The following is a 115,343-nucleotide window of genomic DNA, read 5'->3' as shown; positions in this document are numbered from 1 at the left end:
ACACGTTCAGCATCAGCAGGCAGATCGCCAAATAAGTAGGTGTGTTTGTTAGAACAGACGAAAGCAATTGCACAAGCTAGATCACAAACACCCATGCATTTAACCGGTTGAATCGAGAACTCGTCTTGCAACACCCAGTCATGATATAGGGTTTGTAATTTCTCTAGCAGCAGTTCACCGTCGCTTTTAGCTACATACTGTTTTGTCTGATGATTACTTCCACAGATTGTGCAGACGAATATAATGTGTTGATGATTCATAGATAAATTGCAGGGTTCAATTTCTGATGCTGTGTCTATAAAAATCCATGTCGAATACTCAATGGTATCCGACATGGATTTTAGGCAATCAGCCTGTCTGGTCATTGGGCGAACAAACTAAGGGCAAATGAATTTACAACTGAGTGACACAGCAATAGGGCTGGTTGACATTGACTTACGAAACACTACGCTTCCAAGTCAAGTCAGTACGCGGAGTCTGCCTCTGTCGTAGCCACAGTCCCAGCAGCAAACCAATTACCACAATTCCCGTAAAGTAAGTCAGCGAAATCAATCGGACAGACATCGGCGGAGCGACACCTTTGACTGGAATATTCTCTGCAACTTGGAATGGTTGAAATCGCTCTTTTGCGTTTGCAAGCGGCGCAACTTCGACAACAACGCTATGGGGGGCACCGTCAAAGAATTCCTGCTCCCACGTCAATTTTCCGTTGCTGTCTGGAGTCCCCTCATAAGCAAACGCCACCCAATTATTTTCGAGTTGGGTGGTTGTTACCTTCAACACTACATCTGTCACGGGTTGGCTAGTTTTGGGATCACTGACGCTAACCTGCAACTTGGCAGGTTGACCCACCGTTGCACTCTGATCACCCGATAGTTGCATATAAAGTCCTTGAGACTGCAATTTAGCGGGCTTACTAGAGGGCGGAACTTCTTCTCCCATACCTGGCATCGACATTGACATATGCGATTCGGCAAGTTCAGCGCTGATGTTGACGAACAGGAGTGCAGCGATCGCTAGTACAATCAATCCACTCAACAATAATCGCACCTGTTGCGGGGCAATTTCTCCCGGTTGAATCGGTTGTCTACCCCCAATCACCCAACCTCCTAGTAGCCCAACTGCCAGCAAAATCACAACCAGGATGCCAAAGTAGCGGAACTTTAAGGGATTTTCCGGCAGCGTCAGCGTCAGCTTTTGCTGAATCGGCTCAAATGCATTGGCAACGAGCGGAGTAACTGTTACCAGGAGTTGATACGTTCCCCGGATCGGCAGGGTTTGTTGAACTTGTAACTGACCTGTTGGTGCATTGCCCTCAATGTCCAGCAACTTTGTTCCCTCGACGATCGGAAAATCTGTTGTGAACCAGGGGTTTTTAGGACGGGTGAACAATTGCAAGTGGATTTTGGCATCCTTTAAAGATTGCCCTTGAGCATCTACCGCTTGTAGCATCAGCTGCACTGGCGGATTGTAGTGTCCCGATCCCAACACTGTGGTGGCTTCAGCCTCAAGGGGTCGAACCTGATTAATCGGTGGATTAGTTGTTAGCCGCACCGATGGTTGAGGAGATTGGGCAAGTCCGATCCAACCATATAGGATAATTCCGATCATGCAAATCGCACCGATCAGCTTAGACCACTTCAGTTTTGTCATTTGATTTCTTCACTCCTGCTAATCATTGACTCAATCAACTAATGGCAACTCACCATCAGTGTGTGGTGACGCAGAGTATGAGTCGTATCATGGATAGCGGGGTATGTAGTGAAATAAATTGTCCACAGAGTCAAAGAACATAGTGCAATATAGAGCGCTGATTGTACAGGTACTGATAGCACTTGACGGGTGACTTGTTGCTGAATCGAACTAGAAGATTGAACTGTCATTTTGTACCTCGCAGATAAAACGATATTAATGATTGATTCGGTAGGCATTCTGACTTCTATAGTTAGCAGTGAACAGTAAATCACTGAAAACAGATGAATAAGACTCTGTATGAGCCGTACTAGCATACTGAGCCAGCTGTTTCGTTTTCATTCATGAATATTACCTATATTAACATTGACGTAAGGTTTAGTAAAACCTATCTAAATGACAGAGGCATTGCAATCTTATGTTGTAAGTGTGACTAGTTCTGTCACTTGCTACTCACGGATGGTGCGAGAGTTACCCTTACCTTTTTGACTAATTTATTAGTTTTACTTATCTTAAATTTCTCAATAATCTCTCTAAAAAATGTATTTTAGAATACGGTTTTGTGGACAATAATTGGGTTTACAGCTATCCATCACAGAGCGATACCTTCTCTACGAGACGCTATGCGTAGCTTGCTTCCCCGTAGAGGTACGCTAACGCAGAACTTTTCGGTCTACTGAAATTAATTATGCGAGGTCAAAAATAAGTACTTCGTCAAGAGCTAAGTAAATCGGCGAGAAAAATTCAATGTATATGAAGAAATATAAATTGTCCGTAGGGTGTGTTATGCCGTAGGCTAACGCACCTTGAATTGGCGACAACACACCCTGCATTTAAATTCCTTAACATAGCTTGAAATATTAGCGCCGATTTACTTACTTAGTTTCATCAATTTGGCAGTACGCCGTGCGCTTGTAGTACACTATGGTTTAGTGATTTTGATGATTCTAGTTTTTAAATATCCAGAATAACAACTAGTATTATGTTTATAATTTTGCCTCTCATTTCTTTAATTGCTATTTTTTTGTTAATTAATAAAAATCGTACCGATTGGCGTGAATCGCTGATATTAGCATCTACTTACTGGGGAATTTTACTGACTGGAATCACCGAATTTTTGAGTCTTTTCAAACTAATTACTTTTGGCTGGATATTAGGAACTTGGGGATTGACATGGATCATATTAATTTATATATACTTTCGGCTAAATTCCCAAAAAACTAAGACTTTAGAGCAAAATCACTCTTCTCAAGTAAATAAAAATTTTAAAATCATATCCTCCATAAATTTATTGTTATGTGGCGTAGGTTTCGTTGTAGCGACAGTTGGATTAATTGCCATCATCGCACCACCCAATAACTGGGATTCTATGGACTATCACATGAGTCGTGTTGCTTATTGGATACAAAATCATAGCGTTGCCCATTATCCCACAAGTTATACTCCACAACTATATCAAAACCCTTGGTCAGAGTTCGTGATTTTGCATTTTCAAATTTTGAGTGGTGGTGACTACTTCGCTAACTTAGTTCAATGGTTGAGTATGATTGGCTGCATTATTGGAGTATCATTAATTGCCAAACAACTCGGAGCAGATTTACGAGGTCAGGTTTTCTCTGCTGTTGTCACTGCAACAATTCCTATGGGAATCTTGCAAGCATCAAGCACTCAAAATGATTATGTAATTGCATTTTGGGTAGTTTGTCTTGCTTACTACTTGCTATCAACGTTACAAGCAGAAAAAAGCGAGATTTTGACGAATTCATTTAATATTGGTAGTAGCACAGGACTAGCTATTTTGAGCAAGGGAAGTGCTTATTTTTATGTATTTCCCTTTTTAATTTGGTTTGCTTTATCCCAGATTAAACGTTTACGCTGGCAAGCATGGAAGCCAGCTTTGATAGTAGGAAGTATATCTTTATTGATTAATGCTGGTCACTATTTACGCAATTATAATTTATTCGCTTCGCCACTAGGAGAGCCATCTGGGTATAGCAATGAAGTATTCGGTATTAATATACTTGTTTCTAATATTCTGAGAAATATTGCTTTGCATATAGGCACACCGATTGGTTTATGGAATGGAATAGCAAATAAATTAATTAAAATTATCCATATATTTATTGGTGTGGATGTAAATGACCCTCGGATAACTTTCTCAAAAACATTCTTTGTCCCAGGAGGTTGGTCAACAATCGGGATACCTGGTAATGAAAATAGTGCGGGTAATTTAGTACATCTAGCACTTATAATGATATGCATTACTATTTTTATAACTCGAAAATCTATTCGGAAAAAAAGTTATATTTTTGATTATTTGATTACTACCGTCTCTACATTTTTGATATTTTGCTACTTGGTAAAATGGCAAGCTTGGAATAGTCGTCTGCATTTGCCTTTTTTTGTACTAATTTCTCCATTTGTAGGTGTTGTGTTATCTAAGCTTAAAAAGCGAAAAATTGCAATTATTATAGTCATGCTTTTGCTTGTTTCATCATTACCTTGGGTATTTTTTAACAGGTATAGACCTATTATTGATAGCAACAATATATTCCAAGCCAGTAGAATCGAGCAGTATTTCAGTAATAGACCATACCTAAAAACTACTTATACAGGAGCAGTTGAGTTTTTAAATTCAAAAAAATGCTCGAATATTGGTCTATCAATGGGAAATGATCCTTGGGAATACCCATTGTGGGTACTTTTGCAGCAAAATAATCAAAAAATAGTTAAAATTCAACATATTAATGTGACTAATATTTCGGCGATTTTAGAAAAAGAGGATTCCTATAAAGATTTTCAGCCTTGTGGGATTATTTCAATGGAAACTAAAAAAAGTAAACAAAAAAAATCTCAAGAGATTAATTTTCAAGGTAAAATTTATGTTCGCTCATGGGATTCTCCAGAACTTGGTGTATTTATTAAGTAGAATTTTATAATTTCCAAGATCATAAAATTAAAATTTACTGAGAAATTAAGAAAGTAATGCTGACAAAAATTGCTGTTGAAAAAATTCTTGACCGTGCCTTGATGGGATATGACTTATCTCCCGAAGAGGGAGTGGTATTGTTACAACAAACTGAGCCAGAGGCGATCGCAGCAATACGTGTTACATCCGACACACTCCGCCACACTCAAGCCGGGGATACGGTTACTTATGTAATTAATCGTAATATCAACTTTACTAATATTTGTGAGCAGCACTGTAGTTTTTGTGCTTTCCGTCGAGATAATGGTGATGTCGGTGCATACTGGTTAGATTCGGCGCAAATTTTGGAAAAAGCGACAGATGCGGTGCAACGGGGTGCGACGGAAATTTGTATGCAGGGGGGATTAAATCCACAAGCGCAGATAAATGGCAAATCTTTGCCCTACTATCTCAAGGTAGTGGAAACCATCAAACAGGAATTTCCTCAGATACATTTACATGCTTTCTCTCCCCAGGAAGTGGAATTTATCGCCAGACTTGACGGACTTGAATATGCTGATGTAATTATTGCTTTGCGCGATGCTGGTGTTGGCTCAATGCCGGGAACAGCAGCTGAAGTGTTAGACGATGAAGTTAGGCGGATATTGTGTCCAGAGAAGATTGACACAGCGACTTGGCTAGAAATTGTCAGCACCGCTCACAAATTAGGCTTGCATACCACTAGCACGATGTTATCTGGGCATATTGAAACCCACGAGCAGCAAATTGGACATTTAGAAAAATTGCGATCGCTCCAAAAAACCGCCATCAATCAGGGATACCCAGCAAAGATCACAGAGTTTATTTTATTACCATTCGTTGGACAAGAAGCGCCCAAATCCTTACGTCGTCGTGTCGGACGCGATCAACCAATTTTAAACGATGCACTGCTGCTAGGGGCTGTGGCGCGGATTTACTTAGGTAATTGGATTCCCAACCATCAGCAGAGTTGGGTAAAACTGGGGCTTGCTGGTGCAACGGAAGCCTTAGTTTGGGGTTGCAACGATATCGGTGGCACATTAATGGAAGAACATATTACCACAATGGCAGGTGCTTTGGGTGGTACGTGTATGGAAGTGGAAACTTTGCAAGCTGCGATCGCTTCTTTAGAAAGACCTTACCAACAACGGGATACTCTTTATCAAAAAGTTAGGATTTAAGAGTAGCGCTTTCAAGGTGGGTAAAAATTTTGGTGAAAAATTCCTCTTTAATCTCTTTACTCTGTGGATAATTTAGAGGTGGAGCATTATGAGAATTTTGATAGTTGAAGATGATGATCGCATTGCGAAGCCATTAGCCGAGTTTTTAAGACGACAACACCATATTGTGGATATAACAACCGATGGGTTAGAAGCTTGGCAATGGTCGCAATCAGGATTATATGAGCTAATTTTATTAGATTTAATGCTTCCTAAATTAGATGGAATTACTCTATGTAAGCGTTTACGCGATGCTTCATCTAATCTTCTGATTTTAATGCTGACGGCACGAGATACAACAGGCGATAAAATTATCGGACTCGATGCTGGTGCTGATGATTACTTGGTTAAGCCATTTGACTTAAAAGAGTTAGCAGCACGCATCAGGGCTTTAGCTCGAAGAACTCCAGATATTCGTCCCCAGATTTTAATCCACGGTGATTTGCAACTAGACCCAGCAACTCAAGAAGTTACTTATAAAGGAAATATAATATCATTAACTCCTAAAGAATATCTGATATTAGAATATTTTTTGATAAACCCAAATCAAGTTGTGACTCGTTCTGTAATTCTTAATAAACTGTGGGACTTTGATAAATCTTCGGGAGAAGGAAGTATTAAAACTCATATTACAAATTTGCGGAATAAACTTAGAGCATCTGGAAGTTCAGAGGAATTAATTGAAAATATCTATGGCATTGGTTATCGTTTAGGACACAAGTAGAATAATTCGTAATTCGTAATTTGTAACTCAGTTTTGTAACGGGTATTTAGAAAGAGCCATAAAACTCAATACGCTTGGGTTAAAGTCAAAAACCAAAACCTGCGTAGGTTGGGTTGAGGGACGAAACCCAACATTTTCGGTACTTTGTTGGGTTTCGTCCCTCAACCCAACCTACAATTAGCCTTAACCCAAGCGTATTGAATGTTAGTCAATTTTTAATTTAATAATTAACAATTTAATAGTAGAAAATAATGTGTTTCAAAGAATCAGATATCGTTTATTGTTGTCTTACTTAGTGGTGTTTGCATCACTGCTGGGAATATTTGCGATCGCAGTCCGATTTGCTTTCACTCGCAGTCTGACTGAACAAATCACAGATAAACTCACAGCCATAGGGAAAGGTGCGGCTGCAAATGTAGAGTTTGAAAAAGGTCGCCTGACGATTGAAAGTGACTTTCGTCCACAAGACTTAATTGCTTATCATCAAGCATTACAGTGGTTTGATACTCAGGGAAATTTGATTAGCCAACAAGGACAAACTGTTTTAACTTTACCCTTGTTACCAAACAAAATAGTACAAGTTCAGATTGGCAAAATTCCTATTCGAGCAGTGACTGTACCAATTATCAAGAGCGATAATGGTAAGCTAGTTGGCTATGTGAGGGTGAGTCAATCTTTAGAAGAATTTGATGAAACCCTCCAAAAACTGGACTGGGGATTAGGCGGCGGGATTATTATAACTTTGGTTCTTAGTAGTATTGGCGGAATTTTACTAACTCGTCAAGCAATGCAACCCATTGAAGAGAGTTTTGAAAGGCTCAAACAGTTTACTGCTGATGCTTCCCACGAACTACGCAGTCCGTTAATGGCAATCAAAATTAATGCTGAGTTGCCGTTAGAATATCCAGAAGAAATCGGGCCAAAAGATGCAGAAAAGTTTCAGGCGATCGCTAGCGCTACTAACCAAATGACTCGCCTCACAGAAGACTTACTGTTCTTGGCACGTACCGATAAAGTTCCGACTCAGAATAAGGATAGTCTCAATTTAACGTCAATATTAGAGAACCTAATACAACTGTATAAACCTCAAGCTGAAGCCAAGCAAATTAACTTAAAATTTCAATTAATTGCAAATCTTCAGCTAATAGGTGATTCAGTTCAATTAACCCGACTGTTTACTAATTTAGTTGAAAATGCACTTTACTATACACCATCAGGAGGCGTAGTTGAAATTAAAACTAGTCGTGTCGGTTCCCATGTCTATGTAAGTGTGCAAGATACGGGCGTGGGAATTGCACCAGAGTATATCGACAAGGTTTTTGAGCGTTTTTGGCGAGCAGATCAGTCTCGTTCTTATTGGTCAGGTGGTTCTGGTTTAGGGCTAGCGATCGCTCAAGCCATTGCTCAAAATCATGGTGGATTAATTAGTATTACAAGTCAATTAGGAGTTGGTAGTTGTTTTACTGTGCGTTTATCAACTTCTTGACAATGTGATTTTAAGTTTCCTGGTTATTTGCCATCATCATTGGTTTCGCGATCGCCATCACTACTTTCTTTAACTTGAATACTACTCTTGGGGTGAGTGGCTTCATCCTTCTCATCTTGTTGATTGGCATTTTCAACATAGAGAACTTTGCCATTACCACCATCTACTGTAACTTCTTGCTGACCAATTTCTACAGCATAAATTAAGTTGCCATCTTCGTTTTCGAGTTTGATACTTTTGGCTTTACCTCCCACAGATGTTTCAGCTGCTTGCTGTGCTTGTTTTGCTGTAATTTTAGCTAGCGGTTGCAGTTTTGCTGCTTCTTGCTGTTCTTGTGCATCGCCTTCGGTTTCACCGTCACCATCACTAGCTTCAGCAACTTGGGTAGCGCTATGATCCTGACGCGCAATTCCTACGAAAGATTGTGGTTGTTTTGCAGACACAACCCTCGACAATCCAGCAAATCCCAAAGTACCAACAAAAGCTGCTGCAAAAATGATTTTTGTTGAAGTTTTCATACTTGTAAAATCCCTTCAAGTCTGAGTTTGTATTTTCATGGTAGGTAATAAAAGTCAAGAAATAGTCAAGATTAGTTTGAGTTCAATAAATTAAATATCAAATGGTGAAATTAACTTTTAAGTAGATATTTCAGCTATAGCATTTCCTAATGACATGAAGTACATCATAGCCCTCTCCCTCGCTTGCGGGGAGGGGGTTGGGGGTGGGGTTCTTGTACTTCACTCAACTGAGAACCGCTATATTTTTAGTGCCTATATTCTGAGAAAATTCCGTTTTAAATCAAATCTTGACTATTTCTTGACTTTTGCTGTGTAAAGTACAATCACTCAGTAATTTCTGACAACGCAGCTAACTTTAAGATGTGATGTAATCTCACTTCTACAGAAAAATCAAGAAGGAGAAAGATTATGAATAAGATGTTAAACAGGGTTCCAGAGGTTACAATTTACTTCTGGATTATTAAGGTTCTGGCAACTACGGTAGGTGAAACCGCAGCAGATTTTTTATCAGCAACCCTGCACCTTGGTTTAGGCGTTACATCCTACATTATGAGCGGCGTGTTACTGATTGCGCTGTTGAATCAATTTAAGCTTAAACACTATGTTCCAGCAAGTTTTTGGTTTGTAGTCGTTTTGATAAGTATCGTTGGCACACTGATCACTGATAGATTGGTAGACGAACTTGGAGTTAGTTTGGTGACAACTACTGTAATTTTTAGTATTTCCTTGCTGGTAGTTTTTGCGCTCTGGTATTCCAACGAAAAGACATTAGCCATGCACTCCATAAATACAGCTAAAAGAGAGCTTTTTTATTGGGTGGCTGTTTTGTTTACGTTTGCCTTGGGCACTGCAACAGGAGACCTATTAGCAGAGTCTTTGGGACTGGGTTATGCACAATCTGCACTAATATTTGGCGCTTCAATTGCAATTATAGCGATCGCTTATTATTACTTCCGCATGAATGCAGTTTTGGCATTCTGGTTAGCTTACATCTTGACTCGTCCGCTTGGAGCATCTATGGGTGATTTACTATCTCAATCTCCTATAAATGGAGGCTTCGGTTTTGGTACGGTCGGAACCAGTATGCTTTTTCTCTCTATAATCGTAAGCCTGGTTATTTACTTAAGCCTTAAGCAGAAGAAGCCAGCCTTACTGCCGATTGACCGACAAGACTAATTAGCGATTGTTCGCCTTCTCAACTTGGGCATTTCTCTGTTTATGACCTAGTAATTTAGTGGTAATTTGCGATGCTTGCTGCGAGCAAAGCGATCACAGCAACAGTCAGCATTCTCTAGGATGACTTACTATTTTTTATTGTGAAAAAGAAATGAACAAAGTTGCAAAAGTCACAATTTTCTTCTGGATCATGAAGATCATCGCCACGACGCTTGGCGAAACGGCAGGTGACTTCATCTCAATGTCTCTTGGACTGGGCTATTACGTAGCCTTTGCCATAACGTTCACCATTCTGGCTATTCTCCTGTTTTTTCAAATTCAATCCGACAGATATCGTCCAGCCCTTTATTGGACGGCGATCATCGCTACAACTACAGCTGGAACCGAAGTTTCAGACTTGATGGATCGATCTTTTGGGCTGGGCTACGCAGTGGGATCGCTTATTCTGGTAGCCGGTCTTCTGAGCGTTCTTAGCATCTGGTACTACCGCGATCGCGATCTGAGCGTTTATCCGATCATCAGGAAAGATGCAGAAACCACTTATTGGCTGGCTGTCGTGTTCTCCAACAGTTTGGGAACAGCCTTTGGTGACTTTCTGACAAGCAACTTGGGACTAAGCTATATCCAGGGCGCATTTGTGACAGCCAGCGTCATTGGTGTTGTCATTGCCCTTCACTACGTAACAAAGTTGAGCGATATCCTGCTATTCTGGCTCGCGTTCATCTTCACACGTCCCTTCGGAGCCACCTTCGGAGATTTTCTGACCAAACCAATCAAAAGTGGCGGTCTATCACTGCCAAGGGAATATGCTTCAGCGATCGCCTTTATCCTGCTGGCGGTTGTCCTATTTTTTTCCGTGCGAAAGGAGAAAAAAGTACGTCACCCAATTGAGTGATGCGTTTAAGCATCTCGATTTTGGTACTATCGGCTCATCTATAGTTCTTGTGTCAATAGTTGGAGTTTGTATCCTGTTCATAACTCTAAAGCAGAGAAGACTAATCGTGCTTACGCCTTCTAACGATGAATGAAATTAAAGTATGCTCCGACAAATTTCTAATTTCTGGTTGCGTCATATACATCCTCGTTTAGCGCCCTTAATTGCCACAATTGGTATTGTTGGACTTGCTAGTTGTCTGCTCATTCTTTTTGTTTTAGCAAAACTGGCTGAAGAGGTTTTGGAGCGAGAAGCTTTTGCATTTGATACTAGTTTTCTGTTATGGCTACATCAGTTCGCCAATCCAAATTTAGATAATTTAATCCTATTTATTACAAATCTTGGTAATCCTAATACAGTGGTTATAGTTGCAGGCATTACTTTCTTGTTACTTTGGTGGCGACGTTACCGAGAAGAAGCAAAAGTTTTTGTAATTGCTTGCTTGGGAGGGTTAATTTTAAATACCGGGCTAAAGTTGTTTTTTTCTAAATCTCGCCCTGAACTGTGGCATCAGTTGATTTCTGAAAAATCTTTTAGTTTTCCTAGTGGTCATGCACTAGGTTCTATGGTGCTTTATGGTTTTATTGCTTACGAGTTGGCAACTCACTATCCTCATTTTGCCAAAGTTATTTATAGTTTGACAGTTATTTTAATTGCTGCTATTGGTATCAGCCGCTTATATTTAGGAGTCCATTGGCCTACAGACATAATTGCAGGTTATGGAGTCGGTTTTTTGTGGCTGATGATATGTATTACGATGCTTAAATTGCAAAAATTGAGGTAGGGAAAGTTAGATAACTCTAACTCACAAGCTCTTGGCAAAGCCTCTCCAAGAGTTGAGATTGCATGATAATTGTCCAATCAGATTTTTTAATCACCTGATTTTTTGCCCAAGATGCTTGTAAATGAGCGCCTTTTAGAGAATGAGACAGCCTTGCCCACTCTCTACTCCCCACTTAAATGATCCCCAAGATACCAATTCAAGATACGATAGACATTGATTTACGTATTCTTCTACTTAATGCATATGAAGCGCTATTGGTCGCGTTTGCTTGCGCTGGTTTTGGTTGTAGCTATCGGCTTAATGGGCTGTTCTGGCAGTCCAGATAGTTTGAGTGGGGATTATCGCCAAGACACCTTAGCTGTGGTCAATATTATGAGACAAGCTCTGGATGTATCACAAGATTCACCAGACAAAGCAGCAGTTCAAGCAGAAGCGCGTCAAAAAATTACTGACTTTTCAGCTCGCTATCAGCGAGTTAACTCTGTTTCTGGTCTTGCCTCCTTTACAACCATGCGAACAGCCCTCAACTCCCTAGCTGGACACTACAGTTCTTACCCAAATCGTCCCGTACCCGAAAAACTCAAAAATCGTTTAGATAAGGAGTTACAGCAGGTTGAAGTAGCCCTGAAGCGTGGAGGTTAACCTTAGACTAAGCTAAAAAACATCTAATTTGCATAACCAAATTAAACATAACTCTTGTGGGGTGGGCATCTTGCCCGCCCAGTTGATGCAATTTAAATGTCGAACAGCTTATTACCTACTCAATTATCAAGAATCAAGAGCCAATACTTTACGTAATTGTCCAAATCCCCAGTGCTTAGTTCAACTTACTTCGTCTCCATCCAATTTTCACCAACACGCGCCTCCACCAACAACGGCACACTCAACTGGACTGCGTTTTCCATCACAGACTTAATTTGCGGTTGTAATTCTTCCCACTCCTGCGGGGGGATTTCAAAGACTAATTCATCGTGAACTTGCAACAACAAACGCGCTTGATAATTCTTCAAAATCTCATGCAGTCTTACCATTGCAATTTTGATAATATCAGCGTTTGAACCTTGAATTGGTGCATTAGCAGCAGAGCGTAGTAAACCTGCATCAAAAGGTCCCAAATTCTTCAATTTACTCAGATCAATATCTTCTGGGTTACTGCCTTTTAATTTGCGTAAACTGTTATTAGTAAAGTCAAAGTAACGACGACGACCGAGAATAGTTTCTACATAACCAAGAGCGATCGCTTCTTTTTTCACTCGCTCCAAATATGCAAATACTTTCGGATATCTTTCATTAAATCGCTTAATGAACTCGTTGGCAATGGTCTTATCTATCCCAGTTGAGCGCGAAAACCTTAGAGAACCCATTCCATAAATCACGCCAAAATTGATAGTTTTTGCCATCCCTCGTTCTTCTGAGGTTATATTTTCTTTTTCAAACACTAACCTTGCAGTAACAGTGTGAACATCTTCATTTTGTTGATATGCTTGCACCAATATCGGTTCTTGACTCAAATGAGCCAAAATTCGCAATTCAATTTGTGAATAATCAGCAGCCACCATTAACCAACCAGCTTCTGGCAAAAACGCCTTCCGAATTTGGCGACTAAAAGCTGTACGAATAGGGATATTTTGTAAATTTGGATTAGAAGAAGATAACCTACCAGTTGATGTTGCTGCTTGATTAAAATCAGTATGCACTCGCTGGGTATCTGGACGCACCAATGCAGGTAAGGCATCAACATAAGTAGACTTTAATTTCGATAGGGTGCGATACTCAATGATCGCCTCAACAAATCCAGTATTATCATCTTCTTGGAGTCTTTCCAGAGTTGCTGCGTCTGTAGAGAAGCCCGTTTGAATTTTCCGAGAATGTTTGGTACTTAACCCCAACTTTTCAAACAAGATTTGGCTCAATTGCTTAGGAGAACCCAAGTTAAAATTTTCTCCAGCTATTTCAGTTGCTTCTTCTTTTAACCTAGCTAACTCAGTTTCTAAATGCTGCGAAAGTTCTTTTAAATAAGCTGAATTAATCCGAACTCCTGTGTATTCCATTTGGGCTAAAACTGCTTCTAGCGGCTGTTCAATTTCCACTAATAGCTTAGATAAAGCTGGAAATTTATCCAGTTCCTCACGCAATTTCGCCACTAAACCAAAAGTAGAATAAGCATCCATACCGCAGTAATCTGCTACGGCGGTAATATCTATATCAGCGATGGTTTTACCTTTAGGAACTAAATCTAAGTAACTTTTAGCCGTCAATCCCAAATATCGCTGCCCTAAATCCATCAAATTATGGCTAGAATCTGGATTTAGAATGTAACTTGCCAGCATAGTATCAAACACTACTCCCGCCAAATTAATTCCTTGACACCTTAGAACTAAGCGGTCAAATTTGGCATTTTGTAGAGCTTTGGGATAATCAGCACTTTCAAGAATTGGGCGTAATGCTTCTAGCACGAAATCTTTATGCAAATTTTCCCCAGTTTTGTGCCCCACAGGAATATAGGCTACCTCATCTTGTTCCGTTCCCCAACAGCAACCAATTCCTACTAACTCAGCGTCTCTTGGTTCTAAATCGGTGGTTTCAGTGTCCCAAGCAACGGGAGTCTCTGGATTAGTGAATGTTTGCAAAAGTTTCACTAACTCAGTTAGTTTTGCTTCGGTATTGATGATGCGTGGTGTAATTGGGGAAGTAGATTTTTGTGGAACTGCTGCTGTATCACTAGCACTAAAAAACCACAAATCATTATCTTCATCAGCGCTGAATTCTGACTTAGTTGAGTTAGGATTAATTGCGTCTATTTGGGCTTCTTGTTTTTCTTCAACTTTGCCACCAAAACGTTGCTGAAGGTCATTGATTTTGCCTAAAAAAGACTTGAATTCTAACTTTTCTAAAATTGGTGATAAGACGTTTGTATCAAACCCTTTTAATTTGCAATCTTCTAAATCAAATTTTATCGGAACATCTAAAACTATGGTTGCTAAATAGCGAGACTTATCAGCGTCTTCTTTACCACTTGCGAGTTTTTTGTGAGTTGCGCCTTTAATTTCATCTAACGCAGCATAAATATGATCAAGAGAACCATAGGTATTTAGCAGCTGCACTGCTGTCTTTTCCCCAATTCCCTTGACTCCAGGAATATTATCTGATTTATCACCACAAAGAGCTTTGAAATCGACAATTTGTGAAGGTAAAACGCCCATTTTTTCTTTGACTTGTTCTGCTTCAAATTCTGTGATGCTATTTGTAGAGCGTTTTAGGGCATCTGGACTAAAATTCAGAACAGTGATTTCTTTGTCCGAGTCGATCAGTTGAAATAAATCGCGATCGCCAGTCAGAATCTTCACCCTATAGCCAGCCGCAGTTACTCTCTGTGCTAAGGTTCCCAAAACATCATCTGCCTCAAAACCAGGGGCAGTGAAAAAGGGTAGATTGAAGCCATTGAGCAACTCATGGAGGTTTGCTAAGTCGGGAATGAAGTCTTCTGGCGTTTCTGGGCGATCGGCTTTATAAGTCTCGTCAGCTTCGTGGCGAAAAGTGGCCTCAGCCAAATCAAAAGCGATCGCCATTGCTTGGGGCTGTTGTGTTGCCATTACCTCCAACAGGCACTTAACAAAACCAAAACATATACTGGTCGGAATGCCTGCTTTGGTACGCAGTCCTCCATCTCGCCCTTTGGCGAAAGCAAAATATGAACGATAGGCCAGGGAGTGTCCATCTACGAGGATGAACGTGGGGCGTGTTGCAGTTACAGAAGTGAGAGTTTCAGCCATAGCCCTATTTTAGCCAGAAGCTTTGTCACATAGTTAGCAATTTTAGATGCTCGTTCAGCTTGACTTTGGTGACAATAGCGCAGTTTTTGCATACCAATTGCTCCTGCACATGATTTTAGGCAAAGTGATGTCTACGCATTTACAGCTTGAGTACGGAAGCCAACTAGAACCAACTTTTAGCAGGGATATCGGCCCAATTAAGTAGGTGAGTATAAATATAATAACCAGATAGTAACCAGATCCCCGACTTCTGATGATAAGTCGGGGATCTATCTCCTGAGCGTTTTATGTTTAATTAGGTTCACCTACTTACTAGAATTCAATTCTCAGGAAGCAAGAAAAACTAGCTTAATATTTCGACACATGACTACCACTATCAAAGCATCTTTCCCTTAACAAAACTTTATATATACTAATCAAAAGGTATATTTGTCGAAGATATTTGAACATGAAAACTTTACACAAGTTTACGTGTATTTATCAACCCTATAACCAAAATTTCAGAGTTAAAAATAAGTTAGCAATCCCGTAATCATTCGTTTTAGAAAAGCATCTTCCATCCATGACAACAAAACTATTGAACACTCTAGCTGCTGCTACAACTTTGGCAGGAATTGTTGCAACTTGTGGAGCGGCTAATGCAGCTTCTCTCTCGTATACTAGTGCCAGTAATTATGATTTGACAGATATCATTGATGCACCTCTGAGCATTCAAAAATTTGATTCATCTCTAGGCACACTCCAAGGTGTAACAATAGAATTTACTGGGGACATACTTGGAAATGCAGGTTTTGAAAATAGGAGTAAAACCCCCACTCAGGCGACAGTAAATCTTGCCAGTCAACTGAGCTTACAACTAAATAATCAGTCTCTGTTTGCGCTCAATCCAGAAGGGATCTCCAGTTACAAAGTTGCTAAATTTGACGGAATCACTGATTATGGTGGCACTTCTGGAAAGACTGTTTCTAACTTAACTGCCACACAATCTGCTACCCAGTCTTTCACTAATACCCAATTCTTGCAGTCTTTCATTGGTAATGGCAACATAGACTTTTTATTCTCAGCTATAGCCAACTCAGTAGTTATGGGATCAGGCAACATGAACTCCTATGTTGATACATTTGCCAAAGCAGGGATCAAAGTAACTTATAACTACGATAATGTGAAATCAGTACCTGAACCTTCTAGCACACTTGGAATTGGTTTAATTGCTGGGCTTTGCCTGTTGTCACAACGCAAAAAAAGCTGGTTAAAGATGTCTAATTCATAGACTTTTTTAAATAGGTAGGTTTTTCCCATCCCATCTATCGGTTAGGCTATCTAATTTAAATGAAAAACCCGATTTTTGAAAAAATCGGGGTTTTTTGTTGGGAGTATTAGTCAGAATTTTTAACAATTTAATTGTGTGAGTCAGCATCCTCACGGTAGGGAAATTGGGTTCTCTAGTCAACCCAATTTTTTCTACTACTGCTCACTGGTTGCTAGAGCCTGTTAACCTTTTACTGGAACTTAAAATCTAGGAAATTATGCAGAAAGCATCTGCTACACATTTGGCATCTACAGATAATCAGGCTGCTGCAAAAGATATTAAACTACTAGTTTTGGATATAGATGGCACGATCGCTGGACACTCCAACACCATCAGCGAACCTGTAAAGCAAGCTATTATTGCAGCGCAAGCAAGAGGAATTCAAGTGGCGATCGCTACAGGTCGAATGTATCGTTCAGCTTTGCGCTTTCACCAAGATATTGGTTCTATCTTGCCATTAATGGCCTATCAAGGAGCCTGGATTCAAGACCCGATCACCCAAAAACTTCATCGCCATTGGGCTGTTTCCAGGGAAATCGCCCACCAGCTAATCGACTATTTTGAACAGCCTGAGTTGCGATCGCTCCTATCTGTCCACTTTTATATCAATGATCAGCTATACGTCCGTGAGTTAACTAGAGAAACCCAAATTTATGCAGAACGTTCTGGTGTTATCGCCATTCCTGTAGGTGATTTGCGTCAAACCTTAACAACTGAACCGACAAAAATTCTCGCTTTGTGTGATGACACAGATGTGATCGACAATCTATTGGGGAATTTGCGCCGCCAATATACGCCTGCTGAACTTTATCTCACAAAATCTGTTGCTACCTTTTTTGAAGCAACTAACGCCTCTGTGAATAAGGGAACTGCTGTGCGTTACCTAGCCGAAGAGTTGCTGGGATTACAGCTAGCCAACGTTATGGCTATTGGCGATAACTTCAATGATCTGGAAATGCTGGAGTATGTTGGACTTGGTGTAGCTATGGGCAACGCACCAGCAGGAGTGCAAGCGATCGCGCAGTGGGTAGCTCCTAGTGTAGAGGAAGACGGAGCAGCAGTAGCAATTGAAAAGTTTTTGCTGTAATGAGGACACGTTTTCAAACTTAACCCATATAAATCAGAAAGGACACCGACGACTGGCCGTGTTTCGTCTCGGTGCCCTAGCTGGTTCGCTCCTCACACACCTGCTAATGTAGCCGAGGTGGTGCATTGAGTCAATAGCTATTATAAAAGTTTTTATTTTCTGCCTAAGCGACATTACCGATTTATAACTCCAAAGGCGCAAAAACCCCCAGGTTTTCCTCTAGCACATATCTTAATACTGACTGAGTAGCCATCAGTAATCCAAGTCTGGCTTGGGCTACCTCTGGGGAAGTAATTTTCACCTCACCCCAAATCCGGCAATTAGACCAGAACTTCTCAAAAGCTTGGCTCAAATTCAGCGCTACTTTTTCCCATTTCACAGAACCGCTAATATCAGGGCACTCTATGTTGTCTACCACTTGTATTAACTCGCCAATGAGACGACGCTCATCTGGGTGATTTAGTCGCAGTGTTCCATCACAGTTGAGCCAAGGTATGGGGTTCGGAGCAATAACGCTCCAAAAAGCTGGACTAGTATTTGGAACTGGTTCTGTAAGCTTAATCAATCCCTCTCGGTGAGCCAGCAACACTAGCGAACAGCAACGTGCATGGGCGTATTGAACAGCAAACAACGAATTGGGCACTTGTACTGAGCGAAGCCGAAGTATTGGGCATTGGGAATCAATTGTCCCCTCATCTCCATCTCCCCTTGCTCCCTCTGCTCCCTGCCCTCTGCCTCCTGCTCCCCCTGAACTCCCAACTGCAAGACTTTGTAACCAAGTCGCTAACGTGGAGTGAGTCAATTCAAAATGTATCCAACTAGGGGGAACTATTTGGACGCTAAAAACGTCGCCACAGATCCCTGAAATATCTGAGGCGATCGCACTGGCAAGCTCCATAGCTTTTCGATTCTGAGATTTTGACAGATGTAAAGCCACACCTGAGATATACAAAACTCTACTATCATCTCTATCTTTATATAGAGTAATTTTTTCATCTTTTATGCATACGTTTTCTATTTTCTGGGTATTAATGCTTAGTGATTTTATTAAATAACCGTATACTAGCTGTTTTGTTGACTTATATTTGCTAACTAGTAATTTCTGATGCACGTAATTTTATTGAAATAATCATGTAAAATATATTTGTTAATTTTCCGTCATCTATCTTGCGAGATAAATTTAATCTAGATGAAGAAAAATGAGAGGAGGATAAAATTTGATGAATAATCGATGAATAGTAAGTAAACTTTACTACCATCATTGTACAGTAGGAAGTATAACAAAAGAGTAGAGAGTATTTTGCTTTCTATTCTTTGGATTGGCTGGCGCTGTTAGGCGTTAAGCCTGCCTCGCCAACACAAAGACACTCCTTGCACCTTTTGATCACGTCTTTGTCTTCAGCCGAACGCTCTTTGTTACCTATGCAATCTCCATCCTCCTTTTCTGAGGCATCACGGCCTTTTTTGACTTGGCAACGAATTCTTGACTGGGCTCAAGAACACTACCGCTGCCGTACCTTTAGCAAAGATGAGCGCATTCCAGCCCGGCCTGGATTGCTATATTTGGTGCAAAGGGGTGCGATCCGCATGGTAGGAACCGCCCAAGTTAGTGCGACTGCTAGTCAGCTAACGTCTCGACGAATTAACAGAACCCCAGAAGAAGCGTTCTTGGGTTTTGTGGGAGCGGGACAGCCATTTGAAATTGTTGCTCAGTCACCATTTACACTCCAGGCCTACGCCCATGTTGACCAAACTGCGGTGTTGTGGATGTACTGGCACGACTTAGACAACTGGCCTCACTTCCGTCGCGAAGTTATGGATGCCTTTAGGTATCAGCACCAGCGTAAGCTGCTGTGGCTGAGTGCCTTGGGACAACGCCGCACAATTGACCGACTCTTAGGATTTCTCACATTGTTAATTGAGGAATATGGAGAGCCAGCAATGAGCGACACTGATCCTGATGTGATTCGCGGCTATTGTCTGCCCTTTCCCCTCACCCATGCCCAAATTGGGAGCGCGATTGGTTCGACCCGTGTCACCGTCACCCGCTTGATGGGTAAGCTGCGTCAACGCGGCTTAATCCTCACCCAAGGGGATAATCTAATTTGCTTGCCAGCAGAATCGATTAATAGAGCTGGTTAAAGCAGAGTTCAGAGCGGCGATTTCCGCCACTCTGCCTGAGTGCGATGAGCTACGCCCCGCGGTCGGCGATCGCTCCTGTCAGCGAATTTTGACAAACCCAGCTTGGCTAATCAGTTCCTGTCCCTGTTCACTCAGCAGTAAGTTGGCGTAAGCGACACCTGCTTGCTGCTCAGTCTGACCATTCTGTTTGACCACCACAAACAGATTGCGAGTAATCGGGTATTTTCCTGATTGGAAAGCCTCAATGTTCAATTTGTTCCGTTTACCAGGACATTCAGACGGGAGGACAAATGTTTCTTGGTAGGGAGCAATATATTGCCCTTGCGTCCGCCCCAACGGCAAGGGTTTGATTGAGCATTGAGGAATCACCTCTGGGGCAGAAGCGTAGTAGATGCTACCAGGACTACCAGCCAATTTTTGCAAGGCTTGGGTGGTTGTGGAGATAAATTCCACATTGGAGCTGAAAGCTTGACCACCCAAGATGTCTTGGACAAAAAGTTCGACTGTACCGCCATCAGCAATGCGGCGGGAATAGGGCTTAACTGGAATATTGGGGCCGCCCACCTGGCTCCAATTATTGATTTTGCCTGTGTAAATTGACTTTAACTGGTCTATCGTTATTCCTGGGATGTTGAGACTGGGGTTAACTGCGACTGCCAAACCATCAATTGCCACAGGAATTTGTTTCAAACTGAACCCACGCTGCTGGGCACGGCTTAACTCCTGATCTAGAACTGGTCGGGAGGACTGGGCAAAAGCTAATTGACCGTCTATCAGCGACTGGATGCCAGTACCGGAACCAGGAGATGCATTGCTGGGTTCTACATAACGCAGCCGAAACTCTGGTCGCGCCGCTTGAATTCCTGGATCAACTACTAGTCGAATCGGTGCCCAAGATGTACTGCCTCCGTAATTGAATAATCCTGTAGGAACAGCCTGTACTGAGGTGAAAGTATTGCCACTAGGTTGTTGTGATCCGGCTTGGGGCGTTTTGTTGCTACCAGAATTAATTGTATTTAGCTCAACACCAGACTTTCTACTAAACCACCAAAAACCGCCAGCTATTAGCCCGGCCGTGATTAGGATGGATAAGACAAGAATAGGTATTTCATTTTTTTGGGACATAGTAAATTACCCCCGCGTCCATTCAATACAAGTGCTTAACTTGATAGGTGCTTATTACTTGAGATTGTATTTGGAGAACGGGTGTTTTATTAACGAATCCTGATAAATCCCCACTTCTGACTACTTTAGAAGCCAAGGTATAATAAATTTCCTCATCAATACCTTCGCCAAAAACTTTATCTGACACCTCTATGCTTAGTTGAAATTACTCAAGGAACGGGCTTAAAAGAAGTCCACCTCGGAGATGGTTCGCATTTAATCCGCGATCGAGCCGGAGTAGGGAGCCTTTCCCCAGATGGCGATCAAAGATATCACCATAGTTACCTACAGATTTGAGAACGCGGAGTTGCCACTCCTGATCCAAACCGAGTTCTGGTGCGGAAATCGGCATCGCCCCAGCACCGCCTGCATACCAGGGTGTTTCCGATCTTTCTGCGTTGATTAATGTATGCACTGTCCACGCGACGATCGCAGACCACTGAGCGTCCTCGGTTCCGGTTGCAGCAATCACCGGAAAGGTCGTCAGTGGCTCCGGGAGGATGCGGCTCGATAATCGGTTCACTCCAGGGTCGAGGCGGATCTTTGCAAGGGTCGTGATTTCACCAGCGATCGCGTGGCAATTTTGCACGTTGTATGTATCGATCATTTCCCCATCCTCAGAGAATGGCCGACGGAACCAGTTCTTGTGGAGCGCACCGAAGTAAGCTGTGAGGCTCCGCTCGACCGAACTGCCAATCATGAAGCAGATGCTTTCTTTGGCCAGGTCGCTGACGTGGTGTGCAGCCGAGGTGGACGCCACCATCACCGCATGGGATTCTACGAAGATAGTCGGCCCAGGCAGCAGTTTACCAGCCAACTTCTGCTCGTCAATCTCCGAACCTGTGAGAAAGTATACGTCGTCCTGCTGGTTACGCACAGCGTCGAAGTCCTTCGGCGTTTCGTACTGATGATATTCGATGCGGTCAGAAGATCCCAGGACGGCGGCGGCGATCGCCCGACAGACATCGACGTTGAGACCACTCCAGCTTCCTGGCTCGGTTTCAGTTGCCAGACCTGTCCGCTCGACGCTACCACAGCGAACCACATTGTGTTCCTTCACACGTTTGATCACGGAACCCGCCTGAGCGGTGGAAATCGAGCCGCAGACACCAAGTAGAGTCAGCAAGACTAAGACAAAGCGCATGAACTCTCCTCAGGGAATGTTGAAAAATGGGGATATTTGAAGATTACTGAGTAAAAAAGTGGGGAATCTCACTTCTTTACTCAGCACTCAGCACTCAGCACTCAACACTCAGCACTCAGCACTCAACACTCAACACTCAGCACTCAGCACTCAACACTCAGCACTTTAAGGGTTAGCCACTGGATAAGTGCTTGGTAGTGGGTTAAAGCCCTTGGGAATTTTGTTGACTATTCCCTGGCGCTTGTCCTCCGGCGTGATTCCGATCGCCCGGCAGCCTTGCCCACCGTAGTGCGGTAGTGTGTTCACAACGCTGTCTGGAATCTTCGCAAATGAGGCTGGCAGTGGCGGCGAGATGCCGAGTAGTCTCTTCGGATCGAAGCCCGACAACAGGCTGTCGGTGATTGGCGAATTGATGTCCCGTGGGCCGAGGTACTTCTGCTCAAATCCTGGCGGCCCGAACTTGTTGAACTCTGGGGAGTTACCAGCAGCGAGTGCCTGTGCCTCATCAGGCAGGCTGGCGAGGGCGGGCAAACCAAAGATCGTGTTGATCGTCTCGATCACCGAGTTATGATCGCCCTCAGCGTGGGAGACGGCGTGCGTCCGCGCATAGGGTGAGATTAGGATCAACGGCACACGTACACCACGGGAGAGCGGCAGCCCGTCAGGGCCATAGGACAAGATCCTCGGTGGCACATGGTCGTAGAAGCCATCGGACTCGTCGTAGGTAATGATGATAGCACTCTGCTGCCAAAGCTTTGGATTTGAGGCGATCGCGTTGATCACCCTGGCCGCCATCCCCTCACTGAGCTGGCGATCGCTGTAGCCCGGATGGTCGTCATCGCCCGACTTCGCTGCATTAATCGCGGCGATCTCATCCTCCGGCGTGTTGGGGTTTGTGATCGGCGGCTTCAAACCCTGCTGGTTCGTGTAGCCGCCACGCACGTAGAACACGCCGCCTTTGGGCAGGGTATCTTTGGCGATGTCGGTGAAGAAGTCACCAAGCCCCCGGAGGTTTTTGCTCACCTCCGGCGTGTTGGCGATATAGCCGAAATACTGTGCGCCGTTGTGATGGGTGACATAGGCATTGTGGGAAGCGATGCCGTTGGTATCCGTCGGCTCAAGATTGTAGCCTTCTTGATACCAGTGCCAATTCACAGGCTCAGTTCGGAGTTTCTGGATATAGGGGATATCTTGCTGGATATCGGCTAGATCGAATGAATGATTTCTGTTGCCAGCTAAAACTGACCGAATATTGCGCCCCTGGAAGGTGAGCGGTAGACTGGCGAAGGTCAGGTTCGAGGAAATATTGCCATCGGCGTAGCTCTCTTTCGGGCCAGCAGGTTGCTTGTTGTTCGTCGTTGTGTCGAACTGGGAGCCATAGAATGGCTGTGGGTCGTTGACCACGGGTACACCCTGCGTCGTGCCAGTGTGGCTGCCCACGCTGTAAGATTTGCCGCTCGCACCGTGCTTCACCCACTGCGTTTCACCCGACTGCCCCGCGATCATCGCCACCGCATTCGGGGTTGAGGGCGTGTCTTCGGTTGCAAAGATGTTGTCGAAGACCGTGAAGCGACTAGCCCACTTCCAGAAGAACGGAATGGTGTCGCAGTCGATGTGCGACATCACAAGGCGGGCAAACTGCTTGCCCTCAGCAATATTGGCGGCTCCACCCTTGGACGCGAAGCGTGTGTACTCGTCGTTGACGAACTGATCCATCTGTGGCTTGCCGTCCACAACATGGAGCTTGGTTGCCAGTCCGGTATGCGAGTGGTCAACACTGTCAACGGCGCTGGCGTTCTGTTCAGACCCGATCCGGAATGGCTGAACCGTGACAGTCTCGCCTTTAGCATCCGTATAGGTCTGGGTGAAGCCGGGCGTTTTCTTTGAGTCACGAGGCTTTTGTCCATCTGAGTAGAGTCCGTTAACACCGGGCAAGGTGCCATACTCGTTGTCGAAGGAGTGGTTCTCGTTAAAGATTACGAAGACATACTTGATCCGCTCGTGAACCAGTTTCGCGAGCAACTTCGGCGGCAGATTGGGTTCCTTGTGCGGATCATTTAAGTATCGCGTCACGTCTGGCGTTGCATCTGGCTGAGTTGTGACGGTTGAGTTTGCTGGTAATCCTTCGTGTGGAGAGGAATCCTCTGCGATCGCCGAGCCGAGAAACATGGACGGTAGTAGCAAGAATGTTAGAGCAAAATAGAACTTTGTAAATCGTTTCAAAACACATCTCCTTGGTAATTTATATCCAGGTAATATCAATATGCAAAATTCACAATTCGTAATTCATATACAGCAAGCGTTTGATTGATTTAAAATAATTATTTTGGTTACGCCGTACTTTATTGGTTCCGAAATTGACAAAAACTTAATCCCGTTGAGCCGAAGCAAAGTTATGCAGCTATTTAAGCTTTTTGCTTTCTTTTCAACCACAAACCGATAGTAGCAACAACTGCTATTCCAGCAAAATTTTGAGGTTCAGGAACAGGCTCACTATTAGCGAAAGTAACGGCAGTAATGCCCGAACTTTGGACACTTCCAAGGTCGCTGTTGTCCAAAAATTTCCCATCATTGGTACTACTCGTACCTGTGAAATTGCTATCAAAATCCAGTTCAAAACTGTACAAATTATTATTTTTATTTGTCAATAAACCTGCGTCTGAAAAAGCAAGGATGTTTTCTTGGATATAAGCTGTATTGCCAGCCAAACTGTTGGATAATGTTCGCAAAACAGTATTCTCATTAACTAAGTTGACAGTCCAACTTGTCAAATCTACAAAAGAACTAGAAGCGGGTAATTGATCCACATCTACTGTGTAAGTCCCATTAAAAGAACCATTTGCTAAATTCACAGGTAGCCCTACTGAACCATCAAGAGCCGCAGGAGCAAAATTTCCGGAAATATTAAATGTTTTCAAATTGACAGCCTGGGCAGGATCTGTACCAATAGCTGCAAGCATAGCGAAACCAAGCGTTGCAGTAGCAGTTGCTTGCGATAACCTTCTTAAAGGTGTTGCACTCAGCATAAGTTTGCTCTTAATATTTTTGTCCATAGTTTAGAGAAGTGCGCTTTTTGCACACCAAAAATAATGCCAAAGTGAAGACACTGCTATGGGTAGGCTTGAAGGTATAAAGAAAAATCCATAAGTCAGAAATGACTGCACCCATAATTTGATACAATCTCCATCGCCGCAAATTATTCTTGATTTTCCCCACAAGGGACAAAGTATTAAAGCAGTTGTCCATTAGCTCTCTGGATTCGGCAGTTACTTACTTGGGAAAACCTCAAGATTGCACTACCTAAGCAGCTGCTAAAAATCTCCACTTCTATATTTTGTTACCTGAAAATTAATAACAAGTTAAGGAATAGCAAAGTTTATTAAATAGTCATGGCAGTATTACTCCGATTTCTCACAAGTGAGAAAAAAGCATTCATCCAATCTGGATAGCAGATCAATACCTTCGCCAATTTTTTAGAACGCCCGCACAATGCGGGTTTCGGGATATAGGTTTAAAGCCCAATTCAAAAGCCTGAAACCATTACAATCCAAGGGATTGAGCTTTTTTGTCTCGCCCTAACCCTCTAATTTTGGCGAAGGTATTGCAGATACAGCAGTTTTCTTTTGCATGAAGGTTATCGCACTGGTTCAAAGTCATAACCAGTGCCAGAGCGAGAACCGGGAACGATTTTCACAAGTTGGACTGGCGCATTGCGATCGCCTGATGCTAAAAACCGAATTGTACCAGAAGCACCGATGGCAGAAAAGTCAGAGGAGGCTAGTGCTTGTTGGACTCCCGATCGTGTGGGATTGCGTTTTAATGCCTCAATCAGAGCGACAGTGGCATCATAGCTGAGGGCACTTCGCCAACTCACATCACCGCCCCATAACTGCCGAGATTTCTGGGGAAAATCTGACTTAGGATTGCTATCAATATGCCAGGGAACTGCCAATACCATCCCCGTAGCTTGTTCTCTGCCAATTTCTAAAGTTTTGACGGTGTAAACATCATCTCCCGCCAGCAAAATTAACCGCTTTTGGTTAATCTGAACTACTTGCAGCGCTTTATCCAGAGTTTCAGTGTTAGCAGCTAACATCAACACTTCTGCACCTTGCTTAGTTGCTTGTTCTCCACTTTTAGCCGCACTAAAATCCGCCTGGGACAAATCAAATTCGCTGGATACTTGTCCACCTTCTAGGGAAACAGATGAAACAAATTCAGACTTTAAAGACTGGCTATAGTTACTCTGAGAATTAAAGAAAACCACTGCATTTTTTTTATGCAAGGTTCTCACCATATAGTTGGCTAAACTTCTAGCAGCCATAAAATCACTGGGAACCGTGCGAAAAACGTAGTGGCTAAAGTTAGAAATTTTTACAGATGTGCTGGTAGGAGATATGGCTACAAGTTGTCCAGAAGTATAAATAGTACCTGCGGCTAAGGTGGAATCGCTAGTAGTGGAACCAACTACACCTAATACTTCTGAATTGCTGACTAGGTTGGAAGCGATTTGCTTGGCTATTTCTGGATTGTCGTCGTCATTAGCTATCCCTACCTTCAACGGCACTCCCTTGACTCCTCCAGAGCTATTAACTTGATTTTGGGCTTGGGCTATGCCACGTAAAATTTCTAAAGAAGCATTGGGGTCAGTGCCTATTGGTACAGAAGCCACAATGGTGTAGCTTTTAGAAGAGCCGATGCGGGCATTGTTAAGAAAGATTAATGCTTCTGGATCGTTACGGTTGAGTTTTAGGGCAGCTGTGAAATTAGCGATCGCTTTATCATAACTTTTAGCAGCGATCGCCTCTACTCCCTCTTTTTTAACTGGAGAAATGTCACCGGGAGTCAAAGTTTTTTCCCCAAAACTAATCCGGTTTTGTAGGGATAGATTGCTGCCTGGTTCCGAACCTGGAATGATGGTATTACCAATTTTGACCCCAGAGCCATTAGTAAACCACCACATACCACCGCCAACTATTCCAACTGTCAGCAACAGAGCCAAGGCTAAAATTGTGGTTTCATTCTTCTGTGACATGAACAAATTTGAATAAAATAAAAATGTTTATTATTTGATTATTTTGCTAAATTTAACCGCTTTGATCATTTAATTCTGACAAATCCAGCCTTTTCGATCAGCTCTTGACCTTGAGGTGTCAGCAGCCAATTTGCATAAGCAACGCCTGCTTGCTGATCTGTTTGACCATTCTGTTTAACAATTACAAATAAATTGCGGGTAATTGCATAGTCTCCACTACGAAACGCCTGACTATTCAGGTGATTACGTTTATTGGGACATTCAGATGGAGGTACAAAGGGTTCTTGGTAAGGAGGCACAAATTGACCGCTTGTGCGCCCTAGTGGCAAGGATTTAATCATACACTGGGGTACAACCTCTGGGGCAGAAGCATAGTAAATTCCACCAGGACTGGCAGCTACTTTTCGTACTGCTTCAGTGGTTGTGCCAACATAACTAACGTTGGCACCAAAATTTTCTTTATTTAAAATATTTTCGACAAAGAATTCCACTGTACCCCCAGCTTCTTTGGTGCGAGAGTAGACTGTAATTGGTAAATTTGGCCCACCCACCTGTTGCCAATTAGTAATTTTGCCCGTGTAGATGTCTTTGAGTTGGGCGACAGTTAAACCAGGGACATTGAGATTGAGGTTAACTGCGATCGCAATACCATCAATCGCCACTGGAATTTCTTTCAAACTAAATTCTTTTTGTTTAGCTTCTGTATTTTCTTCAGCTTTAACTGAGCGAGAAGATTGAGAAAAAGCTAGTTGATTATCTATCAACATCCGAATGCCAGTTCCAGATCCTGGTTGACCTGACGGTGGTTGAGTGTAGCGTAAAATAAATCGAGGGCACTGGCTTTGCAGTACAGAGTCTACGTCTTTACGGATAGGTGCCCAGGTTGTGCTACCACCATAGTTGAATGTCCCTTCAGGGAGGTTGGGCACGTCACATTTACTGAGAAACTGGTTTATGGGATTATCTGTGTTGCCAGTCCCCGAAGGTTTAGCAACAGTTCCATTTAGTTGCGCCCACCGTTCCATAAAAAACCATAAGCCACCAAAGATTAAGCCAATGGTGATGACAGCGGCTAAGAAAAGGCTAAGTGTTTCGTTTTTCTGAGACATAGGTGGCTGTTAGCACCAGGAGTTTTTAAAGTAACAGAGATAATAATTTATAAATAAGTCGAAATACGGCTGTTAGTGAAATGGCTACTAAGGCTGCTGCAACTGCTAAAACAACTACTGCCTGAATCCCAAGCCCCCCTTGTAAAAAGGGGAGAAAAAAAATAATCGCAAAACTAATTGTCGGAATAATTAATAAATCGAACTTTTCAATCCACCGCCTGGTTTGGGCAAAAATTAGTATACCTAAAATCACACATGCAACAGTGAAAGTAGCTATTGGTAATTTTACTAAACTGAAGAGGGCGATCACTATCAATGCCCCCTCAAACCCACTAAATGCCGCCCCACCTAATAATTCCACTGTAGAAAACGCTGGTTGAGTTGGTGGACGGCGGGGGACGACGGGACTAGAACCTTTGGCTGGTTGTGGCGGAAGTGTTACAGAAGGCGAATTAAGTTGTGTAGGGGCTTGAGCCGCCTGTGAGTTAAGTGCATCTAAAACCTCCTGGGCTGACTGGAAGCGCTGATTAGCAGCAGGTAGCAGCATCTTGTCTAAAATATCAGCAAGGCGAGGGTTGACACTGACTTGCGATCGCCATTTCCACTGGTTACTATAGGCATCAAATAGTTGAACTGCTTCCTGATTTGTCAACAAGGTAATAAGAGTTACAGCTAAAGCGTATAAGTCTGTAGATGGGAATACTTGACCTCCAGTCATCTGCTCAGGTGGTGCAAATCCCATAGAATAAATTCCTGTGGAAGAAGCAGCAGAACCAAGCGCAGCGTTTGTTACTTGCTTAACTGCGCCAAAATCTAGTAAAAAAAGTTTACCATCACGACGGCGCATGATGTTAGAGGGTTTGATGTCTCTGTGGATAATGCCTCTCTCATGGACAAACTTTAGCACCTTCAGGATTTCTTGCAGCACCTCCAACACTTGCTGTTCAGAGAATTTGCCATTTTGAACTAATTCTTCCTCTAAGTTTTGCCCATTAATGTATTCTTGTACCAAGTAAAAAAATTGGTCTTCCTGTCCTAGCTGCAAGCTCTTAACTATCACTGGAAAGAAGGCAAACAAGTCAGGAATTTGCTCGTGATCGTTACCAAGCTGTGCTAAAACTTCTGCTTCTCTCTCAAACATTATCTGTGCTTGTTGCAGTTGAGTTGAGGTTAAATTTCCTGCTGGTTGAAACTGCTTAACTACGCATTGACGCATTCCTGGTATTCGGCGATCGCGTGCCAAAAAGGCTGCTCCAAACCCCCCCCTTCCCAGCAGCTTCATGGGTACATATCGACCATCTAGCATCAGTGGCATACCACAGGTAGTACAGTACTTTTGCTGCGTTGTTTTCAGCGTCGTAATATCATCTAAATCGGCAAAATAGTTTTGTGGGCGTGGGCAACGTGGACGAGTACAGTAAACTTCCATTTTTCTGATTAGTCATTAGTCAAAATAATTCGTAATTGATAATTCGTAATTCGTAATTCATTCAGGTTACATAGAAACTAAATTTCTTTAAGAATAACAGGAACCTTTTTTTCCTGATGTCAAACCCCTAGCTTGCCTACGGCGCACGGTGCGAATAGCTATGAGGTAATAATTACGAATTACGTAGGCGTAGCCTTACAGTAGGGGATTACGAATTATTTGGTCATTGGTCATTTACAAAACAACAAAAAGCAAATGACAAAAAAAGAAGTATGAGCGCCGACTTCCGCCGATAGCGCAGCCTTTTCGAGTCCGCGTACTCCTGCAAAGAAGCAAGCCACGCCTTGGTCTCGTAGAGAGCGTCTAGTTCGCCTTCGCGTTCGCTGAAAGTGTATCCTTGGCGCAGCCTCTCCAAGAGTTGAGAAGGGTACAGAACTTCAAAGACTAATGACCAGATTTTAGACTTCGCCGGAGGAGTTGGAGGTCACTGCATCCAATGTAGTTACCACCATGCTTTTTTGTGCCAATGTTAACACATCTTGATTCCATCCTGGGTTTGCAAACTGGGGCAAAATTTCTTGACTAAAAGCTTCTGCGGCCTTGGATCTATACCGATTAGGATTAAAAATCAGCCACAGTGTCCGTTTGACGACGACGCCTTCAATGTTGGCACAGTGCAGAACACCCATTTGTAACTCTTTAGCGATCGCGCTAGTTGAGACAAAGGCAGCCCCCAAACCAGATTGCACAGCATTTTTAATTGCTTCAATGGAATTTAGTTCCATTTCAACTCTCAACCGCCTTGTATCAATCTCACAGCGTGCTAGCACTTGATCAATTACTTTGCGGATAGTCGATTGGGAATCTAGGGCAATGAATTGTAATTTATACAGGTCTTCTTTGTGGATTTTTTCAAGTTTGGCAAAGGGATGAAAGACAGGTAAAATCAGCGCTAGTTCATCTTCAGCGTAAGGAACAATTTCTAAAGATTCTGATAGTTCACCGGGAATTTCACCGCCAATAATCGCCAGATCAACTTGTCCGTTAGCGACACTCCACGCAGTTCGTCGGGTAGAGTGGACGTGTAATTGCACTGCCACATCTGGATATTTTTGTCGAAACATCCCGATCATCCTGGGCAAAAGATAAGTGCCAGTGGTTTGAGAAGCACCGACAATCAAAGTACCGCCTTGGAGATTTTGTAAATCCTCGATCGCCCGGCAGGTTTCCTGACACAGGCTGAGGATTTTTTCACCGTAGCTTAGAAGTAGATGGCCTGCTTCGGTTAATTGGGCGCGTCGTCCTCCCCGGTCGAATAAGGGGACATCTAGCTGCCGTTCGAGATTTTGAACTTGCAAGCTCACGGCAGGTTGGGAAACGTAAAGACTATCAGCGGCACGCTTGAAGCTTCCTTCTTGGGCGATCGCTTTTAAAATACGTAACTGATCTAAAGTGAAAGGAAGGTCAGACATAAGGCTCAACCCACAAACTTTTAAAGGAGCGGATGCACGCAACAAATTAGCTTTGGCAGCAATCAGCCAAACATGATTTGTTGCATATTAAACTTGAAGGCTTGACTCGAAAAAGACATTAGCACAACATCTTGACTAAAGTCTCCTTTTGAATACTTTGTGGTATTGGTTGTACTGAATTCAATTTTATTTAAATTACTTCATCCGTGTATATGCTGCTGATCTCTTGGTTGACACCTAGTCATTTTGTCATACTGGGGTTGCAAATAGTTTTTGCGATCGCTCACAGTGGAGGCGCTGCTTTGCGCCCTTGGTCAGAAAAATATATTGGCCCAAGGCTTTATCGCATTCTCTTTGCATTAGTCAGCCTACCGTTGGCTGTGATATTAATTATTTACTTTTTTGGGCACCGCTATGATGGTTTGCAACTTTGGCAGGTACAAGGGGTGCCAGGAGTGCGAGAATTTGTTTGGTTACTGTCAGCAATCTCATTTTTGTTTTTATATCCTGCTACCTTCAATCTACTAGAAGTTGCTGCTATTCAAAAGCCCCAAGTTCATCTTTACGAAACAGGAATTATTCGGATTACCCGTCATCCCCAGATGGTGGGACAAATAATTTGGTGTGTTGCCCATACTCTGTGGCTAGGTACTACCTTTACACTTGTGACTTCCATTGGATTGGTGTTGCATCACTTGTTTGGGGTTTGGCACGGGGATCGCCGTCTCTTGCATCGCTATGGGGAAGCTTTTGAAATTGCCAAACAGCGGACTTCAATTATTCCCTTTAAAGCAATTATTGACGGGCGTCAATCTCTCAAATGGCAGGAATTTCTCCGTCCTGCCTATTTGGGAGTTGCCATTTTTATCGCTTTGCTTTGGTGGTCGCACCCTCTGTTGCAGGAAGCAACTAGTAGGATAAGATGGGAAATTTAGGCGATCCCCACTGTCAGCATAAAATCCCAAATAGATGGAAATTTCAGCTTATCAATTGCCCCCAAATCAATGTAGGATAAATTCAAACATCTATTCAGTGGGGTGCGTTCAGTCAGCTTGAGATTTTATATTGGTAGTTGAAGTCCCGTTGTATTTCCTTGGGAGTAAGTGGCAAATTCAGTCAAATTCCCAGGTGGAGACGGCAATCAGGAGTTAAAGATCCAAAAAAGCCACCGTGAAAGTAGCGCTGGCTTTTTTGTCAGAGACACATCAACGCCCTCAATCTTTGCCTAATTATTCTGTGTCCTGAGATTTGGTTCCTGAAAGCATCTATCGGTAGTTACTGACTTGCCAATCTTCACTTCAGTACTGATAGGTAGTTTGATATAAAAACCTTATAATCCAAGAGGCGTCATGGTTTTGTCGGTTAGTGAGCAGACATTTACTCAAGAAGTTTTAGAATCTCCTATTCCTGTTTTAGTTAATTTTGAAGCACCTTGGTGTGGTTTGTGTCGGGTTATCCACCCACTGTTGTTGCAATTTCAAGCCCAATGCGGGGAAGAAATTAAATTGGTTGGGGTTAACGCCGATCAAAATTTTAAATTGTCTACTACTTATAGGCTAAAGTCACTGCCAACTTTACTATTGATTGAAAACGGCAATGTTCGGCATCGCTTAGAAAGCTTTCGCGGCAGAGAAGATTTACGTCTAGCTTTAGAACACATTAAAGCCAGCTACAGCAATTGCCCGAAAATCTACAAGAGTTCAAAAACAGTGGATTTAGAGTGTCGGTCAGCCTAAAGAGATTGCCCAGTCGTGAGTTTAATTATTACTCACGACTGGGCACTCACTACTCAGAGCTATTCTCGGCAAATCTAAAACCATGCTTAACACCCCACCCAAAGGTCATTGGGTGGGTTATTTTATCCTAAAGGGTGTGTGTCACAATTATTAACAGTTCCGACACGCTAATCAAGAATTCTAAAAGTAGGCGTCAGTGATGGAAGTAATCTATCAGTATGCCTGGCTGATTCCGGTGTTCCCTCTTTTTGGGGCAATGCTGGTCGGTCTAGGGTTAATCTCGTTGAATCAGGTGACAAACCGCCTACGGCAGCTTAACGCTGTGGTGATTATCTCCATGATGGCAGCAGCTATGGGGCTGTCGTTTGCCTTGTTGTGGAGTCAAATTCAAGGACACGCGCCTTATATCCGCACCTTTGAGTGGGCAGCAGCAGGTAATTTTCACCTGAGCATGGGCTACACTATTGACCACCTGACAGCCCTAATGCTGGTGATTGTCACAACGGTAGCCTGCTTAGTCATGGTTTACACCGATGGCTACATGGCTCACGATCCCGGTTATGTGAGGTTTTACGCCTATCTCAGTTTGTTTGGCTCCTCAATGTTAGGTCTGGTGGTCAGCCCCAACCTAGTACAGGTTTATATATTCTGGGAACTGGTCGGGATGTGTTCCTACTTGCTGGTCGGTTTTTGGTACGATCGCAAGTCAGCAGCCGATGCCGCTCAAAAAGCGTTTGTGACTAACCGCGTGGGCGACTTTGGTCTGTTACTCGGCATTTTGGGGCTGTTCTGGGCAACAGGCAGCTTTGATTTTAATATCATGGGCGATCGCCTCGCCCAACTCGTGCAATCAGGTTCTATCAGCAATTTTCTCGCTGTCCTGTTGGCGATTTTAGTTTTCTTGGGGCCAGTTGCTAAATCAGCCCAATTCCCCCTCCACGTCTGGCTACCAGATGCAATGGAAGGCCCCACCCCCATTTCTGCCTTAATTCACGCGGCAACGATGGTGGCGGCGGGTGTTTTCCTAATTGCCCGGATGTACCCAGTATTTGAACACGTCCCAGTTGCAATGAACGTCATTGCCTTTACTGGGGCGTTTACGGCGTTTTTGGGGGCAACCATTGCTATTACCCAAAACGACATCAAAAAGGGCTTGGCTTACTCCACCATTTCCCAACTTGGTTACATGGTGATGGCAATGGGAATAGGTTCCTACAGTGCTGGACTATTCCACTTGATGACCCACGCCTATTTCAAGGCGATGCTGTTTTTGGGTTCAGGTTCAGTAATTCACGGCATGGAAGGTGTCGTTGGTCACGACCCCGCCTTAGCGCAAGATATGCGGCTGATGGGCGGACTGCGAAAGTATATGCCCGTCACATCAATTACCTTTTTGATTGGTTGCTTGGCAATTTCTGGTATTCCCCCCTTTGCTGGCTTCTGGTCAAAAGATGAAATTCTGGGGAAGGCTTTTGAGGCTAACCCATTTCTCTGGTTGATTGGCTGGCTAACTGCCGGGATTACTGCTTTCTATATGTTTAGAATGTATTTCTCGACATTTGAAGGCGAATTCCGGGGTAATGACGAGAAAATCAAGCAAAAACTCAAGAAGGCTGCGGCGACAATTGTCCTGGAATTAGAGTCAGAAGAACTAGCCCCGAATTTTGGGCCTGGGGCGATGAAGAAAGGAGAATTGGCGGCAACTAGTGAGCATCATGACTCCCATGACTCCCACGGGCATCACAGCGACTCCCCCCATGAGTCGCCGTGGACAATGACGCTGCCGTTGGCACTGTTGGCTGTGCCTTCGATTTTGATTGGTTTGGTGGGAACTCCCTACGCCAATTATTTTGAAGAGTTTATCTTTCCTCCTAGCGAAACCCTCACCGAAGTTATAGAAAAAGCTTCCGAGTTCAATCCGACGGAATTCTACATCATGGCGGGTGCCTCAGTGGGAATTTCTTTGATTGCGATTACCTTAGCTTCGCTGATGTATTTGCGAGGTAAGATTGACCCGGCGGCGATCGCAGCTCAAATCCAACCACTTTACGAGTTATCCCTTAACAAGTGGTACTTTGATGACATTTACCATCGGGTTTTTGTCCTCGGCTTGCGTCGCCTAGCTAGACAAGTTATGGAAGTTGACTTCCGCGTTGTTGATGGTGCTGTTAACCTCACAGGCTTTTTCACCCTTGTTAGTGGTGAAGGTCTGAAGTACCTAGAAAATGGTCGCGCTCAATTCTATGCCTTGATTGTATTTGGGGCAGTTTTGGGCTTAGTGATTGTCTTTGGTGTTACCTGATTTTAATCGGGGTGGGCGAATGTCCGCCCCTAAGTTTTTTTAAGAGTCTAATTTAGACTCTTTTTTTTGACGGATAGTTCAGTAATTCGATAGTTTAGAAAAAGGCAGCGAATAGGCACATGACAAAGAAGAAATACATTTACTGGCAAGATGATGATATGTGGTTAGGTTATCTCGAAGAATATCCTGACTATTGGACTCAGGGTGAAACCGAAGAGGAACTAAAAGAAAATCTAGTCGATATTTATAGTGAATTAACAAGTGGAAATATCCAAAATATTCGTAGAGTTGCAGAACTTGAAGTTTCATGAAACGAAGAGATTTAATCAGTAAGCTTGAAGAGATGGGTTGTATCTTCGTTCGTCATGGTGGCAAACATGATTGGTATCAGAATCCAATAACAAAAATTTCTCAAGCTGTTCCCAGACATAGAGAAATAAAAGAGCAACTTGCAAAACATATTATTAAGATGCTTAGTGATGAAGCTGGCTAACACTAGGTTAGAGCCGACCTTTGAAAGCGGCTTTTTTAGGGTGAACTTTTGACTTGATTGGGAGTATCACAATTTCCTCTGCTGTCGCGCCTTGCTTAAAGACCGCAACCACAGTATCCAATGTCACGCTGGTTTTGCCCATAAGAATCATACCATCCTCATTTGCTTTCAGAGGATCAGTTTCAGCCACAATTGCCAGGGTCATAAGCATCTTCAAATTAGCTGCCTTGATAGTAGCAAATTCTCGTCTGTCTCAGAGGTTATGTTAGACCGGAGACTTTGATTATATCGATATCAACGCCAAGAGCAAAACAGTACGATTTCGATTATAAAATCCACAAGCTTGCCCAATTCACTTGAACTGGTTTGCACTGTCGTTTCCATGTCACCAGTACTCAATATTTGTGCAACAGGCTTTCCCGTATTGCGCTGCCAAACTTCTCCCCAATAACCATCATTACAATCAGCGTCACCTCCATTGACAACCATTCGTAATTTCATTGTCAATTTATCTGAAGTAATAATATCAAAATCTACCCAGTAATACTGTCCAATCTTATCGAAATACTTTGATGGATGCTCTCTATAATAAAACCTAGCATTTTCTCTATGATGATCAGGTATGTTTGGACATTCTAAGTATTCTGCCGTACTACATTTTCCTAGAATTGAAACTGACCGAATTGAAAGGATAATTTCATCGAATGTATCCATCCAAGTGTGTGCCTCTCTTAGTTTGGCGAGCGATTCTCCCTCTAGTGGATGTTTATTTTTAACAGGCGACAACTTATTAATGCAAGTAGGCCATTTAACTTGCCTATCTTCTTTACTATACAGAATCCACTTCTTCGTCATAGCAATTGCTCTTTAAGGATTTTCAGGATCAAAAAAAACTACTAAATATTTAAAATATGGAATTTTATTACAAGTGTTAAATAAAAGAGCGATCGCGTTATGAAAAAAAGCTCTCATAATCGTCATGACTACCTATCCATAACCATGTAACTGTGTCACCCTCCGAAACCCCAATTGCTCGATAATTGCGAGTTATTCTGACAGACCAAATATTGTCATCGTTATTTATACATTTGAAATGCAAAGACGGATGAAAAGGATTTTCTCTCCATAAGTGATAAGCTTTTCTTGCACTCTGTCTAACTTGCTTGTCAAGGGACTGATATTTATCCCAAAAACAAGGAAGGGTTGCAGATTTCATAAATTTTCATAGTTCATTGGTTTTGCAAGTCCTTCTGCAATCTCTCTTTTAGCGGATTGGGCAGATGCAATCAGTTGTTGTTGAGTTTTCTTAAATGATTTATCCCATTTCAATTCATCTTGCAAATCTTCTAGGTACTCTCGGAGATGTTCTGCAACTCTTTCTTGCACATCTTCAGATAAAGATTCCATCATCTTAATTACAGTAGCGATCGCTGGAGATGACATAATAGAATTTCCTTTATCAACTTTCCCTGTCTATTTTACTAAAAAACTCAATCAAATCGCCTACTGTAGTCCCAAAGCTCTAAAGCGGGGAAAATGGCTTTCAATTTGTGCGATTATTATTATGGTTAGTTCTCCTGTCAGGCTTTTCTCAACAACCACCAAACAGCATCGTGTATTTTGAGCGATGGGTTGGGCTACGCGTAGAGGCGGAGCGGCTTGTCGTAGACATCGCATCACTAAAATTCTAGTTTAGCGGCTTTTTTAGGGTAAACTTTTGACTTGACTGGGAGTATCCCAACCCACATTCCGCACCCCCAAGTGTCAAAAGAGACTCCCAAGAGAAAAAATCGGGGATTGCCAATTTAATTAAATCAACCTAACGAGGAAGACTAAATCCCCAAAAAGCTGTTAGTTAATAACTAGTGACTTTTTGCCAAACATGATTTTGATAGCAGATGAATTGTGATGAATACAGCTAATTTTCCGTGGCTGACGACGATTATTCTGTTGCCGATAGCCGCCTCACTACTGATTCCCATCATCCCGGATAAAGAAGGCAAAACAGTGCGCTGGTACTCCCTGATCGTAGGGCTGATAGATTTTGCACTAATTGTTTATGCTTTTTATACTAGGTATGATTTCTCCAATCCAGATTTGCAGTTGGTGGAGAGTTACCCCTGGGTACCCCAACTAGATTTGAATTGGTCAGTAGGGGCAGATGGCTTGTCTATGCCCCTAATTATTTTGACTGGATTCATTACCACGCTGGCGATTTTAGCAGCTTGGCCTGTTACCTTCAAGCCCAAGCTATTTTACTTCTTGATTTTGGCGATGTATGGCGGTCAGATTGCCGTGTTCGCCGTCCAGGATATGCTGTTATTTTTCCTGGTGTGGGAACTGGAACTGGTGCCGATATACTTCCTGCTGTCGATTTGGGGAGGCAAAAGGCGGCAATATGCAGCGACCAAATTCATTTTATACACTGCTGGCGGGTCACTGTTTATTTTGCTGTCTGCCCTGACAATGGGATTTTACGGCGATACGGTGACGTTCGACATGCGATCGCTCGCCTTAAAAGACTTCGCCCTCAATTTCCAGCTTGCCCTCTATGCTGGCTTCCTGATTGCCTACGCCGTCAAGTTGCCGATTATTCCCTTGCACACCTGGCTACCTGATGCCCACGGTGAAGCTACAGCCCCTGTACACATGTTATTAGCAGGTATTCTGCTGAAAATGGGCGGTTACGCCTTAATTCGGATGAATGCCCAAATGCTCCCCGATGCCCACGCTTATTTTGCACCAGTGTTGGTGGTTTTGGGGGTAGTTAATATCATCTACGCTGCCCTGACATCCTTTGCCCAGCGCAACCTAAAGCGAAAAATTGCCTACTCCTCAATTTCGCACATGGGCTTTGTGATGATTGGTATTGCCTCCTTCACCGATTTGGGATTGAGTGGGGCAGTGTTGCAAATGGTTTCCCACGGGTTAATTGGGGCGAGTTTGTTCTTCCTGGTTGGCGCAACTTACGATCGCACACACACCCTGATGCTGGATGAAATGGGTGGTGTCGCTAAGAGAATGCCGAAGATTTTCGCCATGTTCACCACCTGTTCAATGGCTTCTTTGGCATTGCCAGGGATGAGCGGTTTTGTGGCAGAATTAATGGTATTTGTTGGCTTTGCTACTAGCGATGCTTATAGCTCTACCTTCAAAGTCATTGTGGTGTTTTTGATGGCAGTGGGAGTAATTTTAACTCCGATTTATCTGCTGTCGATGTTGCGAGAAATTTTCTACGGAGAAGAGAACAAGGAATTAGTTTCTCACCAAGCTTTGATAGATGCTGAACCCCGCGAAGTATTTATCATTGCCTGTTTGTTGATACCAATTATTGGTATTGGTTTTTATCCGAAGTTACTGACTCAGATGTATGACGCGACAACTGTACAATTGACGGCAAGATTGCGTGATTCCGTGCCGACATTAGCACAGCAAAAAGACGAAACACTAAAGGTTTCTTTGAGTGCGCCCCAAATCGCTAATTAAGTTGCGCTCGCTAGTTTAGTTTAAATATTGATTGCTTTGAGGGCGGGTTTTATACCTGCCCTTTTTTGATGTAGATTGCTTGGAGGCGATCGCTTAATCAATTTTCTAGTTTAGATCTTCAAAATACTTCTATTTTTCTCTAATGCCAAGAAGGTTTCCTCACCTCTGTAGACAATATTAATTTGTCCTCCAAACACATCATCAATAGCCAAAAACTTCTTGCCATTTATCTCTTCAAATTCGCAACTCCCGATGATTCTAGAAATATTTCCAATGTCAATATAATTAGCCGTACTTATCTGTTCAACACCCGTTAATCGGATGAAAATATAGGGTTCAGCGAGGGTAATACTTTTTTTTATTTCATCAGGCAACCAAACAGAATCCCAGTCAATAGCTAAAGTTATGGCTTGTTCATATCCAATGTTATAGAAAATACCTATCCAATAAGAATCATGTAATGTATATTGTTCATTAAAATCTCCAAAGCTCATATTTTTGCCTGACTGCCAAGGTAAGCAATTATTAATAAGCTCTTGATAAAGCCAACTTGGGTAATAATTTTCTATCAAATTAAACAGCCCTACTTTTTAAGCTTTTTTGGAGGGATTTGCAAAATGAACTTGGCTAATCAAAATATATAGCAATCCTAAATAATTCATTAAACTTTTCTCTTTTTTCTCTTCGGGGTTAAGATTAAAACTCTTTGTCCAAGTCAATGCTGATTCGGTAAAGTAAAAAAACTCATCGAACTGAGTCCAAAAAATCCTCTATGTAGTAAGTGAGTAGATGTATTTTTTACAATTTTCATAAAAATATATTTTAAGCTAATTGATTTGTTTGTAACCAGTTAAGTAAATCTTCCATAGCAGTAAAATCTAACATTGAAATTCTTTATCTAGAAATTCGTAGGGACGTTCCCAATCAATTAATGCAGAAGTTTCTGGAAAAAAGAAATGCATTGCTTGAGGAAAATAAACTTCTATAATTTCTTTCCAAGGGCTATCAAAATCAGCGCGTAGGCGTAGCCCGTCGTAGACATAGTTAACATTGGTCATGAATTGATTGCAGATGATATTTTTGAAAAAATCCTAACATTGGGTTTTGCTTTGCTCAACTACTACTTATTAGCTTATTTATCCAAGAGACTGATTTTCGTGACATTGATGTAAATACTGTAATTTGACCCTGGAAGATCCCCCCAATCCTTCTTAAAAAGCTTGTCATTACCAATATCTCCTGAACCCCTCACACAGTCTAGAGTACAGAAGATTTTTTCTCCTGGTAGGTGTAGGTAATCAGCCCAGCTACCAAATTCACCATGAAATTGAATACTCTGGAATGTTCGATTTGAACAATATTCTGCCCTTTTTTGCTATTGTTCAGTTGGAGATTGTGGTAGTCAGTACCGAAAAATCACGACTTTAATGTAAAATTTTGCAATCACAACTCTGTGAATACTGAGAATAGAGATACAAGGTGATGTCTACGACAGGCTATTTGGCGTCGCTAAAAATGGTTCTTTATTCTGGCGCTGCGATCGCACATCAATAGATTACTTACAATCTATCTAAAATCAGATTTGGCAAAACCGCTCATGTTAAACTACAATCCGCTGCATTGTTTGCCATCTTCCGAAGAACTACCCGACTCAGATGATACCGCTGTGGATAATGAACTCCAAAATTTAATTCCCGGCTTGCTGAAAACGACACTCGCTTTGGTTTGGTGCGATCGCTGGGATTGGTTCTTTGGTGTTGACATGGGTATTTATTATCACCCAGACAAACCAGCCATTGTCCCTGATGGGTTTCTCAGCTTAGGAGTTAAACGCGTCATTGATGAGGACTTGCGCTTAAGTTATGTGCTGTGGGAAGAAAAGAAGCAGCCAATTTTAGCGCTAGAAGTTGTCTCCCAAATATATCGGGAAGAATATAGCACCAAGAAAGAATTTTATGCCAAAGAATTAGGAGTTTTGTACTACGTTGTGTATAGTCCCCTTCGGCGTAAAAAGTCACCTTTGGAGGTATATCATCTAGTTGATGGGGAATATATTTTAATGTCAGGAAATCCCGCTTGGCTACCAGAGATTGGTTTAGGAATTGGGCGAGAACGGGGAATTTATCAAGGTATAGTGCGGGAGTGGCTGTACTGGTATGACGAGGAAGGGCAAAAATTGCTGACACCAGAAGAACGCATCAGGGAAGCGGAAGAACGCACAACTTTTGAAGAACAGCGACGTGTGGAAGTAGAACAACAAGTGAAAATGTTAGTGGAAAGGTTGAAGGGGCTTGGTGTTGATCCAGAAACTTTGTCATAGATTCACCAGATTTCGGAATTTTTGCTGCTTTAATGTTAATTAGCTTCCTGGCTAGGGAATTATATCTATAAAGTAACTCATCACTTGACGGTACAAATCATCAAGGCTGGTTGCTCAATAAATATATTTACCAAAACCTGCATCAAAAATATGGAAGTTAAATTAGGATTTGGAGCAGTCCCAAAACCTCAATATGTTTTTGTCAGCAAAGAATCGGATCACTGCTGGTATATGCTTGCTGAAGATGAAAAACGCATCCCAATTTATGAAAAAGCGTTGACTGGGGTAATTACAGGGATAGAAGTTAATAAAAAGGTTGAAAATACATTCGGAGAAGTTATAAGAACAGATTTAAGTGTTTTGGCAGATAAACCTTATATTATCCGCTCAGGAAGCGATACCTATTTCTGTAAAGGCTTATTGCTATCTTTAGATATTCTTACTTTTGAACAACTGCTTCATCCACTTACTATTGCTGTTAGTCCTGGAGATAAAAAAGTAGTATTCTGTAATATTTACGATCCAGTCACTTATCACTCTGTAGGTGTTAGTTGGGATGGACACAGGGAAATTGACTGGCAAGCTCTAGGGCAAAAAGTTAATTTAAAAATTAATAGAATTAAAAATTTAAATCAAGAGCCAATACAAATATCTGCTAATACAACAGCATCAGAAATTCATGCAGTTTTAATAGCTCAAAGTGATACATATTTAGCTCAATTAAATTGGACTCCAGAGCAGGGAAGGGAGTATTTGCAGCAGAGATATGGCAAGCGATCGCGCCTACAACTCAGTGATACAGAAATTCTGGACTTCATTGATTACCTGAAGCTACAACTAACCTAAACCTGCCCAACTTAGCTGCTGTTATGTGAACTTGGGATAATTGCGATTACCCTTCTGCTACACTGAGATGTTAGGCTGGGATAATTGCGATCGCAGAATTAGAGTTAAATAAAAGTACCTGATATTAAAATACTTGCATGAACTCAAGGGTTGATTTGTTGACTCGCATTACTCAAACTTCTGGTCAGTGTGGTGGTCGTCCTTGTATTCGAGGTATGAGAATTCGTGTGAGTGACATTTTAGAAATGTTGGCTGAGAATGTCAGTGTTTCTGAGATTTTAGAGGATTTTCCCGATCTCGAACTCGAAGATATCCAAGCCTGTTTATTGTTCGCAGCACGGCGAACTGACTTTCCTCGACTGACAGCATGAAAATTTGGATTGATGCTCAAGCGATCGCTTTTAGTCCAAATCTTCTTCGGTAAGTCCAACTTCCAACGAACCTTGAATTGCATCTTGCAGCATCTCTAACAAATGTTCGTAGCTGTCTCCCCAAGTGTGACATCCTGGTAGGGCTGGTACAGAACCACACCATACGCCGTCTTCTTGCCAGATAACTGCTTTAATTTTCATCGCCAATCATCTTCACAAGATTGCGACTAATATTTTATCGCCTTTTCCCTGTATTGAGGTTTTCGTTGGGAATAACAGCGATCGCACTTACACCGATTACCTAAAGGTTGCCGAACAAGAACAGACAAAGAGACGAGAGATTGAGGCTTGGGAAAAAGAAACAATCACCAAGATTAATGCCCAGCGAGAATTGCTGATGGCGTATCTAGATCGCTCTTTTGATGAACGTGCAGAAAACTTTCGCGCTTTATTTGCTGTCGTTGATAATGCGATCGCATCCGGTAATAATGAACAACTAGCCCTTACCTTAAACTCAATTACAGAAATAGCTAAATCTAGCCCCTTCAAAGACCTTGCAAATTTAGCTTCTGTTCGCGCCGCCCTAGATGATCCAGATCACGAATGGACATTTTGATTTTATAACAGTGCGATCGCTCTCCCAAAATCTTTTAAAAAAGCTTGCCAACACAGGCTTTTTTATGTGGTGTAAGGCTTACAGGCTACAGGCGCTCTGAGATAATAGCGATCGCCATTACCGTTGCATTACAATATATTGCAATATAAGACTATGCAAGACAGCCTGATTTGATGGCACGATGAGCCAAGAAAATATTAGGTTTCGGATAGATTGCGATCGCAAAGCTGCACTTGATGCGATGCCTTCTCTACGAGACGCTAGGCGAACGGCGGGCTACGCCTACGCAGCTGGAATAAACCGCGATCGCTTTTGATATTTTTGATATTAATTTAGGTCACGGTACAACGCTGATTCGGGAGAACCAAACATTTCAATTATTGTTGAAATTACTTGAAAATAAACCGTCGTTGTATCTCAAACGACGGTTTCTTCAATAATTCTTCGGTTGTTATCGCAAACTCACGTTACTTTAAATGTTCAGTAAAAAATGACGTGAGTTTATCAAAGGGAATTAACTCAACTCTGTCATATAAATCAACGTGTCCTGCTTTCGGAATGATATACAATTCTTTAGGTTCGGCTGCACGTTTGTAGGCATCCTCACTAAACTCTCTTGAGTGAGCCTTATCACCCGTAATGAAAAGCATAGGACGAGGGGAAATCGTTTCTATATCATTAAACGGATAAAAATTCATAAACTTAACGTTACTACTTAGCGTCGGGTGCGTTGTGAGTTCCGGCGATCCTCCTTTAGGCGTGTATTCACCTCTTGGTGTACGGTAGAAATCATAAAACTCACGCTGGATAGGGTGTGTGTTTTCATCTAACCTATGTACAGTACCACCCGTGTATTTGGTTTCACCATCGGTAAACTCTACATAACGTTGCTTTGCAGCCTCCTCCTGGATTTTCTTTCTCTGCTCAAGGGTCAGCGAATGGTTAAGTGCATTTCGGTTGGCTGCTCCCATATCGTACATGCTGACAGTTGCGATCGCTTTCATTCGCGGATCAATCTTAGCGGCACTGATAACAAAGCTTCCGCTACCACAAATTCCAATTATTCCGACTCGGTTTCTGTCAACAAATGGACGGGTGCCAAGAAAGTCAACTGCTGCACTGAAATCTTCAGAATATATATCAGGCGCAACAGCGTTGCGTGGTTCGCCCTGACTCTCACCCCAGAAAGACAAGTCAAGAGATAAAGTCACAAACCCTCGTTCAGCCATATTTGCAGCATACACGTTGGCACTTTGTTCTTTTACAGCTCCCATAGGATGCCCAACAACGATCGCCGAATGTTTTTTACTTTGATCTAAATTATTGGGAATAAATAGATGTCCCGCAACATTCATTTTGTATTGGTTTTTAAAAGTAACCTTATACATCTTAACGTTGTCGCTTACCTTAAAAGTTGTATATCCCTTTGGTGTTATTTGTTCCATTTCTTTTGTTGTTTTTGATTGTTCTTTTTGTTCTGCTTGTGTGTAAGGCTGCCCGCTGATCATAAGAGTCATCATCCCTAAAATTAATATATGTTTCATATAATTTTTCTCCTTTTCATTATTAGATTTAACGATTTAAATTGTTGCTCTATTAATCTTCAATTTCTCCAAATATTAATCTGCTTTTTATCAGCAACGTTTCTACCATTTGCTGTATGAGTTCAATTATACGGGCGTGAAAACGGATAGCGTAAGGACGTTTATCGAAAAAAACCGGACAATTCTCCAAAAATCTGCCGCGTCATCTGCTGAAGAGAAACAAAGCATTTAAAATGAATTTATGAACCAAAAAGAAGCAGAATTTGAAAAGCGAAAGATGCAGATCAATCGGGAAGATTTGATCGAAAGAATGATTCGTCTCGCTCTCGAAAACAGCCTTTTGGAAGTGTTTCCGGGCATTTTAATATATCAATCGTCGAAACCGACCGAGAGCCAGATATCCGTATTAAAGCCCGCCTTCTGCGTCATCGCGCAGGGCAGCAAGGATGTGCTTTTGAACGATCAATTATTTCACTATGATTCCGGTCATTACTTAATCTCGACGCTTGATTTGCCGATTATGAGTAATGTCGTCGAAGCATCCGAGGAAAAACCTTATTTGAATCTTCGGATAGACCTCGATCCGGCACTTGTTGCTGCGGTGATGATTGAATCCGGCATCGAAACAAAAAAAAGCGATGCCGGAGTCAAGGCGATGGATGTCAGCCCGGTTGATGCCGATTTACTCGATGCGGTCGTCAAATTGGTGAAACTATTTGACACGCCGGACGAAATGAAGTTTCTCGCGCCGCTCATCATCCGCGAGATCATCTACCGGCTTTTAAAGGGAAAACAGAGCGCACGCCTGGGTCAGCTGATCACTACGGAAGGCGACGCGCAGCGCATCTCCAGGGTAGTCAAGCAAATCCGCGAGAACATTGATCGTCCGTTGAAAATCGAAGATACAGCCCGCGAACTCGGCATGAGCGTGTCAGGCTTTCACTCTCATTTCAAGTCTGTTACGGCAATGAGTCCCTTGCAGTTCCAGAAACAAATACGGCTTCAGGAAGCACGCCGTCTGATGCTCGGCGAAAAGATGGATGTGGCGAGCGCCAGCTTTCGCGTCGGTTACGATGACGCGTCTTATTTCAGCCGGGAATATAAAAAACTATTTGGTATTCCCCCGCATCGTAACATCGCCAAGCTGCGAAGCAATTTAGGGTAATAAGAATTGGACAGGTTTATTGGTGCAAAGGACTAATACAAAAGAACTCTTGCATAAATATTTTCTGGTATAATGAAGGGTTATTTTTCTTGGACTTCTCTAAGTCCAAATAGCCACAATTTACCAACGGTAGCCAGTCTTCATCCAACACTAACTCTACAGAATATGGGCACTCTTCTGGAAACACGGAAATTAGTATTCCCGTTTGCTTGGCTGCTTGCCGACGCGCCCTTTGATAACTTTCCTGAAGTTGCTTTGTAGAATAGCTCTTAAGACTAGGACTATCTTCTATCGCTAACTCAATTTGGGTGCGAGAATCAGTAATCGAATCGAGCCAACTATCTGGGCGACGCTGGGGTTGATATTGCCACTTCAGCAAATGCAAAAGTAAGCGAATTAGTTGACTGGCAATACCCCGTCGTTCACTTTTGCCCAAGCCTTCAACCTCTTCAACCAGATGTTCTACATCAACTTCATGCCAGTGATGCGATCGCAATAGTTGGGCTGTCTGTTCAATCCACAAATTAAAATCTGCTGTATAATTTCCACTCATAGCCGTTCTCGATCAGCCGCATAGCTTAGGCAAGCCAAAATATCCTCTTGTGTCAAATAAGGAAAGTCATCAAGCAATTCCTCGTAGGTCATGCCAGAGGCAAGATAAGATAAAACATCGTATACAGTAATTCGCATTCCTCGAATACAAGGCTTACCACCTCGTTTTCCTGGTTCGATTGTAATAATGTTTTGATGCTGCACAGCTATTCAACCCTCAAAAATCTTCATCATCAACAAAAAATTCGGCATCGTCTTCCAATCGAGAATTACGCTGCCCAATACCAGTAAGTCCCCACAGAGGTTGCAGCAGTGCCATACCAATTAACCCCACACCAGCACTAAAAGCCAGCACTAAACCCATTGGTATCTGAATCGATTGAAATGTTAAGAATTTTAACGATACAGGTGTGGCATTTTGGACTGAAATAATTGCGATCGCTATTACCCAAACCGCTACAACTAGAGATGTCAAAAAAGGAGCGATTTTCATACTTTGAGCGAAGTTAGGAGTTAGAAGTTAGAAGTGAGAAGTTAGAAGTTAGGAGTTATTAATTTAGAACTCATAACTCATAACTGTTAATAGGAGTGAGAAGTTAAGAATTATTAATTTATAACTCTTAACTCCTAACTCCTAACTCCTACTTCTTATGCCTCTAATTTAGCAATAACACTCTCTAACTCTTGCGCGATTTGGGTAAGTTTTTCGGGAGTGTTGGTTTCTAGATAGACGCGCACCAGTGGTTCTGTACCAGAAGGACGCAGTAAAACCCAGCTACCTTCTTCTAAGTACAGCTTAATACCATCTTTACGCCCCACTTCCTTGACTTTAATTCCTGCTACCTCTGTAGGTGGATTTTTGGTAAAGGAGTCGATGACAGCGGTTTTGTGCGCCTCTGTGAGGTGCAAATCTAGACGGTTGTTGTAAAGTGGACCATCGGCTTCTGCGATCGCTTCTTTGACAAGTTGACTCAGCGGTTTGCCTTCATAGGCGATCGCTTCTGCCACTAGCATATCGGCTAAAACCCCGTCTTTTTCGGGAATATGCCCGATAATACTTAAACCGCCTGATTCTTCTCCACCGATCAACACGGCAGTTTCGCGCATTTTTTCGCCGATGTATTTAAAACCAACTGGTGTCTCATAAATTTGCAGCCCATTTTTAGCAGCAAAATTATCCAGCAGGTGGGTTGTAGCTACAGTGCGGACTATAGCGCCGGTTTTACCTTTGTTTTTGATTAAATGACGTGCTAGAACTAGCAGCACAGTATTAGGAGTAAGGACGGTTCCTTGTTCATCAACGATACCAAAGCGATCGCTATCTCCATCAGTCGCCAAGCCCAAATCTGCTTGATCGCGAAGTACTGCTTCCACTAACTCAACTAATTGTTCTCCTTTGGGTTCTGGCATTCCACCCCCAAATAAAACATCCCTCCAATCGTGGAAACTTTCTAACTGAACGCCACTATATTGCAAAACTTCATCTAAATAGCCGCGAGAGGTAGAATACAAAGCATCGTACTTTACCTTTAAATTAGCGCTTCTGATTTTTTCTACATCAAGTAGGGTGTAGATAAATTGCAGGTAATCTGGTTTCGGATCGAAAATTGAAATTGAACCTGATGGGTTGCTCCCAGGCAACTCATCCGATGCGCTTTCTATATTTGCCACAATAGTATCAGTAATCTCTGGAGTGGCAGGCCCAGCATAATCGGGTATATATTTAATTCCACAGTAGGGTGCTGGATTATGACTAGCAGTAAACATTAACGCCCCAGCGGAATTTAAGTGACGGGCGTTGTAGGCAATTACTGGTGTGGGGCAATCCCGATCAGTAATTTTGACAGTCCAACCCAAGTCTGCCAGAACTTGGGCCGCTGTTTGGGCAAACTGGTCAGCTAAAAAGCGAGTATCGTAGGCAATAAGTACTGGTCTGTCTTTTGTGTAGGCTGTTTCTAAGTAAGTGGCGATTGCCCTTGTTACTTTCCGCACATTTGGGAAAGTAAAGTCATCGGCAATAATCCCTCGCCATCCATCGGTGCCAAATTTTATCTTGCTGGACATTTTTGCCACTTGCTCCCGTACATTATCAGTACTATAAAAGCTTCGCGCAAAGCGTGTGTAGCAGCAAGTATCCTCGGAAGTTCTTTTCTAAGAAAGCCTTAGGTTAAACTTCTCCCCACCGTATTTTCTCTCACTGTTTCTGAGCAATGTCAACCCCCGATCGACCTTTTGCCAGTTATCACCTTTGGTCTCTAGTTGCCCCAGCGACCGGGCAAGAACGCTGGCATTGCCAGATGAGACGGGGGTTTATCAAAGCGCGGCAACACGAACCACAAGTCAAAGCGCTGTTAGCGCAAGCCACCGCACCCCAGCGGATTGGCATACTCGCCCAAAAAGGCGTTTATGAGTTTCATCATCACAGGCATCTGTTGAAGCAATCAGATGGTGTAGAAAGAGTTGCACAACTACTGAAATTAGGTAACTCAAGCGATCAAGTCCAGCAACGGGTGCTGCAAATTTTGAAAAAATATCACGATGCACCGTTGCTTTTGGATAAAGATATTATCCAATTAACTCCAGGTGATGAAGGCTTTCCTAAACCGATAGTAGTTGAACAAGAGGATTATTGCTTTCGCTTATATGCGGCTATGGACTGCGTTTTCATTGAGTCTGATAGCACGTTACATATTTTAGATTTCAAAACTGGTAAGTCGGCTTTTGACCGACGACAGGCATTAGTTTATTTACTAGCTGCTCGTTATCTTTACCCTGGACGGGAAGCGGTTGCATCATTTTATAATTTAGAAATATGTAAGAAATCTGAGTTAATTAGCATCAATAATAGTGAATTAGAATCCTTAAAATTTGAGTTAGCTAATGTTGCTCACAAGCACCAGCACGATTTGCAAAAATATCAGGAAGAAACTAGTAATTTCAGTAAAATCTTCCCTCCAAATCCTGGCTCTCACTGCCGTTTTTGCCCATTTAACTCCATCTGTGAGTTTGCCGATTTTAAGCAGCATCAATCATATCCACTGCCGAGTTTAAGAGTTAATAGCTAATTAATTTATTTATTTGCCTTAGTTCAATTTTCAAAAAAGCTACTAAATACTCGTATTTTTACTGGACTGATTCTCTTCTCCTATCAGACAAACTAGATGTCAGATACACTGATTTTTATCTTTGGTTGTAAGGAGTTAAAACTAGTGCTATTAACAGTAAATAAATTCGTATTTAAATTTGTAGGAATTTCGACGTTTCTTTTACTTCTAATATTTAAGGGGATTTTACCTCAAACTGTTTATGTATTGCTGTCGTCTCTAGACACTTGTGCTGTTAAACCTGAATGTGCCGCTGCTGGCTCGGAATTAGCTTCTATTGCAAAGGCTGCAATTAGCACAACTAAAGCTCAAAATGAGCAGGTTCCAAATAAAGCGAAGGAGAGATATTGTTCTTTTTATCCACTTAATTTAGTTTGTGGCCCACAAGGTCAATCTTCAGTTCTTTATAATTACAAATTCCACCAAACAGTACATTACAGGAGGTCTGGCTATCCTGACAAATTTGTAACTCATCACTTTCGGAGTTGGCGACCTGTACCAGGGGCAATTAGAAGTTTAGCTCAACCTCCAGGTATTGAATTTGGTGGTGCTTATCCTCCATCTGGTGATTATGTAACCTGGATTCATTTAAATGATGGAGGTGGTAATAATCAAACTCGTGGGGTCGTTTATGAATATTCAACTGGCGACACCATGACATGGGATGATTATGCAAATTATTCTAACAATAATATTGAGGGAGAATGGATTAGCGATGTGGTTCGTGCTGATACACTGCCAGCTAATTCACCCCCTCGTGAGAGGAAAGATTGACTTCAATAAAAGCGCGATGTGGCTGTTCAATTAATAAATATTCATCAAATTAGAGGTTACTGCTATGAATGATTTTTCTAAGCTTCTCCAAAATTGTAGTTAAGCAGAGAGTATTAAGGTGTGTTATGCCGTAGGCATAACACACCCTACTCACTTTCTCAGGGTCTTTCCCCAATGCCCAAATTCAAAAAGGTGGCAATTCTTTAAGAATTGTGAACCGAATATGATTAATCGCTAAATCACCAATGGGGATATCTTCTTTGGTTAGCCGCGCACCTTGACTTGTCACAGTTTCAAAGGTGATACCTTTACCAATTTCAATGTGATACCAGCACAAGCCCATAAAAAAGCGCGTGGGATAAGGGCCACCTTCCCCCACATCGTCAGGATTTGATTCCATTGGCAACCAGCCGAAATTCGGGACGTAGAACTCCAGCCAAACATGATTAAAGTCGGGTTGTAGCGGCACTCCTAGTAAGTCACTATGAGGAGGACATTTGTACCTACCTACGGTGCGACAGGGGATGCCATTTAAACGGGATAAGGCAAGTAAGACGCCGACATATTCGCCACAGGAACCAACGCCCCGTTCTAAAACTATATCTGGCGGGTCAATGTAAGGTTTAATACCGTAGGATAACTGATCATAGACGTAGTTGCGGATGCTGTGCATTTTCCGCAGCACATTGGTTTCAGAACCAATCGCTTCTCTGGCGGCACGGCGAACAATGGTAGTATCCATTGCTAAATCGTCGTCATCTACTAGGTAGCGTGTTTCTAATTCTGGGGAAAGTTCAGGTATATCTTCCACATCTCTGGGTGTGATGCGATACTTAATGCCTCTAACTTCCAAAAGTGCTTTCCAGCCAAATATATGCCGTTCGCCTGGAGCAAGAGAATCAAATTTAAAGACTGCTACACGTTGCCCTTCTATGACTTCTTCGGTAAAGGGGATACCAATGGGTTCAACGTGTTTCACCTTTTGACGCTCGGTTTCCGAGGGTAGGGCAATGCGCCATTCTACATCAGGTAAATAAACCTCGTCTAAGGGTGCAATTTCCTCAGCATAGGACATTTCAATCAGATAGCCATTAGAGAGGGCGTAGCGCTTATCTGGCTGGTAATCATAATACAGAGGATGAATAAAAGTGCGATCGCGGAACGTTAGCTCATGACTCGGATCAGCATTTGGGTTGTCCCGAATATAAGGCTCCTCTGAGGCGTAAGCGATGTAAATACTTTCTTTGCCTGTTTCGCCATTTTTATGGATTGCGATGCCTGTGGGAGATTCAAAGGGTGTCAGGACACTGAATTTAAGTTCTCCCGTCGCCCTGTCCATCGCGTAAACTGATTGTTCGGTGCGATCGCAAATCCACAGCATTTCCTGACTAACTGCCAAATTCTCTATCCCAACGCCAGGGGCATAAAATCTGGTAATCTCTTTTCGCGTTTCGCGGTCAAAAATCAGAATGTAGCCCAGCCTTTGGCAGCTGACATAAACTGTTGTTTCCCAAACAGCAACGCCATCAGCCTCATAAGGCAATGTCACAAAATGTTCTAGATCCAAAGCATCCAGCTTGCACAAGTAAACACTATTTTCTCGGCTCACCCACAAAGAATCTGACCACGCCGCTAGACCAGTGACATCGGTAAATTCTTTAACTTGATGGGGATTGAGAATTTTGCTGTTGTCAGATGTGGGATCAATCTCCAGTAGATGCCCTTTAATACTGTCAATGGCAATCAGTCTATCTTTAATGAAAGTAATGCCACACAGGGTAGCAGCAGTAAGCGGTCGAATTATTTTTTGCCCAAACATCTGGCTAACGGTCAAAGTGGGAAGTGTGAAACTCATACATATTAAGCATATTTATTCAATGGTTTAGCACGCCTAAGCAATTCAAAATTCAAAATTTGGCTTGAAAAGTTTGCTAGGGTCAAGAAACCCTACTGGTATGCGAGTTCGCTTGAGTGGGTAAATACACAAGCGACTGGCTTAACTTTCCGCAAAATTTCAAATCTTCGCCTCTGGTATGGTAGAGAAGAAATGCACTCGTGCCATGCATTCTGGCTATTAACTAGATGTCAATTAAAGCAATGGCAGCCTAAAATTAATTGTCGCATATGCTTCTGTAACAAAGCTTCAAAGCTTTATTACTCACAATTATCGGTACAATGTGTTCCGAAAAACTCTTTCGTGAGAAATAACACTATCTCAAAAAAGTATAAATTTACAAATATTAAGAATTACATATACACTCATACAACTGGGTGACAGCCTTAATGTAACTTTAGGAGATGGAATTCCTGCCATCACTAAATTATGATCGAATTTTGTAACCATTTGCTGTGACCCACACGATGTCTGCTAATTCTCTGCCTGAAGGTGCCGCTGTTTGGCATAGTTTAGAAGTTAATAAAGCGCTAGACCTGCTCGATAGTAACGCGGACAGTGGCTTAACATCCCAAGATATTCAACAGAGATTGCAAAAATACGGCCCCAACGAATTAGAAGAAACTGCTGGCCGTAGTGCTTGGGAAATTTTGCTGGATCAGTTCAAGAACATTATGTTGTTGATGCTGATTGGCGTCGCTCTGATTTCTGGGTTTTTAGACCTGATGCGTTTGCAGTCGGGCAATTTGAAGCCTGGTGAAGTGCCATTTAAAGATACGATCGCTATCTTAGCAATTGTCATCCTCAATGGCATACTCGGCTATGTCCAAGAAAGCCGTGCCGAAAAAGCCCTGGCAGCCCTGAAAAAAATGACTTCTCCCTTAGTGCGAGTCATCCGCGACGCTAGATTGGTGGAGATAGCAGCCAAGGAACTAGTCCCAGGGGATGTAATGCAGCTGGAAGCTGGGATGCAGATAGCCGCTGACGGACGTTTGATAGAAGAGTCTAATTTACAAATACGTGAGTCGGCATTGACTGGTGAAGCCGAAGCGGTGAATAAACAGGCATCACTAAAATTGCCCGAAGAAACATCATTAGGCGATCGCCTAAATGTCGTGTTTCAAGGAACCGAAGTAGTCCAAGGACGAGCCAAGGTTCTGGTGACTAACACCGGCATGACTACAGAACTAGGCAAAATTGCCACCATGTTGCAGTCGGTAGAAAGTGAGCCGACGCCGTTACAGCAGCGGATGACTCAACTGGGCAATGTCCTGGTTACGGGTTCTTTAATTCTGGTGGCGATCGTCGTCGCCGGCGGTGTAATCAAGGACGGAGGTTTTAAAAACATCCAAGAACTCTTGGAAGTTTCCTTGAGTATGGCGGTTGCTGTGGTGCCAGAAGGTTTACCAGCTGTAATTACCGTCACCTTGGCACTGGGAACTCAGCGAATGGTGCGCCAGAATGCCTTAATTCGCAAATTGCCAGCAGTGGAAACATTGGGTTCTGTAACCACCATCTGTTCTGATAAAACCGGTACACTAACTCAAAACAAAATGGTGGTGCAATCGGTTTCCACTAACAATAAGACTTTTCGCGTCACTGGAGATGGTTATGCTCCCACAGGAGATTTCCAGTTAGATGGTCAAGAAATTTCCCTAGAGGAGTCTCCAGAAATCTCAGCATTATCAGTCGCCTGTGCTGTTTGTAATGATTCGGTGTTGCAAAAAGAACAAGGGGAATGGGCGATTTTGGGAGATCCCACAGAGGGGGCATTGTTAACACTGGCGGGAAAAGCGGGAATCGAAAAAGACCAGTGGAACAGTAAGTTACCTCGCGTTGCGGAGTTTCCCTTTTCTTCGGAACGCAAGCGGATGAGCGTGATTGCTCAGGTGCAGGAAGTCGCCACAGGTGAAGCGTCTTCGAGAGGTGTTGACCCTGCGATCGCCGGCTTTATCCAATCTGAACCTTACTTAATGTTTACCAAAGGTTCTCCAGAATTAACCTTGGCACGTTCCACTCAGATTCATTTGGGTCATGATACAGGCCCCTTGACCGAAGCACAACGCCAGAAAATTTTGGCAGAAAATGACCAAATGGCGAGTAAAGGTCTGCGGGTGCTAGGTTTTGCCTACAAACCCCTGGCAGAAATTCCACCGGAAGGTTCAGACGAGGCATCTGAGCAAGATTTGGTGTGGCTGGGATTGGTGGGAATGCTGGATGCGCCCCGCCCAGAGGTGAGGGCAGCTGTGCAAGAGTGTCGGGATGCAGGCATTCGCCCAGTGATGATTACTGGCGACCACCAATTAACAGCACGAGCGATCGCTACCGATTTAGGAATTGCCCAAGAAGGCGATCGTGTCCTCACAGGTCAAGAATTGCAACGGATGAGTGACCAGGAATTAGAGCAAAATGTTGACTTGGTGAGCATCTATGCTAGGGTTTCCCCTGAACACAAACTGCGAATTGTCCAAGCACTGCAACGCCGAGGCCGATTTGTCGCGATGACAGGCGATGGCGTCAACGATGCTCCAGCCCTCAAACAAGCTGATATCGGTATTGCGATGGGCATTACTGGCACCGATGTAAGTAAAGAAGCCAGCGACATGGTGTTACTTGATGACAACTTCGCCACCATTGTCAGCGCCACCAAGGAAGGCAGAGTTGTTTACACCAATATCCGCCGCTTTATTAAATACATTCTGGGCAGTAACATTGGCGAAGTTCTCACAATTGCCGCCGCACCCTTAATTGGTTTGGGAGGCGTTCCCCTTACCCCCTTGCAAATTCTCTGGATGAACTTGGTGACAGATGGTTTACCAGCCTTGGCATTAGCTGTGGAACCTCCAGAACCAGATGTAATGCAACGTCCGCCTTTTAGTCCCCGCGAAAGTATTTTTGCTAGGGGATTGGGTTCTTATATGATTCGCATTGGGATAATATTTGCCATTCTCACCATTACCTTAATGTGGTGGGCTTATCAACATACCCATGCCCCTGACTATCAGGGCGATCGCGATACTTGGAAAACAATGGTATTTACTACCTTGTGTATTGCCCAAATGGGTCATGCGATCGCCATTCGTTCCAATAACCGACTGACTATCGAGATGAATCCCTTCTCTAATCTATTTGTATTAGCGGCTGTTGTTGTAACCACGATTTTGCAGCTGATGCTAGTTTACGTCCCACCCCTGCGAGAATTCTTTGGTACTCACTACCTGAATATGCAAGAATTGGGGGTTTGTATTGGCTTCAGTGCCTTAATGTTTGTGTGGATTGAATTGGAGAAGATATTTTTGCGGATTATGGGCAAAAAGGCCGTCTGAAAAAGTGAGGAGTTATGAGTGAAGAGTGAAGAGTTATAAGATATGAGTTTTCAATTCCTAACTCCTAACTTTTAACTCCTAACTCCTAACTCCTAACTCCTAACTGTAGCTTCGCTATGTACCTCAAAACTCTAAACCTCCGCCAATTTCGCAATTATCAAGACCAAAAGGTTGAGTTCAATGCTGCCAAAACAATTTTGGTAGGTAATAACGCTCAGGGAAAGTCAAATTTGTTGGAGGCGGTGGAGTTGCTGGCGACATTGCGATCGCACCGAATGGCCCGCGATCGCGATTTAGTTCAAGAAGGGGAAGCCATAGCCCAAATTAATGCCACCCTTGAGCGACAAACAGGCATTAGTGATCTTACCTTAACGCTGCGCCGCAATGGTCGCCGTAGCGTTGCTCTCAATGGTGAATCTATCCGCCGTCAAATGGATTTTCTCGGCGTTCTCAATGCAGTCCAATTTTCCAGTTTGGATTTAGAACTAGTCCGCGGCGGCCCGGAAGGTCGCCGCAACTGGTTAGATACACTTTTAATTCAACTTGAGCCAGTTTATGCTCACATTTTGCAGCAGTATAACCATGTGTTACGCCAGCGCAATGCCCTTTTAAAAAAAAATCAAGACTCACCACTGGACACTCAGGACTCAGAACTTGCTGTCTGGGATGCACAGTTAGCTACCACCGGAACAAGGGTAATTAGACGACGCGATCGCGCCATACAACGGCTAGCTCCCATTGCTACCGCTTGGCACGCCAGTATCAGTGGCAGTACAGAAATTCTGCAAATCAAGTATGTGCCTAATATTCCTTTAGAGGATAACCATCCAGAAGAAGTGCAGCAAGCTTTTTTAGCAAAAATTCAGCAGCGAGCCGTTGCTGAAATGCACCAAGGCACTACCCTTGTCGGCCCCCATCGAGACGAAATAGAATTAACTATTAACCAGACACCCGCTCGTCAATACGGTTCTCAAGGTCAACAACGAACGCTGGTTCTAGCCTTAAAATTAGCAGAATTACAATTAATTGAAGAAGTCGTCAAAGAGCCACCGCTACTATTGCTTGATGATGTTCTTGCTGAACTCGATCTATCCCGCCAAAATCAATTGCTTGATGCTATTCAAGACCGCTTTCAGACCCTGATTACTACCACTCACTTGGGTTCTTTTGATTCCCAGTGGTTGAAGTCTTCCCAAATTCTTTTTGTGAAAGCAGGAGAAATAATTCCAAATTTATAATAATTGCGGTTGAAAAGCTGCTGCTTTTTGTCGAGTGACAAACTGCTGAGAAATTTTAATTTCCAGTTGACACTCTACTTTTAAACATAGTGTTAATTATTAAATGCTTTGAAAGCATTTACCTCAAATCTGATTACAGATTCAAGAAGATTCATAGTTGCGCTGAACCGCTAATATAAACAATTCCTGTTTGGAGGCTGTAACCACTATTATTTTGTTAGTCGGTTGCTTATTTCAGAATTTTTTTGTCCATTGTATTATCTAACGCTTTTTTATTACTCTGAAAAAATAAAATATTTGTAGGTTGGGTTGAATATTCGTGAAACCCCAACAAAATCAAGGATTCTTGGTGTTGGGTTTCGTTCCTCAACCCAACCTACCCCTAGATTTCAAAAAACTAATCACAACAAAGGTTTCTGATTTTTATCTCGTGAGAGTCATAAAAGAGCGCTAATCCCTCTTTTGTAACTTTGGGGAAAGAAAAATCTTACGCTTATCTTGAGATTCAGACATAATCAAGAATTGAGCGATCGCATCCCCCATTTCTCATTTAAATTGCCTTGTTGCAAAAAAAAAATCAGGTGATTAAAAATTTATGTATCAACCTAAAATCTTAATCGCCTCCTATTGACTATGGACGTTTTTCTAACCTTCTAAAAACGTTGAGAACCAGAAAAGTCAGCAGAGCGCCGATTAATCCTAACTGCCACAAACCACAGCCGGCAGCAATTCCCAAACCAGCCGAAACCCAAATAGCCGCCGCTGAGGTGAGTCCGTGAATTTCAGGTTGCTGTGATTCTTGAGAAGATTGGCGCACAATTTCTCCAGCACCGAGAAATCCTACACCAGCTGAAATCCCCTGAATCACGCGGCTGAGTGCATCATGAGTGGACTGTGACGCACCTGTTTGCATAATTATGAGAGTAAATATAGCTGAACCTAAACTCACGAGCATATGAGTTCTTAAACCCGCTGGTTTGCGCCTAATTTGGCGTTCTATGCCGATAATTGCTCCAAGAAGCAATGCAATACATAGCCTGAAGCTGATATTTAGCCAATCATTAGTTGCAAGGTAGTAAGTATTTGGCAATGTTTAGTCTGGTATAGAGAATTTTGTATAGTAGTACAACACGGTGTAAATCCAGATGCCATCTCAATTAATAAGACAACTTGCTCAGAGCAACTGGTTAAAGTTAGGCAAACTTCCGCCACACTGTATTAAGTTAATTATTAATTTTTTTTAGGACTTACGCAAAAAAGTTCTGAAGTAGCGGTAATTCATGAATTACCGCTACGACAAATCAGGTTTTTGAGACAAGTTTGCGTAACTCCTATTTTTACAAAAATATTGCAAAAATATTTTAATTTTTTATTGATGGAGTCCAATTCAACGGGTGTAATTTAATAGCTTATACCATATTTAGATTCTATGAATTTGGGAATATTTTTTAGGTGCAAATCAATATCTTCCATTGTTAGGATTATTTTCCAATAAAATATTATTTTTGTCAAAAATAAATGAAGCTTTGCATTGTGAAATTATGACAATGATCATAATCTAGGTAAACTACATGATTTTTAACTTTATTAAATAGTTTTTTAACTATCTAAAATAATTGAACTATAAAATTCTACCTCAAATTGCTAGATTTAACCCATACGCTCAATAATTAGATACAGTCATCTACAACTCGAGCAAACAACTAAACCCCCGGTTTCAGGGAAAAGAGGCTAAATGAAGGAAAATATTTGATTTACAAAGGAGTCGAATTACAGCAATACATCGTGTGACTAGCAATTAACCAATAATAAGTTCGGCAAATTAAACGTAAATGCTGGAAACTCATCTTCATAGAGAGTCCGTGGATTTACGGCTGATAATGTATCAGGAGGAAATGGCTGTGGCTACAAATAGACAACTGACACTAACAAATTGAGTGGACAAACTCTACTGGCTAGACCAAATTAAACTACAAGACCGCGCCAAAGTCGGTGAGAAAGCCTTTTACTTGAGCAGAATTATCCAGCGGGGCTATCCGGTGGTGCCTGGTTTTGTGGTTTCGGCAGAAGTTTTGCGACAATTTCTCGAAAATCTCAATAGTTCAGAGTCATTAGTGGCTGACTTACCCCATTCTTCGTTACACCTAGATGTAGCTAATTGGCGTCAACTTCAGCAGGTAGCTGGTCGCTTGCGCCAAGAAATTCTCACTGCGACTGTGCCACAGCAGTGGGTGAGTACAATTTTCCAAGCAGCTAGAGAATGGCAAACTGGCTGTTTGATTCTTCGGCCAACCTTGGCAGTATCAAATGCTACCCCAAATATGAAGAATATATCTGGTTTGCTGGAGTCGGTGTTTTGCCAGTGCGAACCCGAAGCGATCGCAAAAGCATTAAAGCGTACCTGGAGCCAGATATTTCGTGCTAGAAGTCTACTATATTGGCAGCGGGCAGGGATTAATCTGCAACAAATAAGTTTAGCAGTTTTAGTTCAACCTGTTGAGAATGCGATCGCCAGTGGTTTACTCAAAGCCAACTCCTCTGGGTGGGAAATTGAAGCTACTTGGGGATTAGGAATTGCGATCGATCAAGGTGAAGTCCAGCCAGATGTTTACTACATTCAACAGGCAACCGGGGTTGTGCTTGAGCAACAGCTGGGCAATAAAATGCTGGCTTATGGTGTTGGTGATGCAGCACCTGGAGCTTTTTCGCAACCCGTGCCGGACTCAGTGCTAACACCAGATCACACTTGTCTGAGTAGCTACGTAATTCAGTCAGATCAACAAAAACAGTACGCTTTACAAGAAGAATACTTACAACAAATAATTGCTCTGGGAATTCAACTAGTAAGTGAAGTAGGTAAAACTTTTACCTTTAAATGGACTATCGCTCAACAAACTACATCTGGCAAGCTCTACATAACACAAGTTAGTTCTCCCCAATCTGTAATTCCCCACGGACACTTCATTAGGGGACTAGGGGCAGCAGGGGGACGTGTTGTGGCGAATGCCCTAGTGATTACCAATCCGCAACAGAAACCCGAACAACTACCCAAGGGAGTGATTTTAGTAGTACCAGCGATCGCCCCTGATTGGCTACCATTACTGCAACAAGTTGGTGGTATTATTACCGAACAAGGCGGATTAACCAGCCACGCTGCAATTCTTGCCAGAGAATTAGGTATCGCAGCAGTAGTGAACGCAACATCTGCTACAAGCTTAATCCAAACTGGCGAACGACTGCTGCTCGATGGCGACAGAGGAGAAGTTTATCAGATCAGAGGAAACTCAAAGCAGGAGATGGAAAGAGGTAGAGAGGAGGAAAGTCGCAGACTGGGAGGAGAAAATTTTCTTTCCCCGAATCACCCCAACCCCAAAACGCCCCATCCTCCTCTTACTTCTCATCTACCTATGATTGCTACCCAACTGCTGGTTAACTTGAGTCAGTCCAGTTTAATAGAACAAGTGCAAAGTTTCCCTGTAGATGGAGTGGGATTATTGCGCTCAGAATTGATGGTACTAAATATATTGTCCGGGCAACATCCCAATAGTTGGATTTTAGGCGGGCGTCAGGCAGAATTGTTAGAGCTATGGTCTGAGCAGATTATGCAGTTTGCGCGTGCTTTTGCACCAAGACCAGTTTTTTATCGTTCTTTAGATTGGCCACAAGATTTAACATCATTGAGTGATAATTTCCAATCTTCACCACAGCCGATGTTGGGTGAACGTGGCACTTTCAGCTATTTACAAAATCCCGCAGTATTTGAGTTGGAACTGAAAGCTTTAGCGAGTGTACAGCAAGCTGGTTACAGCAATGTCAATCTCCTGTTGCCTTTTGTTCGGACTGTGGAAGAATTTGTCTTTTGCCGTCGCAAAGTTGAGCAAGCTCTTTTAACTGAGGTGTCGCAGTTTCAATTGTGGATGATGGCAGAAGTGCCAAGTGTACTGTTTTTACTGCCAGAATATGTCAAAGCAGGTGCAGCTGGAATTTCTATTGGTACAAACGACCTAACCCAATTACTGCTCGGAGTGGATCGAGAACAAGGACAGTTAGCAAAAGTATTTAATGAACGTCATCCAGCAGTTTTGAGGGCGATCGCTCAACTGATTCAAATGGCTAAAAGTGCCGGCATACCTTGTTCAATCTGCGGTCAAGCACCAGCCCTCTATCCAGAAATCATCGATCAGCTAGTGGAATGGGGCATAACTTCTATTTCCGTTGAACCGGAAGCAGTGGAGCGAACATATCAAGCGATCGCTCGTGCTGAACAACGTATAATTTTAGCAGCTGCACGACGAAAACTTCATTAGTTAAGAGTTATTCAATTTTAGATTTTTTCTTCAATTCAAAATCTAAAATTGCCATAATTAAAGGTTTGTAGTAAGCGTTTCCAGCCTGTCCAAAAGTCGGTCTCCTGAATCCGTAAATGTGTATTTGGTTTATCAAATGTTTGGCGTGTTAGAGTTTGCGCGTCCTGAATTTATGCCTATTCTACTATCTCGTTGACTAAGACCTAAAGTTACTCGTTTCATAATCCAGTACAAACCGGCAAGTACCACAAAGGTGATAGTAATAATCACTAGGGGCTGTTTCCCAAGAATTTCTTCTACCCCTTTAGTTAGTACGGCATCGGGTTGAGTAATAAAGTCCCAACTGTTGAAACGCAAAAATCGCCCCCAATAAACACCAACAGCGCAGAGAAAATGTGTAATAAACTCAAAGCGCCAAATCCATTGGCTTTTGCCGATGCGATGTAAGTAGTAACCCCAATTAATTAACGATATTACATAAGCTTCAAATCCACCGAGAATTACTAACAAATACACAGGAATGAGTACCAAAGTAATCATCCAAACTGATTGAATCGTGCGGATATCGTCTATCAAGTGAATTACATCAGTCAACAAATATGGTGCATTCGGTAAGAAAGCATAGAAAACTAAGAATCCTAGCCACCAAAGCCAAGAGCCACCACGCCTAAAGCGAAATAGCCACACACTCAAAGCTAAAGGTATCAAAGCCAGAAATAAATTCCAAGTCATCCAACTCATATTAATTCGCAAGACCTGCACAACTCTGGCTATCAATTCTTCTTTCATAGGTGCTAACTCAGAAGACGTTTGATTGATCTAGATTCACTCTGTAGTGTTAGTGTTAACCTCAGTGATTGACTGATAAGATTTTGTACCCCCAAGGAAATTTATTTCCTCCAAGACCAGACAAGGCTTTTGTGTCGCTTAAAAGGAAATGCACACTGATATATATTTGAAATTTAGAGTTTTTATGTCCTTCATACTGGGGGATGAAATTTATCAATCAATCGGCTTAAATCACTAGTATAGCCAGAAAATCATCAGGATAAAATTTACCACAGAAAGAAAGTCTGAGCCACAAAAACGCCGCTGAATAACTTCCTGTGGACTTTTTTTACGGGAATGTTGCCCCTGTCCTAGCTATTATATTGATTTAATTTTGCCCTGCTAGAGTTCCAGAAGCACCCTAAAGTTTTTGCCAAGAAGACTAGAATTATCGTGCAATCCCCTGAGAAGTATAGATGTTAAATAACTAATGCAGTAGCACTCGACTACGGGGGCCGATCGCTTGTTTGGCTGAAGAGGGTCTTGTGCAGCTATTGGTAAAATCTTTTGAACAAGCAGCTTGAGTAAGGGTTGCAGGGTTGACAACTACTTGATTGACCTCCAGGGAATTACCGTTACTCAACTCCATATTAGATGTAGTAGAGAGTGATGGAGAATTAGACGCGGATGTGTACGTTGTAGGTGTCGGGGAAGCGATCGCACTACCACCACCGCCAACTGGTGTAGGAGTGGGTGTGCTACCACCGCTAATTACTGGCGGGGGAGTAGTTGTGCTACCACCGCCAACTACTAGTGGAGAAATGGGTGTACTACCACCGCTAATTACTGGCGGAGAAATGGGTGTGCTACCACCACCAACTACGGGTGTAGGAGTTATGAGACTTGCAGTAGCAGGTACTTTGATTGTTATTCTCGCTAGGGGGGAGTTAGTCATTTCCAAAGAAGTTACCTTTGGCGAACCTGGGATATCGGATTTGAAATCAAAGACTGTGGGGGTTGCACCACCATTGCGATCGCTATATCGCACTCCATATCCACTCACTTCAAAAGTGCCCTGATACTGATTTCCAGTGTTTGGATCGGTGACAGTACCAGTGTATAAGGCTTTTGTGAGATTAAATTCATCCTGAACTACTCCTTGAAATGTGGTTCCTGCCAATCTTCCCTGGTATTTATAGGGTGTCAATTCACCCTCAGAGAGAATCGGCGAAGTTAGAACGCCATTAAAGGAGACAATCGGAATGCCTTTAAAATCAACAAAGTAATTCAGGCTACCATCAGAGCGTGTTCTTACCTGCACATAGTCTGACTTGTATACAGGAACGTTATTAGGATTGTTCTTAGTACCTAAGTTCCGAGAGTAAGTCCCCGTGTCGTCTGTATCAACACGAGTAGTACTTTGATTGAAATTGGGATTAATGCTGGGAAGTTGGATAGTGCCTGATAATGTGCCAGTGCTTTGAATTGTGATTTGAGCGGAAGCACTTGTTCCACCTAAACCGATGATAACTGCGGCTAAACTGCTGCTGCTAAGAACAACACAACCCAACTTAGTTGATGAATTTAATTTCATGAAAAATTTGCTCCTTTAATCACCTATGAAAAAAATACGCATAGGTTTACGCACGAGTTTTCCTTGCTCCCATTGAATAATGAAAGCATCTAATACTGAACTAATCAGTATATAAATAGCGTATTTGATTACATCTACACCAGTACAAAATTAAAACCGGAAAGTTGCTCTTAATGCCCCAACTACTAATGCATCGTTAGCAGCATTGTGATCAGGATTGAAAATGACGAATAAGCCTGGAGTCAAGGCAATATTGTCGCTCAACTGGGCGCGGTAAAAAAGTTCTACGTGAATTGATGTGTCATTACGCCCGCCTGCTGTCCCCCCATCAGAAAAGTTGGGAAAATTGAAGCCATTGGGTAAAGTACTAGAAGTAATTTTGGGCGGTTGTCCGACGATAACGCCCCCTAAATTTCCAGGATGCAGCAAATTGGGAAAAGCCGCGAACACCATCCAGTTGGTGGTTTCTACACTTCCAGAAAGGTTAAATGGTTTAGAAGAAGTAAAGCCACCCCAACCGCCCAACTGCAAGTTAGGGTTAATTCGCCAAGCAACGGTAGCGCCAATTGCTTGGGTATTGAAAGCTGTAGGATCTGCAAAAGGTGAAATCAGTTGAGAATCGCCGATACCACTTCCCAGTAAACCATCTGGGGAGTGGGAATAAAGATAATGCACGCCGATATCGAGATTCTTTGTGGGTGCTAAACTTAACTGAGCGCCAGCAGTAAATCTACCGCCAAATAATCCGCCTTGGTTGATATTGCCTGGATAACTGGGGATTTCCGCACTATAAACGCCTTGCAAACTGATGCGATCGCTAATTTGCCAGTCAAAGCCTATACCACCAGTGCCGTTGCCAATACTTAAAATCGGGTTACGCTGACCAAATAGAGAAATTGCACCGTCGCTAGAACCTTCTAAAGGACTAATACCGCGAAAGGTGTTGATAGGGTTGACTCCCGCCGTACCTACGACAATTCCCAAGTTATCCGAGACGAGAAATCGATAAGATAAGTCACTAATAACTACATTGTTGTCTGTATTTGACTCGAAACCCAACCGCCCCATATTGTTAGATAGCAACGATGCATTAGAACCCAAATTACCAGCAGACAGCCCTGTTAACAGCAAATCTCGCCCTGTAAATGAAGTTGCTAAGGTTAGTTGGGCGCTACTTGTGAAAGTCAGATTGGTTTTTCCCTGACGTTCAGGTATCCCATCTCTAGGAAACAAATCCACATCGGTGCTATTCGTTCCCTGAACGCTAAAAATGGCTTGCCCAAATAATCTGGTAGTTGTGGAAAACTTATTACCTTGTAATTCACTACTTTGGTTTTCCACAGCCTCGACACGCTGCTGTAATTGCTGCAACTCTGCTTTGAATTCGCCTTGCAACCTTTGCAGCAAGATTAAATCTTCATTATTAACTGTATTAATTTTCTTGTTAGCGTAGGCGTAGCCCGCCGTAGGCATCGCATCGTTAATCTTCTCTAAGCAAGCGTTTAAACCAGCCGCAAATTCATAACGGCTGATGGTACGATTCCCCAGATAAGTCCCATCAGAGTATCCCGCAATGCAGCCATAGCGTTCTACCAAAGATTGCAAAGCACCAAAAGCCCAATCGGAGGGTTGCACGTCCTTAAGTTGCGATACTGAGGTGACTTGAGACATTTGGTTGTCTGAGTCTGGAGGTTGAGGAGATAGTGAGAATTCTTCTGTGTTTTTCTGGTTCTGTGCAACTTCTGTTACAGGTTGAGTATCTTTTAATTCAGGTAAGTTAGGGGAACTTATGAATTGAATTTTTTCTCTACTTTTTTTAAGTATATTTTCGTACTTATTCTTTATCGCTGATGAGGTGGTTATATCTGGCTGCACAAATTCAGGCGGTGTAATTTTAGCAGGTGAGACAGCTTGAGATAATTTTTCTTGTATTGACTGCTGCACCAGATTGTCTGACAGAATTACTGACTGTTCTGGTAAATTTAGCGCAGATATTGGCGCTGTTGCTAGCACACTCGCCATCAGTAGACTAATATCACTCATGGTATTTCATTTGACTTGCACCAATATTTCTTTTGACAGATAAAGTTGGTGTATATCAGGAAGATTTCTAAAAAAAAAGTGATAAAAGTTACTACGAATGGATAGTGGTTGAAGAGGCAGGGAGCAGAGGGAAAAGAGGTAATTTTTAATTCTCCCCCTTGCACCCTACCCCTATGCCCAATGCCCCAGATAGATTATTCCGGCTGGCTACAATACTTATTCATCTGATTGACTAAGGTATCTGACTGCTTGCCAATAGTTGTAGCTGTTGTCAGTGCTGAGTCAATTTCGGCTCTCGCCTTTTGGATTTTTTCTCTACCAGATGTCGAGGCTTCTGCTGTCTTTGTCGCACCTAGCGCCCTACCTGCCTTAGCGATCGCTTGACTGAGATTCTCAAAAATTTTGACAAAACCGCTTTGAAATTCTTTCAGCTTAGGATCTTTTAAATTCAGTTCCCGAATCGATTTAGTCACAAATTCTAAATCTTTAGATAGTTGTATGCTGGTGATCACCTGCGTTCCTTTATTTTTATCAATCAGAGAAGTTCCTGCATTCACAACTCGAATCAGTCGTTGGCACTGGGAGACTTTGTTTTCGGTGCAACTAGTAATGAACAAAGCAATGCTCAGGCTAACAGGAGCAATAACGGTATATTTACGTAAAACAGACATTAACACCCCAACAGCAATAAAACAGAGAATATAGTATCCAATATTACCAGTAAAGATAGTAACTAAGGTAGGGGGCAAGACTTGCACCTCAAAAGCGCGAGTCTATCCTGAAAATAGCTGTATAACTAAATTGTCTTGATATTTATTTAGATTCAATAAGAATTCCGAAGTCAGAGTTGAGGATTCAGAATGAAATTAGCTCTTGATTCGTACTTACCACTTTCTTGTTTACCACCAATTTTAAGATTTGGTGAACCAGTACTTTTTTCGACTTAAGTTATAAACCCACTAGAAACTCTCAGGATTGGGATAGTCACCTCATCTTTATATTCCCAGAGCAACATTTTGACCGATTTACGTTATCTTGGCTATGTTTTGATAAACTCTTTTAGTAATTTCACCCACTATTACTACACTTTCCACTTAGTCGTAATCACTACTTTATATTTATTTCTCTATTTTTTCACCAATAATTTGGGATTGTGACATTAGCTTTACTAATAGTAAAAAGTCTTTACATAAGTCTTGATGAACTGTATATTTGCTGGCTTAAGCTGACTTAATGGTACAGTGTTGATTGATTGTTCGTATAAAAAATTGTATAAGTATCAATAAATACTATACAAACAAGTGTTTAAATTTAAAGTCTAGATAAAATTTAGGAAAATGTTTTGAATTGAGGTGCGGAAATTACTAAACTTTTCAGAACAACTAACTGTAAAAAAAGTATTCATAAAGCTTTGAGTAACTAGGTTCAGTCAATAAGACCAGTAAATGTTTGGCTCTATTTCCTCCAGCCTTTAGATATCGTCGTTCTGTAATGTGAAATTATGAAGACAAACTCATCCAACTCGCTGTTAACAGTACCAACTGGTTCACTAAAGATTTCAGAGTTACCCCCTAACAGTATGGATACAAGTGGTGAATCTATCCATCTTTCTCTAGTAATTCCTACTTATAAAGAGCGTGACAACATCAAGAATGTGGTCAGCATCTTGAGTCAGTTACTGGATGAGTCTATTCCAAGAAACTATGAATTAATTGTGGTAGACGATGATAGCCCAGACCGAACTTGGGAAATTGCACAATCCTTGACGACAGAATACCCCCAGTTGCGAGTGATGCGACGCCAACAGGAACGGGGGCTGTCTTCAGCAGTGATTCGTGGGTGGCAAGCAGCTACGGGGAATGTGCTGGGGGTGATTGATGGAGATTTGCAGCATCCACCAGAGGTGCTGATGCAACTATTGCGTAGTGTTGAGCAGGGAGCAGATTTGGCAGTAGCTAGTCGCCATGTGGACGGAGGCGGCGTCAGTAGCTGGAGTGTTGTCAGGCGTTTCTTGTCTCGTGGCGCTCAGTTGTTAGGCTTGGTGATTTTACCGGGGGTACTGGGCAGAGTTTCTGACCCCATGAGTGGTTATTTTATGGTGCGCCGGAGTGCGATCGCAAATGCAAAACTCAATCCAGTCGGATACAAAATTCTCCTAGAAGTAATCGGGCGGGGAAAGGTAGACCAAGTTGCCGAAGTTGGGTATGTGTTCTGCGAACGCAAAGAGGGTGAGAGTAAAGTTACATGGAAGCAATATATAGATTACATCCACCACTTAGTACGGTTGCGGCTTTCTACAGGGCGAGTCGGACGATTGAGTAGAAAAGTCAATTTCCCCATTGGTCGATTCCTCCGCTTTGGGTTGGTTGGCTTTAGTGGGGTATTTGTGGATTTAACGGTGTTTTACTTGCTGCGGACTGTGATTCATTTAGGTTTAACTCGCAGTACGATTCTTTCGGCCGCAGTGGCAATCATAAATAATTTCCTATGGAATGATTTATGGACTTTTGGTGATATTTCTCAGGGGCAAAGCGATCCGCATCAACGTTTCAAGCGATTCTTGAAGTTCAGTGCGATCTGTTTGGCAGGAGTTATATTACAAGCTCTAATAATTAACTTTCTCTATAATGTCTTGGGGATAAATCAGTATTTAGCTAAGTTGATAGCGATCGCAGTTGCCACAATCTGGAATTTCTGGATTAATTTGAAACTTAGCTGGCGCGTCACTGACGTTAAATAATCATAACGAGGGATTTGAGATTTTGATTTTTGTTTTTAGATTTTAGAACGAACTGAAATCTAAAACGTCAAATCTACAAATCCATTCCTTTGAGGCCCGGCAATGAGAGTTATTTTCCAAGGTGCATTCTATTTTTACAGAAAAATTATCTCGTTGCTACCTGCCTATGCTACTCATTTCCTGCCTCTGGCAAATGTAAATTCTGGCTCACAACACAAGTATTGGCATAATTGGCAGGTTCGCCTTCCTCCTTCCTGGGTTCACCCCTTGCTGAACTTGATGTGGTTGATCATCGGCATTAGCTTGCGCCTAGCCAACTTGACTGCAAAGCCTCCTTGGACTGATGAGTTTTCCACCTTGGTGTTTAGCTTGGGGAATACTTTTTTAGCAGTACCCCTAGATCAAGCGATCGCACCTGATATTCTATTGCAACCACTGCAACCAAACCCAGTGGCTAGTATTGGTGATGTGGTTCATAACTTAGCTACACAAGATAGTCATCCACCACTGTATTTTGTGCTGGCTTACCTGTGGATGAAATTATTTCCCAGCGAAGGAGGATTAGTATCGCTGTTTGCGGCGCGATCGCTACCAGCTTTAATCGGTGCTGCCTCGATTCCATCTGCTTACGTATTAGGTAGGGTAGCGTTTCGTTCGCCATTAGTGGGACACTTGGCTGCTGCCATGATGGCAGTATCACCCTACGGCATCTTTTTAGCACAAGAAGCGCGTCATTACAGTTTGGCAGCTTTATGGGTAACTGCTTCTCTCACCTGCTTAGTAATTGCCACACGTCATATTCAAAACCGCACACCTTTACCCATGTGGGTAGTAATTTCCTGGGTGGCAATTAATGCTTTAGGTGTTGCTACTCATTACTTCTTCACCCTCACCCTCTGCACAGAAGCTGTAGTTTTGATTTTTCTTGCTTGGCATCAAAAACAGACTAGCAGCAAATTTTCTCTTTTCTTCTCTCCTCCCTGGCGGCGCATCTATGCCGTTGCCACAGGTACTTTTGTGGCGGCTTTAATTTGGCTACCAATCTTTTTAGAGAATAGAAATCGTGGTATTTTGACTGAGTGGATTCGAGGCTCGCGCATTGGACTAGATTGGTTCAGCCCAATTTTTCAAGCTTTAGGAACATTGATTACAATGATTTCCCTGTTACCAGTTGAATCTCCACAGCTATTGGTGATGATTCTTTCTGGACTGGTGATGCTAATTTTCTTTATTTGGGCAGTACCAATTTTAGTAAGTGGGATCAAGATTCAACTACAGCAACCAGAAAGCCGGATTATGATTCAGGTGTTTGCTGGAGTAGCTATCAGCGCGATCGCTTTATTCTTTATCTTTACGTACTTTTTGGGAATCGATCTGACTAGGGGTGCCCGTTATAACTTTGTTTACTTTCCCGCCGTGATTGTTTTACTAGGGGCAAGTCTCGCAGTTTGTTGGCATCCTCCCAAGGAATGGACAGCAAGAGAACAAGGGAAAAATAGGATAAAAAGCATCGGCAGATGGGGAATAAACGGGAAAAAAGCCGTGATCTTAATTTGGTTAATGGGATTTGTCAGTGCAGTTACAGTATTCTGCAATCTCGGCTATCAAAAATATTATCGCCCTGACCTGTTTGTGCAACTAATCCAAGAAATATCCCCAGTGCCCGTACTGATTGCTACTACCCACAAAACTTATGTCCACACTGGGGAAATGATGGGGGTAGCTAGGGAGATTAAACTTGCCAATTCACCTCAAAAACTTCTGTTTATCCTTGCCCATCAAGACCAAGACCCAAATACTTCCACCATAGCTCTGGAAAATACTTTAAAGAAATTACCACGACCTTTTGACTTGTGGCTGGTAAACTTTCACGCCCCCGTAGCAGAAACCGCCAAAACATGCGTTATATCTGATACTCAATCTTTGCCAAGGGTGAACGGCTACGAATATCAACTTTATCACTGTCAGCAGAGTTAAATTACTTATAATACCATTTCTATTTGAAGATGCGCCCATAAGACTGATACAAAACTACAGCCTGTAGGGGCAATTCATGAATTGCCCCTACGTGAATAAAGCGTAGCCTTATATAGAATTGGTATAAGTAGGCAAGCTTTTATCAGCCTGCTTTACGGATATAGGACTAGCCCTTTCAAGGTGAACGTTTGTACTATTAAAAAAATGATGTTTTAACCCAATTTTGGGATGTTGGCGTATGCGTAGGCGTAGCCCAACCTAGGCATCGCTTAATTTACAGTCCAAAAATTTGGAGTTTAATGCCTAAATTCTTTGTTCAATTCCAGCCGATGCCTGAAATGCCGTAAAAAGTTTGATAGTACATATGCTCACCTTGAAAGGGCTAGTACTAGGATAATTTATTTCAGGAGATAACTAGATATGATTTTGTCTTTAAAAAGTCGTCGTCGATTTATGCAGTTGATGGGGATGAGTTCAACCGCATTAATATTGGGTGATTTATTACCCAATCAGCACTCAGTAACAGTAGGAGCATCATCTGCATGGGTGGCGCGTCATGGGTTAACTTCGGCACAATATGAAAGTGAATTTAATAAATACACCGTCAACGGTGAAGACAGATATGCAGCCATCAGGGAAAGTGAGAACGGTTATAAGTCTTCAGAATTGCAAGCTATTAATCAAACTGTGGCTCAGTTTATGCAAGATTATGATGTTCCTGGTCTTTCCTTAGCTATTGCTCAAGATGGTCGCTTGGTGTTAGCTAAAACCTACGGCTTGGCTGACAAATCTACAAAAGAAAGAGTCACACCCCGTCACCGTTTCCGCATTGCTAGTGTATCGAAACCCATCACCGCGATCGCAATTATGAAACTGGTGGAGCAAGGCAACCTAGAATTAAACGATCGCGTTTTCGGTGAAGGTGGTATTTTAGGTACTACCTACGGTACAACCCCCTATAAAACCAATGTTGATCAAATCACCGTAGAACATTTACTCACCCATTTAGGTGGCGGTTGGTCTAACGATATTAATGACCCGATGTTTTCTAATCTCTCAATGAATCAGACTCAACTAATTAGTTGGGTATTAGATAACCGTCCCTTAGATGACGTACCTGGAACTAAATATGCTTACTCTAATTTTGGCTATTGTGTTTTGGGGCGAGTAATTGAAAAAGTCACAGGGCAAATCTACGAAAATTATGTGACAACTAATATCCTCCAGCCATCCGGTGTCACCGATATGCAAATTGGCGGCGATACCCTAGCCCAGAAAAAAGCCAACGAAGTTACTTATTACGGTCAAAGCGGCGAAAATCCCTATGAGATGAAAGTAGCACGAATGGATGCCCACGGCGGCTGGATTGCGAAACCGATTGATTTAGTGCGTTTGTCCGTGGCAGTAGATGGTTTGAATTCTAAACCTGATATTCTTGGTGCTAGTGCGATCGCTACTATGTATCAAGGCTCAAGTGTCAACTCTGGTTACGCCAAAGGATGGTCTGTGAATCAAGCCAACAACCATTGGCACAACGGCAGTTTACCAGGAGAACAAGCATTTATCGTTAATACTAGCGATGGTTTCTCTTGGGCAGTGCTAGTTAACACCCGTAGTCAAAAATCAGATTTCGGCGGCGACCTCGATGAACTCATGTGGAATATTAAAAGCAAAGTCAGCACTTGGCCATCCTTTGATTTGTTTTAACCATGCGTTTTCGTCAACAAACACACGGAATTTCATTGGCGAGGATAATTCCCAAGTTGCCATTGAAGACTTCGTGGTTGTAATTATTTGTCACCTGAATGATCCTATCGCCGTTAATTAACCCAATCCCCAATCCCCCAATCCAGATGCATCTTGTGGAAGTTCCTCAAATATCGATATCCATAGGAGACTAAAGAAAGAAGAACAAAATATATCTGACACGTTTTCAAGCAGCGAAGGCTGTAAGTAGTTAAGGAGGATTTATGCGTGCAGTACTGATGGCAGGCGGTTCGGGAACGCGGCTTCGCCCGTTAACTTGCGATCTGCCCAAACCGATGGTGCCCATCCTCAATCGACCAATTGCCGAACATATTATCAATCTTCTCAAACGACATCAAATTACAGAAGTTATTGCAACATTGCATTATTTACCTGATGTCTTGCGAGACTATTTTCAAGATGGCAGCGATTTTGGCGTCCAAATGACCTATGCCGTCGAAGAAGATCAGCCTTTGGGTACAGCAGGCTGTGTGAAAAACATTGCCGAACTTCTTGATGAAACCTTTTTAGTGATTAGTGGCGATAGCATAACAGATTTCGACCTCACGGCAGCGATCGCATTTCACAAACAAAATAAGTCAAAAGCAACTTTGATTTTGACCAGGGTTCCCAATCCGATTGAATTTGGGGTGGTGATTACCGATGAGGAAGGACGGATTCGGCGATTTTTAGAAAAACCTTCTAGTAGTGAAATTTTTTCCGATACCGTCAACACTGGCACTTACATTCTCGAACCAGAAGTTTTGGAATATCTGCCAGCAAACACTGAATGCGACTTTTCCAAAGACTTATTCCCCTTACTACTAGCAAAAGATGAGCCAATGTATGGTTACATTGCTCAAGGTTACTGGTGTGACGTTGGTCACTTAGATGCTTATCGTGAGGCTCAGTATGACGCCTTAGATCAGAAAGTGCAACTGGATTGTGCCTATAAAGAAGTTTCCCCTAAGTTATGGGTGGGTCAAAATACTTACATCGACCAGACGGCCGTGATTGAAACCCCAGCAGTGATTGGTGACAATTGCCGCATCGGGGCAAGAGTCCAGATTGAGGCAGGAACCGTAATTGGTGATAATGTCACTATTGGCGCTGATGCTAATCTCAAACGTCCCATAGTGTGGAATGGGGCATTCATTGGCGAGGAAGCACATCTTTCTGCCTGTGTAATTTCCCGTGGCACTCGTGTAGACCGCCGCGCCCATGTATTAGAAGCTGCTGTTGTGGGTTCGCTTTCCACGGTGGGAGAAGAAGCCCAAATTAGCCCCGGCGTGCGTGTTTGGCCCAGTAAAAAGATTGAGTCAGGGGCAATTTTAAACATTAACTTGATTTGGGGGAACACCGCCCAACGGAATTTATTTGGGCAACGTGGTGTGCAAGGATTAGCTAATATCGACATCACCCCAGAATTCGCCGTGAAATTGGGAGCTGCTTACGGTTCCACTTTGAAACCTGGTTCTAAAGTAACGGTTTCTCGTGACCAGCGTAATGTCTCTCGGATGGTGACGCGATCGCTCATTGCTGGTTTGATGTCAGTAGGTGTTGATATTCAAAACCTTGATGCTACAGCTATCCCCATCGCCCGCACGGTTATCCCCACAATGTCGGTAACTGGTGGTATCCATGTGCGGGTACACCCCGATCGCCCCGACTACATTCTGATTGAATTCATGGATGCCAAGGGCATTAATATCTCCAAAGCCCTGGAAAAGAAAATTGAAGGGGCTTACTTTAAGGAGGATATGCGGCGGGCACTAATTCATGAAATTGGCGATGTGTCTTACCCCAGCCAAGTGATGGATCGCTACTGCACTGCTTTTGAGAAACTATTGCATGTTCATACACTCCGCAACAGCCGCGCAAAAGTGGTGATTGACTATGTTTATGCTGTATCAGGGGCAGTTTTACCCCAAATGTTGGATAAATTTGGTGCTGATGCAGTAGTACTGAATGCCAGTGTCAATAAAACGGCGATGTCAATCACTGACCGCGAAGGACTGCTGACTCAGTTAGGTCATGTAGTGGAGGCATTGAAAGCTAACTTTGGTGTGCAAGTATCAGCGAATGGAGAACAGCTGATTTTAGTTGATGAATCAGGCTTCCCAATTCGTGGGGAAATGTTAACAGCACTAATGGTAGACATGATATTAACCGCTAACCCCAGAGGAACGGTAGTAGTGCCAGTTCATGCTTCCAGTGCTATTGAACAAGTCGCCCGTCGCCACGATGGCAGAGTGATTCGCACCAAAGCTAACCCTACAGCTTTAATGGAAGCTTGTCAAAAGAACCCAAATGTGGTATTGGGAGGTAGTGGAGAGACTGGTTTTATTTTCCCGCAACTGCATCCGGGATTTGATTCCATGTTCTGCATTGCTAAGATAATTGAGATGTTGACTATACAGGAGCGATCGCTCGCTGCTGCTCGGTCAGAATTGCCCCGTGTAATTCACAAAACTTATACAGTCCGCTGCCCCTGGACAGCCAAAGGTGCTTTGATGCGTTACTTGGTCGAAACTCACCCAGCCCAAAACCTAGAACTCATCGATGGGGTGAAAATTTGTCAACCCTACGATGACAGTTGGCTGTTAGTTTTACCAGATGCCAGCGAACCACTGGTGCATTTGTATGCAAATAGCAACGATCGCGAGTGGGTAGATGAGACTATAAGAAATTACCGCAGCCGTGTTCAGAGTTTTGTGGAAAGACAACAAGAATATCAACCCGCCGAAGCGTAATTCGTAATTCGTAATTCGTAATTGAATTTTTAACTACAAATTACGAGCTACAAATTATGCGGCTTTCGGTTGGATACAATTGAGGATCACTATATGAAAGTTCTGACAATATAGCCCAATAGGCTTGGGTTAAGGATAGTTGTAGGTTGGGTTGAACGTTCGCGAACAGCGTCCCGTAGGGAAGTGAAACCCAACAAACCACGAAAAATGTTGGGTTTCGTTCCTCAAACGCCACTTGCTTCTCCTAAGGGAGACGCTGCGCGTAGCTTGCTTCCCCGTAGGGGTACAAGTCGGGAAACCGCAAGGGCGCAGTGGCTCCCCAACCTACGCTGGTTTTGGTTTTTGGCTTTAACCCAAGCGTATTGCAATATAGCCCTACTTAATCATCCGTGAAAAGTTAGATCTCCGACAACTTTTACGAAGTCGGGGATCTAGACATCGCAAATATTTCACAAATCAAATAGGATTGCGATCGCTACCCCTCTCAAGGCATTTTAGGAGGGATTCAAAATTATCATCAATGACATTTATTAGCGTAATTGCAATCAAAATAAAATAAAGCTTTTCTACTAGAGGTGAACGCCCTACTTGTGGACGCTGGGCGACTGTTTGAATTTGCTTCATTTAACCAAACTTTCAAATAGTAATCACTATTATCATCGGTAGACCATAATTCATAGCGGTAATTACCTCCTGAACCCTGACTAATTAAATAGTCAGCTAGTACTTTACTTGATGCAGACAACAAGCTCAATACAGTCAAAACCGGAATTATAGCTACTTTTAGTATTTGGATTAATTTCATAAAATGCATAAAAAACTTACTCTCTCTAGTTTCCTTGCCCGATGTATTTTTGGAAACCAGTAATCACCTGGAATCTTGTGTGAGGATATCGTAAGGCACTTACAAGAAGTTGGCTTGTAGCCCATCCTTGTTGGGGTTGAATGAACCTCCACCAGCCTTGTCGGTTTGTTTTTGAAACACTTTACAAAATTTTACTTTTATTAAATGAAAATTATTTTCAATAAGTCTGATAGGATATCTTCAGGCTTATTGATATAGATATTCATTAAGCTAAGAATATATTTCAGCTATTTGCAAACTTTCTCAGGAGGTAACGCCGTGACAAGGATGGCTGTTCAAAGACCAGAGTCGATTCCCTGGAGGGCAGGGAACGCTCGGTTAACCAACCTCTCAGGACGACTCTTGGAGCGAGTTTAATCCTGGCTGGACAGTGGGTAGCTGTGGAGGAGCTTTGTTTGCCTTCCTGCTGTTAACCAATAGCAGTTTATTTTTCTAAGTTCCATCAACTTGTGTGAGGTTTATTTAAAGGACGAATAGCTATTGTTGCATAAGTCCTTTTGATTGAGCGCAAAACTATTTATCAGGTGACAATATGTCGAAAAAAATTGGTCTGTTTTACGGTACTCAAACTGGTAACACTGAATCTGATGCTGAAAAGATTCGGGATGAGTTTGGTGGTGATGTTGTAACATTACATCCTATTTACGAAGCGGATACTACCACTTTTGATGAGTATGAATTGGTGATTATTGGCTCTCCCACTTGGGATATTGGTCAACTTCAGAGCGATTGGGAAAGCTTTTTCCCCGATCTGGATGAAATAGATTTTAAAGGTAAGCTGGTTGCCTATTTTGGTGATGGAGACCAATATGGCTATAGCGATAACTTCCAGGATGCAATTGGAATTATCGAAGAAAAAATTTCCCAGCGGGGCGGTAAAACTGTTGGCTACTGGCCAACTGAGGGTTATGACTTTGAGAATTCTAGAGCTTTGAGAAATGGCAAGTTTGTCGGATTGGCACTTGATCAAGGTAGTCAATCTGATTTAACAGACGAGCGAATTAAAACTTGGGTTTCTCAGTTGAAGAAAGAATTTGGTTTGTAAAAAGTACGAGATTACATCTGTGCATCTGTGCATCTGTGCCAACTTCAAGTGACAACCACTAACTGACTCTAATTAACTCAATTGAGTCCGCTGAAACGGACTTTAGCTATTAGCTTGAGAATAAATTACCAAGCTAATAGCTACGAAGCAAGAGATTGAAAAAATGTGAGGAATGACGAATATAATTAGCGATAGAGCCGTAAGGAAAGGCATTTCCAAGTTCTACGTAAAAAGGAGATTTTCTCTTGTGTTTTAGCTGAAATTGACACCAATAACAGATGTAATTTCTTATTCAAAATTGAGAATTAAAAAGTTATAGGTATGACAGGTATTTATGTCTGATTCATTTGATGTTCTGTGGTTAAATGCTAGCCCTGTTTTGAAGCGTTTTGATAAACCATTACTTCAATACTTATCTGGGTATATGAGCATCGCCCAGTGGGAATACCACCAAACTAAAGATGAAGCCAGTTCCATAGATCAAGCTGTGGAGTTGCTGTATGAGTTTTTAGAATGGCGCGATCGCCCTGTGCATCTGGCAGGTCATGGTATAAGTGGTGCGATCGCCTTAAGCTTTGCCCGTCGATTCCCCCAAAAAGTGCGATCGCTCACCCTGCTGGCTGTAGCAGCTCAACCTGCAAACAATTGGCAAGCTCACTATTACTTTCAACGACAACTTTTTAGTATCAGCCGTGAACTAGTTTTGGCAAGCACCGTTCGCAGTCTTTTTGGAAATCAACCACCTCATACCACTAAGAAGTTAGTAGCTGCCTTAGATAAAGATTTAGAACAATCTCCCTCGTCACACTCTTTGTTTAAGTTGGTTTATTTACCCAAGGGTGGAGTTTCTATGCCAATGATGGTATGTGGTAGCAAGAATGATCCGGTAGTCAACCCAACTGTATTGCATGACTGGTTGAATTGGTTAAAGCCAGAAGATAAGCTCTGGGAATGCCCACAAGGATATCATTTTTTTCACTACTTCTATCCTCAACAAGTTGGCGAACAGATTTTGAGTTTCTGGCAACGCCATCATCCGCATCTACTGGAAGCATCTGGACTATCCCTAAGCACTTCTACATATTCATAAAAGCAGAAAGACCCACGCTTAAAAACTAACTAATATTTGCTTGGGTTCGAGCGATGATAGTTTGTACACCCAAAAAAAGCTTGTTCGGAGGATGCGATCGCTTGTATTGATTTTGAGCCGAAAACTTCTGCCTGTAATGCTTGCAACAAGGGTCGGCGAAAGCTTTGTTAAATTTATTTGATTAATCGTTGAGTGACATACAAGAGTGCGATGCCTACGGCGGGCTACGCCTACGCGCTTATCATAGGGTCTAATGGGGTGCGTAGCTTGCCGCCGTAGGCATCGCTAATTATTGATGTGTTCATCCTCTCAAGCTGGGTGTAATTATTCGGATAGACGTTCTCGGAAATAAAAGCGATATAAATTACAAAGGCATTGAACTTCATTTCCTTTAAATTCAATTAAGCCCAGACTGCGTAATTTAAAAGTTTGTACAGAGTCTAACTTAACAGGAATCTCACTGTTGATAACTTTTTGGAACGCTGCTTTTAACATTTTATCTTCTTCCAACAGTGAAAGATAGGGATGTAAAAAGCCTCTAAATAATCCCTCGTCAGTGGGAGCAACTTTCAGGAATTGTTCTAAAGTTAAATTTCCTGTGGAAATTTGATAAAGAGCAGTCCTTAATAAATAAGGATGACCATCAATCATTCCCCTTAATTGTCCGATTTGTGTCTCTGACCAATTTAATTTATGTCGTTGGACTAATTCTTTTATTTGTATGTCGTTGAATTCTCCTATTTCCACAGATAAACCTACATTAAAAGGAGATTGATTGACATTTAGGGAAACATATACTTCTTGAGAATGAGCAATTACTAAACGCAATTTCTGCCAAATTACTTCGTTTTTACCGTTTTCATGCCAAGCTCGGAGTAGAGCAAAAAATTCTTGAGCAATTTCGTGATAAGCAAAAATTTTATCAATATCATCTAAGCCTAATACTAGAGGAGTATCAATATTTTTTAATAAGTATTCTTTTAAATAATTAGTACAGTTTACTTGATTGCTTAATCGTTTTCTCCAATATTTATCTATTTGTTCTTCTAACCCTAACTCTTCACTCAAAATTGCACAAAATCCCTGTAAAAAACTACTGAGATCGTTAAGACTTTCTTGACTCCATAAATTCAGAGAAACTGTGCGATACCCTTTTTGTTGACTATGCTCAAGAATGCGACTCATTAAGGAAGTTTTGCCCATCTTCTGCGGCGCTTTGATGCGGATTAATGCCCCTGGTTGGAGGATGAATTCATAACATTTATTTTCCACCTCTGGGCGCTCGATATAAAAGGATGAATTAAGAGGAACTTGACCATCAGGATTTTCAAAAATCACTGAGGATTTGTTCTCTTTTACTTTTGGTATTGGTTGTTCAACACTGCCTTGATTAATTAGCAATTGTTGCTTAATAAACTGACTAACTCCCTTGTATACTAAATTATTTGTTGATGTTGGCTTGGTGATAGAAAGATGGTCGTTATCTGTAGCCGTAGGTTGGACATCTTTGATGGCTGGGTTAGAACTATCTGGGTCTACAACTAAAAAGCCTTTGGTGGGTCTTGTTTCAAAATAAACTTTTGTAGCAATTTCCAAGGAATCAACATTTTGCCGATACCACTCGTTAAGTTGACGCAGTTGGGGAATATGTACTTTCAGTTCATCAACACTGACAGAAGTTCGTGCCAAAATCCCAATTTTATCGACTAAGTTAGCGAGATGAGAACCAGTGTGAGGAGTGGAGAGAAATACAATACCTTTTGTCTGTTCAATAACTGCTGTTTTTTTAAATGTCTGAGCATTACGCAGCATTTCTTTGATTAATAATCCACCCATGCTATGAGCGATAAAAATTATTGGGTATTTGCCAATATCATTAACTTGTAAATATTCCAGTAAATTACTAGCACGGTCAAAGAGTGGCATAGTTGAACCTCTCCATTCAAAGGGTTCAGCCTTGTAGCCAAAAGACCAAATACCTAAATCTGGTCTTTCTTGTCCCAGCCACGTTAACCAGAAATTATCATCGTCGCGTAGTTCTTGCGGATGCCAAGTTCCGCGTGCGTGACCACCTAACCCGTGAACAAAAATCACATCCCCGCACCGCTTTGGGTTGTCACATGCCGATATTTTGATTAAACCAGTCATCTCTGCGGGTTCAGGTTTTGGGGGTTTAGAAAAAATGTTAAAGGGCATAGATATTATGGGGAGAATTAGAGGATGACAAATTCTTCTTATGCCACGGCCACATCGCGACTTAAAACTAGGATACAGCGATCGCGTCACTACTCGGATTACGGTGTTACACACAAGTCGATATCACCCCCCTTAATCCCCCCTTATAAAGGGGGGAAATAAGATTTCCGGTTCCCTCCCCTTTACATACGGGGAGGGTTAGGGTGGGGTAAAACCTGTCTTCTTCAGCTATTTTCAGACTTATGTGTACACCGTAGCTAAAAAAGGGGGAACTTCTAAAGCCCCCTTTTTAAGGGGGTTGGTCGATGTGAGTGCATAAGTTCTAAAAGTGACCATGAACGGGTATTGAATACGCTGCGGTATATTCACGCGAATCCGAAAGCAGCAGGAATGCAAGAAGGCTTTTTCTATGATTTTAGTAATTATGGAGTCTATGAGCGACTTGGGGATGATGGTTTAACAACTTGGCATCTGGCTTTTTTGACGTTGGGTTGCCTCGTTCCCAGTCTTAAGACTGGGAATGTATTCCGAGAGGCTCTGCCTCTCGTCAAGAAAGAGGAGGCGGAGCCTCCCAGGATGGGTTCCCAGCCTTGAGGCTGGGAACCAGTCAAAATTCTTGGGGTAATCAATTTTTGCCGAAAGTAATTAAGGGCAAATGTAAAAAAGCATCACCAGGACAGATGCAATTACCTTGGGATACTTGGGAGGCAAATAATCCAGAAATTGTTGATGTGGCTGAGAAATTTATTTTTGCTAATTGTTACAATTCGCAAGTTGCAGTGATGATTTTTCGAGATCACAGTCAATGATTTGAGATGAAGATAGGAGTAGTGTCTCTATTTATCGCTAAAAATGTCTTTTTTTGGGAATTTTTGGGAATTTTTGGGAATTTTAACGATACTAAACTAGCTCTTTTCAAGTTCCTTTGTATTATTTGTTTTTTTCTTTGCCAGGTGCCAGGTATCGAATCTCCGAAAGTCTTATTATTGCGTGGAAAATTTACTAATAATAAATCTTTACATTTCTTTGAAAGCCTTATCTGTTAAAATTCACAAGTCTCTGCAAGAAGAGAGAATCCTTAACTTAATCCCATTACTCCCGATGTCCCTAAAAGGGAGTTCACCATCATCTGATATCACTCCCTCCCCCACTTTTAGGTTCATGGGTAATTCCTCACTTCTTCTCCACTTCCCATCCTCTCCTTTCCATCCCACTCTTTTCGTAAAATCATTATATCTTTTATCGTTAAAATTTTTAAACTTTCCCTTATCCCACAAAAAATCGAAATCGATAGAATTGCCGCTAGCCAAATATATTTTTTTCTGGACACTGTAGCCAAAATGCCCCTTGGAGTTATTTACCCAAAGTGCATCTAATTTTTTCAAATTAGCACACTTAAAGTTTCTGATATCAGTTAAATCTAAATAACCTTCAAATTCTCTTCCTGCTGAATAGAGAAGAAACCGCCAATTTTTCTCATCTGCTTCCCGCCATCTTTGCTGCTTCATCAAATAATCTAATTCATTCAATAAATGTTCCTTTAAAGGTTGATCATAATCTGTATTTGAGCCGTCTAATTCTTTAAGTTTACGATAAAGCAAAGCCACAATATCAGCATTGCCATTGTAGAGGATATTTAGGTCTAAAGTAAATAAATAAAGATTAGACTTAAATTGAGATTTTAGACTGTTGATATTTTTAAATGCTTTTTTGTAATCTGCTAAAGCCCTAACTTTATCTGAGCGTTCTTCTAATTTACCTTTAACATAGTTAATATAAACTAAAGTTGCTAAGTTGTTTGAATTCTTCTCAACTTCATTTTCTATTTCTGATAATTCTGGCAGTATTTTCTTAAAATCTATTTCAGCATTTTTTATTTGTGTTTTATTCACCTCATTTTTTTGATCAACTAGATATTGATATCCTAAAACCAGAGAACTATCCAATAAAGCCTCTTTTAGTTTGTGATTATTAATTTTATCCTGCAAAACTAAACCTGCAATATTTAAAAACTGATTCGCTTCGTTTGTTTTACCTTTTTGTTGAAGTTGAGAAGCAACTGCTGATAGTTCTCTAATTTTAACAATTGATTGATTGAGTTCATTTGTATTTTTGTTAGCAGTTTCAAGCCCTATAAATGCAGCTATTCCTAACAAAGCTGTAATCACTAAAGTGACAAATAAAACCACTAGTCCAAAACGCATTCTTTTTCTAGCAGTTACCAATTGCCTTTCTGCTTTCTGTTTAGCTTTACCTTCAATTTGTCTAGCTCTTTCTGCTGCTTCCTTTTCTTTCCTTTCCCTTTCTAATTCTGCCTGGATTTCTGTTTCTGCTAGTTCCTCTTCTCGCTCTCGTTTCCGACTAGCAGCTAAAAATTCTTTATCTTGAAAACCTAAACTTTTATTCTTTGCCCAATCTTCCGCTTCTACTAAAGCTTGTCCCCGCAATAACCTAGAATTATCCTGTTTATCTGATAATATCCACTGACGATAATTCTCTGCATAAAGACGCAAACTGGCCAAAGTTTTCTCAATCCATAAGCTGTCAAAAATGGTTTGATAAATCAGGTTATAAACCTTTAATTTACTCTCTTTTTTAACAACGATTCCCGCTAACTGTAAATCCCTCTGTTCAATACTACTATCAATATCAATTCCGCCTGAATGCCATACTTGTTGATATAAATCTAATAAGTATGATGCTTTCTGTTCATCTCTTTTTAAAATTCTATCCCGAATCGTTCTAAAATGTTCCGGTTCATCTTGAGATTCCCAATTCTGAATCACTCTATTTCTGACTAAACTCTCTACAAAAGCAGCTTCTTCACCTGGGGGAATTACAGTTGCAGATTGACGGACAAATTCACAGATTTTTTGAGTTAAAAATGGCTGTCCTCCCGTCCAATCTAAAATCGCTTTAAGTACAGCTTCCGGGTTGCTAGTTTGTCCAGAAAATCCCTTAATTAAAGGTAAAGCTTCTGCAAATTCAAATCCGGTTAACTCAATTCCTTTTCCAATATTAAAAGGAGTACGCTTTTTATCTTGAATTAACTCAGAAGGGGTGGCTACTCCCAAAAGCACAAAAGTAATGCGTTGATATTCAGGATTATCAACTCTTTGATTAAAGAAAGCACGAATTAGGGCAAAAAAATCATCAACCGGAAAATTTAAACTGAGAACACTATCAACTTCATCAATAAAAATAACAATCTGTGTGGAGATTAATTTTAGTAATTTTTCAATAAACTTTCCAAAAATCTGCACGTCAGAAAAGCGGGAATTTTCTTCCCATAACTGATCTATATCAAACTGCTCACCTAACTTTAAACTTTCAGAACCAGCAATAGTATCAATAATCCCAGAATACCATTGTTCAGATGTTATTTCTGATGTCCCAATTGCGGTTAAATCAATAGATACACAAGCAATTCCTTCACACTGTAACCTTTGCATTGTGCGGACACGCAAACTGGATTTACCCATTTGTCGAGAGTTGAGGACAAAACAAAACTCTCCAGCTTTCACAGCCTGATACAAATCTGCATCAGCTTTGCGTGTGACGTAGGTAGGTGCATTAGCAGGAAGACTACCACCAAATTGATATTGATAATCTTGGGGAACAGGCAAATTCATCGTCATACGCTACATTGCTAATACCCAGGTGATATGTCAATTAAGACATAATATACTACATGTTGAAGGCTGAAGTTTCTTTCATAAGTGCATGAAAATTTTGATTTACCAATTAGGAGAAGCAAGCTACAACCCAACCAGACAATATCAGGCGATCGCGTAGCCCAGAGCAGGCATCGTACTTTTGATCTCAATGTCTGAGCCGTCCCCCCTTAGCAAGGCTACCGTGTATACACAAGTCGAATTACCCCCCTTAATCCCCCCTTATAAAGGGGGGAAATAAGAAATCTTGTAATCCCCCCTTATAAAGGGGAGAAATAAGAAATCTTGTTCCCTCCCCTTTCCAAGGGGAGGGTTAGGGTGGGGTAAAACTGACGCGAAAAACCAGGTGAGTAACCTATTTCAGACTTGTGTATACACCGTAGCTTACCAAGGCAAGACTACAGGGGGGTTAAAACGATCTCAAATTCTCACGAATGATTTAGAACTGCTATATAAGCAACAGATACCTCAAAGTCATGTTGAAGTACTTGAAAGTCATGTTGAAGTACTTGAAAGTCATGTTGAAGTACTTAAAAGTCATGTTGAAGTACTTAAAAGTCGTGTTGAAGTACTTGAAAGTCGTGTTGAGGTATTTGAAAATCGTGTTGAAGTACTTGAAAGTCATGTTGAAGTACTGGAAAATCGTGTTGAGGTACTCTGAAGTCGTGTTGGAGTACTTCAAACTTTGTCGCACCGCGATTAAGTACACAGGTGCGTAGGTGTAGCCCGCCGTAGGCATCGCTTTCATAAATCTCCACAAACAAAGCGATGTCTACGACGGGCTACGCCTACACTTGACTTTTAAAACAGTCGCTACAATTATCCTTAAGTCAAGATTAGCAATCAGTTAGCCTGGAAGGTGGTAAAAGTTCAATAACTTCCCAAATCAAAATATCAATGATCTACTTCGCAAAAAGTAAAGTGGGAAATTAATTTTAGGGAAATATTGCTAACTCAGTTTCCGGGTCAAAAAAGTGAATCTTCTCTGGAGTTAGCGATAACCAAAGTTGCTCACCAGGTTGGACAAATCGGTCTGGTGGTATTCGCACTTGTAGATAATTGGCTGTAGTAGCAGGTTGAGAGCCTGGTTCGGCAATCTTAACGGCGAGAAAGGAATCGTTGCCGAGATTCTCTACCAAATCTACTTGTACAGGTAAATTTTTAGTAGCAGGCATACTCAAGTTCAAGTGTTCTGGACGAATGCCTAAAATTAGAGTTTTCTGATCATATTTTTGTAAGGCTTTTCCCCAGACTTCTGGGAGGGTGAAACGAAAGTGGGAATGAATAATCAACTGTGGGGCATGAAATTCTACAGGAATAAAATTCATCGGTGGTGAACCAATGAACTCTGCTACAAAAAGATTGGCAGGGCGGTTGTAAAGTTCTAGGGGAGAAGCGACTTGCTGAATTTTACCCTCAGACATAATCGCAATGCGATCGCCCATTGTCATCGCTTCTGTTTGATCATGGGTAACGTAAATTGTCGTTGTCCCCAGTTGGCGCTGCAATTTGACAATTTGGGCGCGGGTTTCCGCCCGCAGTTTGGCATCTAAGTTAGAAAGCGGTTCATCCATTAAAAATACTTGAGGATCTCGCGCGATCGCTCGCCCTAGTGCAACCCGTTGTCTTTGTCCGCCAGATAGCTGTTTAGGTAAGCGATTCAGCAATGTTTCAATTTGTAACAGTTGGGCAACACTACGCACCTGCTCATCCACCGCCCGTTCTTTGTCAGAAATGTAGTGCAGTCCTTTAGGTAGCTTTCTTGTCGCCCCCACAAAAAGATTTTCTGCCCACGTCCGAAGATAAGAAGTATTTTCTCCTCTGCTCCCCTGCTCCTCTGCTCCCCTGCTTCCCCTACGACGTAACCCAAAGGCGATGTTATCATACACCGTCATGTGAGGATAAAGGGCGTAATTTTGAAACACCATTGCGATGTCGCGTTCCTTCGGTGGTAGGTCATTGATCAAGCGATCGCCTACCCAAATATTACCGCCAGTCATCACTTCTAACCCGGCGATTAACCGCAGCAGGGTGCTTTTACCACAACCAGAAGGGCCCACCAGCACCATAAACTCGCCATCTGCGATCGTCAGGTTAATCCGCCGCAAAACATTGACACTTTCTGCACGTTCTCGCACTGCATCAGTTTTCCCTCCAGACTTGAGTGGGAGTTCGGTTTGTGAGGCAACACTTTCCCCTTTACGCGAGGAAAAACTTTTATAAACGTTTTCTAAAACAACTTGGGACACAACTGTTAATTATTGTCATTGGGCATGGGGGAGGCAGTGCGGTCTTGGGTTGACCCAAGTGGAGCAACTGCCGTCATGGGGCATTGGGCATTGGGGGAGAATCACTAATAACCAATGACTAATGACACTTTAGCGCCCATAATAATACACGTTCTGTTTAATTAAGATCAAAGGGGCGAAAAGTTGATTTTAGAGTAATACGCTTGGGTTAAGACTTGATCCTTCCTAACCCTCCTTAAAAAGGAGGGAATTAAGCCCCACTTTTTCAGGGGAGCCACTGTGTTGGACGGGTTAAGAGACTTAAACCAAGTGGCGTGGGTTGGGGGGAACTTCCGAGTCAGATTATCACTAACCCAAGTGTATTGGATTTTAGAGTACCAAATCTTGATTGTTCATATATCATTTATGGACAAGTTAGTAAATCATCAAAGCACACCTGCAATATTTATTTACAACCGATCCTATTGAAAAAGTATCTTGGCACATCCCAAATTTAGGTTACTTTCCAGTTGGGAAGGTAAAATCAGGGTTTGAAGCTATAATTACACGATTTATCTGTTTCAGCATGAACAAAAAATGGGCGGTAAAGCGAATCACTATAAACCTGGCATTAAATGAAGCCAAGAACCTTGAAAAGTATTGTGAACAGACAGGCAGACCAGCAACAGATGTGATTCGAGAACTCATTCGAGCCTTGCCACTGGCGAAATAAAAGTAGATTTGCGAACCATTTCCCCTTGGTTCATTCTCAAGATACAAGCATTAGAATTTGGTTGAATTGGAGGTGTTAAATTAACGAGTGGTAATTTTTTGTAAGGATTGAGAGGGACGTAAAAATTGAGTTAAGGCGTGCTACGCCCGCCGTAAACGAGCGCAGCACGCCGAAAACAAGATAACGTGATAACTATTATTGAGTTGCACAATGAGGAGTGAAAGACTGTTTCTCCGGTTCGGCGACTATCCTTATTCTGTCGTCACTTCCGTCAGAGAATAATCTATAACCCTTGTTTTTTAGTATTTTTTCAACAAACAACAGTATTGAAATAGCAAATATCCAGTCGTAAGGGTCTAATCTATGATTACCGCTCTTGAATTACTCTCGTCAGAGGAAATTTAAAAACCTTTATTCCAATCTGCAACACCTTCTACTTTAGCTATGACTCTTTTTTCCTGGGGCTTTTCAGACTTGGCGTGAAAAGTCAGTTCAAGGCAAGGCTTGAATGAGTTGCCGAATCACATCTATTGCTGGTCTACCTGTCTGTTCACAATACTTTTCAAGGTTCTGGGCTTCATCTGATGTCAAGTTTAAGGTAATTCGCTTAAGCGCCCTTTTTTTACTGGAAGTTGCCAAACGGGGAAATTTAAGTGCAGCAGTTTTATTCATTGATTGATACGCTAGATATATATACAAACTTTCTTTATCAAGATTGCCAATTCAAAACTATTTTTACCAGTGAAAATCGAGATTTTGAGATTGAACTTAAGCTTTACGCCCCAAACATATTACTGAAAAGTCAAGGTATTAAACAACTAGCAGCACACGTAAGGAATCTGCTATTACCCAAGTGCAAAAAGCTTTCGGCTGAAGATCTGATGTTAGCAATGCCTCACAGACTAGATTATCTGTTGAGCAAGCGGTGTTGACTTACGCAGATGAGTGGATTGCCAAAGGTAGTTTTCATCAGTGAATATTTTGGTAATATACCTGTTTTAAATCTTCTGCAACATGAGATTATTCGTTTGTTATGGCTATCACCTCATATCTATAGCAACCTAGTAGATAATTCCTTTTAGTCAAAGGTAATTACACGAACAGTGAGTTAATACATGACTTTACAAAATTGGAGACGCAAGCGTGGCGTTGCACTTACTACCAAGGGGTTACAAAAAATTAAGGAAGCAAAGCATCAGTCAGAAGCAAAGGAAAATTTTGGAAATAGGTACACTCTCGAAGAAATGAGTGCACGATCGGGGTTATATTCCGCTACCATCTCGAAAGTATTGAATCGAGAAGGAGGAGTTGACAAACAGACTATTGAAAAGCTTTTTTCGGCTTTTAACTTAAAAATAGATAAAAGTGACTATTTAAGCTCAAATACTCGTCTAGATTGGGGAGAAGCTATCTTTAACTCAGTTTTTTATGGACGTACAGAAGAACTTACTACCCTAGAGCAATGGATTCTCAATGAGCACTGCCAATTGGTGGCACTATTGGGAATAGGAGGCATTGGTAAAACGGCGCTGTCTGTAAAGCTTGCTCAACAGATTCAGGACAACTTTGAGTATGTGATCTGGCGATCGCTACGAGAAGCTCCACCTGTTAAAATTATTCTAGGTAACCTAATCCAATTTCTATCTGACGAACAGGAAACAGAAGGTAACTTACCAGAAAGCTTTAGCAATCGGGTATCGCGACTACTCTACTATTTACAAAATCATCGCTGTTTAGTGATCCTTGATAATGCAGAGTCAATTCTCCGCAGTGGTAGCCGCGCCGGACTTTATCGAGAAGGATATGAGGAATATGGTGAGATTTTAAGACGGGTAGGAGAAGCAACTCACCAAAGCTGCTTAGTGCTCACTAGTCGTGAAAAACCTAGAGAAGTTGCATTATTGGAAGGACAAGCACTACCTGTTCGCTCATTGCCACTAAGTGGTTTGAAGGTGGCGGAAGGGCAAGAAATCTTAAAACTCAAGGGACTATCGGCGGCAGAGAATGAATGGAAAGTAATGATTGAACGTTATGTAGGCAATCCATTAGCCTTAAAGATAGTTGCTACGACTATTCAAGATGTTTTTGATGGTAATGTGACTGGATTTTTGCAACAAGACACGGCTGTTTTTGGAGACATTCGCGATATCTTAGAGCAGCAATTTGAGCGCTTGTCAGATTTAGAAAAGGAAATAATGTACTGGCTAGCGATTAATCGTGAGCCGATAACGCTCTCGGAATTGCGCGAAGATATTATGTCACCAGTACCACAAGCAAAATTACTGGAGGCTGTGGAATCTCTGGGAAGGCGATCTTTAATCGAGAAAGCTTCTTTCCGAGAGGCTGACGCTCGTTCGCCCTTGGCGTCTCCCCTTGGGAGAGGACTCGCTACCGCTTTGCTAATGCCAACGCCTATGCTGATTGAAAAAAGTGAAGCACTATTCACACTTCAACCTGTGGTTATGGAGTATGTGGCTAGTAGATTAATAGAACAAGTCTGTGAAGAAATTGCCACTAAGAATATTGATTTATTCAGACATCATGCTTTGATGAAAGCGACGGGGAAAGACTATGTTAAAGACACTCAAATTCGCCTCATCATTAAACCAGTTGGAGATGGGTTGCTTAATATCTTAAGAAGCAAAAAAAACATTGAAAATCAGTTAACTCAAATTCTTGCAAGACTGCGAGAAGAATCTCCACTAGAACCAGGGTATACGGCTGGCAATATTCTTAATCTGCTTTGCTATCTTGAGACGAATCTAAATGGCTATGATTTTTCTTATTTAACAGTTTGGCAAGCAGATCTACGCAACATAAATTTGCACAATGTAAATTTCGCTTACGCCGATCTAGCTAAGTCTGTTTTTGTTGAAACTTTAGGGGGTATTCATTCGGTGGCATTTAGCCCTAATGGAAAACTCTTGGCTACGGGGGATACTAATGGTGAGATTCGCCTGTATAAGGTTGCGGATGGAAAACAATTGCTTATCGTTAAAGGGCACACAGGTTTTATCTGGCCAGTGGCTTTTAGTCCCGATGGTCAGATTTTTGCTAGTGGCGGTGATGACCAAAAGGTGAAGCTATGGGATACTAATACGGGGCAATGCCTTGCAAATTTGCAAGGTCATAGTGGTGGAATCTGGTCAATTGCTTTCAGTCCAGACAGTCACCTGCTTGGAAGTAGCAGTGAAGACCATACGGTGAAGTTGTGGGACACTAGCAGCTATCAATGCCTCAAAACTCTGCGGGGACATAGTAATCGCGTTACATCAGTCGCCTTCAGTACTCAAGGTACTACGCTTGCCAGTGGCAGTGATGATCAAACGGTGAAGTTGTGGGATACTAGCAGCGGTCAATGCCTCAAAACTATGCAGGTTGATAATAGTGGGAGTAAATCAGTTGCTTTCAGCCCGGATTGTCAAACTCTGGCCAGTGGCTGTCATAATCAAACTGTGAGGTTATTTGATGTCAGTACAGGTGAATGGCTTCAGACTCTGCATGGTCATACTGATTGCGTAAATTCTGTTGCCTTCAGTTCTGATGGTCAAACGCTGGCAAGTAGCAGTGATGACCAAACGGTGAAACTCTGGGATACAAGTACTGGTTGCTGCCTTACCACTCTACACGGACATAATAGCAGGGTTTGGTCAGTCGCATTTAGTTCTGAAAGTAAGATACTAGTAAGTGGTAGTGATGACCAAACAGTGAAGCTGTGGGATACTAGCAGCGGTCAATGCCTTAAAACATTGCAGGGTTATGTTAATGGGATTTGGTCGGTCATCTTCAACCCTCAAGATCCTATGATACTTGCAAGCGGTAGTGGTGACCAAACGGTAAGGTTGTGGGATGCTAGTACTGGTCAGTGCCTCAAAACTATGCGTGGACATAGTAATCGAGTCACATCAGTAGCCTTCAGTCCTCAAGGTACTATACTTGCCAGTGGCAGTGAAGACCAAACAGTAAAGCTGTGGGATACTAGCAGCGGTCAGTGCCTCAAAACTATGCGGGGACATAGTAATCGGGTTACATCAGTTGCATTCAGCCCCCAAGGTAGTATGCTTGCCAGTAGCAGTGAAGACCAAACAGTGAAACTGTGGGATACTAAGACCTGGCAATGCCTCAAAACCTTACAAGGTCACACTCATTGGGTATGGGCAGTCGCTTTTAGCCAGGACAGTCAGATGCTGGCCAGTGTTAGTAATGACCAAACAGTAAGGCTCTGGAATGTCAGCACTGGTCGTTGCCTTCAAACTATGTACGGTCATACTGACTGGATTTGGTCAGTCGCCTTAAGTCCTGATGGTAATACAGTGGCGAGTGGCAGCTTTGACCAAACGGTGAAACTCTGGGATGTCAGGACAGGTAAATGTATTGGAACTTTATATGGGCATACTAGTGGCGTATACACAGTTGCTTTTCTGGATAATTGCACCCTGGCAAGTGGCAGTGGTGATCAAATGGTCAAGCTATGGGATCTGAACACAAGCAGTTGCGTAAAAACTTTGTTAGCACATACCAAGTTAGTCTGGTCGGTCGCTTTTAGTCCCGATGGTCAAACCTTGGTTAGTAGCAGTGAAGATGAGACTATTAAGCTTTGGAATGTCAAGACAGGTGAGTGCCTGAAAATTTTGAGAAGCTATAGACTCTACGAAGCGATGAATATTACTAAGGTGAGAGGTTTAATTGAAGCTCAAAAAATTACTCTGAAAGATTTAGGGGCGGTTGAGAAACAGGAGTAGACCACACTTACTGCGCGGTATATCCCCCATCAATTATCATGTTATGCCCTGTAACAAAGGAAGCTACGTCCGAACACAACCATACCACAGCTTCTGCAACCTCCTCCGGCTTGCCAAGACGTCCTACAGGATGCCCAGCTGCAACTTGAGCGAGTAGGTCTGTGGGCACATCTGCTAACATATCAGTTTCAATACTACCGGGACTTATAATATTGAGCCGGATGCCAGATTTGGCGTATTCTATTGCCGCTGATCGCGTTAAGGCAATAACTCCACCTTTAGTGGCACTGTAGGCGGCAGTGCCTGCGGCACCTATCACACCACCAATTGAAGCAACGTTTACAATTGCGCCGCCCTCTTGTTTGAGCATCGTGCTAATCTCGTACTTGAGGCAGAGCCACATTCCTTTGAGATTTACGTCAAACATTTGGTTCCAGTCTTCTTCCGGCATTTCAATCAGTGGTCTGAAAACTGCGCGTCCGGCATTGTTACAAGCGCAGTCCAAACGACCATAAGTATCCACTGTTTTGTTAACCAACGCTTCCACTTCAGCTGCCCTTGATACATCGGTTTGAACGAAAATAGCCTCTCCTCCTGCCTCTTGTATGCGGCGCACAGTCTCCTCCCCCTCGGCAATTCTACGACTGGCAGCCACGACCTTTGCTCCAACACGTGCAAATGCGATCGCTGTTGCCCGACCAATGCCTGATGAAGCCCCAGTAACTAATGCTACTTTTCCATCAAATTGAGCTGTCATAGGTGTGACTTTCCCTCTAAATTGCTTTGTTCTGCATTAACTGATAACGGCGTTGCAGTGCCGAAACTGCACCTAAAGCACCAAAAGCCAATACCCCTAACACATTAGAAGCTTCAGGGACAGACACTGGCTTCAGTACTGAAAATGCAGATTCTGCAATCAGCCGATGAGCTGCGGTTGTAGGATGAACTGGGTCCCAAAATAAAAACTTGTCTGGATTACAGGCGACTGATTGGGTAGGCAAATTTAAGGGCACTACTGATAAGTCTTGTATACAATAGTTGGTAGCATTTGTCAGTCCGAATTCCCTTGGTTCGGCGATTATCCTACTAAATAAGTCATTAACATTGAAAGGAATGATGTTGATATCAGGGTCTAGTTGCTGGTTCAAAAAGTTGATGGTCGCGTTTAAGCCAGAGTTATGTGCATTGGTCAACGTACTGAATAAGCTGGGTATTTGACTATTGAAGTTTGCAACTGGAAACTTTCCCAAATCTGGCTGATTAACTACCATAATATCTTGAGCGCCTATGGCAGCAAGCGATGTCACCGCTGCTGATATATTTGCAACTGCCTGATTAGGGTTGGGAACACTCCCGGCAAAGTAACTGAAGTAATCATTAGCACCAGCCCACACAATATAGAGAGCGTTGGGATTCGCAGACGGATTTTCTGCTGTAAAGCTAGCGATTTGCTGTTGCAATCCGGGTGACCCAGGAACGCTAATGTTATTGACTCCGGTGGTAGCCCCTCCAAAAGCAAAATTGGTGCGAGGATTGAAAGATAATCCTAAGTCTTGTGCCAGATATTCTACCCAAACTGGACCATTGGAAAAACGGCCATCAAAGTATGTCGGACTTGGGGGAAAGGTTTTATTTGTGGCATTGAATGCATTTCCTGTATCAGAAAAGCTGTCACCAAAAACATAAATATCCTTATAATTCTGTGCCGCTGAGATTTTAAGCGGAAACATGAAAGACAATAGGATAAATCCTGTCGTCAGAATTGTTTTTTTCATTTAACTATTGGCTATACTTTAAATCCTGGTGAATATATTATCAAGGAATGATACTTTTAGTTTCGGAATTTTTTACTGTCGAATCAGGTTCATTGACCGGAACAGGACCTAGCGCCACATTGCCCCAGCGGATCACGCTTGCAGAGGCAGAACTAGCTGCGCCAAAGCCATAGATCAAAACCAAGTCATTTTCGCGAATTTTGCCAAGCTGAACAGCGTGGTACAAATTGGCTACAGTTAGCGCTGCTCCAATGTTTGCATAGAGAGGGTAGACATTAATTGTGCGTTCTGGGTCAATGCCCAATACACGCGTACAGAAGCTTGCAAACCAAGCAGTCGGAGTATTGAAAATAAAAAAGTCAATTTGCTCCAGGGTAACACCAGCAGCAGCAATAGCCCCCCCACAACAAGTAAGGAGTAGATCCGCAGCAGTTTCGCCGATCACTTTATTCGTGCCCTTGGGCACCTGCATCTGAAGCCGTTGATTGCCTTGTTCGTTCTCAGTAAGTTTAAAAGAGAATTGATCGCACAAGATACTCGTATTAACTGTCTTTGTGCCAAGAATGCCTTGGTTCGGTTTTAGTGAACTAACCAGGAAAGCTCCAGCACCATCGCTAAAAAACCATGAAAGAGTATCGTCTTTATCGAAGAAGCGAGAGTACGTACATGAGATCGCCACTAGCACATTGCGGTGTATTCCTGCTTGTACTAAAGCACAAGCAGTTTGAAGGGCAATCGGGGTACTAGCACATGACGCATCAAGATTCCATGCGCCACACTGTAGTCCCAGTTGACGAGCAAGGAAGGCGGCATTGCCAAATCCGATTTGTTCAGGTAAAAACGAGGCGACGAGCAGGAGGTCTACGTCGTTGACAGAAAGCTTTGCCGCTTCGAGGGCATCCTTTGCTGCCCGATACTCCAGGGTCAGCGACGACTCACTGGGAGCAAGTATCCGCCGCTCAACTGTGCCACGAAAGGGGTCTTTTAAATATGGCATCATCTCCAACTCATACTCATTGCTGGGGGTGGAGTTAGAAAGCGAAAACAGCGTTGCCAAGCTTTTTTTCTCGACAGTCGCGAGCAAATCTGGGTAATTTTCTCTGTAGTAATCTTTTGTACATCTAATGCTGGGAAAGCTCAATGCTAGCGAACAAATACCTACTGGGGGATGCACCATGTTCAATTTCCTGTTAATAGTTCGTAGTCACCTGCGAAATTAAGTTATGAATACGATTCCCAATTGGCGCAGTTTGGGTAGAGTCAATGATTATATCAACAACGAACGGACCAGTTGAGGTAAGTGCTTTCTCTAGTGCTGTCTGAATGTCAGACTCACTTTCAACGCGGATACCATCAGCTCCCATACTCTGGGCAATTTTAACAAAATCCGCCTGTGGAATCTGTGTATGCACACCCTTAAACCCAAGTAAAACCATACCTTGATCGCACATGTTGTAGCGCGAGTCGTTGAGTACAATCCAGACAGCAGGAATCTGGTGTTGCACGGCCGTACTTATCTCATTATTCATGAGCATGGCACCATCCCCAACAATAGCAACAGCCTTACCATTCCTTGCCAGTGCCGCACCCACAACGCCCGTAACGAAATGCCCCATAGACCCAAAGCCAGTGCTAACGCGAAAGCGGCCTGGTTTAGTAAATTGCAGATGGTGAATTCCCCAAGCAAACGAGTTACCCGATTCAGCCATTACTACTGCATCGCTTCTTTCAACAATCACCTGTTGAATCGCATCCATAAGTACTTTGGGTCGCACTAAATCACCTGTACATGGCTGGATTAAATCAAGTTCGGGTCGAGGCAGCGTTACCGCCGTTGAGCGACTATTACTTACACAAAAGTGCTTCAGCAGCTGCTTCATAAACACTTTTACGTCAGACTGGATAGCAAACGTCTCGGCATATGGATACGCCGCTCCTGGCACATCTGGGTCGATGTCAATATGCAAAAATCCTTGCTGGGGGATCATGGTAGGGTTCCAGAAGGAGGTAAACTCACCAAGGCGCGTTCCCAGAACCAAAGTATGCAAAGGACAGTACTCCTGCATATATGTCAAAACAGACTTGTGTCCAGCAAAGCCTGTGACTCCTACAAATTGTGGATGATCTTCGGGAAAAATCCCTTTACCACGCGGCGAACACATTACCGCAGCCCCTGTTCTCTGAGCAAGTTGGCGAATCTCTTCGGCAGCATCGCGCGCACCGAAGCCAACCCAGATGGCAAAGGGGCCTTCAGACAGTAACCGCACACATTCTGCGATTGTTTCCTCACTTGCTGTTGCCATAGCATGAGACAAAATCAATCTTGGTAACGATGTATTGACTGAACTTGTCTGGATGTTTGTAGGGATACTTAGATGCGCGACAAATCCTTCGGGCCGTGCTAAACCAAGGCCAAGGCTTCGAGAAATCTCTGTGAGTTCATTGCTACATTCGAGAGTGGTCGCGTAATGGAATATTTGCCCGGAAGTAAAAATACTTGTGCTGGGCATAGTGTACGCGCTGGTTTCCTGGAAAGCCCACCGACCGCGCTGTGGTGCTGAAGTTGAAGCTGACACAAGAATCACCTTAGCGCCCTCCCAACGAGCAGCTAACAATCCTGTCAAAGCGTTGGTGATCCCCGATCCTGTAGTAGTGAATACCACAACTGGGCGATCGCTAGCAAAATATGTCTCAATGGCGGCAAAAGCGGCTCCGGCTTCGTGGCGAAAGTGCAGCACCTGGATGGAACTTTGGTGTAATGCAGCCCACACTGGGGCGATCGCGCCTCCCGAAACACCAAACGCATACTGCACTCCCATCTCTTCCAGGATTTTTACCACTGCCTCTGCTACCGAAAAAGTTACGGATGGCTTGCTATAAGATGGTTGTTTTGTTGAGTTTAATTGTTCAGTGGTATTCGCTTGTGTATCCTGAAATTTCACATCCATACAAACTATACTTAGGACGAATTTCCTCTGTGGGATAACATTATCCCACACCCGAAGTAGGTCGGCGTAAATATTTGTCGTTCAAATCAAGCAGCAAGCAGCTATGCCGGAGGCAAGAGGCAAGAGGCTTTTAGCCTACTTCATCTTTATTAAGATAGTTTAGTTTTTTTGTGTCAATCTACTTGCTTATCTTCACACAGTTTGGTACTTTATTGTCTACCTACTTCAACTCTGCTTTGATATAGAAGAAATGTTCAGAGACTTTAAGAGCGACAAATGTGGCGATGCCTGCGGCGGGCTCCGCCAACGCAGATGGGTTCACCCGTCTTTTGGTTTGTGAAAACTGAACACTATTAATCAAGCTCTGGAGTATAAAAAGGTGATTGACTTCAATCAGTACAAGGCTTTAACTTTCGATTGTTACGGAACCCTAATCGATTGGGAGAACGGCATCTTAGGGATGCTAAAGCCACTTCTGCTGGCACATAACACTAATTTGGATGACGATCAAATTCTGGAGCTTTTTGCTGAATTTGAAGCAGAATTGGAAAAGGGGAATTATATCAAATATCGGGAAGTTTTGAAGAGAGTAGTCCAGAAATTTGGTGAGCGATTTAGCTTTGAGCCAACTGCTGACGAACTAAATTCACTTGCTGATTCGATTCAGCATTGGCTGCCTTTTGCCGATACAGTTGACGCACTTAAAACCCTCAAGCAAAAGTTTAAGCTGGTAATTATCTCAAATGTCGATGACGATCTCTTTGCTTTCTCGGCAAAGCATTTGGAGGTGAAATTTGACCAGATAATCACAGCAGAACAGGCAAAAAGCTACAAACCTTCTTTAAACAACTTCAGACTGGCTATTGAAAGAATTGATTTGCCGCTAGAGCAGATATTACATGTTGCTGCTAGTATATACCACGATATCGTTACAGCCAAATCTCTAGGACTATCAACAGTCTGGGTGAATCGTCGAGCAGACCAACAAGGAGTTAGCGCCACAGGATCAGCAATAAGTCAAGCTGACTTAGAAGTGCCGGATTTAAAGACTCTCGCGGCTTTGAGTTCCCAGATTAACTAGATTAACTCCTCAGATTAAATTCTTTAGAGTGAAACAATACTGATCAATAAGTGCTGAGTGCCTAGCACTGTTTCGATGAGGATTTGTTGTTACAAAACGAAACAGGGATTGCAACATAGATTGATTCTGCCTTAATCTGGAAAAACTACTATGCCAGTTTCATGCCACATTCGCCCTTCTTTTGAGGGCGACGCGCAAAGGACGGGTGACGCTCTCCTTCTGGCTCTCCAGGATCAGCGCCCTGCCGATAAACTTGTTCAATAAAACACTTTGATAGCCTAAAACGATGAAAGCATCTGCTAATTTCGACTTTGAAGACGAGAAATTCAATGCACCGCCTTCTCAAGTCATCCCTTGGTGTCAGATGATTAATCCTCGGTATGGCACAGATGGTATGCAATCTCACGGTTTGGCGATTAAGCTAGATAATGCCCATGCTGTCGGCTTTGTGCCAGATGATAATTGGCAGCAAGTGGAGCATGAATTTAGCTCTGGAGTCGAAACGGTCTTTATTACCACTAGTCCACACTTGGTTTTAGTGCGTCGGGGGCCATTGTCTGTCAAAGACCGGGAAAGTGGTCTAAAACTGGGTACGCTCAAAGAAAATTATGATGCTTTTTTAGCCGACAAACTTAAATTTAAAACCTTTACTCGCTATCTAATTTTTATAGTGGGTGAGAATAAAAAGTTTTTACATGAATCACCACTACAACTAACTCTTAATGGTGCTGCCGGAGCGAGTTTCAGCAAAACCTACTGCGAGTATCAACAAGGCAAAGTAGTTAGTGGATTCGTTGCGGAACTAGAAAAGGCTTATGCTGTTTACCGCAAGCAACCCTTGACACCAAAAGGCCCTTTGTTTCACGCTCACGGGATTTTTTGCCCCATAATTGAGTGTGAAGAAAGAGGTATTGAACCAAATACAGTTCTGGTAGCTTCAACTGTAGACTACAAACATCCGACAGTAGGAACTTTAACACAATATTTAATTGCTTCCGATTCTCTTGAGTCTGCAATGATTTGCAAGAGTTTTGAAGAATACAAAGATTTTGGGAAGGAACCTGTAAAATCAGAAACACCTAAATTGGCGATGGCAGGAGTTTCCAACTCTTACGTTTATGCTGATGAAGATGATTTTGCTTATCCGCCGTACTAAACAAAGTGAGGAGTGAGGAGTGATGAGTTTTGAATTAATAACTCCTAACTCCTAACTCCTGTACAGACGCGATTAATCGCGTCTTTAATCCTTGAGCAGCAAATAATATAGTGAACCATTACCGCCTGTGATGCCAGCGCGATCGCCTGCTAATTTCCCAGACCCCATGAAATAATCCACCCGGCCCGGGCCTTTGATGGCGCTTCCTGTATCCTGATCAAGCACAAAGCGGCTAACAGTACGCCTCTCTAGTTTGCCACCACTGGCAGGATAGGGAAATGAATTGTAAATCAGCGCTAGCGCTCCCGGTGGCATGAGAGACTTATCTGTAGCAATGGAACGTTCTGCTGTCACTGGCACATGAATACTACCTGTAGCTCCAGTACCACCAGTTTCCTCGAAGAAAACAAATCGTTCCCAGCGGGGCAGATAATTGCTCAATTCCTGTGGCTTTTGCCGGAAGTAAGCAATCATCCGTGGTAGCGTCAATCCATTCAGTGAAAGTTTGCCATCTTTGGCTAGTTCTTTGCCGATACTAGTCCACGGGTAATCAGTTCCACCTGCATAGCCAACTGACGTTGTTTTGCCATTAGTTAACTTAATTTGGGCAGAACCTTGGATATGTACCATGTATGCATCTAGGCGATCGCGGAACCAAAGCAGTTCTAAACCGCGCAACTTGCTCTTATTCCCTTGTAAACCATCCTTCCCTTCCAAATCGATTCGTTTTGGGTGGGGTTTAGGCCATTGGCTGAAATCAGGTGGTAGCCGATAAAGCGGATACTTATATATTGATGTCCTGACACGGCTAGCGGTGTAAACAGGTTCGTAGTAAGCAGTGAACTTAACAGTACCCTTGCCATCGTTGCCCACGGATTGGTAGAAGACAAACTCACGGCGGACAGCGGCTTGTAGTTGCGCTGCTGACTTAGAACTGACAACCAGTTGGCGGAAACGTACCAAACTCCTCTGGACACGATCAAGGGTAATTTCCTTAACTGGATAATTTTGATATACTGCGATCGCCTCTTTCTTTGTTAGGTAAAGCAGACTGTTGTCAATAGAAGCCAACAACGCATTGCGATCGCCTTTTTTACCTGTTTGACCCCAAATTTGGTCATCCCAACCCACCAAGCAAGTCTGCCGGAACGTACAATCGCTTGCGATCGCGATTGGTTTTAGCGGTGGCATTAACTCAGGAGTAATTGGTACTGGCAGAGGTGGGAGATCAGGAGTAGTCGGTATTGGCAACGGCAGTAAGTTAGGAACCTGAGCAACAGCCGACCAGAGAGGGTTTACAAGGGCAATTCCCAGACTTAAGGAAAGGAAAGCAAGGGTTTTTCTCATCATTTAGTTGAATCTTTCAACACTGGAACTAAAAATGGGTTCTACCCGGATTGCTACGATCCGAGAAGGGCGGATTACCATATATTCACCTTGAATATTTTTGATCGGCACGCTAATAAAGTCATTAGAAGCAGACTTTGGCACAAGTTCGCCGCTATACCACTTCTGAAACTCTTGAATAGTAGGAAAACGTACTTCTTCCCGATGACCGCTTTCCAGTAGGAGGTATACGGCATATTCATTTGCAGTTCTAGCCATAAGGTTGAATCATTTAAAAAACATTCAACCCATTGTTAACCATGTAACCTCCGAATGAAAAGGGTAAGCATACGGGAGCAAAGGATTTGGAGGTCATCCTTGACAGGTTAAGGTCATAAACAATTTGTCAATAAGTAATAGTACTGATAATTTTGCCAAAAAAAGGGTAAGAAAGACAATTTTTAAGCTAGTGATGCCTATGGCTGATTTGAAAAAGCATCATTTATTCTTACCCGAAAAGCTCCGTACAAAGTTGAATTAAATACCCAGATGAGTCGATAATTTATCGCATAACTACTATTGATAAAAGGAATTTCATTTTAACCTGTCACGAATGCCCTGGCATTTACTAGGGCATATTCAAGAAGCAGAGGCAGCTAAACGCCCAATTGTGGAGATAAGCAAAGACGCATTTAATTTTTCAAGCTGAAAACCTCACAGTGAGTTTTTCAGGTTCCAAAAAGTACAATTTAGATGCGTGACAGCTTATTGTGATGGTTGGGTGTTGTGGTAATGAACTTAAAGAAACATAGTCCTAGAAAAAAGTTCCCCTGGCAGTTCTAGCTTGCTACCTGACGTTGATGTTCTTGATCCAGAAATGCGCTCGGCTGAAATTTGGCGATCTTCTCGTCAAGAATAAAAGATTTGACATATTCAATCATCATCAATTGGAGAGAGAACAGACCTGATTTGGCATCAATCCACGATCGCGCTTTCAGTAGTTCCAAGGTTTCCAGGAGTTCTTGGGATGAAACAGAGGATGGCATCTTTGTCCGTAGCTGTGAAAAAGAAATGGGTTGACGATTGAGTACCATGCATTGAATCGTTGCTTTAGCTGCATCCGACAGGTGTTCAAATTCTTGGTCTAAACCGTTGAAAATTGTACCAAAAACTGTAACTTTTTGTTTTAAAAATTCAGTGATACTGCCATCAAATAACTGTTGAATCGTTGTGGCAATCCGGTTTAGGACATGGGGATTCCCTGCATAGGATTCGATTAATCGATTCCAGTCGTCTGGCGTTCCTCTAAAGGTTCCTTTTGTTTTGAAAATTTCTTGTATGTCTGTAACCTGTAATCCTTGGAGAGAGAATACTCGCACAGGTCGTGTCTTTCCTTCAAACGAGGTGATCTCATGGGATTTGACACGGCTGGTCAAGATTAAGCAACTTTGATGGGTGGCTTCTCCCGCACAGGGAGAAGTTAGCGTAGTCTATCAACCAGCAAATACTTCAAAAATTGCAGCACCGCTAATTTTTAAGGAATTCAAGCTTCAACAATAATATGGCAGCAAGCCGATCTGGAGTTTAGGAAGTCATGAACTCATAGTACAATCCTCAAAAAACCTTGGAATTTCAGCACTATCTACCCACTTTATTTCTCAACAAACTTTGCCAAAGCTGGTAGTTGTGCCAAGATTAATTTGAGGACTTAGGCAAGTGACACAATGTTAGGACAATTATTAGACGGACGTTACCAAGTCCTCCAAGTCTTAGGTGGAGGTGGATTCAGTCAAACCTACATAGCCCAAGATACCCATCGGCCAGGTTTACCGAAATGCGTTGTCAAACACCTTAAGCCCGTCACTCGTAGCCCTGAATTTCTTGAAACTGCTAGACGGCTATTTAACAGTGAGGCAGAAACATTAGAACAACTAGGAAACCATGACCAAATCCCTCGGCTTTTAGCCTATTTTGAAGATAACCAAGAGTTCTTCTTGGTGCAAGAGTTCATTGAAGGGCATACTCTGAAAGCGGAACTGTTTCCCAATCAACCTTGGACAGAAGAGAAAGTAATTCAACTGCTCCAACAGGTGTTGGATATTCTGCAATTTATTCACAGCCACAACGTTATCCATCGAGATATCAAGCCGGACAATATAATCAGACGGCAACAAGACGGTAAGTTGGTGCTGATTGACTTTGGCGCAGTTAAACAAGTCCAAAATCAACTGCTTACAGTTCTAGGGCAGATAGGGGCTACTATTATCATTGGTACCCCAGGATATATGTCTACGGAACAGGGGCAAGGTAAGCCTCGCCCCAACAGTGATATTTATTCTTTGGGGATTATTGGTATCCAATCGCTGACGGGGTTACATCCGATAAACTTTGAGGAAGACCCAGATACTGGTGAAATTTCTTGGCAGCATCAGGCTAATGTCAGTTCTGAGTTGGCATCTGTGCTATCTAAGATGGTGCTACACCACTTTAAACAGCGCTATCAGTCTGCGGCTGAAGTTCTACAGGTGCTTAAGCATTTGGATAATAGAGTAGAAGCGCAATCACTTCAACCACCATCTTCTACACAACCGCCTCAAGCTTCAGTTTCTCAACAAAACTCAATTGGGTATCCGCCTACTTTTATCCTGCCTCCAGAAAATTACAGCCGATTGGAAACAATTCTTTTAGAATTTGTCGGCCCCGTTGCCTCAAGATTATTACGGCAAGTTGCAGCATCAGCGCCCAACCCCGAAGAATTAATTAATCAATTGGGTCTTCATCTTCGAGGAAATCAACAAATTGATTTTAAGAAGAAAACAATGTTTCTACTAGAGAAACCAACTCTATTACAGGAACTTACTGTTAAATCTGAGATTAGGTCAAATAATTTACCAAGTCAAGAACTTCAAGTAATCAGCGAGAGCTTTGTGCATCAGTGTGAGCGGGAGTTAGCTAATTTAATTGGGCCAATAGCTAAGTTTCTAGTCCAAAAAGCTGTTAAATCTTCTGGGCAAATTTCTCGTGCAGAATTTGTAAAACTTTTAGCATTACAAATTCCCGAACCTCAAAAAGCTTTGCAATTTCAGCAGCGCTTACTTTCTTAAATTTTTAGCTTCTCAGCTGTCGCGCATTTTATTTGCCCAACTAGGGCGGGCAAGATGCCCACTCCACAAGAGATTTATTTTTTTGGGGATGCAAATTCAAAGATTTTTAACTTACCAATTTTGGAAAAAATACAAGAAATGTGTAGGTTGTATTTCACTTGACTCTTTCATAATCCAAAATCTAAAATCTAAAATCCAAAATGGAATTAGCTCTGATTATTCAGCATCTCCAGAGCTATTTTTAAGCTAGCTTTCATCCGATTAAATGCTTCTGCTAACCCGCCAATTTCATCATTAGAGCTTTCTTCAAAATCAGCGCTCATATCACCCACACTAACTTTTTGGGCGATTTTCTCTATTTTTCTGATCCGCTGAATCACATATTTTCTGATTAAGAAGTTAATTAAGAAAACTATGATTGCAAAGATCGCAATTAAAAGTCCCATTATCAATGTCCAAGTCCGTTTGGCATTGGCAAAAATCTCTTCAGAAGGAATAGAAATTATTTGGGCAGAAACAATCTGATTGAGTTGCCAGCCAAAACCATTTTCCGAGCCATAAGTTACCAGCTGACTCTTAGGAGCTTGATCTGGTGTAGTATGACATCGCAGACATTGCTGCTGTGTAATCTTGAGTGGTTGTGCAATGTAAAATACCTCGCCTTCTGACAAGGTGCGAAAGCCGGTAATTTCTAGAGTCTTCGGTTCGTTGCGAAAACGCTCTACAAGTTGAGTTTCAAAACTATCGGCTTTATCTGCTAAATTAGTTGGATTAAGTGTTGCATCTTTATGAAAAAAGTTTCTATATTCCGGCTTTTTACGAAAACTTTCAAAAACCTCTTTAGAGGAAAAAGTTGGTACTACTTCAGGTATGAACGTTGGGTTAGTATCTACTCTAGGTTCCAATAGGGGAACTATCCGATTTTGTGTATAATCTCTAACTGCGTTCACCATTTGGATGAGAATCTGCGCTTGAGAAGCCACTTCATTTTGCGCTCTCCCTTGAAGTACACTGGATAAGGCAATGCCACTTCCTACAATACTGACTATGAAAACTAATATTAAAAGCAAGTTAAATTTATCACCTATTTTTAAGTTTTTTAACGTAATGTTGTTTAACATAACCTAAGCAATGAAGGTGGTATCTGAGTTTGTCTAATATTTATTTATACCTGTTAGAAAGCATCTTAACAATATTTAAATAAATATTAATTTTTTGCTGCAATATAACCTATTTAGGCAGCAGTCAAACTTATCTAAATTAGTCCTGAAAGCCAAGTTATTTCCTTAACCATAATTAGTGATGTTTTTGCGATTTCCCCGGCGTTTATTCCTGTTTAATCTGCTAGGTTTGACATTTGCTGCCTGCCAATCACCAAAGGAGTTTGAGGGCACGTTAACTGTTGGTGTTATCAACTATGGTGGAGGCGACCAGATAATTAACCAATATGCTAAATTTAATAGTTACTTGGGTGAAAAGACAAACTCATATATTCAGCTAGAGCCTGTTTTTAATGAAAATAGAGCCGTTGAGCGCCTTGAGGCTCGTGCTTGGTCATTGGTATTTGCTCCACCGGGTTTAGCGGCGATCGCGATCGCCCGCCACCAATATGTTCCTCTGTTTCCTTTAATAGGTATTAGTAATTTGCGCTCAATCTTCGTTGTTCGCAAAGACAACCCAATATCTGACTTAAAACAGCTACAAGGTCAAACAGTGGCTTTAGGTCAGTTAGGTTCAGCAACAGGATATTATTTTCCTCTTTACAATCTTTATGGTACAACACTAGCAGAGATCCTATTTGCACCCACCCCCAAAGCCGCTTTAGAATTGGTCGCTGAACGAAAAGCGATCGCCTGTGCCGTCTCGGAGGCTGAATTGAGTCTCTACGGTTCACAGTCGGGCCCAACCGAATTCCGTGTACTATTTAAAGACCCTCACTATGTACCATTAGGTGTGGTCTTGATTGGGCCGAATGTAGAACGTAACCGTCAAGAGTTTATCCGCAAAGTGATGAGTGATTCGCCTTCAGGTTTAGCTCAAGAAGTGGGGTATGTACCCAATGGACAAGTACCAGATTACAAATACATGATTTCTGTGGTTGATCGGATCAGCTCAATTAGTTCTCAACTACAAAAAAAACCTGTTCGTTTATTTTAATTGATATCACGGATTGCTCAAAAAAATAATTTGAATCGTGCTAGCTGGTTTTCAATGGTTCCTGTCAGGATTTTATTCAGTTCTGTGGTGTCTTGGAATTGCAAAATTTGCTGTGTCGGTAAGTCGAAGGGAAATTGCCCTTCAAAGTCTGGGCGTTGCATGTGCGCTAATAGAATCTGTTCAGACCGCTTACTTTGGATGGCATAGCCAATCTCAATACAGACATTCGGACTGGGAATTAGTTGAGGGGTTTCTTTACCATCAATACTAGCAATGGGTGTGGTGTCAGCTATGAATAACAAACTCTTACGGATTTTTCGCATGATCGTGCGGTTAATTCGGAGAGTAGCACCGCTGGGACGAGAAGATTCTACTAATGTTAGGGGAAGGCGCGATCGCAAGTTTAAACTGGACAAACTTTTTCGCAGTTCTTCTCTTAAAACATTCGTCGCTGCGGCATACTCAGTTTGATAGGATAAAAAAATCGTTGGTTCTAACTGAGCCAACACCGCCTGCTTGGTGAAATAAATTTCATGACTAATTAAGTCAATGTTAGCTACGCAATAGCCACCACTACCTTCAATGTAAAATTCAATATTTTCCCCTTCCAGATAGCGCCCAAACCAAGTTGATTTGTTAACTTCGTCACTTTCTTCCAAAAAGTCTGCTCGCAATGCTGATTTTAGCAGGCTTTTTTTGCTTAAGCGAATGTCTGGCGGACGTTTTTCCAGTTCTGGAATCGGCTCGTAATCCTGTAGATACCACGCTCTGAGCGCAATAATTGACATAAGGCGCTATTTCAACTAGTTTCTCGCTATTCAACTTCGTATAATCTTACACCCAGAGGAGGCCCTATCTCAGACTTCTCTTTAAACACAACAACACCCAAACCTCTACTCGCTGAACTATCTCCTCTCTTTGTTTATCCTAGCCAGGGATGTACTAACATTTCATCACTTCTGTAAACAAGTAAGTAATGACAATCAGTTACAGCGCCCCCTAATCTTCCATATTTGAGGGAATAGCAGTTTTCGCGTTGGGTGTTGCTGTGTTTTCACGAGACAGATGTAAGTTAAACAGCGTCTTTCACCTCTTATTACATTTTTAATGCAGCTGTTATATCTGCCAGGGAAGCTTATTTAGTGGCTTCAACTATTAGATTATCATTTGGGGATAGGAGGAATTTTTTTTTGCAACGAAACTTTACTTTTGAAGCATTTTTAATCCAAGTCAATATACTGCCCGCCCTGGATAGCTTCTAAATCTTTTCTTTAGTCTATTATTAAACATTTTATCATCAACCTTTTGGATGAATTGAGTAATTACTAAGTCAATTTTTAAGTTTTAAATCTAACATTTTGTAAGATTCTGAAAATAAAGTAGAAAATCGATTTGCGTGGTATTGGTGTTAACTTCAATCACAACCTTTTTAAAATCTTGCCTGCAGTGGTTGGTTTGGGCATTGGTCATTTGTTATTTTCCTCTGCCCGACTCCTCAACTATTTTGGCTGGAGGCTTGATGGGAATCTCAATCCAGAACTCTGTACCTTTGCCAGGTTCCGAAATGCACTCCATTATTCCACCATGTTTTTCGACAATAATCTGATAGCTAATTGACAGTCCCAGTCCTGTACCCTTGCCCACAGGTTTGGTAGTATAAAATGGGTCAAAAATTCGCTTTTTCACCTCTTCAGTCATTCCAGCCCCATTGTCAATAATCCGAATCAACAGACGAGAGTTGTCTACTGAGAGTTTAGTGGAAATTTGGATAGTGGGCAGTTGTACTGACCGTTCCCGAACTATTCGGTATAGATTATACTCATTGTCCCTTTTGTCTCCTGTTCTCATTTCCTCATTGCCCATTCCCCATTCCCCATTCCCCATTCCCAAGGCATCTATAGCATTGCTGAGAATATTCATGAATACCTGATTCATTTGGCCGGCATAGCATTCCACCAGTGGGATGTTGCCATAGTCTTTGATTACCTCAATGCGGGGAAATTCAGCATTTCCTTTCAGCCGATGTTGCAAAATTAATAAGGTGTTGTCAATGCCTTCATGTATGTCAACGCGCTTGTTTTCAGCCTCATCCAAGCGAGAAAAATTGCGTAATGACAGTACTATTGAGCGGATGCGATCGGTTCCTACTTGCATTGAGGTGATGATTTTCGGGAGGTCTTCTACCAAAAATTCAAAGTCCATTGCTTTGATCGCGGTGCTAATTTCACTATGGGGATGGGCATAGTGTAGCTTGTAGAGACGTAAAATTTCTAGCAGTTGTTCGGTGTAGTCACTGGCGTGGCACAGATTACCGTAGATAAAGTTAACCGGGTTGTTGATTTCGTGGGCGACACCCGCCACCAACTGTCCTAAGCCAGACATTTTTTCGATCTGAATCAATTTTGTCTGTGTTTCTTTGAGTTGATGTAGGGAATGCTCTAATTGGGCAGCTTGATTTCTGGATTCAGCTTCGGCATTACAGGTTTGTTCGTAAAGTTGTGCTTGTTGAATGGCGATCGCAGCCTGATCTCCTAGCTGTTGCAATAAATCAATTTCTGTATCCTGCCAATTTCTGGGAGCGTTGCACTCATGGGCAATTATTAAGCCCCATAGTTCCATACCGATATTAATCGGAACTATTAAGTTTGCTTGTACTTGTAGACTCTGCAAAAACTCTCGATGACAATCACTTAAAACAGCTGTTGAAACGTTATTAATTGCCTTTACCCTGCCCTGAAAGGAGAGACGGTTATACTCATCAGGAAAACATTCTGCTGGTGCATTCAATCCCAAAACTGACTGCCAATTGCCATTCATCTCTTCCACAATCACTGATTTAGTCTTCATTTGGAAAATCAGCACTCGGTCTGAATTTAGCAGGGGACGGACTTCCCGAACGATGGATTTCAGGGTTGTCTGCAAGTCTAATGTGCGGCGAATATGCTCTGTGACTTGCTTGAGGACTTTGGCAAGCAGTAATGATTTTTCGAGTTCAGCAGTTTTATCTTGCACCTTCAATTCTAGGTTGACATTGAGCATCTGTATATGTTCATACATTTGGTGCTGCTCAATTGCCATTGCGAAATGCTCGGATAAGGCTTGCGCTAATAAGATTTCTTCCGGTTTCCACTCAGATGATTGCCCCTTTTTTTGCTCTCGCCAAAGCTCAAAGGAAAGCTGGGGTAAGATTTGTCGCCGATTTTGCTCACATCGTCCCGCCCACAAGACTTCTGTTTCAAATTCAGAGCGGAAAATACTTAATACACCAATAAATTTTTCGCGGTAATGTAGGGGAATCACCATGAGTCCGCGAATTTTAGTAGAACGGAATCCTAAAGCCAAAACTCGCAAACGTGGTTCTTTGTAGAGGTCATCGCTTGCCCAAACATTACCTGGTTTGCACTCAGCCATCCAGTCTTGCCATACGAGATGCTGTTCGATAATACTGTTATCTAACTGATAGGGGAGTTTCGGCTGGTCGCCCCAGGTGTATAGTTCCCCATTCTGTTCAATGTAAAGCCTGCCACCTATTCCACCGAAGCCAGTAATAACTTCTTCTAGCGCTCTCTGCAATTGGATTGTCGGCAGTTTATGCAATAGTGTGGTAACTCGGTTAATAGTCGCTTCTCGCTCTTGCTTGGCGAGGGATTGAGTGAGGAGATTACTTTGAGCGATCGCGATCGCTACCTGGTCAGTAACTTCCTGCAATACTTTTAGTTCCCAGTTAAAAATCTCTCGCGGTTCAATGTGGTGAGCCACCAACAATCCCCACAATTTAGGCTTTGCTGATTGTTCTTGGAGGTCGGAATGTAAAATTGGCATTACCAACGAAGACTGCACGCCCATTGCCTTTAGGTATTGAATATGGCACGAGTCTACCTGCCGATAGTAGATATTAGTTTCTAGATGTTTGCCAGATTCTATTGAGTGTTGAGGCGATAGCCCAATCTTCCCGTTTGGCACATCCACAATGCAACGTTGCCCTACCAACACAAACATCTGTCTGGCGGCTTCTGGAATATCATCAACTGGGAAGTTTAACCCCAATAAGGATGGCAGACGTTGCTCATGAATCGATTCAGCAATGACTTCACCGCTACCACTACCATTAAAGCGATACACCTTTACCCGATCTACACCCAAATATAAACGCACTTGGCTAACGGTAGTCGTTAATATTTCTTGGAGGTCGAGCGATCGCCTGATCTGGTTGATCATCTGGTGCTGTAAACTTTTTTGGTCTAAGCTTTGCTGCAACTCGTTTGGTTTATCGGTAAATGTCATTTTCTATATTCAGTATGACTAAAGTATAATTTTTTTATAATTGTCCCTGATAAAAATCTTAAACTTACAATGCCTTGATTTTCATCGCATTTCAAGAAATTTATACTAAAAATATGTTTCTAGGGATGAACATCTGTTGCAAATATTTTTGGAAATGGTATTAAAGGATATTTCAGAAGTATCAGATATTTGGCTTGATGCCTCTAGCCCTTCTCAAGTTTATTTAGGGAGATATAAAACCGCTTGCTGCATTATTAAAGACTTGCCAAACATCCTCTCAAGTCTAAAGTTAATAAAATCTAAATCATAGACCAATAGGCTTGGGTTAAAGCTTAACCCTCCTTTTATAAGGAGAGAATTAAGTCCCTCTTTTGAAGGGGAGCCAGGGCGCACAACACGGGGAACCCTCGCAAGCGACTGGCTCCCCATGAACGACTGGCGTGGGTTGAGGGGATCTTCCGGGGCAAAATATCACTAACACCAAGCCTATTGAAACATTGATACCTCTTAATTTTATATTCTCAACGATCAAACTATTTCAGTGATATCACCCAAATTAATGCCTTCATAATTGCTTTTAAATAAAAATATTTTTTCTGATTTTGCCTATTAATTCAATTAATTAGGATTTTTTTGCATAAATAACTAAATGATTGGCAACTTTTTCCCAGATTTTTGGCTAGGGAATTTTACTATTCCCCGTCTAATTGCTGACTTGATGTTGAATGTAACTATTTTGATTAAATTATTCGTAAATTACCGTTAAAGATAGTATATTACGGATTTCTTCACGCACACTCATGAGAGTTTTACCTAGATGGTTTTGACCTGCTTTATTAGCACCACAGCCCCAAAAAGAATCGGTTGGGGAGTTTTCAACCAAAATCTCATCGCCTGTCCTCAGGAGAACTTCTCTAATATCAGCATGAGTGAGAAACTTTTTGAGTACAGCTTCTCGCATAATTTGAGTTTTGACCAAATCCCAGTCTCGACGAAGTTGGCGAGTACTACATCTTCCCAAAGCGGCAGCTTCTTCTGGGGTGGTGGTGGCATGAATGAGGGGTATAATTGCCGCATCTGTGCTGCCTACAAACTTTTGCGCTTGATAATAATGCTCAACCGTTGGCCAGTAAGTACCCTGGATGTGGATTGCGTGGGGAGAAAAGTTAGAAAAACAGCCATAAGGCTGCCAAACTTTATAAAAGTAAATGGTCATTTGAAAATTGCTCTTTTATATATCAATTTCAGGGTAGCTGAAAGATCGCACTTGCAACCCAAAATCGAGCTTATCAAACAGATTTTCTCTCAGTTCATATCACTAGGGATTCTTCCCAACGACTTATAAAGATTCTCACTTCGCTGCAATCCAGTCTGAACCTCACCCTGGTTTTACTCAATTCTGCAACTTCATCGGTAAGGTGAGGGTGAACGCTGTTTCACCCAAAGATGTTGAGTCAAGGATGAGGTCGCCATGATGTGCCCTGGCAATTTCGCGGGCTAGGCTGAGTCCCAGTCCGATACCTTCTATCTTGCGGGTTCGCGCAGGATCACCGCGATAGAAACGGTCAAAAATGCGATCGCTGTCGCTCAGTGGAATATCTTTGGATGCATTAGCAATGGTGACTTGGAGAGTTGTTTGAGTCTGATGAACGCGAATCTGTATCCAGCCGTTGGCGAGATTATATTTGATGGCATTACTGAATAGGTTTTGCAAAACTTGAATCAGAAGATCGCGATCGCCCTGTAAGCGCAGATCATCAGTGAAATCGGTTTGCACACTCAAGTTCGGAGCCAGCATTTCCACATCTTCTAGCATCTCCATAAGCAACTCAGACATATCCACCTCAACCAGGTACAAGCTCATTTTTCCCGCATCTGCCAGAGATAGCAGCAAGAGTTTGCGGATAATTCCACTCAGGCGACGCACCTCATCCAACAGGTTGCTTAAACGCTGTTGCACTTCACTTCCGGGATCAACCTGTTGCAGTGTTCGTTCCAGTTCGCCTTGCAAAATAGTCAGTGGGGTTTTTAGTTCATGAGCGGCGTCACCACTAAAGCGGGAAGCTTGGGTAAAACTGCGTTCCAAGCGTTCTAGCATTTGGTTAAATACCTGAATCAACTCGACAAATTCAATATCTGTTGTCCCAATTGGAATCCGCTGATCTAGCCCTTTGACAGTCACCTGTTGAATGACGCCCGTTAATTGCCGGATGGGACGCAAAGCACCACCAGAAACCAACCATGCTCCGACTGCAACCAGCAGAAGCGCTCCCGGAATTGAAACCAAGAAGATATTCTGAATGGTAGCCATCTCTTGATCAACGGCTTGCAGATTAACAGCAATGGCAACCTGAACATTAGGAAATTTAGCTGCCCCAATCCGCCAAGCTGCTGTTGCTGTCTGCCCAGTGACAAATTGAGTTGGGCGTGGACGAAGAAAGGGTGGCGGCTCGAAAGATGGATTTGCATTGGAGGGTAAAGGCGGTGGTTCTCTCTTCGGGGGCGGTGGCAGAGGTGTCAACTGAAGACGCCTAAGCAGCAGACGATTCACCTCAAGATCGGCAGGTAGGGAGTTAGATTGATAAAGGATGTTGCCGTTTGCATCAAGCACCAGTAAAGCAATCGGGGTTTTTGTATTGGTTCCGAAGGCATAGGATAATGAGTCTTCGTAAAACTGCCATCGTGAGCGATCGGGTGAGGGTCGGCTTCCTTTGCTGAGAACTTCTCTTGTCACAGACGCTGCGCCAACCGGAGGTTCCCCCCGTGGAGGCAAGTTTGGAGTTACCCGCATCAAGTGATTTAACAGTTCTGCATCAAGACGGCTAATCTTAGCATTGTAAATCTGAAACCAGGAAACTGCGCCAAACCCGACTAATGTGGTTCCAGCTAAAGCCGCAGACAATAGGGCAATTCGGAGTCGAAACGAAGGGAGTTTCATGAGCCAGAGTCTGGCTTGCGAAACCGATATCCAACCCCTCGAATGCTTTCAATCCAGACTGCTTCATCAATGGGGTCAATTTTTTTCCGAATTCGCTGGATACAAACATCCACAACGTTGGTGTTAGGGTTAAAGTCATAGCCCCAAACGTGTTCCAGAATTTGGGTACGGGTGAAAACCCGTCCGGGAGAACGCATCAGATACTCCAGAAGATTAAACTCGCGGCTGGTGAGTTCTATCGCCTGGTGATTGCAAGTGACTTCTCTGGTGATGCGATCGAGTTTGACGGGCCCAACGCAAAGTAGATTTTGCCGTAGGCGTAGCCCGTCGTAGACATCGCTTCCACTGCGGCGGACAACGGCATGAATTCGAGCCGCTAACTCTTCCACAAAAAACGGTTTAGCGATATAGTCATCTGCTCCCAAATTTAGCCCTTCCAAGCGATCGTCTAGTTCATTCCGAGCCGTCAACAAAATCACCGGAGCATTCCGACCTTGCCGCCGCAAGAGTTTCAGAATCGATAGTCCATCCTTTCCCGGCACCATAATATCAAGTACAATCACATCATATTCGTTGTCTAATGCCCGCAGATATCCGTCATCACCGTTATCGCAGTAGTCTACAACAAATCCCTGCTCCTTCAGTCCAGCCCGGACGAAGTTAGCAATTTTTGCTTCATCTTCGACAAATAGAACGTTCACAAGCATTTATTAGTTTATATATTCCTCCATTCTAGATTCATTACCTTTTTGCTTAAATTACAAAACTGTAATTCAGAAAGCAGGTGGACTGTAATTTTGAGGTGGCTTAATCAGAAATATGAACACCCTACCTTTTGAACACTGATTTATATGAATATTCGTCGAGTCTTAGCCGTAGCAGCGATTCCTTTTTTGATTGGTACATTCGGTTTTGTGACACCCAATCAGGCAAATGCCGCTAATCCATCCAATCGGAACGCAGAGATTTCCCAACAGTTTCAAAGACCGCAGAATGAATCGCAAAGACCTGATGACAAACCACAGGTCAAGCATCGGCGACCACGCCCACAACAGAAAAAACGTCCTCCCCAACCTCAGAATCAGGGCGCAGGTCAAAATCGGATAGGACACAATAACCGTTAATTGAAGCGCCCTTGGATTTCGCCTCGCCAAACTACTGTGAGCGCAATTAATTAAAAAGCAGGGTGGACTGTGATCATGAACAACAAAAATCGCCAATTAGGTCTGATTTTTAGTCGAAGAGATATATTTGCTCTATTTAGGGCAGCCGGAACGGCAATACTTGTGGTTGGATGCATACCAAGAAAGTCTAGTTCTACCCAGGCAAAGTCGAGTGTAGCCGTCCCCAGATCATCTGCGGTCAATTCTGCTAGGTTGCCTGCATGTGTCCTTAGTCCAGAACAGACCGAAGGCCCTTATTTTGTGGATGAGAAGCTCAACCGCTCCGATATCCGTTCCGATCCGGCGGATGGTTCGGTGAAAGACGGTGTGCCACTCCATCTGACACTGCAAGTTTCTCAAATTGGCAGTACTGGCTGTACACCACTTGCAGGTGCGATCGTAGATGTTTGGCACTGTGACGCACTGGGTGTCTATTCGGATGTGACAGACCGAAGTTTTAGTACCGTCGGCCAAAAGTTCTTGCGCGGCTATCAAGTAAGCAATGCGAATGGAACTGTCCAGTTCACAACCATTTACCCTGGTTGGTATCAAGGCAGAACCGTCCATATCCACTTTAAGGTTCGCACGGATGGGACATCAAGGCAGCCTTATGAGTTTACGTCGCAGCTATATTTTGATGACTCGATCACTGATCAGGTACATACCCAGACACTCTATGCCAGCAAGGGACAGCGCACGCAGAAGAATGCTGATGACGGAATTTTTCAAGGTGATGGCGATCAAATGCTGCTCAAGCTCACCAAGAATGGACAAGGTTACGCAGCAACTTTTAATATTGGGCTGAGGATTACGTGATTTTAGTACAAGACTTAGGGCTTAAATGACAAAAATTACACAACTGTAATTCAGAAGCAGGGCGGAATGTAATTTTGGGTTAGTTGAATCAGAAATGTAAACGATCTATCTTTTGGAGAATGATAATGAATATTCGTCGAGTCCTAGTTGTAACAGCGATTCCTGTTCTGGTTGGCACATTTGGTTTTATTTCGCTCAATCAGGCAAATGCCGCTAATCAATTCCCTCAAATTGCCCAGGCGCAACTACCGCCCAACCAACCACCAGACGGACAGCGACGTCCGCCTCGACCTGATTTTGCAGCAGCTGCGGCAAAGCTAGGAGTTACAGAAGCACAGTTAAAAGATGCGTTGGGAGTCCCTGCCAATCCCCCAAATCCAGGCGATCGCAATCAACGCCCACCCAGACCTGATTTTAAAGCCGCTGCGGCCAAGTTAGGAGTTACAGAAGCACAGTTAAAGGATGCGTTAGGAGTCCCTGCCAATCCCCCAAATCCAGGCGATCGCAATCAACGCCCACCCAGACCTGATTTTAAAGCCGCTGCGGCCAAGTTAGGAGTTAGTGAACAACAGTTAAAAGATGCGTTAGGAGTCCCTGCCAATCCTCCAAATCCAGGCGATCGCAATCAGCATCCACCCAGACCTAATTTTGCAGCAGCAGCGGCCAAGTTAGGAGTTAGTGAACAACAGTTGAAAGATGCACTAGGCGTTCCACCTCATCCTCCTGGCGATCGCGGAGCCTCTCCTCAGCAAAATCGCCCTAATCTACCAAAATAGCTGAACATTATCTAGATTAAGGAAAAATTAAATTATCCATTAATCATAGTAGTGTGGCAAGTCTAAAATAATGCATTCTAGTACTCGACCAACCCAAAAATGACGGGTGAAGGCAGCCAGGGGAAGCAGGGGGAGAAAAGAACTTGATTTTCTTACCATAAACCCCGCAAAGTTTCTCTGGTAGACTACTAAGCTAAAACACATCTAATTTGCATATTAAAATTTTCTCAATATCTTGTGGGGTGGGCAACATGAGCGCCCTGATTATGCAACTTGAATGCCGATTAGCTTAGTAGTCTGTCAAGTCAACAATGCGTGCGATTCGTTCAGTCGAAACCTGAATAAGGGGGATGACTGGCAATGGTTGAGTAACCCACTTCAGGGTAGAGTTCGCACTTTAATCCTC

The 115,343-nt window shown here is 42.5% G+C and carries 98 protein-coding genes and 1 pseudogene (1 of these 99 running past the window's edge); 46 read left to right on the top strand and 53 right to left on the bottom strand.

Going from position 1 to position 115,343, the window contains the following annotated elements; genetic code table 11:
• The 4 genes from V7K30_RS29500 to V7K30_RS29485 all read right to left on the bottom strand — a co-directional run.
• A protein-coding gene (locus V7K30_RS29500) for a DUF1636 domain-containing protein (RefSeq protein ID WP_335005454.1) crosses the window boundary here: on the bottom strand, positions 1 to 260 show its 5' portion. The gene continues 142 nt to the left of window position 1, outside the view; only the first 260 of its 402 coding nucleotides appear in the window; it begins with the start codon at positions 258 to 260; the stop codon falls past the left edge of the window.
• Positions 261 to 435: 175 nt separating this feature from the next.
• Positions 436 to 1,653 (bottom strand): hypothetical protein, encoded by a 1,218-nt coding sequence (locus V7K30_RS29495; protein WP_335005453.1) that lies wholly within the window; start codon positions 1,651 to 1,653, stop codon positions 436 to 438.
• Between the two features lie 38 nt (positions 1,654 to 1,691).
• Positions 1,692 to 1,883, bottom strand: a complete 192-nt coding sequence (locus V7K30_RS29490; protein ID WP_335005452.1) for a CbtB-domain containing protein — start codon at positions 1,881 to 1,883, stop codon at positions 1,692 to 1,694.
• Between the two features lie 25 nt (positions 1,884 to 1,908).
• Complete coding sequence (locus V7K30_RS29485) at positions 1,909 to 2,034, bottom strand: hypothetical protein (RefSeq protein WP_335005451.1); 126 nt, start codon at positions 2,032 to 2,034, stop codon at positions 1,909 to 1,911.
• A 640-nt stretch (positions 2,035 to 2,674) separates the two neighbouring features.
• Between V7K30_RS29485 and V7K30_RS29480 the strand changes: the two genes are divergently transcribed.
• The 4 genes from V7K30_RS29480 to V7K30_RS29465 all read left to right on the top strand — a co-directional run bounded on the left by V7K30_RS29480 (position 2,675) and on the right by V7K30_RS29465 (position 8,069).
• Positions 2,675 to 4,621, top strand: a complete 1,947-nt coding sequence (locus tag V7K30_RS29480) for a glycosyltransferase family 39 protein (RefSeq protein ID WP_335005449.1) — start codon at positions 2,675 to 2,677, stop codon at positions 4,619 to 4,621.
• A 56-nt stretch (positions 4,622 to 4,677) separates the two neighbouring features.
• Positions 4,678 to 5,820 carry a 7,8-didemethyl-8-hydroxy-5-deazariboflavin synthase subunit CofH gene (gene cofH / locus V7K30_RS29475; protein ID WP_335005447.1) on the top strand — a complete coding sequence of 381 codons (1,143 nt, stop codon included), beginning with the start codon at positions 4,678 to 4,680 and terminating at the stop codon, positions 5,818 to 5,820.
• Between the two features lie 88 nt (positions 5,821 to 5,908).
• Positions 5,909 to 6,583 (top strand): response regulator transcription factor, encoded by a 675-nt coding sequence (locus tag V7K30_RS29470; protein WP_335005445.1) that lies wholly within the window; start codon positions 5,909 to 5,911, stop codon positions 6,581 to 6,583.
• 253 nt (positions 6,584 to 6,836) lie between these two features.
• Positions 6,837 to 8,069: a sensor histidine kinase gene (locus tag V7K30_RS29465; RefSeq protein ID WP_335005443.1), complete on the top strand. Its 1,233-nt coding sequence runs from the start codon at positions 6,837 to 6,839 to the stop codon at positions 8,067 to 8,069.
• A gap of 23 nt (positions 8,070 to 8,092) precedes the next feature.
• Here V7K30_RS29465 and V7K30_RS29460 read toward each other — a convergent pair whose 3' ends face one another.
• Positions 8,093 to 8,587, bottom strand: a complete 495-nt coding sequence (locus V7K30_RS29460; RefSeq protein WP_335005441.1) for a PepSY domain-containing protein — start codon at positions 8,585 to 8,587, stop codon at positions 8,093 to 8,095.
• A 408-nt stretch (positions 8,588 to 8,995) separates the two neighbouring features.
• On the opposite strand from V7K30_RS29460, the gene V7K30_RS29455 reads away from it, so the two are divergent.
• The 4 genes from V7K30_RS29455 (at position 8,996) to psb27 (ending at position 12,123) form a co-directional block, all read left to right on the top strand.
• The gene (locus V7K30_RS29455; protein ID WP_335005439.1) at positions 8,996 to 9,763 is read left to right on the top strand and encodes a COG4705 family protein; all 768 of its coding nucleotides are present in this window, start codon (positions 8,996 to 8,998) and stop codon (positions 9,761 to 9,763) included.
• Positions 9,764 to 9,914: 151 nt separating this feature from the next.
• Complete coding sequence (locus V7K30_RS29450; RefSeq protein WP_335005437.1) at positions 9,915 to 10,658, top strand: COG4705 family protein; 744 nt, start codon at positions 9,915 to 9,917, stop codon at positions 10,656 to 10,658.
• Between the two features lie 142 nt (positions 10,659 to 10,800).
• A complete protein-coding gene (locus tag V7K30_RS29445; RefSeq protein ID WP_335005435.1) occupies positions 10,801 to 11,481 on the top strand; it encodes a phosphatase PAP2 family protein in 681 nt (226 codons plus the stop codon).
• Between the two features lie 237 nt (positions 11,482 to 11,718).
• Positions 11,719 to 12,123 (top strand): photosystem II protein Psb27, encoded by a 405-nt coding sequence (gene psb27, locus V7K30_RS29440; RefSeq protein WP_335005433.1) that lies wholly within the window; start codon positions 11,719 to 11,721, stop codon positions 12,121 to 12,123.
• 185 nt (positions 12,124 to 12,308) lie between these two features.
• Here the strand turns inward: psb27 and polA are convergent, their stop codons facing one another.
• Positions 12,309 to 15,254 (bottom strand): DNA polymerase I, encoded by a 2,946-nt coding sequence (polA, locus tag V7K30_RS29435; protein ID WP_335005431.1) that lies wholly within the window; start codon positions 15,252 to 15,254, stop codon positions 12,309 to 12,311.
• Positions 15,255 to 15,816: 562 nt separating this feature from the next.
• Between polA and V7K30_RS29430 the strand changes: the two genes are divergently transcribed.
• A complete protein-coding gene (locus V7K30_RS29430; RefSeq protein WP_335005429.1) occupies positions 15,817 to 16,524 on the top strand; it encodes a PEP-CTERM sorting domain-containing protein in 708 nt (235 codons plus the stop codon).
• 256 nt (positions 16,525 to 16,780) lie between these two features.
• Positions 16,781 to 17,650: a Cof-type HAD-IIB family hydrolase gene (locus V7K30_RS29425; protein WP_335005428.1), complete on the top strand. Its 870-nt coding sequence runs from the start codon at positions 16,781 to 16,783 to the stop codon at positions 17,648 to 17,650.
• A 181-nt stretch (positions 17,651 to 17,831) separates the two neighbouring features.
• On the opposite strand, the gene V7K30_RS29420 is transcribed toward V7K30_RS29425, so the two are convergent.
• The gene (locus V7K30_RS29420) at positions 17,832 to 18,548 is read right to left on the bottom strand and encodes a DALR anticodon-binding domain-containing protein (protein WP_335005426.1); all 717 of its coding nucleotides are present in this window, start codon (positions 18,546 to 18,548) and stop codon (positions 17,832 to 17,834) included.
• 524 nt (positions 18,549 to 19,072) lie between these two features.
• On the opposite strand from V7K30_RS29420, the gene V7K30_RS29415 reads away from it, so the two are divergent.
• Complete coding sequence (locus tag V7K30_RS29415) at positions 19,073 to 19,792, top strand: Crp/Fnr family transcriptional regulator (RefSeq protein ID WP_012412419.1); 720 nt, start codon at positions 19,073 to 19,075, stop codon at positions 19,790 to 19,792.
• 78 nt (positions 19,793 to 19,870) lie between these two features.
• Here the strand turns inward: V7K30_RS29415 and V7K30_RS29410 are convergent, their stop codons facing one another.
• From V7K30_RS29410 to V7K30_RS29370, 9 genes are all read right to left on the bottom strand, one after another.
• Entirely contained in the window at positions 19,871 to 20,917 is a 1,047-nt protein-coding gene (locus V7K30_RS29410; protein ID WP_335005424.1) for a PstS family phosphate ABC transporter substrate-binding protein, read from the bottom strand.
• Between the two features lie 205 nt (positions 20,918 to 21,122).
• Entirely contained in the window at positions 21,123 to 22,100 is a 978-nt protein-coding gene (locus V7K30_RS29405) for a hypothetical protein (protein ID WP_335005422.1), read from the bottom strand.
• A 165-nt stretch (positions 22,101 to 22,265) separates the two neighbouring features.
• Positions 22,266 to 24,323 carry a phospholipase C gene (locus V7K30_RS29400; RefSeq protein ID WP_335005421.1) on the bottom strand — a complete coding sequence of 686 codons (2,058 nt, stop codon included), beginning with the start codon at positions 24,321 to 24,323 and terminating at the stop codon, positions 22,266 to 22,268.
• A 182-nt stretch (positions 24,324 to 24,505) separates the two neighbouring features.
• On the bottom strand, positions 24,506 to 25,153 hold the full coding sequence (locus V7K30_RS29395) for a PEP-CTERM sorting domain-containing protein (RefSeq protein ID WP_335005419.1): 648 nt from the start codon (positions 25,151 to 25,153) through the stop codon (positions 24,506 to 24,508).
• The gene (locus V7K30_RS29390; protein WP_335005417.1) at positions 25,137 to 25,346 is read right to left on the bottom strand and encodes a hypothetical protein; all 210 of its coding nucleotides are present in this window, start codon (positions 25,344 to 25,346) and stop codon (positions 25,137 to 25,139) included. The genes V7K30_RS29395 and V7K30_RS29390 overlap by 17 nt, the downstream gene beginning before the upstream one ends.
• Before the next feature lie 388 nt (positions 25,347 to 25,734).
• Positions 25,735 to 27,135, bottom strand: coding sequence for an ABC transporter substrate-binding protein (locus V7K30_RS29385; protein WP_335005415.1), 1,401 nt, complete (start codon positions 27,133 to 27,135; stop codon positions 25,735 to 25,737).
• Between the two features lie 65 nt (positions 27,136 to 27,200).
• Positions 27,201 to 28,244, bottom strand: a complete 1,044-nt coding sequence (locus tag V7K30_RS29380; RefSeq protein WP_335005413.1) for a phosphate ABC transporter substrate-binding protein — start codon at positions 28,242 to 28,244, stop codon at positions 27,201 to 27,203.
• A gap of 25 nt (positions 28,245 to 28,269) precedes the next feature.
• Complete coding sequence (locus tag V7K30_RS29375) at positions 28,270 to 29,673, bottom strand: protein kinase domain-containing protein (protein ID WP_335005411.1); 1,404 nt, start codon at positions 29,671 to 29,673, stop codon at positions 28,270 to 28,272.
• Between the two features lie 458 nt (positions 29,674 to 30,131).
• Positions 30,132 to 31,145: a LysR family transcriptional regulator gene (locus V7K30_RS29370; RefSeq protein WP_335005409.1), complete on the bottom strand. Its 1,014-nt coding sequence runs from the start codon at positions 31,143 to 31,145 to the stop codon at positions 30,132 to 30,134.
• Between the two features lie 212 nt (positions 31,146 to 31,357).
• On the opposite strand from V7K30_RS29370, the gene V7K30_RS29365 reads away from it, so the two are divergent.
• The 5 genes from V7K30_RS29365 (at position 31,358) to V7K30_RS29345 (ending at position 35,676) form a co-directional block, all read left to right on the top strand.
• Entirely contained in the window at positions 31,358 to 32,080 is a 723-nt protein-coding gene (locus V7K30_RS29365) for an NnrU family protein (protein ID WP_335005407.1), read from the top strand.
• 414 nt (positions 32,081 to 32,494) lie between these two features.
• The gene (locus V7K30_RS29360) at positions 32,495 to 32,881 is read left to right on the top strand and encodes a thioredoxin family protein (RefSeq protein WP_335005405.1); all 387 of its coding nucleotides are present in this window, start codon (positions 32,495 to 32,497) and stop codon (positions 32,879 to 32,881) included.
• A gap of 199 nt (positions 32,882 to 33,080) precedes the next feature.
• The gene (locus V7K30_RS29355) at positions 33,081 to 35,183 is read left to right on the top strand and encodes an NAD(P)H-quinone oxidoreductase subunit 5 (RefSeq protein ID WP_335005404.1); all 2,103 of its coding nucleotides are present in this window, start codon (positions 33,081 to 33,083) and stop codon (positions 35,181 to 35,183) included.
• A gap of 119 nt (positions 35,184 to 35,302) precedes the next feature.
• On the top strand, positions 35,303 to 35,494 hold the full coding sequence (locus tag V7K30_RS29350; protein WP_335005402.1) for a type II toxin-antitoxin system HicB family antitoxin: 192 nt from the start codon (positions 35,303 to 35,305) through the stop codon (positions 35,492 to 35,494).
• Entirely contained in the window at positions 35,491 to 35,676 is a 186-nt protein-coding gene (locus V7K30_RS29345; RefSeq protein ID WP_193918417.1) for a type II toxin-antitoxin system HicA family toxin, read from the top strand. The genes V7K30_RS29350 and V7K30_RS29345 overlap by 4 nt, the downstream gene beginning before the upstream one ends.
• A gap of 7 nt (positions 35,677 to 35,683) precedes the next feature.
• Here the strand turns inward: V7K30_RS29345 and V7K30_RS29340 are convergent, their stop codons facing one another.
• From V7K30_RS29340 to V7K30_RS29330, 4 genes are all read right to left on the bottom strand, one after another.
• Entirely contained in the window at positions 35,684 to 35,881 is a 198-nt protein-coding gene (locus V7K30_RS29340) for a hypothetical protein (protein ID WP_335005400.1), read from the bottom strand.
• 89 nt (positions 35,882 to 35,970) lie between these two features.
• Complete coding sequence (locus tag V7K30_RS29335) at positions 35,971 to 36,531, bottom strand: hypothetical protein (protein ID WP_335005398.1); 561 nt, start codon at positions 36,529 to 36,531, stop codon at positions 35,971 to 35,973.
• A 97-nt stretch (positions 36,532 to 36,628) separates the two neighbouring features.
• Positions 36,629 to 36,892 carry a ParE family toxin-like protein gene (locus V7K30_RS34450; protein ID WP_442941118.1) on the bottom strand — a complete coding sequence of 88 codons (264 nt, stop codon included), beginning with the start codon at positions 36,890 to 36,892 and terminating at the stop codon, positions 36,629 to 36,631.
• Positions 36,889 to 37,119, bottom strand: a complete 231-nt coding sequence (locus V7K30_RS29330) for a hypothetical protein (RefSeq protein WP_335005396.1) — start codon at positions 37,117 to 37,119, stop codon at positions 36,889 to 36,891. The genes V7K30_RS34450 and V7K30_RS29330 overlap by 4 nt, the downstream gene beginning before the upstream one ends.
• Positions 37,120 to 37,584: 465 nt before the next feature.
• On the opposite strand from V7K30_RS29330, the gene V7K30_RS29325 reads away from it, so the two are divergent.
• On the top strand, positions 37,585 to 39,162 hold the full coding sequence (locus V7K30_RS29325; RefSeq protein ID WP_335005394.1) for an NAD(P)H-quinone oxidoreductase subunit 4: 1,578 nt from the start codon (positions 37,585 to 37,587) through the stop codon (positions 39,160 to 39,162).
• Positions 39,163 to 39,272: 110 nt separating this feature from the next.
• Here V7K30_RS29325 and V7K30_RS29320 read toward each other — a convergent pair whose 3' ends face one another.
• From V7K30_RS29320 to V7K30_RS34445, 3 genes and pseudogenes are all read right to left on the bottom strand, one after another.
• Positions 39,273 to 39,734: a hypothetical protein gene (locus V7K30_RS29320; protein ID WP_335005392.1), complete on the bottom strand. Its 462-nt coding sequence runs from the start codon at positions 39,732 to 39,734 to the stop codon at positions 39,273 to 39,275.
• A 306-nt stretch (positions 39,735 to 40,040) separates the two neighbouring features.
• The gene (locus V7K30_RS29315) at positions 40,041 to 40,220 is read right to left on the bottom strand and encodes a hypothetical protein (RefSeq protein ID WP_335005579.1); all 180 of its coding nucleotides are present in this window, start codon (positions 40,218 to 40,220) and stop codon (positions 40,041 to 40,043) included.
• A gap of 199 nt (positions 40,221 to 40,419) precedes the next feature.
• Positions 40,420 to 40,527, bottom strand: a pseudogene (locus V7K30_RS34445) (IS982 family transposase); the annotation flags it as partial.
• A 232-nt stretch (positions 40,528 to 40,759) separates the two neighbouring features.
• Here V7K30_RS34445 and V7K30_RS29310 point away from each other — a divergent pair.
• The 3 genes from V7K30_RS29310 (at position 40,760) to V7K30_RS29300 (ending at position 42,699) form a co-directional block, all read left to right on the top strand.
• The gene (locus V7K30_RS29310; RefSeq protein ID WP_335005391.1) at positions 40,760 to 41,482 is read left to right on the top strand and encodes a Uma2 family endonuclease; all 723 of its coding nucleotides are present in this window, start codon (positions 40,760 to 40,762) and stop codon (positions 41,480 to 41,482) included.
• A gap of 150 nt (positions 41,483 to 41,632) precedes the next feature.
• Positions 41,633 to 42,328 carry a hypothetical protein gene (locus V7K30_RS29305; protein WP_335005389.1) on the top strand — a complete coding sequence of 232 codons (696 nt, stop codon included), beginning with the start codon at positions 41,633 to 41,635 and terminating at the stop codon, positions 42,326 to 42,328.
• A 137-nt stretch (positions 42,329 to 42,465) separates the two neighbouring features.
• Positions 42,466 to 42,699, top strand: a complete 234-nt coding sequence (locus tag V7K30_RS29300; RefSeq protein WP_335005387.1) for a DUF433 domain-containing protein — start codon at positions 42,466 to 42,468, stop codon at positions 42,697 to 42,699.
• A gap of 30 nt (positions 42,700 to 42,729) precedes the next feature.
• Here the strand turns inward: V7K30_RS29300 and V7K30_RS29295 are convergent, their stop codons facing one another.
• Positions 42,730 to 42,900: a type II toxin-antitoxin system HicB family antitoxin gene (locus V7K30_RS29295; RefSeq protein WP_335005385.1), complete on the bottom strand. Its 171-nt coding sequence runs from the start codon at positions 42,898 to 42,900 to the stop codon at positions 42,730 to 42,732.
• Between the two features lie 196 nt (positions 42,901 to 43,096).
• On the opposite strand from V7K30_RS29295, the gene V7K30_RS29290 reads away from it, so the two are divergent.
• Both V7K30_RS29290 and V7K30_RS29285 read left to right on the top strand, forming a co-directional pair.
• Entirely contained in the window at positions 43,097 to 43,315 is a 219-nt protein-coding gene (locus V7K30_RS29290) for a hypothetical protein (protein WP_194042646.1), read from the top strand.
• A 181-nt stretch (positions 43,316 to 43,496) separates the two neighbouring features.
• Positions 43,497 to 43,631, top strand: a complete 135-nt coding sequence (locus V7K30_RS29285; RefSeq protein WP_335005381.1) for a hypothetical protein — start codon at positions 43,497 to 43,499, stop codon at positions 43,629 to 43,631.
• A 151-nt stretch (positions 43,632 to 43,782) separates the two neighbouring features.
• Here V7K30_RS29285 and V7K30_RS29280 read toward each other — a convergent pair whose 3' ends face one another.
• Complete coding sequence (locus V7K30_RS29280; protein WP_335005379.1) at positions 43,783 to 44,859, bottom strand: alpha/beta hydrolase; 1,077 nt, start codon at positions 44,857 to 44,859, stop codon at positions 43,783 to 43,785.
• 241 nt (positions 44,860 to 45,100) lie between these two features.
• Here V7K30_RS29280 and V7K30_RS29275 point away from each other — a divergent pair, with 241 nt between their 5' ends.
• Positions 45,101 to 46,024, top strand: a complete 924-nt coding sequence (locus tag V7K30_RS29275; protein WP_335005377.1) for an AraC family transcriptional regulator — start codon at positions 45,101 to 45,103, stop codon at positions 46,022 to 46,024.
• 16 nt (positions 46,025 to 46,040) lie between these two features.
• Here V7K30_RS29275 and V7K30_RS29270 read toward each other — a convergent pair whose 3' ends face one another.
• From V7K30_RS29270 to V7K30_RS29255, 4 genes are all read right to left on the bottom strand, one after another.
• Entirely contained in the window at positions 46,041 to 46,577 is a 537-nt protein-coding gene (locus V7K30_RS29270; RefSeq protein ID WP_335005375.1) for a DUF29 domain-containing protein, read from the bottom strand.
• Positions 46,574 to 46,780, bottom strand: a complete 207-nt coding sequence (locus tag V7K30_RS29265; protein WP_335005373.1) for a DUF433 domain-containing protein — start codon at positions 46,778 to 46,780, stop codon at positions 46,574 to 46,576. The genes V7K30_RS29270 and V7K30_RS29265 overlap by 4 nt, the downstream gene beginning before the upstream one ends.
• A gap of 13 nt (positions 46,781 to 46,793) precedes the next feature.
• Complete coding sequence (locus tag V7K30_RS29260; RefSeq protein ID WP_335005371.1) at positions 46,794 to 47,069, bottom strand: LapA family protein; 276 nt, start codon at positions 47,067 to 47,069, stop codon at positions 46,794 to 46,796.
• Positions 47,070 to 47,224: 155 nt separating this feature from the next.
• Positions 47,225 to 48,640 (bottom strand): phosphoglucomutase/phosphomannomutase family protein, encoded by a 1,416-nt coding sequence (locus V7K30_RS29255; RefSeq protein ID WP_335005369.1) that lies wholly within the window; start codon positions 48,638 to 48,640, stop codon positions 47,225 to 47,227.
• A gap of 146 nt (positions 48,641 to 48,786) precedes the next feature.
• Here V7K30_RS29255 and V7K30_RS29250 point away from each other — a divergent pair, with 146 nt between their 5' ends.
• Complete coding sequence (locus V7K30_RS29250; RefSeq protein WP_335005367.1) at positions 48,787 to 49,641, top strand: PD-(D/E)XK nuclease family protein; 855 nt, start codon at positions 48,787 to 48,789, stop codon at positions 49,639 to 49,641.
• A gap of 96 nt (positions 49,642 to 49,737) precedes the next feature.
• The gene (locus V7K30_RS29245; protein WP_335005365.1) at positions 49,738 to 50,454 is read left to right on the top strand and encodes a hypothetical protein; all 717 of its coding nucleotides are present in this window, start codon (positions 49,738 to 49,740) and stop codon (positions 50,452 to 50,454) included.
• Between the two features lie 184 nt (positions 50,455 to 50,638).
• On the opposite strand, the gene V7K30_RS29240 is transcribed toward V7K30_RS29245, so the two are convergent.
• Positions 50,639 to 52,309 carry a transglutaminase family protein gene (locus V7K30_RS29240; protein ID WP_335005363.1) on the bottom strand — a complete coding sequence of 557 codons (1,671 nt, stop codon included), beginning with the start codon at positions 52,307 to 52,309 and terminating at the stop codon, positions 50,639 to 50,641.
• Positions 52,310 to 52,815: 506 nt separating this feature from the next.
• Between V7K30_RS29240 and V7K30_RS29235 the strand changes: the two genes are divergently transcribed.
• Together V7K30_RS29235 and recF are read left to right on the top strand one after the other, a co-directional pair.
• Positions 52,816 to 55,674 carry a cation-translocating P-type ATPase gene (locus V7K30_RS29235; protein ID WP_335005573.1) on the top strand — a complete coding sequence of 953 codons (2,859 nt, stop codon included), beginning with the start codon at positions 52,816 to 52,818 and terminating at the stop codon, positions 55,672 to 55,674.
• Between the two features lie 116 nt (positions 55,675 to 55,790).
• Positions 55,791 to 56,912, top strand: a complete 1,122-nt coding sequence (gene recF, locus V7K30_RS29230) for a DNA replication/repair protein RecF (RefSeq protein WP_335005361.1) — start codon at positions 55,791 to 55,793, stop codon at positions 56,910 to 56,912.
• Positions 56,913 to 57,543: 631 nt separating this feature from the next.
• Here the strand turns inward: recF and V7K30_RS29225 are convergent.
• Positions 57,544 to 58,002, bottom strand: a complete 459-nt coding sequence (locus V7K30_RS29225; RefSeq protein ID WP_335005360.1) for an MgtC/SapB family protein — start codon at positions 58,000 to 58,002, stop codon at positions 57,544 to 57,546.
• Positions 58,003 to 58,849: 847 nt separating this feature from the next.
• Here V7K30_RS29225 and V7K30_RS29220 point away from each other — a divergent pair.
• The gene (locus V7K30_RS29220) at positions 58,850 to 61,219 is read left to right on the top strand and encodes a putative PEP-binding protein (protein ID WP_335005358.1); all 2,370 of its coding nucleotides are present in this window, start codon (positions 58,850 to 58,852) and stop codon (positions 61,217 to 61,219) included.
• A gap of 132 nt (positions 61,220 to 61,351) precedes the next feature.
• Here V7K30_RS29220 and V7K30_RS29215 read toward each other — a convergent pair whose 3' ends face one another.
• The 4 genes from V7K30_RS29215 to V7K30_RS29200 all read right to left on the bottom strand — a co-directional run bounded on the left by V7K30_RS29215 (position 61,352) and on the right by V7K30_RS29200 (position 66,295).
• Positions 61,352 to 62,008, bottom strand: a complete 657-nt coding sequence (locus V7K30_RS29215; RefSeq protein WP_335005356.1) for a DUF1361 domain-containing protein — start codon at positions 62,006 to 62,008, stop codon at positions 61,352 to 61,354.
• Positions 62,009 to 62,474: 466 nt separating this feature from the next.
• Positions 62,475 to 63,581, bottom strand: coding sequence for a hypothetical protein (locus V7K30_RS29210; protein ID WP_335005354.1), 1,107 nt, complete (start codon positions 63,579 to 63,581; stop codon positions 62,475 to 62,477).
• A 150-nt stretch (positions 63,582 to 63,731) separates the two neighbouring features.
• Positions 63,732 to 65,624: an iron uptake porin gene (locus tag V7K30_RS29205; RefSeq protein WP_335005352.1), complete on the bottom strand. Its 1,893-nt coding sequence runs from the start codon at positions 65,622 to 65,624 to the stop codon at positions 63,732 to 63,734.
• Between the two features lie 194 nt (positions 65,625 to 65,818).
• Complete coding sequence (locus V7K30_RS29200; protein ID WP_335005571.1) at positions 65,819 to 66,295, bottom strand: hypothetical protein; 477 nt, start codon at positions 66,293 to 66,295, stop codon at positions 65,819 to 65,821.
• Positions 66,296 to 67,125: 830 nt separating this feature from the next.
• Here V7K30_RS29200 and V7K30_RS29195 point away from each other — a divergent pair.
• From V7K30_RS29195 to V7K30_RS29180, 4 genes are all read left to right on the top strand, one after another.
• Positions 67,126 to 68,364, top strand: a complete 1,239-nt coding sequence (locus V7K30_RS29195) for a glycosyltransferase (protein ID WP_335005351.1) — start codon at positions 67,126 to 67,128, stop codon at positions 68,362 to 68,364.
• A gap of 279 nt (positions 68,365 to 68,643) precedes the next feature.
• Positions 68,644 to 70,341: a glycosyltransferase family 39 protein gene (locus V7K30_RS29190; RefSeq protein WP_335005569.1), complete on the top strand. Its 1,698-nt coding sequence runs from the start codon at positions 68,644 to 68,646 to the stop codon at positions 70,339 to 70,341.
• Between the two features lie 420 nt (positions 70,342 to 70,761).
• Entirely contained in the window at positions 70,762 to 72,048 is a 1,287-nt protein-coding gene (locus V7K30_RS29185; protein ID WP_335005349.1) for a serine hydrolase, read from the top strand.
• A 263-nt stretch (positions 72,049 to 72,311) separates the two neighbouring features.
• Positions 72,312 to 74,840: a mannose-1-phosphate guanyltransferase gene (locus V7K30_RS29180; RefSeq protein ID WP_335005347.1), complete on the top strand. Its 2,529-nt coding sequence runs from the start codon at positions 72,312 to 72,314 to the stop codon at positions 74,838 to 74,840.
• 456 nt (positions 74,841 to 75,296) lie between these two features.
• Here the strand turns inward: V7K30_RS29180 and V7K30_RS29175 are convergent, their stop codons facing one another.
• The gene (locus V7K30_RS29175; protein ID WP_335005346.1) at positions 75,297 to 75,464 is read right to left on the bottom strand and encodes a hypothetical protein; all 168 of its coding nucleotides are present in this window, start codon (positions 75,462 to 75,464) and stop codon (positions 75,297 to 75,299) included.
• A 611-nt stretch (positions 75,465 to 76,075) separates the two neighbouring features.
• Here V7K30_RS29175 and V7K30_RS34440 point away from each other — a divergent pair.
• From V7K30_RS34440 to V7K30_RS29165, 3 genes are all read left to right on the top strand, one after another.
• Complete coding sequence (locus V7K30_RS34440) at positions 76,076 to 76,141, top strand: hypothetical protein (RefSeq protein WP_442941120.1); 66 nt, start codon at positions 76,076 to 76,078, stop codon at positions 76,139 to 76,141.
• A gap of 96 nt (positions 76,142 to 76,237) precedes the next feature.
• Positions 76,238 to 76,750, top strand: coding sequence for a flavodoxin FldA (gene fldA / locus V7K30_RS29170; RefSeq protein WP_335005344.1), 513 nt, complete (start codon positions 76,238 to 76,240; stop codon positions 76,748 to 76,750).
• Between the two features lie 334 nt (positions 76,751 to 77,084).
• Positions 77,085 to 77,840, top strand: a complete 756-nt coding sequence (locus V7K30_RS29165; protein ID WP_335005342.1) for an alpha/beta fold hydrolase — start codon at positions 77,085 to 77,087, stop codon at positions 77,838 to 77,840.
• Positions 77,841 to 78,164: 324 nt separating this feature from the next.
• Here the strand turns inward: V7K30_RS29165 and V7K30_RS29160 are convergent, their stop codons facing one another.
• Positions 78,165 to 80,036 (bottom strand): AAA-like domain-containing protein, encoded by a 1,872-nt coding sequence (locus V7K30_RS29160; protein ID WP_335005340.1) that lies wholly within the window; start codon positions 80,034 to 80,036, stop codon positions 78,165 to 78,167.
• A 632-nt stretch (positions 80,037 to 80,668) separates the two neighbouring features.
• On the opposite strand from V7K30_RS29160, the gene V7K30_RS29155 reads away from it, so the two are divergent.
• Complete coding sequence (locus V7K30_RS29155) at positions 80,669 to 80,845, top strand: hypothetical protein (RefSeq protein ID WP_335005338.1); 177 nt, start codon at positions 80,669 to 80,671, stop codon at positions 80,843 to 80,845.
• 240 nt (positions 80,846 to 81,085) lie between these two features.
• On the opposite strand, the gene V7K30_RS29150 is transcribed toward V7K30_RS29155, so the two are convergent.
• Positions 81,086 to 83,674, bottom strand: a complete 2,589-nt coding sequence (locus V7K30_RS29150) for an AAA-like domain-containing protein (RefSeq protein WP_335005336.1) — start codon at positions 83,672 to 83,674, stop codon at positions 81,086 to 81,088.
• 382 nt (positions 83,675 to 84,056) lie between these two features.
• Here V7K30_RS29150 and V7K30_RS29145 point away from each other — a divergent pair, with 382 nt between their 5' ends.
• Positions 84,057 to 84,371 carry a hypothetical protein gene (locus V7K30_RS29145; protein ID WP_335005335.1) on the top strand — a complete coding sequence of 105 codons (315 nt, stop codon included), beginning with the start codon at positions 84,057 to 84,059 and terminating at the stop codon, positions 84,369 to 84,371.
• A 274-nt stretch (positions 84,372 to 84,645) separates the two neighbouring features.
• On the opposite strand, the gene V7K30_RS29140 is transcribed toward V7K30_RS29145, so the two are convergent.
• On the bottom strand, positions 84,646 to 85,959 hold the full coding sequence (locus V7K30_RS29140) for an ABC transporter ATP-binding protein (RefSeq protein WP_335005333.1): 1,314 nt from the start codon (positions 85,957 to 85,959) through the stop codon (positions 84,646 to 84,648).
• A 565-nt stretch (positions 85,960 to 86,524) separates the two neighbouring features.
• Here V7K30_RS29140 and V7K30_RS29135 point away from each other — a divergent pair.
• Positions 86,525 to 86,671: a CopG family transcriptional regulator gene (locus tag V7K30_RS29135; protein WP_335005331.1), complete on the top strand. Its 147-nt coding sequence runs from the start codon at positions 86,525 to 86,527 to the stop codon at positions 86,669 to 86,671.
• Between the two features lie 492 nt (positions 86,672 to 87,163).
• On the opposite strand, the gene V7K30_RS29130 is transcribed toward V7K30_RS29135, so the two are convergent.
• Positions 87,164 to 87,343: a CopG family transcriptional regulator gene (locus V7K30_RS29130; RefSeq protein ID WP_335005329.1), complete on the bottom strand. Its 180-nt coding sequence runs from the start codon at positions 87,341 to 87,343 to the stop codon at positions 87,164 to 87,166.
• Positions 87,344 to 87,786: 443 nt separating this feature from the next.
• Between V7K30_RS29130 and V7K30_RS29125 the strand changes: the two genes are divergently transcribed.
• Positions 87,787 to 91,413: an NB-ARC domain-containing protein gene (locus V7K30_RS29125; protein ID WP_335005327.1), complete on the top strand. Its 3,627-nt coding sequence runs from the start codon at positions 87,787 to 87,789 to the stop codon at positions 91,411 to 91,413.
• Positions 91,414 to 91,420: 7 nt separating this feature from the next.
• Here V7K30_RS29125 and V7K30_RS29120 read toward each other — a convergent pair whose 3' ends face one another.
• The 4 genes from V7K30_RS29120 to V7K30_RS29105 are packed head-to-tail and all read right to left on the bottom strand — an operon-like array spanning position 91,421 to position 96,136.
• Complete coding sequence (locus V7K30_RS29120; RefSeq protein WP_335005326.1) at positions 91,421 to 92,170, bottom strand: SDR family oxidoreductase; 750 nt, start codon at positions 92,168 to 92,170, stop codon at positions 91,421 to 91,423.
• Between the two features lie 16 nt (positions 92,171 to 92,186).
• A complete protein-coding gene (locus tag V7K30_RS29115) occupies positions 92,187 to 93,188 on the bottom strand; it encodes an SGNH/GDSL hydrolase family protein (protein WP_335005324.1) in 1,002 nt (333 codons plus the stop codon).
• 40 nt (positions 93,189 to 93,228) lie between these two features.
• Complete coding sequence (locus tag V7K30_RS29110; RefSeq protein WP_335005322.1) at positions 93,229 to 94,365, bottom strand: 3-oxoacyl-ACP synthase III family protein; 1,137 nt, start codon at positions 94,363 to 94,365, stop codon at positions 93,229 to 93,231.
• A gap of 13 nt (positions 94,366 to 94,378) precedes the next feature.
• Positions 94,379 to 96,136, bottom strand: coding sequence for a ScyA-related TPP-binding enzyme (locus V7K30_RS29105; protein WP_335005320.1), 1,758 nt, complete (start codon positions 96,134 to 96,136; stop codon positions 94,379 to 94,381).
• Between the two features lie 379 nt (positions 96,137 to 96,515).
• Between V7K30_RS29105 and V7K30_RS29100 the strand changes: the two genes are divergently transcribed.
• Both V7K30_RS29100 and V7K30_RS29095 read left to right on the top strand, forming a co-directional pair.
• Entirely contained in the window at positions 96,516 to 97,217 is a 702-nt protein-coding gene (locus tag V7K30_RS29100) for a haloacid dehalogenase type II (RefSeq protein WP_335005318.1), read from the top strand.
• A 286-nt stretch (positions 97,218 to 97,503) separates the two neighbouring features.
• On the top strand, positions 97,504 to 98,373 hold the full coding sequence (locus tag V7K30_RS29095) for a DUF5895 domain-containing protein (RefSeq protein WP_335005316.1): 870 nt from the start codon (positions 97,504 to 97,506) through the stop codon (positions 98,371 to 98,373).
• Between the two features lie 84 nt (positions 98,374 to 98,457).
• Here the strand turns inward: V7K30_RS29095 and mltA are convergent, their stop codons facing one another.
• The 3 genes from mltA to V7K30_RS29080 all read right to left on the bottom strand — a co-directional run bounded on the left by mltA (position 98,458) and on the right by V7K30_RS29080 (position 101,078).
• A complete protein-coding gene (gene mltA, locus V7K30_RS29090; protein WP_335005567.1) occupies positions 98,458 to 99,720 on the bottom strand; it encodes a murein transglycosylase A in 1,263 nt (420 codons plus the stop codon).
• Positions 99,721 to 99,723: 3 nt separating this feature from the next.
• Positions 99,724 to 99,978 carry a hypothetical protein gene (locus tag V7K30_RS29085; RefSeq protein ID WP_334862211.1) on the bottom strand — a complete coding sequence of 85 codons (255 nt, stop codon included), beginning with the start codon at positions 99,976 to 99,978 and terminating at the stop codon, positions 99,724 to 99,726.
• A gap of 560 nt (positions 99,979 to 100,538) precedes the next feature.
• On the bottom strand, positions 100,539 to 101,078 hold the full coding sequence (locus tag V7K30_RS29080; protein WP_335005314.1) for a hypothetical protein: 540 nt from the start codon (positions 101,076 to 101,078) through the stop codon (positions 100,539 to 100,541).
• Positions 101,079 to 101,423: 345 nt separating this feature from the next.
• Between V7K30_RS29080 and V7K30_RS29075 the strand changes: the two genes are divergently transcribed.
• Complete coding sequence (locus tag V7K30_RS29075; RefSeq protein ID WP_335005312.1) at positions 101,424 to 102,803, top strand: serine/threonine-protein kinase; 1,380 nt, start codon at positions 101,424 to 101,426, stop codon at positions 102,801 to 102,803.
• A 206-nt stretch (positions 102,804 to 103,009) separates the two neighbouring features.
• Here the strand turns inward: V7K30_RS29075 and V7K30_RS29070 are convergent, their stop codons facing one another.
• Positions 103,010 to 103,924 carry a Tll0287-like domain-containing protein gene (locus V7K30_RS29070; RefSeq protein WP_335005310.1) on the bottom strand — a complete coding sequence of 305 codons (915 nt, stop codon included), beginning with the start codon at positions 103,922 to 103,924 and terminating at the stop codon, positions 103,010 to 103,012.
• 181 nt (positions 103,925 to 104,105) lie between these two features.
• On the opposite strand from V7K30_RS29070, the gene V7K30_RS29065 reads away from it, so the two are divergent.
• Complete coding sequence (locus V7K30_RS29065; RefSeq protein ID WP_335005308.1) at positions 104,106 to 104,960, top strand: phosphate/phosphite/phosphonate ABC transporter substrate-binding protein; 855 nt, start codon at positions 104,106 to 104,108, stop codon at positions 104,958 to 104,960.
• Positions 104,961 to 104,977: 17 nt separating this feature from the next.
• On the opposite strand, the gene V7K30_RS29060 is transcribed toward V7K30_RS29065, so the two are convergent.
• The 5 genes from V7K30_RS29060 to V7K30_RS29040 all read right to left on the bottom strand — a co-directional run bounded on the left by V7K30_RS29060 (position 104,978) and on the right by V7K30_RS29040 (position 112,883).
• Complete coding sequence (locus tag V7K30_RS29060; RefSeq protein ID WP_335005307.1) at positions 104,978 to 105,748, bottom strand: hypothetical protein; 771 nt, start codon at positions 105,746 to 105,748, stop codon at positions 104,978 to 104,980.
• Positions 105,749 to 106,433: 685 nt separating this feature from the next.
• Positions 106,434 to 109,244, bottom strand: a complete 2,811-nt coding sequence (locus tag V7K30_RS29055) for a GAF domain-containing sensor histidine kinase (protein WP_335005305.1) — start codon at positions 109,242 to 109,244, stop codon at positions 106,434 to 106,436.
• Between the two features lie 745 nt (positions 109,245 to 109,989).
• Complete coding sequence (locus V7K30_RS29050; RefSeq protein ID WP_335005303.1) at positions 109,990 to 110,460, bottom strand: N-glycosidase; 471 nt, start codon at positions 110,458 to 110,460, stop codon at positions 109,990 to 109,992.
• A 177-nt stretch (positions 110,461 to 110,637) separates the two neighbouring features.
• Positions 110,638 to 112,182 (bottom strand): ATP-binding protein, encoded by a 1,545-nt coding sequence (locus V7K30_RS29045; RefSeq protein ID WP_335005302.1) that lies wholly within the window; start codon positions 112,180 to 112,182, stop codon positions 110,638 to 110,640.
• Positions 112,179 to 112,883, bottom strand: coding sequence for a response regulator transcription factor (locus V7K30_RS29040; RefSeq protein WP_335005566.1), 705 nt, complete (start codon positions 112,881 to 112,883; stop codon positions 112,179 to 112,181). The genes V7K30_RS29045 and V7K30_RS29040 overlap by 4 nt, the downstream gene beginning before the upstream one ends.
• 150 nt (positions 112,884 to 113,033) lie before the next feature.
• On the opposite strand from V7K30_RS29040, the gene V7K30_RS29035 reads away from it, so the two are divergent.
• The 3 genes from V7K30_RS29035 to V7K30_RS29025 all read left to right on the top strand — a co-directional run bounded on the left by V7K30_RS29035 (position 113,034) and on the right by V7K30_RS29025 (position 114,937).
• Positions 113,034 to 113,306 carry a hypothetical protein gene (locus V7K30_RS29035; RefSeq protein WP_335005300.1) on the top strand — a complete coding sequence of 91 codons (273 nt, stop codon included), beginning with the start codon at positions 113,034 to 113,036 and terminating at the stop codon, positions 113,304 to 113,306.
• Positions 113,307 to 113,381: 75 nt separating this feature from the next.
• On the top strand, positions 113,382 to 114,161 hold the full coding sequence (locus tag V7K30_RS29030; RefSeq protein ID WP_335005298.1) for an intradiol ring-cleavage dioxygenase: 780 nt from the start codon (positions 113,382 to 113,384) through the stop codon (positions 114,159 to 114,161).
• A 125-nt stretch (positions 114,162 to 114,286) separates the two neighbouring features.
• Positions 114,287 to 114,937 (top strand): hypothetical protein, encoded by a 651-nt coding sequence (locus V7K30_RS29025; protein ID WP_335005296.1) that lies wholly within the window; start codon positions 114,287 to 114,289, stop codon positions 114,935 to 114,937.
• The last annotated feature ends 406 nt before the right edge of the window (positions 114,938 to 115,343 follow it).

Source organism: Nostoc sp. (assembly GCF_036917655.1).
In the GTDB taxonomy this organism is placed as follows: Bacteria; Cyanobacteriota; Cyanobacteriia; order Cyanobacteriales; family Nostocaceae; genus Nostoc.
This window is presented reverse-complemented; position numbering and strand designations above follow the sequence as displayed.

Excerpts from the sequence above, each read along its gene's own strand:
- V7K30_RS29495 (WP_335005453.1), bottom strand. The coding sequence starts at position 1,653 with ATGACAAAACTGAAGTGGTCTAAGCTGATCGGTGCGATTTGCATGATC.
- V7K30_RS29490 (WP_335005452.1), bottom strand. The coding sequence starts at position 1,883 with ATGACAGTTCAATCTTCTAGTTCGATTCAGCAACAAGTCACCCGTCAA.
- V7K30_RS29485 (WP_335005451.1), bottom strand. The coding sequence starts at position 2,034 with ATGAAAACGAAACAGCTGGCTCAGTATGCTAGTACGGCTCATACAGAG.
- V7K30_RS29480 (WP_335005449.1), top strand. The coding sequence starts at position 2,675 with ATGTTTATAATTTTGCCTCTCATTTCTTTAATTGCTATTTTTTTGTTA.
- cofH (WP_335005447.1), top strand. The coding sequence starts at position 4,678 with ATGCTGACAAAAATTGCTGTTGAAAAAATTCTTGACCGTGCCTTGATG.
- V7K30_RS29470 (WP_335005445.1), top strand. The coding sequence starts at position 5,909 with ATGAGAATTTTGATAGTTGAAGATGATGATCGCATTGCGAAGCCATTA.
- V7K30_RS29460 (WP_335005441.1), bottom strand. The coding sequence starts at position 8,587 with ATGAAAACTTCAACAAAAATCATTTTTGCAGCAGCTTTTGTTGGTACT.
- V7K30_RS29455 (WP_335005439.1), top strand. The coding sequence starts at position 8,996 with ATGAATAAGATGTTAAACAGGGTTCCAGAGGTTACAATTTACTTCTGG.
- V7K30_RS29450 (WP_335005437.1), top strand. The coding sequence starts at position 9,915 with ATGAACAAAGTTGCAAAAGTCACAATTTTCTTCTGGATCATGAAGATC.
- V7K30_RS29445 (WP_335005435.1), top strand. The coding sequence starts at position 10,801 with ATGCTCCGACAAATTTCTAATTTCTGGTTGCGTCATATACATCCTCGT.
- psb27 (WP_335005433.1), top strand. The coding sequence starts at position 11,719 with ATGCATATGAAGCGCTATTGGTCGCGTTTGCTTGCGCTGGTTTTGGTT.
- polA (WP_335005431.1), bottom strand. The coding sequence starts at position 15,254 with ATGGCTGAAACTCTCACTTCTGTAACTGCAACACGCCCCACGTTCATC.
- V7K30_RS29430 (WP_335005429.1), top strand. The coding sequence starts at position 15,817 with ATGACAACAAAACTATTGAACACTCTAGCTGCTGCTACAACTTTGGCA.
- V7K30_RS29425 (WP_335005428.1), top strand. The coding sequence starts at position 16,781 with ATGCAGAAAGCATCTGCTACACATTTGGCATCTACAGATAATCAGGCT.
- V7K30_RS29420 (WP_335005426.1), bottom strand. The coding sequence starts at position 18,548 with ATGGAGCTTGCCAGTGCGATCGCCTCAGATATTTCAGGGATCTGTGGC.
- V7K30_RS29415 (WP_012412419.1), top strand. The coding sequence starts at position 19,073 with ATGCAATCTCCATCCTCCTTTTCTGAGGCATCACGGCCTTTTTTGACT.
- V7K30_RS29410 (WP_335005424.1), bottom strand. The coding sequence starts at position 20,917 with ATGTCCCAAAAAAATGAAATACCTATTCTTGTCTTATCCATCCTAATC.
- V7K30_RS29405 (WP_335005422.1), bottom strand. The coding sequence starts at position 22,100 with ATGCGCTTTGTCTTAGTCTTGCTGACTCTACTTGGTGTCTGCGGCTCG.
- V7K30_RS29395 (WP_335005419.1), bottom strand. The coding sequence starts at position 25,153 with ATGGACAAAAATATTAAGAGCAAACTTATGCTGAGTGCAACACCTTTA.
- V7K30_RS29390 (WP_335005417.1), bottom strand. The coding sequence starts at position 25,346 with ATGGACAACTGCTTTAATACTTTGTCCCTTGTGGGGAAAATCAAGAAT.
- V7K30_RS29385 (WP_335005415.1), bottom strand. The coding sequence starts at position 27,135 with ATGTCACAGAAGAATGAAACCACAATTTTAGCCTTGGCTCTGTTGCTG.
- V7K30_RS29380 (WP_335005413.1), bottom strand. The coding sequence starts at position 28,244 with ATGTCTCAGAAAAACGAAACACTTAGCCTTTTCTTAGCCGCTGTCATC.
- V7K30_RS29375 (WP_335005411.1), bottom strand. The coding sequence starts at position 29,673 with ATGGAAGTTTACTGTACTCGTCCACGTTGCCCACGCCCACAAAACTAT.
- V7K30_RS29370 (WP_335005409.1), bottom strand. The coding sequence starts at position 31,145 with ATGTCTGACCTTCCTTTCACTTTAGATCAGTTACGTATTTTAAAAGCG.
- V7K30_RS29365 (WP_335005407.1), top strand. The coding sequence starts at position 31,358 with ATGCTGCTGATCTCTTGGTTGACACCTAGTCATTTTGTCATACTGGGG.
- V7K30_RS29360 (WP_335005405.1), top strand. The coding sequence starts at position 32,495 with ATGGTTTTGTCGGTTAGTGAGCAGACATTTACTCAAGAAGTTTTAGAA.
- V7K30_RS29355 (WP_335005404.1), top strand. The coding sequence starts at position 33,081 with ATGGAAGTAATCTATCAGTATGCCTGGCTGATTCCGGTGTTCCCTCTT.
- V7K30_RS29350 (WP_335005402.1), top strand. The coding sequence starts at position 35,303 with ATGACAAAGAAGAAATACATTTACTGGCAAGATGATGATATGTGGTTA.
- V7K30_RS29345 (WP_193918417.1), top strand. The coding sequence starts at position 35,491 with ATGAAACGAAGAGATTTAATCAGTAAGCTTGAAGAGATGGGTTGTATC.
- V7K30_RS29340 (WP_335005400.1), bottom strand. The coding sequence starts at position 35,881 with ATGACCCTGGCAATTGTGGCTGAAACTGATCCTCTGAAAGCAAATGAG.
- V7K30_RS29335 (WP_335005398.1), bottom strand. The coding sequence starts at position 36,531 with ATGACGAAGAAGTGGATTCTGTATAGTAAAGAAGATAGGCAAGTTAAA.
- V7K30_RS34450 (WP_442941118.1), bottom strand. The coding sequence starts at position 36,892 with ATGAAATCTGCAACCCTTCCTTGTTTTTGGGATAAATATCAGTCCCTT.
- V7K30_RS29330 (WP_335005396.1), bottom strand. The coding sequence starts at position 37,119 with ATGTCATCTCCAGCGATCGCTACTGTAATTAAGATGATGGAATCTTTA.
- V7K30_RS29325 (WP_335005394.1), top strand. The coding sequence starts at position 37,585 with ATGAATACAGCTAATTTTCCGTGGCTGACGACGATTATTCTGTTGCCG.
- V7K30_RS29315 (WP_335005579.1), bottom strand. The coding sequence starts at position 40,220 with ATGACCAATGTTAACTATGTCTACGACGGGCTACGCCTACGCGCTGAT.
- V7K30_RS29310 (WP_335005391.1), top strand. The coding sequence starts at position 40,760 with ATGTTAAACTACAATCCGCTGCATTGTTTGCCATCTTCCGAAGAACTA.
- V7K30_RS29305 (WP_335005389.1), top strand. The coding sequence starts at position 41,633 with ATGGAAGTTAAATTAGGATTTGGAGCAGTCCCAAAACCTCAATATGTT.
- V7K30_RS29300 (WP_335005387.1), top strand. The coding sequence starts at position 42,466 with ATGAACTCAAGGGTTGATTTGTTGACTCGCATTACTCAAACTTCTGGT.
- V7K30_RS29295 (WP_335005385.1), bottom strand. The coding sequence starts at position 42,900 with ATGAAAATTAAAGCAGTTATCTGGCAAGAAGACGGCGTATGGTGTGGT.
- V7K30_RS29290 (WP_194042646.1), top strand. The coding sequence starts at position 43,097 with ATGGCGTATCTAGATCGCTCTTTTGATGAACGTGCAGAAAACTTTCGC.
- V7K30_RS29285 (WP_335005381.1), top strand. The coding sequence starts at position 43,497 with ATGAGCCAAGAAAATATTAGGTTTCGGATAGATTGCGATCGCAAAGCT.
- V7K30_RS29280 (WP_335005379.1), bottom strand. The coding sequence starts at position 44,859 with ATGAAACATATATTAATTTTAGGGATGATGACTCTTATGATCAGCGGG.
- V7K30_RS29275 (WP_335005377.1), top strand. The coding sequence starts at position 45,101 with ATGAACCAAAAAGAAGCAGAATTTGAAAAGCGAAAGATGCAGATCAAT.
- V7K30_RS29270 (WP_335005375.1), bottom strand. The coding sequence starts at position 46,577 with ATGAGTGGAAATTATACAGCAGATTTTAATTTGTGGATTGAACAGACA.
- V7K30_RS29260 (WP_335005371.1), bottom strand. The coding sequence starts at position 47,069 with ATGAAAATCGCTCCTTTTTTGACATCTCTAGTTGTAGCGGTTTGGGTA.
- V7K30_RS29255 (WP_335005369.1), bottom strand. The coding sequence starts at position 48,640 with ATGTCCAGCAAGATAAAATTTGGCACCGATGGATGGCGAGGGATTATT.
- V7K30_RS29250 (WP_335005367.1), top strand. The coding sequence starts at position 48,787 with ATGTCAACCCCCGATCGACCTTTTGCCAGTTATCACCTTTGGTCTCTA.
- V7K30_RS29245 (WP_335005365.1), top strand. The coding sequence starts at position 49,738 with ATGTCAGATACACTGATTTTTATCTTTGGTTGTAAGGAGTTAAAACTA.
- V7K30_RS29240 (WP_335005363.1), bottom strand. The coding sequence starts at position 52,309 with ATGAGTTTCACACTTCCCACTTTGACCGTTAGCCAGATGTTTGGGCAA.
- V7K30_RS29235 (WP_335005573.1), top strand. The coding sequence starts at position 52,816 with ATGTCTGCTAATTCTCTGCCTGAAGGTGCCGCTGTTTGGCATAGTTTA.
- recF (WP_335005361.1), top strand. The coding sequence starts at position 55,791 with ATGTACCTCAAAACTCTAAACCTCCGCCAATTTCGCAATTATCAAGAC.
- V7K30_RS29215 (WP_335005356.1), bottom strand. The coding sequence starts at position 62,008 with ATGAAAGAAGAATTGATAGCCAGAGTTGTGCAGGTCTTGCGAATTAAT.
- V7K30_RS29210 (WP_335005354.1), bottom strand. The coding sequence starts at position 63,581 with ATGAAATTAAATTCATCAACTAAGTTGGGTTGTGTTGTTCTTAGCAGC.
- V7K30_RS29205 (WP_335005352.1), bottom strand. The coding sequence starts at position 65,624 with ATGAGTGATATTAGTCTACTGATGGCGAGTGTGCTAGCAACAGCGCCA.
- V7K30_RS29200 (WP_335005571.1), bottom strand. The coding sequence starts at position 66,295 with ATGTCTGTTTTACGTAAATATACCGTTATTGCTCCTGTTAGCCTGAGC.
- V7K30_RS29195 (WP_335005351.1), top strand. The coding sequence starts at position 67,126 with ATGAAGACAAACTCATCCAACTCGCTGTTAACAGTACCAACTGGTTCA.
- V7K30_RS29190 (WP_335005569.1), top strand. The coding sequence starts at position 68,644 with ATGTGGTTGATCATCGGCATTAGCTTGCGCCTAGCCAACTTGACTGCA.
- V7K30_RS29185 (WP_335005349.1), top strand. The coding sequence starts at position 70,762 with ATGATTTTGTCTTTAAAAAGTCGTCGTCGATTTATGCAGTTGATGGGG.
- V7K30_RS29180 (WP_335005347.1), top strand. The coding sequence starts at position 72,312 with ATGCGTGCAGTACTGATGGCAGGCGGTTCGGGAACGCGGCTTCGCCCG.
- V7K30_RS29175 (WP_335005346.1), bottom strand. The coding sequence starts at position 75,464 with ATGAAGCAAATTCAAACAGTCGCCCAGCGTCCACAAGTAGGGCGTTCA.
- fldA (WP_335005344.1), top strand. The coding sequence starts at position 76,238 with ATGTCGAAAAAAATTGGTCTGTTTTACGGTACTCAAACTGGTAACACT.
- V7K30_RS29165 (WP_335005342.1), top strand. The coding sequence starts at position 77,085 with ATGTCTGATTCATTTGATGTTCTGTGGTTAAATGCTAGCCCTGTTTTG.
- V7K30_RS29160 (WP_335005340.1), bottom strand. The coding sequence starts at position 80,036 with ATGCCCTTTAACATTTTTTCTAAACCCCCAAAACCTGAACCCGCAGAG.
- V7K30_RS29150 (WP_335005336.1), bottom strand. The coding sequence starts at position 83,674 with ATGACGATGAATTTGCCTGTTCCCCAAGATTATCAATATCAATTTGGT.
- V7K30_RS29135 (WP_335005331.1), top strand. The coding sequence starts at position 86,525 with ATGAACAAAAAATGGGCGGTAAAGCGAATCACTATAAACCTGGCATTA.
- V7K30_RS29130 (WP_335005329.1), bottom strand. The coding sequence starts at position 87,343 with ATGAATAAAACTGCTGCACTTAAATTTCCCCGTTTGGCAACTTCCAGT.
- V7K30_RS29125 (WP_335005327.1), top strand. The coding sequence starts at position 87,787 with ATGACTTTACAAAATTGGAGACGCAAGCGTGGCGTTGCACTTACTACC.
- V7K30_RS29120 (WP_335005326.1), bottom strand. The coding sequence starts at position 92,170 with ATGACAGCTCAATTTGATGGAAAAGTAGCATTAGTTACTGGGGCTTCA.
- V7K30_RS29115 (WP_335005324.1), bottom strand. The coding sequence starts at position 93,188 with ATGAAAAAAACAATTCTGACGACAGGATTTATCCTATTGTCTTTCATG.
- V7K30_RS29110 (WP_335005322.1), bottom strand. The coding sequence starts at position 94,365 with ATGGTGCATCCCCCAGTAGGTATTTGTTCGCTAGCATTGAGCTTTCCC.
- V7K30_RS29105 (WP_335005320.1), bottom strand. The coding sequence starts at position 96,136 with ATGGATGTGAAATTTCAGGATACACAAGCGAATACCACTGAACAATTA.
- V7K30_RS29095 (WP_335005316.1), top strand. The coding sequence starts at position 97,504 with ATGAAAGCATCTGCTAATTTCGACTTTGAAGACGAGAAATTCAATGCA.
- mltA (WP_335005567.1), bottom strand. The coding sequence starts at position 99,720 with ATGAGAAAAACCCTTGCTTTCCTTTCCTTAAGTCTGGGAATTGCCCTT.
- V7K30_RS29085 (WP_334862211.1), bottom strand. The coding sequence starts at position 99,978 with ATGGCTAGAACTGCAAATGAATATGCCGTATACCTCCTACTGGAAAGC.
- V7K30_RS29075 (WP_335005312.1), top strand. The coding sequence starts at position 101,424 with ATGTTAGGACAATTATTAGACGGACGTTACCAAGTCCTCCAAGTCTTA.
- V7K30_RS29070 (WP_335005310.1), bottom strand. The coding sequence starts at position 103,924 with ATGTTAAACAACATTACGTTAAAAAACTTAAAAATAGGTGATAAATTT.
- V7K30_RS29065 (WP_335005308.1), top strand. The coding sequence starts at position 104,106 with ATGTTTTTGCGATTTCCCCGGCGTTTATTCCTGTTTAATCTGCTAGGT.
- V7K30_RS29060 (WP_335005307.1), bottom strand. The coding sequence starts at position 105,748 with ATGTCAATTATTGCGCTCAGAGCGTGGTATCTACAGGATTACGAGCCG.
- V7K30_RS29055 (WP_335005305.1), bottom strand. The coding sequence starts at position 109,244 with ATGACATTTACCGATAAACCAAACGAGTTGCAGCAAAGCTTAGACCAA.
- V7K30_RS29050 (WP_335005303.1), bottom strand. The coding sequence starts at position 110,460 with ATGACCATTTACTTTTATAAAGTTTGGCAGCCTTATGGCTGTTTTTCT.
- V7K30_RS29045 (WP_335005302.1), bottom strand. The coding sequence starts at position 112,182 with ATGAAACTCCCTTCGTTTCGACTCCGAATTGCCCTATTGTCTGCGGCT.
- V7K30_RS29035 (WP_335005300.1), top strand. The coding sequence starts at position 113,034 with ATGAATATTCGTCGAGTCTTAGCCGTAGCAGCGATTCCTTTTTTGATT.
- V7K30_RS29030 (WP_335005298.1), top strand. The coding sequence starts at position 113,382 with ATGAACAACAAAAATCGCCAATTAGGTCTGATTTTTAGTCGAAGAGAT.
- V7K30_RS29025 (WP_335005296.1), top strand. The coding sequence starts at position 114,287 with ATGAATATTCGTCGAGTCCTAGTTGTAACAGCGATTCCTGTTCTGGTT.